This is a genomic window from Myroides sp. LJL116 (assembly GCF_054871685.1).
The window spans coordinates 57,672-171,016 of sequence record NZ_JBTXLR010000009.1; the positions used below are offsets into that span (position 1 = coordinate 57,672).

Annotated in this window: 101 protein-coding genes and 8 pseudogenes (1 of these 109 only partly in view); 16 read left to right on the top strand and 93 right to left on the bottom strand. The window is 32.0% G+C overall.

Translation table 11 applies throughout. The annotated features are described in order from the left end of the window. Positions 1–432, top strand: the 3' end of a protein-coding gene (locus tag ACYSNM_RS08135; protein ID WP_461756441.1) for an AAA family ATPase. 684 nt of this gene lie to the left of the window's left edge; 432 of the gene's 1,116 nt are visible here — the last part of the coding sequence; its start codon lies off the left edge, out of view; the stop codon is at positions 430–432. Positions 433–437: 5 nt separating this feature from the next. Next, positions 438–1,103 carry a DUF4276 family protein gene (locus ACYSNM_RS08140; protein WP_461756442.1) on the top strand — a complete coding sequence of 222 codons (666 nt, stop codon included), beginning with the start codon at positions 438–440 and terminating at the stop codon, positions 1,101–1,103. A gap of 27 nt (positions 1,104–1,130) precedes the next feature. Here the strand turns inward: ACYSNM_RS08140 and ACYSNM_RS08145 are convergent, their stop codons facing one another. Next, on the bottom strand, positions 1,131–1,361 hold the full coding sequence (locus ACYSNM_RS08145; RefSeq protein ID WP_461756443.1) for a nucleotidyl transferase AbiEii/AbiGii toxin family protein: 231 nt from the start codon (positions 1,359–1,361) through the stop codon (positions 1,131–1,133). Between the two features lie 69 nt (positions 1,362–1,430). Next, entirely contained in the window at positions 1,431–2,219 is a 789-nt protein-coding gene (locus ACYSNM_RS08150; RefSeq protein ID WP_461756444.1) for a type IV toxin-antitoxin system AbiEi family antitoxin domain-containing protein, read from the bottom strand. Between the two features lie 436 nt (positions 2,220–2,655). On the opposite strand from ACYSNM_RS08150, the gene ACYSNM_RS08155 reads away from it, so the two are divergent. The 6 genes from ACYSNM_RS08155 to ACYSNM_RS08180 all read left to right on the top strand — a co-directional run bounded on the left by ACYSNM_RS08155 (position 2,656) and on the right by ACYSNM_RS08180 (position 9,308). Beyond that, positions 2,656–4,269, top strand: a complete 1,614-nt coding sequence (locus ACYSNM_RS08155) for a mechanosensitive ion channel family protein (protein ID WP_461756445.1) — start codon at positions 2,656–2,658, stop codon at positions 4,267–4,269. 241 nt (positions 4,270–4,510) lie between these two features. Then, positions 4,511–5,482 (top strand): helix-turn-helix transcriptional regulator, encoded by a 972-nt coding sequence (locus tag ACYSNM_RS08160; RefSeq protein ID WP_461756446.1) that lies wholly within the window; start codon positions 4,511–4,513, stop codon positions 5,480–5,482. Between the two features lie 70 nt (positions 5,483–5,552). Continuing rightward, entirely contained in the window at positions 5,553–6,260 is a 708-nt protein-coding gene (locus ACYSNM_RS08165; protein WP_461756447.1) for a hypothetical protein, read from the top strand. Between the two features lie 47 nt (positions 6,261–6,307). After that, on the top strand, positions 6,308–7,480 hold the full coding sequence (locus tag ACYSNM_RS08170; RefSeq protein WP_461756448.1) for a hypothetical protein: 1,173 nt from the start codon (positions 6,308–6,310) through the stop codon (positions 7,478–7,480). Positions 7,481–7,593: 113 nt separating this feature from the next. Then, on the top strand, positions 7,594–7,986 hold the full coding sequence (locus tag ACYSNM_RS08175; RefSeq protein ID WP_461756449.1) for a hypothetical protein: 393 nt from the start codon (positions 7,594–7,596) through the stop codon (positions 7,984–7,986). A gap of 170 nt (positions 7,987–8,156) precedes the next feature. Further along, positions 8,157–9,308, top strand: coding sequence for a hypothetical protein (locus ACYSNM_RS08180; RefSeq protein ID WP_461756450.1), 1,152 nt, complete (start codon positions 8,157–8,159; stop codon positions 9,306–9,308). Between the two features lie 1,257 nt (positions 9,309–10,565). Here the strand turns inward: ACYSNM_RS08180 and ACYSNM_RS08185 are convergent. The 29 genes from ACYSNM_RS08185 to ACYSNM_RS08325 form a co-directional block, all read right to left on the bottom strand. After that, entirely contained in the window at positions 10,566–11,753 is a 1,188-nt protein-coding gene (locus ACYSNM_RS08185) for a calcium:cation antiporter (protein WP_461756451.1), read from the bottom strand. A gap of 97 nt (positions 11,754–11,850) precedes the next feature. Beyond that, positions 11,851–12,411, bottom strand: coding sequence for a Crp/Fnr family transcriptional regulator (locus ACYSNM_RS08190; RefSeq protein ID WP_461756452.1), 561 nt, complete (start codon positions 12,409–12,411; stop codon positions 11,851–11,853). A 206-nt stretch (positions 12,412–12,617) separates the two neighbouring features. Next, complete coding sequence (locus ACYSNM_RS08195) at positions 12,618–16,310, bottom strand: AAA domain-containing protein (RefSeq protein WP_461756453.1); 3,693 nt, start codon at positions 16,308–16,310, stop codon at positions 12,618–12,620. A gap of 516 nt (positions 16,311–16,826) precedes the next feature. Further along, complete coding sequence (locus tag ACYSNM_RS08200; protein ID WP_461756454.1) at positions 16,827–17,195, bottom strand: hypothetical protein; 369 nt, start codon at positions 17,193–17,195, stop codon at positions 16,827–16,829. 79 nt (positions 17,196–17,274) lie between these two features. Next, a complete protein-coding gene (locus ACYSNM_RS08205; RefSeq protein WP_461756455.1) occupies positions 17,275–17,706 on the bottom strand; it encodes a hypothetical protein in 432 nt (143 codons plus the stop codon). Positions 17,707–18,057: 351 nt separating this feature from the next. Further along, complete coding sequence (locus ACYSNM_RS08210; protein ID WP_461756456.1) at positions 18,058–19,260, bottom strand: peroxiredoxin family protein; 1,203 nt, start codon at positions 19,258–19,260, stop codon at positions 18,058–18,060. A gap of 278 nt (positions 19,261–19,538) precedes the next feature. Then, positions 19,539–20,939: a serine hydrolase gene (locus ACYSNM_RS08215; RefSeq protein WP_461756457.1), complete on the bottom strand. Its 1,401-nt coding sequence runs from the start codon at positions 20,937–20,939 to the stop codon at positions 19,539–19,541. A 119-nt stretch (positions 20,940–21,058) separates the two neighbouring features. Further along, entirely contained in the window at positions 21,059–21,640 is a 582-nt protein-coding gene (gene cobC, locus ACYSNM_RS08220; protein WP_461756458.1) for an alpha-ribazole phosphatase, read from the bottom strand. Continuing rightward, on the bottom strand, positions 21,625–22,401 hold the full coding sequence (locus ACYSNM_RS08225) for an adenosylcobinamide-GDP ribazoletransferase (protein ID WP_461756459.1): 777 nt from the start codon (positions 22,399–22,401) through the stop codon (positions 21,625–21,627). The genes cobC and ACYSNM_RS08225 overlap by 16 nt, the downstream gene beginning before the upstream one ends. Before the next feature lie 3 nt (positions 22,402–22,404). Next, entirely contained in the window at positions 22,405–23,409 is a 1,005-nt protein-coding gene (gene cobT / locus ACYSNM_RS08230; protein ID WP_461756460.1) for a nicotinate-nucleotide--dimethylbenzimidazole phosphoribosyltransferase, read from the bottom strand. A 276-nt stretch (positions 23,410–23,685) separates the two neighbouring features. Then, positions 23,686–24,720, bottom strand: a complete 1,035-nt coding sequence (darG, locus tag ACYSNM_RS08235) for a type II toxin-antitoxin system antitoxin DNA ADP-ribosyl glycohydrolase DarG (RefSeq protein WP_461756461.1) — start codon at positions 24,718–24,720, stop codon at positions 23,686–23,688. A 12-nt stretch (positions 24,721–24,732) separates the two neighbouring features. Continuing rightward, positions 24,733–25,389, bottom strand: a complete 657-nt coding sequence (gene darT, locus ACYSNM_RS08240) for a type II toxin-antitoxin system toxin DNA ADP-ribosyl transferase DarT (RefSeq protein ID WP_461756462.1) — start codon at positions 25,387–25,389, stop codon at positions 24,733–24,735. A 266-nt stretch (positions 25,390–25,655) separates the two neighbouring features. Further along, positions 25,656–27,302 carry an alkaline phosphatase PafA gene (gene pafA, locus ACYSNM_RS08245; RefSeq protein WP_461756463.1) on the bottom strand — a complete coding sequence of 549 codons (1,647 nt, stop codon included), beginning with the start codon at positions 27,300–27,302 and terminating at the stop codon, positions 25,656–25,658. 238 nt (positions 27,303–27,540) lie between these two features. Continuing rightward, positions 27,541–29,070: a RagB/SusD family nutrient uptake outer membrane protein gene (locus ACYSNM_RS08250; protein WP_461756464.1), complete on the bottom strand. Its 1,530-nt coding sequence runs from the start codon at positions 29,068–29,070 to the stop codon at positions 27,541–27,543. A gap of 20 nt (positions 29,071–29,090) precedes the next feature. Continuing rightward, positions 29,091–32,315: a SusC/RagA family TonB-linked outer membrane protein gene (locus ACYSNM_RS08255; protein ID WP_461756465.1), complete on the bottom strand. Its 3,225-nt coding sequence runs from the start codon at positions 32,313–32,315 to the stop codon at positions 29,091–29,093. Positions 32,316–33,846: 1,531 nt separating this feature from the next. Continuing rightward, positions 33,847–34,416 carry a hypothetical protein gene (locus ACYSNM_RS08260; RefSeq protein ID WP_461756466.1) on the bottom strand — a complete coding sequence of 190 codons (570 nt, stop codon included), beginning with the start codon at positions 34,414–34,416 and terminating at the stop codon, positions 33,847–33,849. Between the two features lie 152 nt (positions 34,417–34,568). Next, the gene (gene mdlC, locus ACYSNM_RS08265; protein ID WP_461756467.1) at positions 34,569–36,179 is read right to left on the bottom strand and encodes a benzoylformate decarboxylase; all 1,611 of its coding nucleotides are present in this window, start codon (positions 36,177–36,179) and stop codon (positions 34,569–34,571) included. Positions 36,180–36,622: 443 nt separating this feature from the next. Then, positions 36,623–37,465 carry a hypothetical protein gene (locus tag ACYSNM_RS08270; RefSeq protein WP_461756468.1) on the bottom strand — a complete coding sequence of 281 codons (843 nt, stop codon included), beginning with the start codon at positions 37,463–37,465 and terminating at the stop codon, positions 36,623–36,625. A 3-nt stretch (positions 37,466–37,468) separates the two neighbouring features. Continuing rightward, the gene (locus ACYSNM_RS08275) at positions 37,469–38,167 is read right to left on the bottom strand and encodes a hypothetical protein (RefSeq protein ID WP_461756469.1); all 699 of its coding nucleotides are present in this window, start codon (positions 38,165–38,167) and stop codon (positions 37,469–37,471) included. Then, positions 38,139–38,597: a hypothetical protein gene (locus ACYSNM_RS08280; protein WP_461756470.1), complete on the bottom strand. Its 459-nt coding sequence runs from the start codon at positions 38,595–38,597 to the stop codon at positions 38,139–38,141. The genes ACYSNM_RS08275 and ACYSNM_RS08280 overlap by 29 nt, the downstream gene beginning before the upstream one ends. A gap of 805 nt (positions 38,598–39,402) precedes the next feature. Next, positions 39,403–40,422, bottom strand: coding sequence for a UDP-glucose 4-epimerase GalE (gene galE / locus ACYSNM_RS08285; RefSeq protein WP_461756471.1), 1,020 nt, complete (start codon positions 40,420–40,422; stop codon positions 39,403–39,405). Between the two features lie 266 nt (positions 40,423–40,688). Next, positions 40,689–41,327 (bottom strand): DUF4377 domain-containing protein, encoded by a 639-nt coding sequence (locus ACYSNM_RS08290; protein WP_461756472.1) that lies wholly within the window; start codon positions 41,325–41,327, stop codon positions 40,689–40,691. A 504-nt stretch (positions 41,328–41,831) separates the two neighbouring features. After that, complete coding sequence (locus tag ACYSNM_RS08295) at positions 41,832–42,131, bottom strand: hypothetical protein (RefSeq protein WP_461756473.1); 300 nt, start codon at positions 42,129–42,131, stop codon at positions 41,832–41,834. A 6-nt stretch (positions 42,132–42,137) separates the two neighbouring features. After that, positions 42,138–44,462, bottom strand: a complete 2,325-nt coding sequence (locus ACYSNM_RS08300) for a hypothetical protein (protein WP_461756474.1) — start codon at positions 44,460–44,462, stop codon at positions 42,138–42,140. A gap of 13 nt (positions 44,463–44,475) precedes the next feature. Then, positions 44,476–44,823 (bottom strand): hypothetical protein, encoded by a 348-nt coding sequence (locus tag ACYSNM_RS08305; RefSeq protein ID WP_461756475.1) that lies wholly within the window; start codon positions 44,821–44,823, stop codon positions 44,476–44,478. Between the two features lie 1,720 nt (positions 44,824–46,543). Next, positions 46,544–47,632, bottom strand: a complete 1,089-nt coding sequence (locus ACYSNM_RS08310) for a hypothetical protein (RefSeq protein ID WP_461756476.1) — start codon at positions 47,630–47,632, stop codon at positions 46,544–46,546. Positions 47,633–47,703: 71 nt separating this feature from the next. Beyond that, positions 47,704–47,838 carry a hypothetical protein gene (locus tag ACYSNM_RS08315; protein WP_461756477.1) on the bottom strand — a complete coding sequence of 45 codons (135 nt, stop codon included), beginning with the start codon at positions 47,836–47,838 and terminating at the stop codon, positions 47,704–47,706. A gap of 616 nt (positions 47,839–48,454) precedes the next feature. Next, positions 48,455–49,261 (bottom strand): 6-phosphogluconolactonase, encoded by an 807-nt coding sequence (locus ACYSNM_RS08320; RefSeq protein ID WP_461756478.1) that lies wholly within the window; start codon positions 49,259–49,261, stop codon positions 48,455–48,457. 519 nt (positions 49,262–49,780) lie between these two features. Further along, on the bottom strand, positions 49,781–50,917 hold the full coding sequence (locus ACYSNM_RS08325; protein ID WP_461756479.1) for a DegT/DnrJ/EryC1/StrS family aminotransferase: 1,137 nt from the start codon (positions 50,915–50,917) through the stop codon (positions 49,781–49,783). Between the two features lie 95 nt (positions 50,918–51,012). Between ACYSNM_RS08325 and ACYSNM_RS08330 the strand changes: the two genes are divergently transcribed. Further along, positions 51,013–52,410: a neutral/alkaline non-lysosomal ceramidase N-terminal domain-containing protein gene (locus ACYSNM_RS08330; RefSeq protein ID WP_461756480.1), complete on the top strand. Its 1,398-nt coding sequence runs from the start codon at positions 51,013–51,015 to the stop codon at positions 52,408–52,410. A gap of 278 nt (positions 52,411–52,688) precedes the next feature. Here ACYSNM_RS08330 and ACYSNM_RS08335 read toward each other — a convergent pair whose 3' ends face one another. The 3 genes from ACYSNM_RS08335 to ACYSNM_RS08345 all read right to left on the bottom strand — a co-directional run bounded on the left by ACYSNM_RS08335 (position 52,689) and on the right by ACYSNM_RS08345 (position 53,754). Continuing rightward, complete coding sequence (locus ACYSNM_RS08335) at positions 52,689–52,877, bottom strand: hypothetical protein (protein WP_461756481.1); 189 nt, start codon at positions 52,875–52,877, stop codon at positions 52,689–52,691. Further along, positions 52,871–53,218 (bottom strand): hypothetical protein, encoded by a 348-nt coding sequence (locus tag ACYSNM_RS08340; RefSeq protein WP_461756482.1) that lies wholly within the window; start codon positions 53,216–53,218, stop codon positions 52,871–52,873. Before ACYSNM_RS08340 ends, ACYSNM_RS08335 begins: the two co-directional genes overlap by 7 nt. 221 nt (positions 53,219–53,439) lie before the next feature. After that, positions 53,440–53,754, bottom strand: a complete 315-nt coding sequence (locus ACYSNM_RS08345) for a transposase (RefSeq protein WP_461756483.1) — start codon at positions 53,752–53,754, stop codon at positions 53,440–53,442. A 289-nt stretch (positions 53,755–54,043) separates the two neighbouring features. Here ACYSNM_RS08345 and ACYSNM_RS08350 point away from each other — a divergent pair. The 4 genes and pseudogenes from ACYSNM_RS08350 to ACYSNM_RS08365 form a co-directional block, all read left to right on the top strand. Then, positions 54,044–54,166, top strand: a pseudogene (locus tag ACYSNM_RS08350) (helix-turn-helix domain-containing protein); the annotation flags it as partial. Positions 54,167–54,214: 48 nt separating this feature from the next. Continuing rightward, positions 54,215–54,370, top strand: a complete 156-nt coding sequence (locus ACYSNM_RS08355) for a hypothetical protein (protein WP_461756484.1) — start codon at positions 54,215–54,217, stop codon at positions 54,368–54,370. 92 nt (positions 54,371–54,462) lie between these two features. After that, positions 54,463–54,978 carry an IS3 family transposase gene (locus tag ACYSNM_RS08360; protein ID WP_461756538.1) on the top strand — a complete coding sequence of 172 codons (516 nt, stop codon included), beginning with the start codon at positions 54,463–54,465 and terminating at the stop codon, positions 54,976–54,978. Positions 54,979–54,995: 17 nt separating this feature from the next. After that, the gene (locus tag ACYSNM_RS08365; RefSeq protein WP_461756485.1) at positions 54,996–55,205 is read left to right on the top strand and encodes an IS3 family transposase; all 210 of its coding nucleotides are present in this window, start codon (positions 54,996–54,998) and stop codon (positions 55,203–55,205) included. A 138-nt stretch (positions 55,206–55,343) separates the two neighbouring features. Here the strand turns inward: ACYSNM_RS08365 and ACYSNM_RS08370 are convergent, their stop codons facing one another. The 31 genes and pseudogenes from ACYSNM_RS08370 to ACYSNM_RS08520 form a co-directional block, all read right to left on the bottom strand. Beyond that, on the bottom strand, positions 55,344–55,952 hold the full coding sequence (locus ACYSNM_RS08370) for a sugar transferase (RefSeq protein ID WP_461756486.1): 609 nt from the start codon (positions 55,950–55,952) through the stop codon (positions 55,344–55,346). Then, on the bottom strand, positions 55,952–57,868 hold the full coding sequence (locus ACYSNM_RS08375) for an NAD-dependent epimerase/dehydratase family protein (RefSeq protein WP_461756487.1): 1,917 nt from the start codon (positions 57,866–57,868) through the stop codon (positions 55,952–55,954). Before ACYSNM_RS08375 ends, ACYSNM_RS08370 begins: the two co-directional genes overlap by 1 nt. Further along, a complete protein-coding gene (locus ACYSNM_RS08380) occupies positions 57,865–58,947 on the bottom strand; it encodes a glycosyltransferase family 4 protein (protein WP_461756488.1) in 1,083 nt (360 codons plus the stop codon). Before ACYSNM_RS08380 ends, ACYSNM_RS08375 begins: the two co-directional genes overlap by 4 nt. A 64-nt stretch (positions 58,948–59,011) precedes the next feature. Continuing rightward, positions 59,012–60,127: a glycosyltransferase gene (locus tag ACYSNM_RS08385; protein WP_461756489.1), complete on the bottom strand. Its 1,116-nt coding sequence runs from the start codon at positions 60,125–60,127 to the stop codon at positions 59,012–59,014. Beyond that, positions 60,128–61,570, bottom strand: coding sequence for an O-antigen polysaccharide polymerase Wzy (gene wzy, locus ACYSNM_RS08390; protein WP_461756490.1), 1,443 nt, complete (start codon positions 61,568–61,570; stop codon positions 60,128–60,130). It lies immediately after the preceding gene. Between the two features lie 5 nt (positions 61,571–61,575). After that, a complete protein-coding gene (locus tag ACYSNM_RS08395) occupies positions 61,576–62,742 on the bottom strand; it encodes an ATP-grasp domain-containing protein (RefSeq protein ID WP_461756491.1) in 1,167 nt (388 codons plus the stop codon). After that, entirely contained in the window at positions 62,708–63,661 is a 954-nt protein-coding gene (locus ACYSNM_RS08400; protein ID WP_461756492.1) for a N(5)-(carboxyethyl)ornithine synthase, read from the bottom strand. Before ACYSNM_RS08400 ends, ACYSNM_RS08395 begins: the two co-directional genes overlap by 35 nt. A gap of 4 nt (positions 63,662–63,665) precedes the next feature. Further along, on the bottom strand, positions 63,666–64,925 hold the full coding sequence (locus tag ACYSNM_RS08405; RefSeq protein WP_461756493.1) for an oligosaccharide flippase family protein: 1,260 nt from the start codon (positions 64,923–64,925) through the stop codon (positions 63,666–63,668). 4 nt (positions 64,926–64,929) lie between these two features. After that, the gene (locus tag ACYSNM_RS08410) at positions 64,930–66,273 is read right to left on the bottom strand and encodes a nucleotide sugar dehydrogenase (protein ID WP_461756494.1); all 1,344 of its coding nucleotides are present in this window, start codon (positions 66,271–66,273) and stop codon (positions 64,930–64,932) included. 42 nt (positions 66,274–66,315) lie between these two features. After that, positions 66,316–67,290: an SDR family oxidoreductase gene (locus tag ACYSNM_RS08415; RefSeq protein WP_461756495.1), complete on the bottom strand. Its 975-nt coding sequence runs from the start codon at positions 67,288–67,290 to the stop codon at positions 66,316–66,318. Between the two features lie 357 nt (positions 67,291–67,647). Continuing rightward, entirely contained in the window at positions 67,648–68,271 is a 624-nt protein-coding gene (locus ACYSNM_RS08420; protein ID WP_461756496.1) for a YiiX/YebB-like N1pC/P60 family cysteine hydrolase, read from the bottom strand. Then, the gene (locus ACYSNM_RS08425; protein ID WP_461756497.1) at positions 68,241–68,582 is read right to left on the bottom strand and encodes a nuclear transport factor 2 family protein; all 342 of its coding nucleotides are present in this window, start codon (positions 68,580–68,582) and stop codon (positions 68,241–68,243) included. The genes ACYSNM_RS08420 and ACYSNM_RS08425 overlap by 31 nt, the downstream gene beginning before the upstream one ends. Before the next feature lie 270 nt (positions 68,583–68,852). Next, positions 68,853–69,887: an LLM class flavin-dependent oxidoreductase gene (locus tag ACYSNM_RS08430; protein ID WP_461756498.1), complete on the bottom strand. Its 1,035-nt coding sequence runs from the start codon at positions 69,885–69,887 to the stop codon at positions 68,853–68,855. Positions 69,888–70,077: 190 nt separating this feature from the next. Then, positions 70,078–70,788: pseudogene (locus tag ACYSNM_RS08435) on the bottom strand (DUF4138 domain-containing protein); the annotation flags it as partial. A gap of 161 nt (positions 70,789–70,949) precedes the next feature. Further along, positions 70,950–71,366 (bottom strand): annotated as a pseudogene (gene traM / locus ACYSNM_RS08440) (conjugative transposon protein TraM); the annotation flags it as partial. A 27-nt stretch (positions 71,367–71,393) separates the two neighbouring features. Next, entirely contained in the window at positions 71,394–72,221 is an 828-nt protein-coding gene (locus tag ACYSNM_RS08445; protein ID WP_461756499.1) for a hypothetical protein, read from the bottom strand. A gap of 32 nt (positions 72,222–72,253) precedes the next feature. Continuing rightward, positions 72,254–72,877: pseudogene (gene traK / locus ACYSNM_RS08450) on the bottom strand (conjugative transposon protein TraK). 158 nt (positions 72,878–73,035) lie between these two features. Continuing rightward, positions 73,036–74,010: pseudogene (gene traJ / locus ACYSNM_RS08455) on the bottom strand (conjugative transposon protein TraJ). Positions 74,011–74,012: 2 nt separating this feature from the next. Beyond that, positions 74,013–74,627 (bottom strand): DUF4141 domain-containing protein, encoded by a 615-nt coding sequence (locus ACYSNM_RS08460; RefSeq protein WP_461756539.1) that lies wholly within the window; start codon positions 74,625–74,627, stop codon positions 74,013–74,015. 71 nt (positions 74,628–74,698) lie between these two features. Continuing rightward, positions 74,699–77,194 (bottom strand): annotated as a pseudogene (locus ACYSNM_RS08465) (TraG family conjugative transposon ATPase). Beyond that, positions 77,178–77,525: a DUF4133 domain-containing protein gene (locus tag ACYSNM_RS08470; RefSeq protein ID WP_461756500.1), complete on the bottom strand. Its 348-nt coding sequence runs from the start codon at positions 77,523–77,525 to the stop codon at positions 77,178–77,180. Before ACYSNM_RS08470 ends, ACYSNM_RS08465 begins: the two are co-directional and overlap by 17 nt. Before the next feature lie 10 nt (positions 77,526–77,535). Beyond that, positions 77,536–77,844, bottom strand: coding sequence for a DUF4134 domain-containing protein (locus tag ACYSNM_RS08475; RefSeq protein WP_461753758.1), 309 nt, complete (start codon positions 77,842–77,844; stop codon positions 77,536–77,538). A gap of 269 nt (positions 77,845–78,113) precedes the next feature. After that, entirely contained in the window at positions 78,114–78,785 is a 672-nt protein-coding gene (locus ACYSNM_RS08480) for a hypothetical protein (protein ID WP_461756501.1), read from the bottom strand. A gap of 102 nt (positions 78,786–78,887) precedes the next feature. Next, positions 78,888–79,430, bottom strand: a complete 543-nt coding sequence (locus ACYSNM_RS08485) for a DNA topoisomerase (protein WP_461756502.1) — start codon at positions 79,428–79,430, stop codon at positions 78,888–78,890. A 27-nt stretch (positions 79,431–79,457) separates the two neighbouring features. Beyond that, positions 79,458–80,006 (bottom strand): hypothetical protein, encoded by a 549-nt coding sequence (locus ACYSNM_RS08490; RefSeq protein WP_461756503.1) that lies wholly within the window; start codon positions 80,004–80,006, stop codon positions 79,458–79,460. Positions 80,007–80,371: 365 nt separating this feature from the next. Next, a complete protein-coding gene (locus ACYSNM_RS08495; protein ID WP_461756540.1) occupies positions 80,372–80,659 on the bottom strand; it encodes a helix-turn-helix domain-containing protein in 288 nt (95 codons plus the stop codon). A gap of 627 nt (positions 80,660–81,286) precedes the next feature. Continuing rightward, positions 81,287–82,126, bottom strand: coding sequence for a hypothetical protein (locus ACYSNM_RS08500; protein ID WP_461756504.1), 840 nt, complete (start codon positions 82,124–82,126; stop codon positions 81,287–81,289). A 145-nt stretch (positions 82,127–82,271) separates the two neighbouring features. Next, positions 82,272–83,015, bottom strand: coding sequence for a LytR/AlgR family response regulator transcription factor (locus ACYSNM_RS08505; protein WP_461756505.1), 744 nt, complete (start codon positions 83,013–83,015; stop codon positions 82,272–82,274). Between the two features lie 2 nt (positions 83,016–83,017). After that, the gene (locus ACYSNM_RS08510) at positions 83,018–84,085 is read right to left on the bottom strand and encodes a sensor histidine kinase (protein ID WP_461756506.1); all 1,068 of its coding nucleotides are present in this window, start codon (positions 84,083–84,085) and stop codon (positions 83,018–83,020) included. 66 nt (positions 84,086–84,151) lie between these two features. Continuing rightward, positions 84,152–84,775 (bottom strand): tetratricopeptide repeat protein, encoded by a 624-nt coding sequence (locus tag ACYSNM_RS08515; protein WP_461756507.1) that lies wholly within the window; start codon positions 84,773–84,775, stop codon positions 84,152–84,154. Positions 84,776–84,921: 146 nt separating this feature from the next. After that, positions 84,922–87,057, bottom strand: coding sequence for a TonB-dependent receptor plug domain-containing protein (locus ACYSNM_RS08520; RefSeq protein WP_461756508.1), 2,136 nt, complete (start codon positions 87,055–87,057; stop codon positions 84,922–84,924). Positions 87,058–87,338: 281 nt separating this feature from the next. Between ACYSNM_RS08520 and ACYSNM_RS08525 the strand changes: the two genes are divergently transcribed. Together ACYSNM_RS08525 and ACYSNM_RS08530 are read left to right on the top strand one after the other, a co-directional pair. Beyond that, positions 87,339–88,079, top strand: coding sequence for a hypothetical protein (locus ACYSNM_RS08525; RefSeq protein ID WP_461756509.1), 741 nt, complete (start codon positions 87,339–87,341; stop codon positions 88,077–88,079). A gap of 60 nt (positions 88,080–88,139) precedes the next feature. Next, complete coding sequence (locus ACYSNM_RS08530) at positions 88,140–89,249, top strand: hypothetical protein (protein WP_461756510.1); 1,110 nt, start codon at positions 88,140–88,142, stop codon at positions 89,247–89,249. A gap of 163 nt (positions 89,250–89,412) precedes the next feature. Here the strand turns inward: ACYSNM_RS08530 and ACYSNM_RS08535 are convergent, their stop codons facing one another. The 23 genes and pseudogenes from ACYSNM_RS08535 to ACYSNM_RS08645 form a co-directional block, all read right to left on the bottom strand. Continuing rightward, positions 89,413–90,033: a hypothetical protein gene (locus ACYSNM_RS08535; protein ID WP_461756511.1), complete on the bottom strand. Its 621-nt coding sequence runs from the start codon at positions 90,031–90,033 to the stop codon at positions 89,413–89,415. 296 nt (positions 90,034–90,329) lie between these two features. Continuing rightward, positions 90,330–90,668: a hypothetical protein gene (locus tag ACYSNM_RS08540; RefSeq protein WP_461756512.1), complete on the bottom strand. Its 339-nt coding sequence runs from the start codon at positions 90,666–90,668 to the stop codon at positions 90,330–90,332. A gap of 116 nt (positions 90,669–90,784) precedes the next feature. Next, on the bottom strand, positions 90,785–91,195 hold the full coding sequence (locus ACYSNM_RS08545) for a hypothetical protein (RefSeq protein ID WP_461756513.1): 411 nt from the start codon (positions 91,193–91,195) through the stop codon (positions 90,785–90,787). A 206-nt stretch (positions 91,196–91,401) separates the two neighbouring features. Then, positions 91,402–91,998 carry a hypothetical protein gene (locus tag ACYSNM_RS08550; protein WP_461756514.1) on the bottom strand — a complete coding sequence of 199 codons (597 nt, stop codon included), beginning with the start codon at positions 91,996–91,998 and terminating at the stop codon, positions 91,402–91,404. Then, a complete protein-coding gene (locus ACYSNM_RS08555) occupies positions 91,998–92,531 on the bottom strand; it encodes a hypothetical protein (protein WP_461756515.1) in 534 nt (177 codons plus the stop codon). The genes ACYSNM_RS08550 and ACYSNM_RS08555 overlap by 1 nt, the downstream gene beginning before the upstream one ends. Positions 92,532–92,974: 443 nt before the next feature. After that, entirely contained in the window at positions 92,975–93,412 is a 438-nt protein-coding gene (locus ACYSNM_RS08560; protein ID WP_461756516.1) for a hypothetical protein, read from the bottom strand. A gap of 62 nt (positions 93,413–93,474) precedes the next feature. After that, on the bottom strand, positions 93,475–93,912 hold the full coding sequence (locus ACYSNM_RS08565; protein ID WP_461756517.1) for a hypothetical protein: 438 nt from the start codon (positions 93,910–93,912) through the stop codon (positions 93,475–93,477). Positions 93,913–94,124: 212 nt separating this feature from the next. Next, positions 94,125–94,541 (bottom strand): hypothetical protein, encoded by a 417-nt coding sequence (locus ACYSNM_RS08570; RefSeq protein WP_461756518.1) that lies wholly within the window; start codon positions 94,539–94,541, stop codon positions 94,125–94,127. Positions 94,542–95,495: 954 nt separating this feature from the next. Continuing rightward, the gene (locus ACYSNM_RS08575; RefSeq protein WP_461756519.1) at positions 95,496–95,897 is read right to left on the bottom strand and encodes a hypothetical protein; all 402 of its coding nucleotides are present in this window, start codon (positions 95,895–95,897) and stop codon (positions 95,496–95,498) included. A gap of 426 nt (positions 95,898–96,323) precedes the next feature. Next, positions 96,324–96,806: a hypothetical protein gene (locus tag ACYSNM_RS08580; RefSeq protein ID WP_461756520.1), complete on the bottom strand. Its 483-nt coding sequence runs from the start codon at positions 96,804–96,806 to the stop codon at positions 96,324–96,326. Between the two features lie 857 nt (positions 96,807–97,663). Next, positions 97,664–98,200 (bottom strand): hypothetical protein, encoded by a 537-nt coding sequence (locus ACYSNM_RS08585; RefSeq protein ID WP_461756521.1) that lies wholly within the window; start codon positions 98,198–98,200, stop codon positions 97,664–97,666. A 280-nt stretch (positions 98,201–98,480) separates the two neighbouring features. Next, positions 98,481–99,056, bottom strand: a complete 576-nt coding sequence (locus ACYSNM_RS08590; RefSeq protein ID WP_461756522.1) for a hypothetical protein — start codon at positions 99,054–99,056, stop codon at positions 98,481–98,483. Positions 99,057–99,369: 313 nt separating this feature from the next. Beyond that, positions 99,370–99,849, bottom strand: a complete 480-nt coding sequence (locus tag ACYSNM_RS08595) for a hypothetical protein (protein ID WP_461756523.1) — start codon at positions 99,847–99,849, stop codon at positions 99,370–99,372. Positions 99,850–100,041: 192 nt separating this feature from the next. Beyond that, complete coding sequence (locus ACYSNM_RS08600; protein ID WP_461756524.1) at positions 100,042–100,221, bottom strand: hypothetical protein; 180 nt, start codon at positions 100,219–100,221, stop codon at positions 100,042–100,044. A 131-nt stretch (positions 100,222–100,352) separates the two neighbouring features. After that, positions 100,353–100,550 (bottom strand): annotated as a pseudogene (locus ACYSNM_RS08605) (hypothetical protein); the annotation flags it as partial. Between the two features lie 459 nt (positions 100,551–101,009). Then, positions 101,010–101,411 carry a hypothetical protein gene (locus ACYSNM_RS08610; protein WP_461756525.1) on the bottom strand — a complete coding sequence of 134 codons (402 nt, stop codon included), beginning with the start codon at positions 101,409–101,411 and terminating at the stop codon, positions 101,010–101,012. Between the two features lie 3 nt (positions 101,412–101,414). Then, complete coding sequence (locus ACYSNM_RS08615; protein WP_461756526.1) at positions 101,415–101,888, bottom strand: hypothetical protein; 474 nt, start codon at positions 101,886–101,888, stop codon at positions 101,415–101,417. Positions 101,889–101,978: 90 nt separating this feature from the next. After that, complete coding sequence (locus tag ACYSNM_RS08620) at positions 101,979–102,215, bottom strand: RHS repeat-associated core domain-containing protein (protein ID WP_461756527.1); 237 nt, start codon at positions 102,213–102,215, stop codon at positions 101,979–101,981. 8 nt (positions 102,216–102,223) lie between these two features. Further along, the gene (locus tag ACYSNM_RS08625) at positions 102,224–102,451 is read right to left on the bottom strand and encodes a hypothetical protein (protein ID WP_461756528.1); all 228 of its coding nucleotides are present in this window, start codon (positions 102,449–102,451) and stop codon (positions 102,224–102,226) included. 504 nt (positions 102,452–102,955) lie between these two features. Beyond that, positions 102,956–103,459 (bottom strand): hypothetical protein, encoded by a 504-nt coding sequence (locus ACYSNM_RS08630; RefSeq protein ID WP_461756529.1) that lies wholly within the window; start codon positions 103,457–103,459, stop codon positions 102,956–102,958. Then, complete coding sequence (locus ACYSNM_RS08635) at positions 103,401–104,330, bottom strand: RHS repeat-associated core domain-containing protein (protein ID WP_461756530.1); 930 nt, start codon at positions 104,328–104,330, stop codon at positions 103,401–103,403. The genes ACYSNM_RS08630 and ACYSNM_RS08635 overlap by 59 nt, the downstream gene beginning before the upstream one ends. 1,477 nt (positions 104,331–105,807) lie before the next feature. Further along, the gene (locus tag ACYSNM_RS08640; protein WP_461756531.1) at positions 105,808–106,257 is read right to left on the bottom strand and encodes a hypothetical protein; all 450 of its coding nucleotides are present in this window, start codon (positions 106,255–106,257) and stop codon (positions 105,808–105,810) included. A 128-nt stretch (positions 106,258–106,385) separates the two neighbouring features. After that, positions 106,386–106,595, bottom strand: a pseudogene (locus ACYSNM_RS08645) (RHS repeat-associated core domain-containing protein); the annotation flags it as partial. Between the two features lie 1,361 nt (positions 106,596–107,956). Here ACYSNM_RS08645 and ACYSNM_RS08650 point away from each other — a divergent pair. Next, the gene (locus ACYSNM_RS08650) at positions 107,957–108,157 is read left to right on the top strand and encodes a hypothetical protein (RefSeq protein WP_461756532.1); all 201 of its coding nucleotides are present in this window, start codon (positions 107,957–107,959) and stop codon (positions 108,155–108,157) included. Positions 108,158–108,703: 546 nt separating this feature from the next. Here the strand turns inward: ACYSNM_RS08650 and ACYSNM_RS08655 are convergent. The 5 genes from ACYSNM_RS08655 to ACYSNM_RS08675 form a co-directional block, all read right to left on the bottom strand. Beyond that, the gene (locus ACYSNM_RS08655) at positions 108,704–108,961 is read right to left on the bottom strand and encodes a hypothetical protein (protein ID WP_461756533.1); all 258 of its coding nucleotides are present in this window, start codon (positions 108,959–108,961) and stop codon (positions 108,704–108,706) included. A gap of 142 nt (positions 108,962–109,103) precedes the next feature. Continuing rightward, on the bottom strand, positions 109,104–109,625 hold the full coding sequence (locus ACYSNM_RS08660) for a hypothetical protein (protein WP_461756534.1): 522 nt from the start codon (positions 109,623–109,625) through the stop codon (positions 109,104–109,106). A 900-nt stretch (positions 109,626–110,525) separates the two neighbouring features. Further along, a complete protein-coding gene (locus ACYSNM_RS08665; RefSeq protein ID WP_461756535.1) occupies positions 110,526–111,086 on the bottom strand; it encodes a hypothetical protein in 561 nt (186 codons plus the stop codon). Between the two features lie 142 nt (positions 111,087–111,228). Then, positions 111,229–111,669, bottom strand: coding sequence for a GNAT family N-acetyltransferase (locus tag ACYSNM_RS08670; protein WP_461756536.1), 441 nt, complete (start codon positions 111,667–111,669; stop codon positions 111,229–111,231). Between the two features lie 81 nt (positions 111,670–111,750). Next, positions 111,751–112,215, bottom strand: coding sequence for a helix-turn-helix domain-containing protein (locus ACYSNM_RS08675; protein ID WP_461756537.1), 465 nt, complete (start codon positions 112,213–112,215; stop codon positions 111,751–111,753). Positions 112,216–113,345: the final 1,130 nt, after the last annotated feature.

Sequence of the window (113,345 nt, forward strand, 5' to 3'; positions counted from 1 at the left end):
GAACCAAATGTATTAAATCAAGAATTAATTGAGTTAAATTGGTTAGAAAATAATTCTGATGAATTATTTTCTGTACATAACTTCTCTGATGGAACATTGAGATTTATTGCACTTGCTACATTATTGCTACAACCTAAATTACCTAAAACAATAATAATTGACGAACCGGAACTTGGATTACACCCTTTTGCAATACAAAAATTATCTGCACTAATTAAATCGGCTTCATCAAAATCACAAATAATTATTTCAACTCAATCGGTTGGTTTAATAGACCAATTTGAAGTAGAAGACTTAATTATTGTAAATAGAGAAAATGCACAAACAGTATTTAAAAGACTAACCGCTGATTCTTTTAAAGAATGGCTAAAAGAATATTCTTTAGGTGAACTGTGGGAGAAAAACTTATTAGGAGGAAGACCTAAAAAATAGTAATAATGAGAGCAGTATATATTATAACAGAAGGCCAAACAGAGGAGGAATTTATAAATGAAATTTTACGTCCTTATTTTTATAGATTCAATATCTATGACGTGAGAGCTATTTTAATGGAAACTAGTCCTGGTTTTAAAGGTGGCGATGTTACCTACAGCCGTTATAAACGCAACATTGAACTACTCTTAAAGCAAGAAACAGACATAATAGTCACCTCACTTATAGATTATTATAAATTGGATCCTGCCTTCCCTAATTACAATACTGCAATTCAAATACAAGATAAATTCTTAAGATTAGATAATTTGGAAGAAGCTATTAGTAAAGATATTCAAAATATTCGCTTTATTCCTTATATTCAACTACATGAGTTTGAAGGATTATTATTTTCTTCCATGAACGGATTTAATTATCTAACGGATATTCCTCAAGCAAACTTAAGAACCCTACAGGACTTAGTAAATAGACATGCCAATCCTGAATTAATAAATGATGGGACGCTTAGTGCTCCTTCTAAACGACTAATAAGTTTAATACCAGGTTATCAAAAGACATTTCATGGCCCCTTAATAGCAGATGAAATAAATATTGACACTATAATTGATAAATGTACTAGATTCAGTAGTTGGCTAGATAAAATTATCCAACTGTATAATGAAAATCAATAAGTCATATTTAATAGTGGATATTACTATTTAACCGCAAGCACTCTGTTCATGAGTATTTTGAATTCGTATTCCTGGGATTGTCTTTTTTATTAATATACTAAAGCGTGTTAATGCATTGCGAATATTAATCAAAGATTCTTCACGTCCTTGGCTAGGAAGATAAAGTAAATCAATATCTACCGATAAACGGGGTAACTCCCTAAAAAACAAATTTATAGCTGTTCCTCCTTTTAAAGCGAAACATTGTTCACTATCCAAAAGAAAAGGGGTAATACCCTAACTAAAAGCTGCACCTGTCTATAATAAATACTATTTCTCTTCATGTTCTTAGTTATCAAAATTTTTAGGGACAGTTATCAAAAAATTTTTGTCCAATTCTCCCCCTTTTTCAATTACTCTATTACCAGATCCCAACTCTATTTTCTTTAAATCAAGCTTTGTAAACCATATATAGTTATGACGTTTTGCAAACCATAAGAATAATCTTTTAACCTTTATACTTGAACACATTTCTAGCAATGCTTGCAATGCTCTTGGTGACAAGGAAGTCATACCCTGAATAAGTTGATCTGCATGTTCAAAAGATATGTTATTAGGAACAAAATGCAGCATTTCCAAACAAGCTCTCTCTGGTGTGGATGTCCTTAGTTCCTTATAATCGTCTCTCCATCCTATAGATGTAGTGTATTTTAAAGATAAAGTTTCATCCATCTCTCCAAATAAACTTGAGCGGGAATGTTTTATAAAAACAACATCATTTACAATCTCATTTACCCAAACAGGCAATTTGTCATTCCCATATAAATCTATTGTAGTCTTATTCGAATTTGGCAAATAATGTGAATACCCTTTTAATTCTAGGGCAAATAGTCCTCCTATAATAAAATCAGTTTGTAAAATATGTTGTAAACTATAGACAGTAGCCTGCCAACTGGGTGGAGTTATACCACGAGTATATAACCCTTTCCATAATAACCGTAGTTGCTGGCTTTTTACTAAATTATCAATAGCATGGCTACCTAGGTCTGTTTCTTCCTTCAACCATTTTCTGGAGATTATCAAACCTTCTGGCACAAATTCTTCGAGTAACTTTCTTCTATTGGGAGTAGTCATCATATTTATCAAAGCTAAGTATAACGGCGATAATCGCCGTTATAACAAATATACGTAAACTATTTTATTTAACAAAATCAAATATGACGGCGAATATCGCCGTCATTATGCATTTCAATAAACAAATCCAAGTATTAGTAACTAGGTAGATAATAACTTTAGAAGGACCTTGCCTATTTTACACATACTTCAGTTAGGAATTTTATACATGCTCATTTAATAAGTTTAAAAGTCACATATATAACGGAGTATATTTCAGTTAACCTCTACCACTTCTAGGGTAATCAAAACCTTTAAAAAAACACCATAACACTTACTATTTAGCACTAAAAAAGACTATTATAAAATATTTTAACACAACACCATAATTAATGAATTTCATATTCAATTATTGTATAAATTTATATTTGTTTTAAGATAAATTTTAGTCCCTAAAAGTATGCAAGTCAATCGCTTTTTTATTGTTTTAAGTTGTATTTTATTATGTGGTATCGCTTATTCTCAAAGTAAAAACAAAAAAGCAACTCCAGTGAAAGCCCCTACTAAAATAGAGGTCATTAAAACCGTAGTGGTAGTGATGGAGAAAACTCCAGTAATCAACTTTACCGATACATTATTTAATGTATACGGTAATATCGGTTCTTTCACCTCTAAGCAAAGAGCCAAATCGATTGAGGAAAAGATTATCAACCTAGCCGATAACCATACATTTGAACAAGATTCTATTCACTTTGAGCAAGCTGGAAACTTCTTAAATCTGATGTATGACAAAGAAATTCTAATGAGCGTAGATAGCCTGCAGGCAGCTCAAGAGAATAAAACTAGATTGGAAGCGGCTCAGTTTTATAAAGAGAAAATAATCCAGGCTGTTGAGCAAAGAAAATACCATACCTCCTGGGAGCAGATTTCCTTACAAGTAGCAGGAGTTATAGCCATTATTGTCTTAGAGTACTTCTTAATTAAATTACTTTACTATACCTACCGTAGAATAAGAGTAAAGATTTGGCATGCAAGGGGTAAAAAGATAAAGGGAATCTTTGGGATCATAGATGATCAAAGAGCTATGTTAACGGCAATAGCACTAGTTAAAGCAGTGCGCTTCTTACTACTACTTATTATTCTGTACGCTGGACTACTTTCTATCTTTAAGTTATTTCCCTATACAAAACACCTTTCCGATGAGCTTTTAAACTATGTTCTTTCTCCACTTATTAAAGTAGGAAAGAGCGTTCAAGGTTATTTACCCAACTTTTTCACTATATTAGTTATCGTACTTATATTTAATTATGTACGTAAGTTTATGCGATCGGTAGCCGAGAAAATAAGCAGTAATAAAATAAACATAAAAGGTTTCTATCCCGATTGGGCCTTCCCTACCTACCATATATTAAGGGTAATTCTTTTTATCTTTATGTTTATCTTTATTTTTCCGTATTTACCTAATTCAGATTCTCAAATTTTCCAAGGGGTATCTGTCTTTGCTGGTATTATGCTTTCACTGGGGTCTACCTCTGTTGTTGGGAACTTAGTAGCAGGCTTAGTTATTACCTATATGAGACCATTTCGAATTGGCGACCGCATAAAACTTGGAGAATTCACTGGAGATGTACTAGAGAAAACCTCTCTTGTAACGCGTATTAAGACTCCTAAAAATGAGATAATCACTATACCCAACTCCAATATCATGTCAGCTCATACTATTAACTACACCCAGAGTGCCAAAGAGCATGGGCTTATTTTATATATTGTTGTTGCAGTGGGTTATGATGTACCTTGGCAAAAAGTGCATCAAATGTTACATGAGGTAGCCAATCGCACCGAGCATGTTCTAAAAAGACATAAACCCTTTATCCTACAAGATCAATTTCGAGATTCGTATATCGACTACCAATTAAATGTCTATGTAAAAGATGCAAAGATAACTGCTAAGGTTTATTCTGACCTTCGCCAACATACTCAGGATGTTTTCCATGAAAACAATATAGAGCTTGTAGCTACTAGTTTTGTAGTGAATAAAATCATAACAGATACTACAATTATGGAGCCTAAATAGAAACAATTCTATCTCTACCTATACATTTTAATTAGCCTTTTTAAGTCCAAAGTAAGACTGCAGTATTCTGCATTATGGTAATAATCTAACTTGTGTATGTACTGGCTTAAATAAGTATGCTTATACTTGGCTCATTGAAATACTCCCTCCAATAAGTAGCAGTGGAATTAAAACAATTTGATTAGATTTGAGAATATATTTTATTGATGTGGGATTATCCCCTTAAATTTCACTTATAATTATGGCCAGTACAAAAGAACCTACTTATCCGCATAGAAATCCTAAACAAATAGCGCAAACAACTCAAGCAGTATTGCTTCTTTTAGATAACTTCTTATTTTCTCCTAAAAAGTATGGTAGAAAGTCTTTTACCCAGGCTTTAGAAGACGCTGGCTTGGAATATAGTAGAAGAAAAGTAGACAATGTACTTCACTATTTAGCAGAGATGGGCATTGAGTTAATAGATGATAGAAAAACGGGCTATGTACTCAAAGAAGGAGAAGAAGAAGAACTTACAACTATACTTGCCCATAATTTAAAAAAGAAGCTGGGACTTGAGCTAATTCACCTGCGTTTAAATACAAATCCAAGTTTAGATAAATACATACAATTGGAAAGCCATAAATTCCGAAATTACTCTATGGAGCACCAAGCCTATGATGGAGGGCTACGTTGGGTAGATACGTGTTTAAGCGCCTTAATTACCAATTCAAAAATTAATCTTATCCATACTAAATTTGAAGAGGGTACCACTACTGAGCATAAAAATCTTATTCCTTTATTTTTAAAAGAATACCTAAACCGTTGGTACATCGTTGTAAAACCTTCTAAAGATAAAGACCACAAAGTATTTGGATTAGACCGAGTACAGGAAATAGAAGTAACTAAAACTAAATTTGAACCAGTAGCAGATACAAACTATGACATATTTAAAGATGCTATAGGAGTAGATTTAAGAAACGACCAAGAAATAATCCAACTCAAATTCACAGAAGAACAAAAAGACTATATAAAAACTAACTTCCTTCATCATTCCCAAAAAATAGTGGAAGATTGCAAGGAGCATGTTACAATTAGTTTAAACGTTAATCTTAATTATGAAATAAAGAGGATCATCCTCTCCTATGGAGCTAAAGTAGAAGTACTTGAGCCCGATTCGTTGCGTGAGTGGATAAGTGAAGAAATTACAAAAATGGAAAATATTTATAAATAATTTTCTCATGTACGCTTTTCGTACATGACACTCTTTATGTTTGTCCTGTTCAACACAAAGAGAGTAACAAATGAAACAATCCATCCAGAAAATCTGGGATAATTACAAAAACAATCCTAATATCCCAGCAGACCTAATTGAAAATGGCTTTTCTAACTTTAAGCAAAATCCTAGCAGTCCTATTTTAATTTTAGGAACATCTACCTTATTTAAGTCCTTAGAATCTAACAAGGATAGTGTTGGGGACAAAGAGCTACATTTAGATACAAAAATAAAACAAGTCCTTAGTCAAAATAAGAGCTTGTTACTTTTGGATCCACAACTTCAAATTGACTTGAGGGACAAAGCCATTTACAGAAATATCCTTTTCTTTACACACACCCCTAGCCCCTTGGCTATTAACCAACTAACTGATACAGTAGATGGCCGACTATTTCTAATGGATCAACTAGAACTTAGTGGTAAAATAATTGAGAATATAAAGCCTAGATTAATTATCCTAACTGACCTGTTTACTGCAATGTTTATGGGCTTTTTTGGAGAGGATGCTGATTTTTGTTGGTTAGGACTATTTTTCCAGAAAGTAGAAACTACAAAAAGTGGGCATATCGTCTATAAAATAAATGGACATGCGCCTGATGTGTTTTCCCCCTTATCCCAAAGGGTAAACTTAGATGGGGTATACGTAATTTATTATCCAAAAATATATGGCTCAGATACACAGTCCGATAAAGACTTTTTAAAAGCCTGGGAAATTGAAGCCTATACCCACTTATAGTAAAACCAAGTAAACTCGTAGATTCCTAAACTTAAAACGAAATAAGGATGAATTTTCAGCACCAAATCCAAAAGCTCTGGCAAAGTTATCAAAACAATCAAGAGATAGCCTCTAGCATAAAACAAGGCCAGTATACCTTCTATACAGATATGGTAAAAAAGGACTTTTTAATCTTAGGATTACAACCTAAAGGTTCCTCCGCACACACCCCTAAGCCAATTCGATATAATATATTAAAAAATATTGGTCAGCCTAAGGCAACCCCCTATCAAAATGCGATGGCATCCATACTTAAAAGGGATTATTTGAATCTTAATCTCTTACCAAAGACAACCTATATGGATCTATTTTACTTCAGCTCACTTAAAGGATACCTTAAGTATTATCCATTTATAAACTCTCCCATTGGAAGGCAGTTTTTAAATGATCAACTTGCTATTACAAGAGATATACTAGAGCAAATCATTCAACCTAAGGTAATTGTGCTAAACTCTATGGAGGTAGCCTATTTCCTAGGTATAAACCCATCTAGTAGAACAGAGAGATGCTCTTTAGGTTATGAATTTGTAACAGTAAAACAACCTCTTGTAAATCGAAAGGTTTATAAGATAATAGGTAGTCGAAAAAATCAGGGAGATAAATCGACTTTAGTAGGTACCTACGTAATTTGTTATCCTAATTTATCAGAGAAAGTAGATCAAAGCAAAGAGCCAAAATTAAGCCCTATAGAGCTATTTTATTATCAGCAATTACATAGTCGCGAACAGCAGGATAAGGATAAATCTACAAAATTTCCAATCGGGTTATTTCTTAAAATAAGAGGAGAAATCCAAGAAGGTAATAAATATGCTATTTTAAAAAATCACATCAATGTACTAATACAGGAATTACAGAGCTTTGAAAAGCTATCCACTCAAAAAATGGCTTTTTCCATTTTTAAAAAACTGACCAAACGCAATCTTTTAAGCATAGATGAGCTTTTAGATTTATTCAGTATTACCTTTTGTAAAAACACATTTGGTGTAGAAAATCCGGTTCTTGCCCAAAAAGGTACAAACCGATTTAAGCAAAGTGATTACTTCACAGATGCCTTTGTTTTATTTGAAAAACAAAGCTTCTATGTGCGCAAAAAATGGGAAGATGACAATCGAAATGGACTACAAAAGTGGTTTATCACAGTGGTTTTTTCCCGCTATTATACGGAATTACAAACCTTTTAAAATAACACCGCATTCAAATCACTAAAATTGAATCGGGTTTTACTACCTACAACAAGCTTCAAATCCAATGCTTACCAAAAACCAATAACATAACAAGCTAAATTTTAAATATCATGGAAACATCTAAAAAACAAGACGCGATAAATACCGGTTTACCTAGAGTAAAAAACCAAGACTTTATTTTTAATCTACTTCAAGAAATAAAAGAAAGTAAAATAGATTTCATTGATACCTTTACTGATGAAGCATTGTGCAAAGAGCTCTTTAGATTGCCTTATCCATTGCTGTTAGATGTTACTGCTATTAATAGATTTGATGTAACTCCCTATACCGTATATGGAGGTAAACCAAGATACTATACATACAAATCAAAAAATGTTTTTGTATTTGAAAATCGAAAATACCTTGTTACTAACCACTGGTATGATCCGCAAAGAAGACTAGTTAGTATCTGGTTTGAATTATCAAAACAAAAGCAAAAAAGAAAAAGTGCTTTAGAAAAGTAATATAACAAAAAAGGTTAACAAACTTTTTATAGCTACCTATTAAATAGCTAACGTAAATGAGTAGTATACTAGATTACATATTCCTTTGACTAACAGTATAAGAGTTAATTCTTATATTTAAACAGGGAAAACCATAATTTTCAATAAATAATAATTAAATTAATCACAAAATGTTAATCAATCATTATCATCCGATGCAGCCTATAACACAAGGAAGCGCAACAGATATTTCAGATTTTTTCAAACAATTAGTAGAAGATCAATTCTCTGATAAAAAAGCTATTAAAGCCCAACATAAAGCTTTAATGGACTACATAAAACAACCTACAGCTACCTATTTTATTAGATTATATGGGTCGTTTTCTAAGGAAAATTATTCCCAACTTAGAAGAGGTTTTTTAACCGAATTTAAAGATGGAAATAGAATAGTTTTCTGTGATAACACATTTGCATTAAGCTTTACTGCAGCCAAAGTAGGTGGATTACACTATAGCTTCAAGGATATTAACGCTTTGTTCAATCAAGAAAAACTTATATTCGCCTTAAAAACTACAAAAGAAGAAAAAGAATTAAGTTATTTCAGTCCAAATGGAGTAAAACAGCAAAACATTAATGCTGCTGGTTGGACCTTAGCACATATAAAGCCAGTTGGTACAGGATATGATGGAAAGTCCTTAAGAAATTTTTTCCCTAATCCTGAACGAGAAGAGTGGTGTGAGCTAACAAAAATGAGAAAATTAGAATGCGAAATTTCTGAACAAGAGAAGAAAATTGCTAAAGCTCATTTTATTCGCCTAGTTCATCCATTAAACTCTTTTTTAATTCCAAAAAACAACTTAGTTAACTATAGTGGTAAAAGACTTGGAGAAGAACCAGCACTGATAAATTATGTTCATCAGTATTTAAAAGAAACATTCCCTACGGAAATGGCGGAGTTAGAAAAGGTGTCTATGGAATATGATTTTTCTGAAGGACAAATTATTAACAATATAACTTGGTCAGACGCAAAGAAAAAGAAAAAGAAAAAAAAAGCTGCTAAAAAAGTTAAATTTACAGAAATAATCCAAGATGAAAACTTGGCTGAAGATAAACTAATAAAAAAATTAAATAGTGCTGGAAAACTAGTCTTTAAACATGGCTTATATCCAGCATTAAATGCCAACATTAATGCAACTATTGAAGATGTAGCTAGCTACCTTCCAGACTATTCAAACTATTCTTTAAACTCTCAAAAATCCCGTTTAAGCCATGCTAGATGGGTATTCAGAAATGGACTAGAAGAAGAAGCTTTAACTATTATTTCTAATAGCAAGGTAGAATAACTGGTCATAATACCCGAACTATAAAAACATCATATAGAGTAGAGATATTTCAAGAAATATTTCTACTCTATAATAAGATGATCTTTTAGCCAATATTTATACCTCTTTGGCACTTTAAGCTATTGGTTTAGATCATTTTACTTTTTACTATTGAAAATAACAAGGCTAATAGACATACAAATAAGCAAGAAGCTTCACTTCTATGTTAGATATTACCTCAGGATTCGTTCTGAGGTTTTTTTATGAGAATATAATCTGAATTTCTTAATGTAGTACTGGCTACCTCGACTCTTTTTAGAAAATCATAACAGACTCCACAATTATAGTTACCAAGTAAAATAGGCATATAATACACCATTACCTTTAGAAGTGATTAATAGTAATAAAAAGGGAGTATATAGATTACAATTAATAGTTGAGGTGGTATAGAGAACTAGTTCATCTTTTGGGGGAGGGTTTGCCCCCAAAAGAGGATATAATCTTTGCTATAAAGCGTAAGAACAAAGAAAATACGAACTATTATTGTAAGGCCTACTTTTTATTTTAAAAAAGATAGGTCGAAATATTATCTTAGGGTCTTTAAAAAACCAACCTGGGTAAAGGTAATAATTTAAAGCATAAAATAGGCAACAAACTCCTTTAAAGCTTTACCTTTTTTAGATTTTATTAAGGGGCAAATATAGTTAAAGAATCTTAGTATTAAAATTACTTCACAAAGACAAAACCGCCTTCTACTAATTAATAGATTGAAAAGTTAGTATTTTTCAATTAAACCCTTTCTTTGTAAAATAATTTACTCTATTAAGCCCAATTCTTTTACAGAAGAACAGATTGCTATATGAATGAAATAAAATGATTGATTCAAATTTCATCGATAAAAAAGTTTTTTAATAAATTCACCTTGAAGTGGGGAAAAACCCCTCTCTATTGGGCCTTGTAAGAATATGTTTAGTAAAGGATAAAGGCTAGAAAACCCCTATCTGATTAATCCATTGTCGGAAAATAGTTCTCAATATCCAAGTAATCGCTCTGCGTTTAGGGATTACATTTGCTTTAATCAAGTTAGCGTCAAGCTTTATAGCAGTGAAAGGCTAGCTCACCATGCTATATGATTACCAGTATTAAAACAATAAACATTTCATTAGACTTGCAGGGATAACCAAAGGTTTTACTTCTTGTGGATTACCCTGGATAAAAAACTTGGAGTCCTTCATCCCTTAAAGTTATTATAAGAAACGACAGCTTTGTTTTTAAGTTTTAAGGATTAAAAATCAGTATAATAAACACGGAAAATAACACTAGATGCATTATCCCAAATATAGGGGTAGTTCGTTTGCCCAAGAATGTCAACATACTTAAAAGTAAAGTGATTACAAAAAGAATAATTTCCGTTGGGTTAAGTCCAAACATCACGATCTTACTAGTCATTACTCCGGCTATAAGAACCGCAGGAATGGTTAATCCAACAGTAGAGACAAAAGCTCCGTGGCACAGATTAACGGCTCTTTGAAACTCGTTATTAAGTGCCGCTTTTATGGCAGTTATTGACTCGGGGATAAATACAATAATCGCGATTAATACCCCACCTAAAAACGGAGGTAATTTAGTTGCGTGGATACCAAAATCTACCACCACAGCCATAAAGTGCGAAAGCAAGACAATAGGAAGGATCATAGCTATTAAAACAATCGAGCGAATCCATATCTCTTTTATGCTATTATCGCTTGTTTGGCTTGCAGTGTTATCGGATGTAATTAAAGTATGTCTTTGGGTAAATGGAATTTCCATGAAGCCTTGTTTGGGTTGCACGTATAGATGTCTGTATTCCTTTATTTGTAGTAATAGAAAAAAACCATATAATACGATGATCAAACAAGAAAACATAATTGCTTGGGAATTACTAAACACCCCTGGTGCTGCTCCAATGATTGTATTTGGTAACATCATTCCTATACCTCCTAACATGATAATCATTGCTAGATAGGACATAGTGCCCTGTGAGTTATATTCTTGTTCTCCATATTTTAATCCCCCTAGTAGGATACATAATCCGATTACTAGGTTCATGATAATCATCATCACAGAAAAAATGGAATTTTTTCCGATAGCTGGGTTTTCACCAGGCCCGCTCATCACGGCTAGAATCAGTATTACTTCGATGGAAACAATAGCTAAGGTAAGAATTAAGGTTCCATAAGGCTCTCCTAATTTATGAGCTAGCTCATCGGCCTGTTGAACTACACCAAAGGCAGCTACGATAATGGTAGTTAATAATACAGCAAAGCCCAAGGCAGCTGTAGTAAAAGACATGGTATCGTTCACCAAGGAATTACCAAAGACCATAAATAAGGCCACAGTCAACCATATCGCTAGAAGGCGCATACGTGTTTTGGCAGGGATAATTTGTGCTAAGGATAATGGTTTTTTAATATTCGCATTAGACATAATCAGAAATGATTTAGTTTTTTAATAATAAGCTGCGAAGTTATTGCCAAATAATAAGACCAAAATTATCCTATGATAATTAATGCAATAAAAAAAACTAACTTTTCTTGCGAACTCGGCTCAAACTAACCGGAGTTATTCCCAAATAAGAGGCAATGTATTTTAAGGGTACACGTTGAAGTAGACTTGGCGATTTAGCTATAAATTCATCGTAACGCTCTTTAGCGGAGAGTAATTCAAAGGACACTAGCCTACTTTCTAGTTTTAATAGTTCTCTTTCGGCTAATCTTCTACCCCAGTTGGCGATATGAATATCCTGATTGTATAAATTGGTTAGTGTGGCAATCTGTATTTCATATAATTCACAATCCTCTAAAAGCTCAATGTTTTCATATCCTTTTTCGCTTTCCACATAGCTTCTCATAGAAAGGATAGCTTGGCCTTCTTCACCAAACCAAAAGGTAACATCTTGTTGCTCTAAGGGAGCGTATGCTCTAACTATTCCTTTTTGGATAAAATAGATGTTTTTTTCCACATAGTTTGCCCTTAAAAGGATATGCCCTTTGGGATAGCTCACCTGTTCAATACAATTCATCAACGTTTGTTTGGACTGGGGAGGCATTTTATAGATTTGGTCGATAATTTTGCTGATTGTCATGAAACTATTTTATTGGTAGAGGTAATATTTATATTTAGCTATTGCTAAAGCTAGGAGCCTAAAATACAAAATAATTTACATGGAGTAACTAACGGGTTTCTTTGGTATAATATAATGCATGGAAAGTAATTCTTTCCTTTTTGGATCACTATATTATTTGGTATCCTATATAATGGCAATCTCTGTTTTTATAAAACTCCCCCCTATTACACAAGCTGTTGTAGAATCTGTTCTATTTCCGTTTTCATATCCTGACCGTAATATACCAAAGAGTGTTCCTTATTGGCCAATTTCGGATTTCTATTGGCACTAAACCAGTTAAAAGACCCCATACAAAGACAGTTGTCATCCTTTATCACAATCTTGCTATGTATATTGTTAACCACAACAATCTGTACTCCCATTTGCTTTAATTGCTCTAAGGTAGAATCAAACTCCTTTTGCTTTTGAATACAAGGCTGGTTATTCGTATAGGTATTAAACTTCCTATCTGTATAAATGGTTATATCTAAAGAGGTATTGGATAACAAGGAGGTATAATCATTGTTCTTAATAGTGGTATATTTAAGCCAAGGGGAAATAATAACAATACGCTTATTGGCCTCTTGAAGCATTTTCTTTAAAAAGGTATCATGCTCTTTAAAGTCAGCTAGGGTATATATCTCACTAGAAGCTTGTAATAAGTCTTCTCTGGCAAAAATCGCATTATACTGATGTTTGTAGTTTAATTCATTTTCACTGTCGTTAAATAGATACTTTGCTAAAATACCCATTGGAGTGGCTTTACTTGAATCAAACAAATTCATATCCCCAAATACTAAAAAGCTATCCTTAGCCCTTGATACAGCAACATTGAGCATACTTGGGCTACTATTGATAAAGTTTCCATTATTATCCACAGAATAAGTAGGAGAGAAAATAATTACATCTCTCTCTGCTCCTTGTAAAGAGTGAACTGTACCCACTGTAATGGTAGATAACTCCTGAAGTATTTCTTTGTTACTTGCCTTTTGTAAATCCCTATAAATAGCTAAAGATTGCTGTTTAAAGGGAGTAACTACTGCTATGATATCCTTAATTCTTTTGCCTGGATAAGCTTTAAGTAAACTGAAGTAATTATTTATAATCCACCCTGCTATTATTTTAGACTCTACATAATTAACCCTACTTTGATCCATAAAGGTACACTTACCATCAATGTGTAAGTATCCCATGCTAGGCAATAAACCCTTTTGGGCAGGTTCCCCTCTTTTGGGCTGTAATATACCTTGGTAACACAGCTCATTACTAAAAGAGATAATAGAATCATAGCAGCGTCTATGTTCATATAAATATAAGCCTGGCTCTAGATTTTCTTCCGCTATATAAGGCGTCTTTTCTTGACAAACACCCATTGCACTACCCTTTAAAGCAGTAATTCCCTTAGCTTGTAAATCCCTATAACACTGATCAATATCCCTAATGGATTGGCTTTTATCAATTAACTGAGCATCGTGTAAATTTCCAATATCTACACTTTGGGTTAAAGTTGTGATAGGAGCAATTTGCTGGCTATCCCCAATTACTAAAGCTTTTTTTGCAAAAGCAAAACTTGCCCCAGCTACTTGAGAGGCAACTTGTCCGGCTTCATCAATAATTAATAAGTCTATAAAGTCATATAGGTAATCTGCCTTTGGGTTATTGTGGTTTAAGTTTCTAGTGAAAGAAAAATGATCTGGAAGCATAAAGCAAGTCATTACCGCAATTGGAGTGACTTTCATTCTTCTAGTCCACTGATTTCTTTGAAAAGGCTCAAAGGTGAAATGGATTTTCTTTAACTGCTCTTCTTTTATTAATTCCTCCATTTCTAATAGCCATCTTGCTTCCCAGTAGTGACTAGCAATCCAAAACATATCAAAGCGGATGCTGCAATCTGCCTGTTGATCTATCTTCTCAAAACTACTATCTACTTCTAAAGCAGTGCTTACCTCTTTAAGCTCTTGCTCAAAGCTAAAGCAAAGGGCTTTAAAGGCCTCCAATTGTTGGATTTCAAAAAGAGTTTGATTACGCAAATCTTCAATGGACTCATCCATTGTCATCACATCTAAATCCTTTACATCAAATAAAACATCAAACTGATGCTTCTTGGCGTAAACCCTAGCTTTGGCATTTCTTTTCTTTGTCATAGCCCCAACAAAGGAAAGGGTAATATCCACCACGCTTTCTTGGGCTAAATACTCTTGCCATAAATCATCTATCTCGTTTATTTTAGCTAGTTTATTTACTAAGCCATCTAAAATTGAATTATCCAGATCTAGTATATCTGCATTTATAACTCCTAGTACATCGTTTAATCTTTGCTTTGCCTTACAGAATTTCTCATAACTCTTAGGTAGGGCAATAAGCTGGTCGTGTTTACTTTTTAGCTTTTTAAAAATTCCTTCTTTAGCAGACTGTAAACTAAGGTCATCCTTTTTTAAAAATACACTTGCCTTATTTAAGAACTCTTCTTTGGCTTTTTCAAAGTAAGCTGGGGTTTCCATATCTTTAAAGCTAGAAGGCCCCATATAGCCCTTTTGCTGGGCTGCATCTTTATTTTTCTTGGATGGAAAATAACTACCAAAGCTATCCACATCTACTAGCCATCTTTGGTGTAAATCGGTATCTAAAGTACTAAAATCCTTACTAAAGGCATCTAAAATATTGGTTACTGCCTGATTATTAGTAGAACTAGCCACGATAATAGGAGGCTCCATTTGTTTTAAGGCATGCTCCACCCATAAAGAAGCAACAACCGATAAAACCATGGTGGTCTTTCCTGTTCCCGGAGGTCCGTTCACTGGTAATACTTCCCCTTTAGAAATGCTATGTAAAGTACTAACAGCTAAGGCTTGGGCCTTAGCTAAAGGAAAGGTATTGTTATTATGTCCAACTCTTTTATCAAAAAACTCCCTTGTATCAATAAGTGGCTTTTGCTGCTTTTTTAAAAGGCTGGCATAATTTTTATAAAGTAACAAATCCGATTTCAAAACCTTCTTACTACTAATATCCTCGTATACAGGAACCACATACACACTAGCATCTAAAGCAGTGGGATAGAAACTGATTACATCTACTTTGTGGTAAGCCTGTAAAATGCTTGTATCCTTCACCACATAGCTAAAAAGAGCCTCTAGGTAAGAGTCATATTCTCTCCATTTAGACTCGTACTCTTCAAATGCCTCTAAAAACTCCGTATTATTTTGTATTATTAAGGATATATTTTGATCCCAATTATGGCAATAAGCTCTATATACGGGTAAAAACTCCTGGCTCTTAAATTTGTATAAATGTAAGATTAATGCGGTTTTATCCTTGGTTTGTTCCGCCTTTTTACTGGGTACTATTCCCTTTAGAACAAGCTCCTTAAAAAGGCCATCTATAAAAGGCTTTTCAATATGTTCTTTATAGGCTTTTTCCCAAGGATTGTCTTTGCTATAAGTAAATTCAGGGGCTTTATGTTCTACAACATAGTAATCATAGTCTTCTACCTTCCCAATACAAAAGTCCTCTTTATCTAATGGAGCTAATAAATCTCTTGCAATGGTAGGGTTATTTAAAGGATAGATAAACCCAAAGCTAGAGAGTCCTACCTTAAGGGAGATACCGTAAAATACCTCTGGAAATAGATCCGATGTTTTCTGCAAGTGAGTATTTGCCTTTTCAAAGGCTTTTGTCATAAGACAGTAGTCTTGCAACTCTTCTTTAAAGGGTTCTATAAGACGGGCTAATACTGCTTTACTATCCACAAAATAAGACCATTGCCCACTATAGGTGATAAGTTTATCTGCTACTTCTTGCAACGTAAATTTACCTTGTCCATACTTTTGATCCACTAAGGAATTTCTCCAATACTTAGTGAGCTTTAAATAATCCTTCATTTTGTATATAACTGCCTTAAATAACAACCTTTAAAATAGCAAAGAGCATACCTCTTTTGTACAAAATTACGATAAAAAACACCAAAGCCAATAGAACCTATACGATTTACGTATAATTGTTCACAGTCAAAATCATAGTTTTACAAGAAAAGGAGAAACAATAAACAAGCTGTAAAAAACACAACCACTAACTTATCCATTTCCCACCTCTTATGTTTGTTATATAAAGGGATAAGTAGAATTAAAAAATAAAATAAACAAAAGCAAAGGAAATACTTATGGAATAAACATTTACCCAAGCGTTTTCTTAAAAACAAATTCTGTCTAATAATTTCAAAAAAACTAAATAAAACACAAATTGTATCTATGCAAAAATCAAGTATTTTCTATACTATTTAAACCTTTTTAGCTACCAGTAAATTCAGAGTTATTGTTAAATATTTTATGCCTATAACTATACCTAATTGCTTTTAGCATACTACCCAAAACACTGGTAGCTGAGTTAATATAACTCTACTATGGAGCATCAATAATAATCCCTATCTGAACTATGATAACCATTACATAAATTACATAATCCACCCAAAATCCAAACCACTTTAAAAGTAGCTCATCCTTTTCTTTATTGAGCATAGATGAAACCCACATACTTAGATTTTTTCCAAATCTAAAAACAAATAAAGACATACTAAAACCAATTAGTATCTTAAAGATTTCATTGGGTATCGCTCCTCCTGAAGGATTCAAAAAATGAATACCAACAAAAATAAACAGCAATGCAATACATAAAATGGAAACAGTCCTATTTAATCTAATTTTCTTAATCAAATAACTAAAAATCAACAGATCTAAAGTCACAAAAAACAGGATGTAAAGTAGCTTCATTTTACGGTTTTATATAATAATACATTTTTTACTTTCAATTGTCTATTTATAGGGGATGAAATAATTATTTACATAAAAATTACCTCGCAATATACACAGAATCTAATATAAATGTTGCGCCCATCCATTTATTCTTCCACTGTGAAGGAAATCTTTTATTCTCTCGCTGCTCTTTGGAAATACTCACGTAGAAGAATTCTTTGCTTATATCATTACCTTTTAGGATATAGCAAATATTTTCCCCCTTAACTTTAATAATACTATCTCCTATTTCAGCAAAATGCATAACTTGGAAAGAAGGGTTAATATCTAAGATTTCATTTTGTGATCTAACTTTTAAAAAAGTAGGATATACACCTTCCCTTACAGTATATTTTTCTACTATCATTCCCTTAAAGCCCATGTTTATATCTTGGATCACAAACTTAACTGGGTTTGAAGAGTTTAAAATATAAAAAAACAGAAAAATACAGATTCCAATAACGACATTTATTAACATCTTCTTTCTCATAGCCTAATTCTTCTTTATTATGATTATCTAATCTAAAGGTTCAAAAAAATTACAAATGGAAAAAATACCTACATAGCATTACTATCCCTAGAATAAAAAAACCAATACCTACCATATACCCTCGTAATTTCATTGATTTATCGCAACAATTAATATCTCTATCTTTTCTAAAGTATAAAGATAATACATAAACGCTACCCCCTATGATACACAGGATTGAATAAACTAATTGCATACAGTATATGACTTAATATTATTATTGATTCTTAAAAACACTTCCTTTTAAATCCTTTGTAAAAGACCATTAGTAACAAGGAAGCATATATGGTAATCAAATGGTTGTCCATAGTCTTATAGATTAGCCGACTCAGATTCTAATATTTCCCTAGCTTTGAAAAAAGTATCGTGCGACCCTCTAGAAATTATCTTTCCCTTAGGAGAAATAAAAACAAAAGCAGGTAGACTTGCAAAGGGATAATCTGCTAACATTTGCTGATTGGCCTCTATTTTTTCGGTCTCTAACCAAGGGTGAGCAAGCATACTTTCTAAAAGAGGTTGTACGGGCACCCCTCTCACTTGCGTTTTCTCTGATGTCTTGTCATAGAACTCTTGAATATCTAAAAGGCTCTGTGTTATTCCAATAACAGCTACTTTGTCTTTAAATTTATTTTGAAACTCTACTATATCGGTTTCTCTTTGAAAAGAACCAGGACAAATTCCCCAGTGATAAAGTAATACATAAGAACCCCTTAAGTCCTTTAAAGCAATCTTGCTACCATCTGTAGCGGTTAACTCAAAGTCAGGAGCATATGCACCAGGTTCTAATTTTTCTAGTATATCTAGTTCTTTTTTCAAAGCCTTTCCTAAATTACTTTGCTTAGCGCTATGGTCCATCTTTTGATAACGAGAAACACTAAACGCATAAGGCTTATACCCTACTGTTTCTAAAGTCGCAACTACTGTGTGTAAAGAAGATGGATTGGCATCGTAGAACTTCTGGTACAAAGAATCTAAGCGCATATATTCTTGGCCGTAATTTTCATTTAAAGAACGCAACTCTTTGGAATACTCTTTTATTGCCAGTGAATCTTGGCCTTTCTTAGCCTTTTCTAGTAATCTATAGTAATCCCCTATATTGCTAGCTGATAAATTATCTTCTTTCAGAATTTTTTGTAACTCCTCATTATCGTACAATCCACCTTTTCTATCTATGGTATAAATTTGATCAGTATTACCTGTTAATACCGTTTGCTTGTCCTTAATCAACATCAAAGCCCCTGTCTTAAAGGAAATAACCTTTTCCCCTGATATGGGCTTATATCTCATCATATAAAGAGTTGTATCCTCATGATCTCCTTGATAGCTAAATTCATTTGGCTTGTCAACAATGACCCTAAAGGCTAAAGATTGATTAAATCCAGGTTGTGTTATCTTGTCAAAGTAAAGGGTATCTCCTGGGGTCAAACCTTGGATTTCTCCTTTAATTTTAAAAGGCATCGCATTAAGGCTACCAAGGCCCAAAAAGGTAAATACTAGTAAAAATAAATATTTCATAACAGGTCTAATAATAAGGTTGGGGATAATATATTAGAGCAACAATCCATTTATCTCAAAGTCTTTTTCTCTGTCTTTTAAAATGAAAACAAAAAGGAACATCACTTGAAAAAGTTTGTAATACATTAGAGAGTCCCTAGCTAAGACTAGGGTAAAAAAGTGAGTAAAAGCGCTGGTAAAATATTGGTAAAGAACTCCTACCTATATTTTGATTAATTTAAACTTCCAACTCAATAGCTTATCTTTTATACATCTAAAGCTTTTAAAACATAAAAGCTTTAATAGACATATTCCATTAAATCAATGCCCAGAGTATTGATGTTTTGTGAAAAAGGACTAAAGGCAGAAACGTTGGATAATACAACAACACCCACCTTACTTTTGGTATCTACTATCATAGCTGAGGTATATCCATTAGTTGCGCCTCCATGCCATATCCACTTTTGCTTATTTGGTCCATCCATTAAAAACCAGCCCATACCAAAACTGCCACCTAAAGAGGTGAAAGTTGGCTGATGAGTTAAACGCATTACACTATCTTTCTCATTGAATTGACATTGCAAAAAATGGCTTAAATCAACAGAAGTAGATAATAATCCACCGGCAGGAAAATACACATCAAAATCCCAGTTAATCACCTTGTTACCATCCTTATCTTGTCCCATAACTAAAGAAGTGGGATCCACCTTACTTGGGCTAACATAAGTATGCTCTAAACCATATTTATCTAATACATTTTCTTTTAAAAGAGCTAGAAAAGCCTTGTTTTGGCTTTTCTCCAAAGAGTAGCCTAAAAGAGCTACACCTAAATTGGAATAAGAACTTACCGTTAAGGGCTCACTCTCAAAAACTAAAGACTCTTTTAAATAAGTATCTAAATCCTCTCTAGTATATTTTTGATAAGGGTTTTCTATACTACTAAGATCCATATTAGAAGACAGTCTAGGTAGACCCGAAGTGTGGTTGGTTAAAGAAAGTAAGGAAATGGGAGTATCTCTTAAAAAAGTAAACGCGAAGTAATCATTCGCGTTTGCATTTTTATCTATTTTCCCTTGCTGTATTAAGCTAGAGAAGACGGTACTTGTAAAAACTTTTGTAATAGAACCAATTTCAAAAACACTATTTCTATTGTCTAAAGAAACAATAGAATCGCCTTTCTTGACTAATCCATAGTATACAATGTTTTCTCCCTTTACTAGTGCAAGAGAAACTTGAGTACCCTCGGCCATATTCTTAGTCTTGTCAAACAATAGATTCGCTATATCCTCTGGCATATCCTTTAAGGCATTTACCGTGGTTGCATTTTCTACTTTTGGCGTATAGGGAAGGAAAAAAAGTCCACTGATCAAACTTTCTTTATCTAAAGCAATCCTTACTATCAAAGGAGTGTTAGTAAAATTTGTTTTAAAATCTGCATATCCCTTAGGGGATAATTCCTCTAGGGTGTAGGTGGATATTTCTCCTACTTGGAGTTTTAAGCCTCCCACTAATTGTTTTACTTGCTCTAAGGGTAGAGCATTTTGCATAGTAACATTCAAATCTTTGAAGATACCCTCTGAATTACCTTGGTTGTAATTCTCTTTAAAGTTCTGCATTACTCTTTCAAAGTCTTCTTTACTTTGGCCCATCACAATGCAATAGCTAAAGAGCATAAAAAGTACTAATAGTTGTTTTCTCATAAGCTGTAGTTTACTTATTTATAAGGTGTTAGTTAGCCCTTACAATATAAGTATATTTGCTGAAAAAACAGACTATTAACAAGGAAAGACAATATAATTTCTATCTTTTTTAAAACATTTTATAAAGTAGATTCCTTATTGGCTCCTTTTAAATATAGTTTATCCATAGGGGCAGATAATCCTAAATCAAATCGAAGAATATCTCCATATTCAATAGGGATTTTAAAGGCATTTTCTAAAGCAATACCCAAAAGGTAACACCACATACTGCGCATTACCCCACTATGGGTTACAATTAGAACCCTCTTATGGGATTGCTTTCTTAAATCCTCTAAGAAAATACTTACCCTTTGGTAGAGCTCCCAAAAGCTTTCTCCCTGGGGTACCTTAGTAGTAACAAAATCCTTATACCACGGATCAATCTCCTTAGAATCTATCTGCGCCCAAGCTTTGTTTTCCCACTTTCCAAAATTCATCTCTTTTAAAGAGTCCTCTACTACAATAGAATTTGAGAACTCTCTAGCTAGGGTATCACATCTTAATAGTCCACTAGAATAGACCTGACAAAATTCTTTTGGTAATTGACTCTTATATTCTAAAGCTTTTTGTTTAAAGTCCTTTCTAAGAGAAAGATCACTTTGCCCATAACAAACCCCTTTAGCAACTTCTACTGGGGTATGCCGAATTACATAAACTTCCATATTACTAAAAAACCTATATAAATCATTACTTCACTTAACTGCTGCACTGTACCAAGACAATCACCCGTATACCCGCCAATATGTTTATTAAAATACCATCCCAAATAAGCATAGGCCCCATACCCAAAGGGTAATACTAATAAAAAGATGGGATTAAAGAAAAACAAAAAAGGAAGTAAAGTAATAGCTAAGCTAATTAGCAGATTACCCTTGGGCAAGGCCTTACTAGCCATTGGTTTTGATTTACTTTGGTCTATATCCCTTACATAAGTATGGGTATAGATCATAAGGCCTGAGAAAAATCTACTAGCACTATGAGCAGCAATAAGAATTAGAGCAAAATAAACAACATCTATGGAAGCCAAATGCACCATAGAGGTAAACTTAATAGCAAGTAAAAGTACTATTCCAATTACTCCATAGGCCCCTATCCTACTATCTTTCATTATGGAAAGAATTTTTTCTTTTCCATAACCTCCCCCAAAGCTATCACAAACATCCGTAAAACCATCCTCGTGAAATGCCCCTGTCAAAAGAACACTACACCCCATCATAATAAGTAAACTTACATCTAAAGGCAGAATCAGCTGCAAAACTAAAAACACAAGAGCGTTAAAACAGCCCACTACTATTCCCACAAGGGAATAGTATTTTTGGCTTTGATTTAATATCTCTGAGCTATAGGGTAAGTTCTTAGATACGGGAATCCGAGTAAAAAACATCAGAGCCGTTAAAAAGTATAGTAGTTGTTTTTTGATCATTGCTTATTTATTAGAAACTCCTGCTGACTCAAAACTTGCCATTTGGTTTAAGAAATTAACGCTCGCTTGTACCAGTGGGTAAGCCAAAGCGCATCCTGTACCTTCTCCTAGACGAAGCTCTAAATCCATTAAGGCGCGATGACCTAAATAATCCACAAAATCTTTATGTGCGCTTTCCTTAGATACATGGGTAAATATGGCATTATCTTTTATGCTAGGCTGTAAAGCTTGAGCAATAGCATAGGCTGAGGTAGCAATAAAGCCATCTACTAAAATGATCATAGACTTACTATGAGCCTCTAGCATGGCGCCACAAATTTGAGCAATCTCAAATCCACCTACGCTTTGAAGTATGTCTAAGGGATTGCTACAGTCTTTATGAAGAGCAGCTGTTTTCTCCAACACCTCTATTTTATGAGCCAATTGGGCATCATCTACTCCTGTTCCTCTACCAACACAAGCAGAGATTGGTTTTTTACTAAGTAAAGACATAATTAAAGAAGCGCTAGAAGTATTACCTATTCCCATCTCTCCAAATCCTACTATATTACATCCACTCCCATGAGCCTCTTGTATAACTTTAGCCCCCATTACAAGGCAATATTCCAATTGTTGTCTAGTCAGGGCTTTTTGATGTAAAGCACTCAAAGTACCATAACCAGCTTTTGCTTTAATTAGCAAAGGGGCCTGCTCAAAATCGAAATTAACTCCAGCGTCTACAATCTTTAAGGCTATGTTATTTTGCTTACAAAACACATTAATAGCTGCACCTTGGTTTAAAAAGTTCAATACCATTTGGTGGGTTACCTCTTGTGGGTATGCGCTTACTCCCTCTAAAGCCAAGCCGTGATCCCCTGCAAAGACAAACATCGATGGATTATTCAATGTTGGACAAAGAGTGTTTTGTACTTTAGCAATCTGAAAAGCTATTTTTTCTAACACCCCTAGAGATCCTAACGGTTTAGTCTTTAAATCTATTTTGTTTTGTAGTTGTTGTTCGAAAGTCATGTTTTTTGCTTAAATATAAAAACAAAATACGACCTTGAAAAGCTAAAACCCCTTAGTCTTTTATCCTTTAAGTTAACTCCTTTATACTTAAAGAAATAGATAAGTTTTAAAAGTTTCATTTATTTTCCAGGAAAAAAAAAGACAATTTCAAATGAATTGAAATTGTCAACTTATAATTACATAAAATATCCTTTATTTTTAAATAACATTACTAAATAAAATCATGAACTTTCTTATCAAAACATTAGTTATAAAGAAACACACTATATTCCAATATTAGCTGAAAGAGTGAATTTTTTTTAGATGCTGTACAGATATATTAACAAACTTGGGATTTGAAAACAAACTTCTCTTTCTATCACTCCAATTTTCAAGACCTTGGGTTAAGGTAGTGATATCATGTGAATTCAACTTAATGGATAGATAGTCTAAGCTCGATAATAATTCTAGAGAAAAGTCTGAATAAAACCCAGTTAAAAAATTTGTCGTCTTTATAGCTAGATCTTTAAGCTCCTGATTATTTTCAATATGCTTTATAACATCCTCATATCCTTCAGTGATAATAGAAAGAGGTTCAAAAGGTTTTTTATTCATATCACTATAGCCAGATATATAACTTCCATTAAGAACATTTAAAACATATCTTACTTTACCAGAGTAAGGCCCATAAAAATTAGGCTCGAATTTTAATTTAAAATATTGTTCACCTCCTAGCCTTTGTAAGAAATAGCAAACTTTTTCACTGGAAAACTCTGATATATATTCTCCATTTCGCACCAAGTCATATAAAACATAAAGCAATAGCGCCCTGGCATCTGTTAGTTTAACACGCTCGCATTTCAAATGCTCCTTTATAACAACACTAGGTTCATAGACATATATATCAATATTCAAGTTTGATAATTTCCTTTCAATAATTTCTTTGACAATTGACCACTCCAATCCTCCATTACCTGCTCCCAATGGTGGAATAGCGATACTTTTAATAGCGTTTTTTTCTATAAGATAAATTAAATCATCAAGTCCTTCTTCAATATAGATATATTCTGATGGTTTCCTCCAACTTTTCTTTGTAGGAAAATTAATAATTACTTTTTTACCCGAATAAAGATTAACTTCTTCAAATATTAATAATTTTCCTATGGCAATATGCCCTTCTTTACAAGCTGCCTTGTAGTATTTATAATTATTAGGAAAAGCTTTCTTAAATTGCAAAGCAATGCCTTTACCCATTACACCATCGGTATTAACAGTATTAACTAGTGCTTGTGCTTCACTATCAAAAATATTTCCTATCACATATTTAATCATACTCGCAAGTTACTAAAAATATTTATCTGGAATTACTTTAATCATATCTTCTTCTATACCCAAGCCAATCAATTGACTTTTTGCGTTACTATTATAGCATCCATAACCAATTATACAATTTACCTTAATGTCTCCTAATACTAAAAACTCTGCTTGTTTTTTTCTTTTAGCATCTAAATTGTCCTGGCCTCCCCAATATTTTGTCTTGATAGAATTCCAATCTAAAATAGAATTAATTTGAGGAATTTTGCTTTTATTATAAAACGAAGTAAAGTTATTCGTTGCATGACCATCACTAAAATAACAAACTGCATTTGATTGTAATATATTGTCCATAGAACATGCTATATATACAATTGATTCAGGAGATACAGCAGTCTCAACAAAATTACCTCCTATTTGAGCAGTATATAACATTGGCATTCTAACACCAAAATAAAATGGTATAAAGTCACCTAATGTTATTCTCTCTGTATTAAAGTCAATATGATGTCCATTATCAATATAAACTGCTCTTTGGGAACGATTATCAATCAAAGATAAATCACCTATATTACGATAATTCATATTTGAATTAGCGGAATTTCCATGAGTTATCCCATTGCTAAGAATATGGGGTATATTCTCAATATGGGTCATTCTATAGATTACAATATTTGTTTCAGCCATTTATTCTCAGATATTATTAGTAAATATACGAAATATTTCAAGCTATTCAAAAAGGCACTACTTACATAACTATCTATGTCGCCTTTGTACTTTTTTTACATAGTTTGGAACATTACAATATATTATAAAACGACTTTTTGAATACAAATTGTAAAATTCCTTTACACTTACATAGCTCATCTATGGTATATTTGAAAAAAAGAGCCGCTTTCTTATCTAGAAGAAAACAGCTCTTTAAAATTAACTATAACGGTAAATAATTAAGTTTACTTTATTGCCTCATATATTGGAGAACCAATACTTCCATTAGGCATTTCAATTTTTAAAATCTCTGCAATTGTCGGAGCAATATCCGTCATATTAGTTGGGCGAACTGTTTTACCAGGCTTAACTCCCCAACCCATAAAAACTGCAGGAATATGCGTATCATAAGATCCCCAAGTACCATGTGTAGTTCCTGTAGCATTTTCTCTAGCACTATACCATTGCGGTTCTAAAATAAACTGAACAACACCACTTCTCTTTAAGTTGTATCCGTTGATTATCTTTTCTTTAATCTTGGAAGGGATACTAGACACCGAAGTCTTATCCATATCTGTTACAAAAGCAACTCCATCTACTTTTTTAAGCTCTGCAACAATAAACTCACGAATCTCTGCCTCTGGCAGATTTTTCTCTTGTATTAGTTTATTATCTAAGTGCACTTGGTAGTTAGTGATGCTTAAGATAATTTTTTCCTCTTTAAAAATGTTTTGCAATTTCTCGTTTAGCATATTACGAGTAGCGGAAGAACTAAAATACCCAGAATTTCCTTTTTGATCTCTATAGAATCCAGGGTTATGAGCAGCTCCGTGGTCTGCACTTAAAAACAAAGTATATTCTCCCTTACCTATAGTGGTATCTAAGTAGTTTAAAAATGCAGCTAAATCTTGATCTAAGCGTAAATAAGTATCTTCAATTTCTACAGATTCAATACCAAATTGGTGTCCTACATAATCGGTAGACGATAAACTAACTGCAAGGAAATCGGTTACATTTAATGGATTATGTCCAAGGTTTTCTGCCTCTATAGCCGCTCTAGCAAAATCTAAAGTAAGGCTATTTCCAAAAGGAGTTGCCTTGATTAAATCATAACCACCTTGTTTTTTTAACTTTACTAGATCCCTTGGAAACACAGGTTTGTCTTCTCCTTTAAATTTCCCTTCATATGGGCTATCATCAGGATTACTTAAAACATAAGTATCTATGTCATATAGAGTATTCCATCCCTTTTTATAGTACTTATCAATGTTTTTCTGTTTATTGAAACCATCTACCCACTTTGGTAAATTATCCATATAATAGGTACTAGTTATCCAATGTCCACTATCTCCATCAAGCCAATAAGCTGCATTTGCAAAATGCCCCCCTGGTAAAATTCCACCTCTATCTTTGATAGAAATACCAATAACCTTACTTTGGAAATTAGTAGCCAATCTTAATTGATCCGTTACAGTGGAAACTAAAAGGTTCTTAGGAGATTGCTGTCCCACACTACCTGAGGCTCCAACTCCCTGTACACTTGTATCCTCTGTACAATACATTCTTTGGCCAGTGGCCTGAATAATAAAGTTGTTTCCTGCAATTCCATGAATAGCAGGCACACTTCCAGTATATAATGTACTATGTCCAATAGCTGTTACACTAGGAACATAGTCAATATTGGTGTTTTCACTTGTAAACCCTTCATTTAATAAGCGCTTAAATCCATCTTCTCCATAGCGATCATAATAGCGATAAAGGTAATCCCAACGCATTTGATCCACTACTACACCAACTACTAACTTCGGCTTTTCTTTAGTAGAAAAACTAGCTAAACTAGCCAAAGAAAACAAACAGCAAACTGCTGTGAAAAAACTTGTACTAAATTTCATTTTGTTTCTATTATTAATTGTTCGTATGCTTCTTGCTTTAATAATTATCTGCATTAAATATACATTTAGGTTAATCCTAAAAACACACCTATTTGACACTTACTAAGAAAGTTATACTCTTTAAAAGTATAGCTTTTTTATTATTCTCCTTTGGACTACGCAAAATAAAATGAAAAAAATAGCCTGAATTAATTCAGGCTATCTAACTTAAAATAACATAATCCTAGCAAACATGAGATTATTGGTTTGCTGTTTCCCTGTTTGGTACCACATATGTCCACTGATTAGCAGCATCAGGTAGTACCTCTTGAGAGAAATCCACTGGGAAGTTCCCTCCTTGTGTATAATCTTCGCGAAGAGCAGAAACTCCCCAACGTTTTAAATCGAACCAGTTAGATCCTTCTCCCCATAATTCTAAAGCGCGGTAGTCTTTGATCTCTTGCCAAAGTGCATTTCCAGTTACTTTACAAACATAGTTTGGATCTCTTTTTTGATTTAGAGTTTCTAAAAGGGCAATAGCTCCTTTTTCATCCCCTAAGAAATACTTAGCTTCTGCTTCTGCTAAATACATCTCTGCAGAACGAATATGTACTAAGTTTCCAACTCCAGGCATATCGTTTGCTTTGATTTTATATTGCATTAATGCAAATATCTTAGCAGACTTGTCTAAGCCATCAATAGTTTCTCTAGCTCTTATCTCTAAAGCAGAACCTTTTTTCGCCTCTCCTGTAGCAATGTTAAACTCATCGTCTTTAGGATCTAAGAACAATTGTTGTCTAACATCTGTTGAAGGGAATTTAGCATAAAGTTTGTTATTGATAATCTTAGGATAATTCTTCACTGCTCCTGCACTAGAGTTATACCCTATATATGCAAAGTAAGAGTAGAAATAAAGTGTCTCATCGAAAGCTCCGTAGCTTCCCCAGATCCACTCCGATGTTGGGTTACTGAAACCGCTTTTGAAAGCTTCTTCATCCATCAGTTCATATTCTCCTCCACCTACTTTAACTCTAGCTAAAGCAGCGTGTTTATTAGCTGTCTCATAATCTTGTTTTACTAAAGCAGCTTTAGCAAAAACGGCATGAGCAACACTTTTATCTAAGATATAGAACTCCTCTGCTGTACGTCTAAAGTCAGCTTGCTCAAATAATGAAATAGCCTCGTTTAGGTCTTTATAAATTAAGTCAAATGCATCTTTTAAGGAAGACACAGGTAATTTCTCAATCTCTGCACTTGTCTTTAATACCACTGCAGGAGTACTTCCATTAGAAGAATCTATCCAGCGGTTCCCATAAATCTGGGCTAGCATATAATAAGAATAAGCGCGGTAAGTATAAGCTTGTGCTTTTAAAGCTTGTTTTTCTTTTTCTGGTCCTTTAGCAGCATCAATATGTGCTATTAAAAGGTTAGCATTAGCAATTAAACCATAGTAATAATGCCAAGGGTAATAATTTAATTTAGCAGTATTATTTGCGTTATTACGCATTAAGATCTGTGTTTGATTCGAAGAACCAACAGCAGTAGTTAAAGCAGTTCCCGAAAGCTCTCCGTAGAAAAGCTTAATAGATCCTTCTCCATTATAACCTTGCGATTCATATTGAGTAGTCATCAATCGGGCAATACCATTAACGGCCATCTTTGCGTTTTTAGTGGTAGCATATACAAGCTCAGGATCTACCTTATTGGTTGGACTAGTATCTAAATAATCCGAACTACATGAACCAAGGGATAATATTCCTGCTAAAGCTATAAATTTAATATATTTCATTTTGTCGTAGTTTTTAGTCATTATAAGCCTAATGAAAGACCAATTGTAATAGTTCTTGGTGCTGCAAAAGCATTAGAGTTAGTTCCCTTAAAAGATTGCTGAGGGTTCATTCCTTTTAATTTAGTGAACGTTGCTAAGTTTTCCACTCCTACATTGAATACTAAAGAGTTAACTCCCATCTTATTTGTCAATTCTTTTGGCATAGTATAATTCAGTGCAATATTTTTCACTACAAAATAGCTTCCATCTTTTAAGAAACGCGTAGAGTTACTTAAGTTATTGAAATCTGAATCATAGAAGTTTACAGCTGGAATTCCACCATAAATAATAGCTTGATCTATTGGGTTATCCATATCGTAAGAACCTAAGATATCTTTGTGTAAAGCACCAGGTGTACTTGCAGCAGTCATAAGTGATCTATATGAGCTATCATATGTTTTACCACCAATAGAATAAGTAAATAATGCATTTAAAGTAAAGTTCTTATAGCTTAATGCACTTGAGAAACTTCCGTACATTTTAGGAATAGCAGTTCCTGAGAACTCTTTCTTACCATAAGTACCATTTAAAGCATAATACTCTCCATCGATTTCAGAGATGATACTTTGGTCTGTTACTTTAGTTTTACCCTCTTGAGCTTCACTATCTTTTACGTAATATTTATCCGAATCAAATTTATATAAAGCGCGTCCTGTTGATCCTTCTACTCCAACATATTGGTATAGATAGAACTCATAGATACTCTTACCTTCGATAATTAACTTAGTACCATCTTCGATACCATTTTTTCTATTTTCTTCTGGAAGACGATCTACTTTATTTTTCATCCAAGTAGCATTTGCTCCAACGCTCCATTTCCAATCATGAGTATCAATTAGATCCACATCAACTGTTAACTCAATACCTGAGTTAGTAATACTACCTAAGTTCATTGTTAATACAGAAACTCCATCTTTATTAGATGTAGCACCATTTGAAAGTGGTAAGTTCATATCAAATAATAAGTTATTTGATCTTTTATGAAAGTACTCAAGCACAAGGTTAACTCTTTTAAATGCTCTTGCTTCTATACCAAAGTCAAAAGAAGAAGAAGTTTCCCATTGTAAAGTCTCGTTTCCGTTTTGGTCTTTATAAAAAGCTCCTTGTCCACCGTTTTTGCTCATTGCATAAAGCGTTTGGTAAGCAAACCAGTCCGCTCCAGAGTCGTTTCCAACTTCTCCGTAAGATGCACGAACTTTTAAGTAATCCATTGGGTCAAATTTAAAGAACTCTTCACTAGAGATTACCCAACCTCCACCTACTGACCAGAAGTTCCCCCAACGGTGATCTTTATGGAATTTACTACTTCCATCACGACGGAAAGAAGCCTCAGCAAAGTAAGTATTGTTATAATCGTATTTTACTCTAGATAAGAATCCTTCTGTACGGTATGTCTTAGAGTAATCATATAGGTTGATTGTCTCGTTAAAGTTAATCCAATCCATGATGTCTTCCATGTTTTGTCTTCCTTTCATTCCGTATAAGTACGTATACTCTTCTGAGTAGTTCTCATGTCCTACTAACACATCAAACTTACTTCCACCAAAGGTTTTGTTCCAGTTTAATAATTGTTGAGCAGTATAAGATTTATAACGGTAATTTTCTCTTTTCGAGCGTCCACCGTTTCCACGTCCATCTCCAATTACAGCACTTTCATATCTTGCATTCTCCTGGTTACTCAAGTTTAAGTCCCCTTTTAGTGTAAAAGTAAAATCTTCTAAGAAAGTTACATCCGCAAAGAAATGTCCGTTTAATGTAGTACGAATAATTTTATTTTGGTTTAACTGATTCTCTTGAATAAGGTGACGGTCATTGTATTGTTTACGTCCTCCTTGTCCAGAGTCAAATTGACGATTACCAAACTCATCTAATAAGAATCCTCCATTAGCATCATGTTGATAGATAGAATAAATCGGAGCAATGTTTCTAGCGAACATAAATGGGTTAGTATAACTTCCACTATTTTCTGATGTTCCATTTACCATACTAGACTCTTGGTGAGATCCAGCCATACTACCTCCTACTTTTAAGTAGTCTTTAGCTTGGTAGTCTGCATTTACACGTCCAGTAAAACGTCTAAAATCTGTTCTTTTCACATATCCTTGGTCATCTAAGAATCCAGTAGAAAAGTAAGCTCCTCCTTTTTCGTTAGCTACTCTACCATTGATTACATAGTCTTGACGATATCCTGTTCTAAGGATAGGATCATACCAATCTAAATCTGTATATCCATCCTTAATTGTAACTCCAGGTAATAAGTTTCCATAAGCATCAAATAATTGGTTATCTGGCGCATTATAAATATTTACCCCTAGAATACTAGAAATTAGGTTATCATTTGCATATTGGTTTGCTTGATCTAATGTCCAGTTGTCTAAACCTTTAGTTGTAAGCATATTATTACGGTATCCTTGGTACATTACTTTCATAAAGTCATCTGCTCCAAGTCTGTCATATTCTCTAGTTCCTCTGTTATATATCCCTTGTTTAACAGATACGTTTAAGAAACCACTTCCTTTAGAAGCATTCTTAGTAGTAATCATAATAACCCCGTTAGAAGCTCTATTTCCATATAAAGTAGAAGCAGAAGCATCCTTTAATACAGTCATGCTCTCAATATCGGCAGGGTTTAAATCCGAGATATTTCCAGGGTAAGGTGAACCATCCACAACGTATAATGGATCATTTTTTCCATTTACTGAAGTGAACCCACGAATTCTAACCTCTGGTTCTGCACCAGGTTGTCCTGAAGTATTGTTAATCTGGATTCCCGCAGCAGCTCCTTCTAATGCACCAACTGCGTTAGATACAGGACGGCTTTCAATTTGTTTAGCTCCAATACTTGCAACAGCTCCAGTAATAGACTCTTTTGTTGCAGTACCGTAAGCCACTACAACTACATCATCTAATAGCTCATCTTCGCTACTTAAAACAATGTTATAGTGAGATCTTTGATCTATAGTTATATTTTGTGTAGTATAAAATACATAGCTAACCACAAGTACATTACCTGGGGCAGCATCTATTGTAAAAACTCCATTGTCATCGGCACTAGTTCCAAAATTAGTTCCTTGTAATAAAACACTGGCACCAATCAAAGGGAAACCATCTTCGTCAACAATAGTACCAGTAATGGTCTTTTGTTGAGCAAAGAGGACACCTGTTAAAGTGCACAGAATAATTGTCAAGTAAAATTTTAATTTCATAAATATGGTTTTAAGGTTTTTTGAGGGTCCCAAAAGTATAAAAATTATTTTAAGAAAATTTTTTGTTAATAATATTCGCAACCAAAACACGTTTTTCAGCGAAAAAAGTCCCTCAAACCCCTACCTACACCTCCATATTTTTACATTTTATAAATTATATTAACTATTTTAACAAAAATGAATGACAGAAAATAGCAATGAGTAAAAAATGTCAAAAAAATTGTTAAACTAATCTTAGTGAAACTTAAAAATAGCGCTATTCGAGCCTCAAGGCAGGTATCAACATAAAGAAAATGGCCAAAACGACCACCATTAATTGTTAAAACGCTAAGAAAAAAGCAGGTTTTTCAAACCAAAAATCACCATTATTAACGCATAGAAAAATACTTTTTTCAAGGCTATTTTTTGACTAATTAATGCAAAATAGATGAGAATTAAACAGGTAATTAGCGCTTTAAAATGGGCAATAATCCCTTTTAAAAAACCGAAAGTACATTCTAAAAAGAAAAACATCGTAGAATATTGTCAATTCCCTAGCAGCGCTTTTCTCAAATACAGAAAAAAGACCAGTAAAACACATAGAAACTGCCCCATAGAAACACGTACCTATAACATACTCTAAGTGGTTTGTATAACAATTTCTATTTTTCCTATATAAAGCTCTTTTGGATATTTACAAGTTTTATAAAACAATAAGCTTTATAAAAAAACAAGGGTACTTATGAATAAGATTGTAAATGGTAAACTGACGATTCACTAGATAACAAACTAGTAACTGACCCTTTCAAAGGAGCTAAAAAATAGAGAAAAGCAAATACATATGACTTTATAGAAAAGCATTTTACTCAAAAGCTATAAATCTCGGAAACAGTTGTAAACAACATAGTATCTAAACTCCATAGCGGATTAAAAGATGGTAGAGTATATCACAATAGCAAAGTGTAATTAGAATACACTACTTATTCTTATAGCTTGTTTTGTAAATGAGGAATAATTCAGAATAGATTATAGAGAATCACAATTTAGGATAAAAGTATACTACCTAGATTTTATAAGTTTCTTTTATAAGTAGTAATTCTATAATTGTCAATTGAAAGATTTCAAGCACTAGTGTTTAAAAAGATAAGTAAGACTAATCTTGATTTATAAATTGGAAAAGCACAGTGATGAAAACAAAATAACTCACACATTGGACTTGTGGAAGATTTAGTAGTATTTCTAATAGTATAGACTAGAATATTGGGGGAAATATTGTGTAGAAGTAGATGTTAATTAACCAATAGTAAAAAAGACAAATACTTATTTACAATTTTAGAGAAGATCACTTTTAGAGGTTTACCAATCAAAAGTAAAAAAAAGCTACCCAATAGACTAGGATACTTATAATACAAATAGGTACATTAGCAAAAAATATCCTGAAATAGTTTAATATTAAAATACAAAACTATTTCAGGACAAAGCTATTTTTGCTAGATATAAATTATAGCTAACTTAACGTAAGATGGCTTATTATTACAAAAGTAAAATTCAACTATTTGTTAACTGAAAAAGCTGAAATCACTACTTGTCTACCATCGATAGCATTTGGATTTGAAATGATGATTCCATATTCTCCTGGCTCAATATCGTTAGCATTAATTTTTATTAGATAAGAATTTTCTCCATACTGCTCTCCAGTAAAAGGAACATTCTCAAAGTTATTAGATTTAGCAGAACCTAAGCTACTGAATGAGCTAACTTCTGCTCTTCTGAATTTTTTCTTTTTCTCGAATTGAAAGATCTTAATGATTGAAAATGGATCTGTTCTATTATCATCACTTTTAATAATAAACTGTATCTCATTATTATTATCAACAGTAACTGGAGAACAACATCCAGGTATCTGAAGCTGAGTTCTTCTTTTCCCAATACCTGTTAGCATTAAACCAGTTGAGTTAACTGTTCTACTTTGAGTTAAGTGCTTTTCTAATACAACTGTAGAATTGTCTGGTTGAATTAATACACATTCACCAATAAAATTAGGCTCCTTAATCTCTTGTGAATAAGAATTAAAACTTGTAAAAAAAATAGCCATTGCAGCTATTAATAATGATTTTTTCATAATTTTTTTTTAAAACTATGCAAATATAACTTAAATTTCACAATAGGCAAATTGGCATTATTATTGTTTGTAAAGCAATAAGTATTCCTAGTCAAAGGGAATATATTCGCCTATTTTACTTCACTGGAATACTTATTGAAAATAAAATATTATTAATATAATGGCGGTACCTCTCTTGTAATTTCAATAGAGAGAACAACGGGACTACCTGCTTTTAATGCTTCTTTATAGAACTCTTGTAGCTCCTTTAAATTCTTAGCTTTTTTACCCTCTAAACCATATCCCTTTGCTAGTGCACAAAAGTCTAAGCCTGGAAGATCCAGTCCAGGTACATTTGGAGTATCTTGGCACTGTGCGAAAGCTTTCAAAATACCATATTCTTTATTGATTGGAACGATGTACACAATCGGTAGATTATGCTGTTTTGCAGTCCATAATCCTTGTATTGAATACTGGAAAGAACCATCTCCTATCATAGCTACCACTTGGCGTGAACTATTTAGTTTTTTCTGCGCTAAGCCGACTCCTACAGCAGCTGGAAGTCCCCATCCTAGAGAACCACTTGCCATAGTATATAAACCATCCTCTATAGTGATAGGCCATGCTTTTAAAAGATCAGCCACACTTGAGGGAGATTCTTGTACTAAGATTGCATCTTTAGGTGCTACCTCTCTAATAGATCGGAAAACCTCCAAAGCAGTAATATTCTCTTGTTTGTTTAAGTCTAATGCAGTAAAGGACTCTTTCTGATTTACTTTTAGCTTTGATTTATTTGGAGCTACTTTGACAAGTTTACTTAAATATTCTAAGGCTATACATGGGTTACTAATTAAACTATCTCCCACTGGAGCTCTACCTGCCTCACTTGGGTCATTAGTAATATGTAATAGCTCTAAACCTTGTGGTATATAATCCCCAGGCACATAAGGATAATATCTAAATACAGGAGCTCCAACTACTAAAGCTACATCATAACCTTTTAGTTTATCACTTAGTGGTCCGATAGCAAAAGGAAGTCCACCTGCATAGAGATCATGGTCTTGTGGAAATCCTATCTTTTCTGAAGCAGGAGCACTAAACACTGGAACTTGCATTAGCTCAGCAAAAGCTACCGCTTTTTTCCATCCATCAAATTTAACGATATCTGCTCCAAAGATTAAAACGGGATTTTTTGCTTTACTTAATTTATCTGCAAAAATAGCTAAGCGATCTGGATCTGGCCCAACTTTACTAGACACTGAGCGTACAGGAATTTCTTTTGTACAAGCTTTACCCCAATCATCTAAGGGAATCGATACAAACACTGGCCCGGCTGGCTCTTGTAAAGCCATCGCATAGGCTCTCATAAAAGCGTCTGGTACATCCTCTGCACTTTTAGGTTCATAACTCCACTTAACAAATGGCTTAGGCAACTCTTCTGGCGACACATTAGTAAGCCAAGGCTCTAAAAGTAGCATTTCACGGGTTTGATTTCCAGCTGTAATAATCAAAGGTGTTTTGTTCATACTAGCTGATAATATACCACTCATGGCATTACTAAGCCCAGCGGCTGTGTGTACATTTACAAGACCTACGGTTTTTGTAGCCTGTGCGTAAGCATCGGCTGCCGCAACTGCAGAGGCTTCTTGCAATACTTGAACATAAGTAAAATCACTTGGAAAATTCTCTAAGAAGGTTTCCTCTGTAGAACCGGGATTTCCAAAAATTGTATCGATACCAAGCTTTCTTAGCAATTCGAATGTTTTATCCTTTACTGTTTTCATAATTTATGTTGATTTTAGCATCACTAAATTAAGATTAAAAAGTCAAAGTAACTCGTGTATCTTTAAAAAAAGGAAAAAAACATATCATTTTATACTATTAGAATTGGAGGTTTTAGCTTCAATAGTAGTTGTTATTAGTAAACCAACAATTAGGTGATATTACACATCCCCTACCTTTATTATCTACTTTTAATTTTTAGTAGCTAAAGTTTTAATATAAAGCATAAATTCTACGTAAAAATTCTCCTCAAAACCTCATAGTTAAACTTGTAAAATCTAATATACATCAACTAAATCCTCCTATTTAATACAAATGACTTTTTTATTTAATACAATGATATTCACTAAAGATTAACACCTTACAAATACTATAGTATATAACTAAACCGAAAATGCTAGATAATTTCTATAATTTGACTTAGGCTTAAACACTATAACATATACTAATTATTTATTTCTCTTGTAACTTTAGTTTCCCTTATTCTAGAATAATCTCCACAAATTGAAATTAATTTTTTCAATTCTTGGAGAAAATAAGAATCTTTACTTAAAGCCTCTCTAGAAGAAGTTTTTAAATTATCAAAATCGAAATCTACAAAATACTTAAAAACCAAGTTACTATAAATGTTTAAAAAAACTTCATTATTCTTATTAAGGATTATCGCTAACTCTCTAGCCCTAGTGCTGTCTTTATATATTTCGCGATAATTTGTAAGGATCAATTCTAAGTTACTTTGTATCTCTTCCCTAAGCTGAGCAATTTCTCGCCTTTTTTCACTTATTTCACTGTTAAGTCCACCAATATAAGATACTCCACTTAAAACAGCGCTAATTCCTAGCCCTACTAATTCTTCTTTAACTTCATTTTTACTTATTTTTCCATTATTCGCAAATGAATCTATTACTCTTGTTACTGTACCTTGCCCGAAGTCAGTAAATTGAGAGAGAGATTGGTCAAAAATTCTTTGATCATCAACAACAGCATGAACAAAAGTATCTTGATAACTTATATTCTGAGCTGCTACAAATAAATCATCCTGAACCTTCTTACTACCAGATCTCGAAGTACTTTTAATAACTTCGATCAAACTTGTCAAAAGTGTAAAATTCCTTTCTGCTTCAAACCTTTCGTTTTCTAAAATAGATACAAATGTTCTTCTAGATTTAAGTAGTCTTATATACTCATTCTCGATAATATTATATCTACTAATTATAGAATTAAGCTCAGTTTGTTCTTTTTCTAATTTTTTCTTACCTCCGAAGGATAGTATATTGTCTAACCCCATAATCTACGATTTTAATAAAACATCTAATTGACTTTTAGAACTTTCAAGTACATGTGAAGCTTCTGTTAACCTTTTACTTGCCTTCTTAGGTGACTCAAAATCAATTGATTTCCTATAAGAAATCTTTAATTCTTTTACCAAAGTAGGAATTTGCGCGAATTCATAATAAACAAAAGCTCCATTAGTGATAAGCAAAACTAAAAATAAATAGAAAAAAAGATCATATTGATAAAGTGAAAAATGTACACCAGAAGTCATTAAGACCTTTAGTAAAATTATTAATGTTAATAAAACTAGGGTTGCCTTTATTTTAGCTAACTGCTTATTTTGCAAATAAGGCCAAGAACCTCCAAACAAAATATATTTCTTTGCTTTAAGCTTTGCTTCCTCTACACTATATGAGTCAAATAGTTGCTTTTTATCTTTCTCATTTATAATTAATCCCCTTACTATAAGAAAATAAATGATTACTAGAAAAAAAGATATTACCAAATAAGCTGTTAAACTATCAGAAATAAATTGTTCTTGATATAATTCAGCTAAAGCCACACTAGAGGTAAACTGTTCATTATTTACAGCTGCAATATTTTCTACACTACTATTTTCTTCTAATTCTTTTGCATCTGTGCAACTACTGAAAAACAATAAAACTAAAAAAAAATTAGTAAAGCTCTTAAAAATCAAGTTGTAATGGTTCTTCATTATTAGGATCTATTTTAATTTCGTTTACTTTCTCTAACATTTGTAAAGGATTGTGCTTCGCTAAAGAATCCATTGCTTTAAGTCCGGAAAAGAGTAAGCTATCATTATCCTCTGTTAATGCTTTATCTACTATTTGAAAAGTTTTATCAAGCATTTTACCACGTTCAGAAAAGACTTCTTTTATGATTGTCATTTTCTCCTTATGATTACTAGTGATTTGAATTATATCCCTCTGCAAAGCAAGATTCGCTACATCTAATCTCTTATTTTCTATATATAATTCACCAATGCCTCCAATGGTATTAACAAGATTACTTGTATTGTTTATAGTAGTATTTATTTCTTGAAGATATTCTTTTTTATGCCCCAAATATTCTCCATAAATATTCACTTCCTCTTTCAAATTATCTAATCTTTCTTTATCGTCCATACTTTATATAATTTAAATTAACCTTTACTATCTAATTAATATTTTATCAAATTTCTTGTATTCTAGTTAAGCATAGATTACAAAGCCTATTACTTTTAAAATGAATTCCATACCCCTTAATAGAGCAACTTTAATCACAGACCCATTTTTCATCCAAGACGGATTTATTGGAACAAACTGTTAGGTATCTGTCTTCTCTAAATACATATTTTCCGTTTTACTTATATGCCTAACTAATTCTAAACACTTACCCAACAGTCGATTATACACACAAACTAAACTTACTATTTAAATTAGGAAACTTGATTTCACTGTTTAAATTAAAAATATTTATAGAATAATTTTTTTCTAATTTGTAACTATGCACTTTTTCTTTGTGTGAAGTCAGGTAATAACTAAAAAATTCTACCCAAACTACTGATAACCTAGATATTAAAATACAAACACACCTGATTTATAAAATATATTTTAGTAATTTAACGGCTTCCAAAATAACGAATAAAATAGTTTAAATCTCTATCCTATAAAAGCAGCGTATTTTCAAACTTTTACTAATAGTACAAGTATATCTTTTGTAAATACTATTCTAATAATTCCTCATTAAGACGATACCTTTTTAAATCCAAACATTTACATAAAATTCAATTATACCTGGTAATTAGAAATGAAATAAAAAAGCTGTTCTATAAGTTACTTGACGTAACTTATAGAACAGCTTTTTAAGTATATATTTTGCGTAACTACAATCATTATAGCTACATATTAAGTAACACCCTTAAACAAAAGGAAACTACTAAAAAACTTATTATTTCTTAGTAGATTTAACCTCCCAGTCCCAAGCGCTTTTTAGCATTTGGTCTAATTCGTAGGTAGGTTGCCAACCTAGTAACTCTCTAGCCTTAGTATTATCTGCCCAAGCTTCATCTACATCACCAGGTCTTCTTGGCATAATTTCATAAGGCAAAGTAATACCGTTTGCCTTTTCAAAAGACTTTACTAATTCTAAAACAGAGTATCCTCTTCCATTACCAACGTTTATACTCTCTACATTTTGCTGGTTGCGATTTTCAAATAATCTAGATAGAGCTAGTACATGGGCTTTTGCTAAATCCACTACGTGAATATAGTCTCTCACGCAAGTACCATCTGGGGTATTGTAGTCATCTCCATAAATAGATAAAAACTCTCTTTTACCAGAAGCTGTTTGAGTAATATAAGGAATTAGGTTATAAGGTACCCCTAATGGAGACTCTCCAATCTCAATAGAATCATGAGCACCAATTGGATTAAAGTAACGAAGTAAGATTGATTGTAAGTTAGATACTCTAGCTACATCTTGAATGATCTCTTCTCCTATTTGTTTAGTATTACCATAAGGAGATAAAGCTGACTTAATACTTTCGTTTTCATTAATTGGAATTTGCTCTGCATAACCATATACAGTACAAGAAGAGCTAAAAATTAATTTATCAATATCATGCTCCCCCATTTGCTCCAATACATTAATTAGAGTGAATAAGTTATTCTCGTAGTACATTAAAGGCTTCTGCATACTTTCTCCAACTGCCTTAGATGCAGCAAAGTGAATTACCCCATCAATATTCGGGTGTTTCTCAAATAAAGTAGCTACTTGTCCTTTGTCTCTTAAATCTACCTTTTCAAATAAAGGTGTTTTACCAGTAATCTTAGTTATACCATCTAATACTTCTAAAGAAGCATTAGATAAATCATCTGCAATGATCACCTCATATCCTTGTTGTTGCAATTCTACAACCGAGTGCGAGCCAATAAACCCTAACCCTCCTGTTACTAAAACTCTTTTCATAGTGTTATAAAAAAGCGCCTAAATAGCGATAGTATATTCTTCTGTCTATAATTCAAAGGCAAAGATAATTGTAAAAACTAGCAATACCCTATTTTACTACTATTTTCCTCTAAGAAATAAATTTTGTATTATAACCATTAAATCTGAAAAGAAAAGTTATCTATTATTCAGTACACTTTTAAACAAAAATAAAAAAGACCTACAATTGTAGGTCTTTAAAATAAATATGTTTGTGTCTATATTCACTGAAATCTATAGAATGCTGATTACTTCTCTTCTTTAGAAATAACATCTAATAATGAATAAGTTACCCCATAAGGATTGTTTTTGATGCTTTTTTTAACTTTTAACTCATAAGTAAAGTCTTCCTCATAATCAAATCCTTCAATTTTCATTATTGGGAAAGGATCTAATGACTCCTCTTCTTCTTCCTCTTGTACTTTTGCTAACATAGCTAATTGTCTGTCAGAACTTAGAATATTCTGTATCTTAACTAAGTAAGGTGAAACAGTTAATAGTAACTCTTCTTCACTTGGGGTTACAACTGCTTCCTTTTTAGAAAGCAAAGCTACAAACTCAAATTGAGTAGAGAGTTCACCTTGGTGATTGAAAGTAGTTTTAAAAGTGCCTACTTTGTATTGGTATCCTTTCTCATATTCTATGTCATGATAAAAGTCATTATCAGCTATTAATAATGAAGTGTCATCCTCCTTACCTTCTGTAAATAATATTCCTTCTACATAAAGGTTTTCAATTAGTGAGGATTTAGCATAAGCTGTTTCTGGTAGAATATTAATCTCAACAGGTTCTTTCCTTCTACCGCTCTCGTTATTATCATCTAAAGAGCAGCTAACACTTACTAGACTGATCATCATTAAACATAATAGTAGGGCAATTTTTTTCATTTGGTGTTTAGGTTAAGGTAATTAATAGTTATAGTGCCTTACTACGTAAGACAGGCGCAATCTACATTAATTTGAAAATATTACCAATTTTCGTGAATTTAAATATTCTAAATAAAGCAATTCCCTATTTTTCAAAAGATTCTTTTTTAACTAAACTACAACTACCGATTACCTTTATCTTCTATAAAAAGTATGTTCACTTAATTTCCTTTGGAATAATTCTCCATTAAAAATACACTAAAACACAATCTAAGAACAGTAATAAACTAATCCTTATATATTACAAATACCTCAAGTTAAATATAAATATTTCTATCTTATTTCAATTCATTTAATACCTGTATAATAGCAGGTTTATAAAATCATTTTCCACTTACTATTTAATTAACTTACCCACTTTATAAAAAATAAATACAAGCCATATTACTCTAATATGCGTGACTATTCCTCTATGCTAGAGTAAATACTGCACAACACCAACTTTAAAACTAATTGATAATAACTTTATAGCTTCTTGAGAGCTGCTCGAACATTAAAATAAGTTAACGCAACTCCACTAACAACTAATATCAAAACTGGAATTAATAACCCTTCTTGAGACGATCCTATTTTATCCAAAAAAGTGAAAACAATCATAACCATAATAATCCCCCAAATACCAAATAAAGTATTCATTTTATTATAGTTTGATAATAATGGTACTCCTGATTTGTACTTCGTATTTCTAATAATAGATCCTTTCCATAACATTGGAAGCCAAGGATATAAAAAGAAAGATGCTAAAATTCTTATTAAAACATTCATTATTTACTATTTTAAAAATTTATTGAAAGTGTTTAATTTTTCTTCAACCGAATTATTATCATTAGAAACATTCTGTAATAAATCAGCCGTTTTCTCTTTTCTTGTATTAACTTTTCTACGTACTATAGAAGAAAGCACCATAAGTTGATTGGCAATTTCCGTATCATTATTATGATTAATCTCTTGTAATTGTCTTACTTCCTCTCTAATTTTATATGCTTCCTCCATTTTTTGCAGGTAATTTTTCGCTGAATCTACAATTCCAATAACCTGATTATAATCAAAGATTGTATTTTCCACTACTTTATCAATGAACTTCATCTTGAGATCACCATAACTATATTTTTCAAGTTCAAGTTCAGAAGATAAGGAATGTAAAAGAGAACTAATTTCCTCTTTATCTAGTTCTTTATTTTGTTTTACAGCAGCATCACTAAAGTCTTCTATTAATTCATTTATCGTTGGTAATGATTCTAATCTTGAAACAAGTGAATTAATGTGCGTAAAAATATTTTCAGTATTCTCCCCAGAAATAGTAACACTAGATGTTAAGGTAAAATTAGCTGTACTTTGAAGACTTAAACCTAAGGTTTCTATAGATTCAAAAAAGTTTTCAGGATTGAGCAGTTCTTTTTGAATAGAGGTTTCTAAAACTAATCTTGAAGTAGTAGCCAAATTGCTTAATAACTCAACTTTAGAGTCAAAAAGACCTCTCTTATCAATTTTAGAAAGTATATCCTTTACCTCTGTGTCAATTAATTTTAACCTTTCTTTTATAGATTTACACCTATTTGTATCCTCTTGCAATTGTATAGTAACTTTTTGATATAGGTTAAAATGTCTATCTAAATCTTTTTCTAGCTTGTTAAATTCTTTCTCTATTGGTATAAATGCTTTTTCCCATATCTCAAAGTACGAAGGATAATAAAGGTGACAAAATCCAAGTGTAAAGATCGCTAATACAATAGAAGGCTCCTCTGGTTTTTGTGTTAATGCAAAATCATAATGTACTTTATAGGAATCTCTATTAAGTTCTGCTTCATCCTTATTCCATTTAAGTTCCTCACAGATATTTTGCTTATCTTTTATAACTAAATCTAATGTTCTATTCTCCTGCAACAGAACTTTCCTCTCATTCAAAAGCTCAATGATACTTTTATTTGATAGAATTTCAGCGAATGAAAACTCATCTCTTAAGATAGAAAAGAATAGATTATTAAACTTATGTGTAATTGGAATAAAAGTATTTTTAACTGTATCGAAAAGCTCTATTAACCTAAAAATATCGGATTGTAATTTTGATTTATCTTCAGTAAATGAAAGTTTCAAATACTCTATTTCTTTTTTAAGATTTTCAACAACAACTTTAGATTCAGCTCTACTGTCTATAACACCTTTTATTACTCCATAAGCGATTTCAGCTCCTCCGGTAATAAGATCGGTCTTTAATTTATTTGCATTATAGCTCTTCTTGCCTATTTTGTTACTAATCTGGTCGAAATGCTTATTGAATATATTTCCAACATTATCTTCTAGATTCTCTTCGACAAATTTATAAAAAGTTGAACAATGCTCTTTAATTTTAAGAAAACCCAGGTCTAAATTTGATTTAATTTCAGCATACTCAAGCCATCTTACCTCGGCAAAATCAAATAATTTAATTATTTCATTTTTTTGAATACTAGATACACCATAAATTTTTACTATATAAAAGAAGTCTTCTCGGAAATACTTTAAATTATCTCTTAGCTCACTAAAATCATTAAATAGCCGCTGCACTTCATATTTCATTGCTTCATAAGTATTTATTAACTCTAAATAAGAATTATAAACATCCTCAGCATTTTTATAAATAGCTTCAACCTTGGAACTTCCTGTTACTGAAATAACATATTCTTCTTTTATAGAACTTATTTTTGTATTTAATTCCTCAACTACATTGTTAAATATTTGGATTGACAAAGAAGGTGTTTTCTCTATTAGCTCCTCAAATTTTTGAGAAATCTCTATATTTTGCTCTTCTATAAACTCTATATCTAGAGACATTGGCATTAAATCTACAGACCTTTCATCTATAATTAATTGATTATCGACGAGTGTTTTCACCATGAAATTGCTAAGTAACTCTTTTTGAGAGTTAGAGGCAAAATTCTGATAATAATCTTTAATGACATCATCAAAAAATAAATCTATTTTCACTTGTTCAATCAAAGGAATATTTCGATTGATGAATTCAATTAAAGCAGTTCTGGAGAAATAAACTTCTTTCCCTTTTAAGTTGTCAAGATAGGTTCCTATCAGAGGATAATATTTTTTACCGTTTGTTTTCATACCTTTTAACTATTTACCTTAATAATCTATTTATCGCAGATTTTATAAAGAAAACTGCGATAAGCTGATAAACTATACTAAAAAATGCTATAAATATATTTGTTCTTCGCCAAGTAACTAAGAAGGTCCATAACCAAAGAATCAAAGCTGTACAAATAAAAACAAGCGAAGATCCATCATCATAATCACTTGAAGCTAAAGTTAAAAACACACAAGCAAATGATAACAACCCTCTAATGATCATACCTATACTAAAAATATTATAATCATATTTTTCTAATGCAAATGACCATAAATAATAGCCAACAAAACCAAATGCGATTATACAAATCACAATACCAATTATCACTAACGCTGTCATAAAAATAAAATACTAGTATTCAAAACTATATATATCCAAGATTTAATGTTTATCACTGTTTTTGCTAACATCTACCTACCACTTAATCTCATAATTAATTACTGAGTTTAATCAGCAGCATTGTAGATCGGTATTCTGTGTTTATCCGCTGCATTAAAAAGCATTTCTTACAATTATGACATTGTAGAATTCTATTTTTTATACCTTTCACAAAAAAATCCGTTACATAGTTATATTATGTTTGTTATATCAACTAAATCTTACTACAAAGCTATTTCTTATTGTAACATTAATAGATGTTTTTTTATTGAATGACTACTTTTATTCAGTGAATGCCTGTTTTAAGCATAAAAAACTTAATTCCATAAAGGCAAAAAACACTATTCATTCAAAATATTAACTTTAAACTATACTAGACGTATTAAATATTTCTTAAATTAGCCTGTCTCTACTTTCGATAATAGATAATTAAAAAATAGAGACATATCTAAGCATTAGAATAAATCATATTTTAAAGAATTAATTCTTAATCGTCCTAGAACTTATGAACTTCATTCTAATGTTATTATTTAAAGAGTAATCTATCTATACTTCGTGTTTTTTCTATAGCTAAAGCAAACATTTTTCCCTAATTGCGAAATACAATCTAAAAGGTATACCTATACATAGCTGCTAAGTAGTCTATCTTAAGTCCTTATAAGACTAGACTAGAAGAATTTAAGATATTTAAAACTTTATGGGTATTATTTCCCTAGGCTTATGTAGCCTTTAAAAATATTTTCTGAGGCACTCCATTCCTTTTTCCTCCTCTTTTAAAGAAAAAGGAATCGTATAACTGAAAAGAAAAATAGTTATTTGGAATTGACGGGACAACTCACTTAGAAAGGGTATAAAGAATTCCCTCTCATGAGCGATATGCCATTATAAACTTGATAATAAAGTCTTAATTAAACTATATAGAATAATTTGACGCTCCAATAAAATTTGGTAATTTACTGTGAATAGATCTAGCTTACTTTTGAGAATAATTCATTCGAAATAGGTAATTCTTCTTCACTAATACAATTAGAATCTATGACTGCTGTGATTTATTATCTTTAGAAAATATAGCCTTACGTAAACTGTCTGGACATACTGGTAAAAATGTCTGACTTTTTTGGGCGTGTCTAAAATACATACTTATTATATTCAACTATTTTTCACTGATAAACTTAAAAGTATATATAATTTTAAACTACGTTTTGCAGTTTACAAAGAAAAACCATACTGTCACAACTTTCTTTACTAATATCCAAAACTTCGGTAGTAAATTTGGCCAAAATCAATTGACTATGAAAATAAAATAAGTTTTATCCTATAAACTAACTTTTTAATTATAATACGTCAAAGGATTTTTAAATACGTTGATTTTGTAAAGTATTGAAATAAACTAATTGACAAGTGCAATTTTACAGTCCCCACTATTAAGTTTGTACTATCAACGGCTCCTAAACAAACACACTAAGTTTATATACTTTAAGATAACTTCTTCCTTCCTATAATCACAAAAAAAACTTGTTCACGTAGTCTCTTCCTATGTAAAATATAAAAAGTGACCTACTAAAATCTCTAATGTGATCAAGATCTTTTTTTATTCCCAAACAAACCAATACCAAAAAGAGGAAAAGTCATCATAGACTTGCATTCTTAATTCTAAGAAGCAAAATATTTACAGGCAAATCTAAATTACAATATACTTTTCCATCTCTGGAAATATATCATTCCAAGTCTTAATATCTTTATACTCTCTTGAATATTCATTTAATGCACAAAATACTGCTTGTTCAAATAACTTAAATGGGATCATTTTATCATTATTATCTTTGGTATCATCTGAGTCTAGATCACAAATAACAATAGCATTTTTAACTTTTTTATCATTATATTTTGCACTAGGATCTATTAATCTTAAAAACCGTAAGATATCTATCTTTTTTAATACAAATGATATCTTTTGAATATCAAAATCTAATCTATCATTGTTTTGCATATAGTAATGAGTAGCTGTACGTATAGTACTAATCTTACCTAATGTTGTACTTAATTCCCCTGCATTAAGATCCCTTAACTCATCAGGATAAAAAACTAATAGCTTTATTATTTCACTTATTTGATCCATTGATAAGAAATAAGTGCCTAGTAAAGTATCCGCATTATGCGTAGAATTCTTAATTAACTTTATTAATGTTTCTTTCGAAATACCAAATTCATCCTTACTTAAACTAGCCTTATCCACTAATTTATGCTTTTTATCATGAAATAATTTAGTTAAAAATGTTTCGTCATTAAATATAACTCCTTGTACTTTTAAAAGGATCTTCTCCCGATTTACAACTTCTATTAGGGCTAAAATAAAAACACACTCATATTTAACTTCTTCTGAATCATTTTCTAATAAAGACGTTAAACATAAATTTAGCTGATGGCCGAAATCTATTTTACCATTTAACACACTATTTGTAAAGAAAGATTCTATAAATAGATAAAAAATCTCAAACAAACTGTTTAAGAATCTACTCTTCCCTAATCTATTTAGAATTTGAATTATATCAGAAGAATCCCCTAATACATAGTTTATGTACTTATTAAATTCAAACACAAACTTTTCTTTTAATTCAACATCTTCAACCTCTTGGTTAAAATACTCTAAAGCAACTATCTTTGTGTTTTCTATTGTAAAGATTAATAAATTTGAAATCTCTTTAATTTTTTCCTCACTAAATTCCTTAGGCAGATACTTGAGTATATCCTTGTTAAATTTATTGTACATATTTTCTACAGATTAAAGTAGAGCTACCATAATTTTTAATAAGGGTAGCTCTATTTGTGTGCTAAATAAACCTATTCGCCTTGATATAGATCGTTGTTTGGATTTAATTGATTCGAATGATTATCATTAGCTTGCTGATAAGTATCATTCGTCCCAGAAGTTCCATGATTAGCATTGCTAATATCCGCATTGTGATTTCTTCCCATAATAGAAAAACGTTTTAAAATTAATATTGGATAAAATTAAACGATAGAAAATTGGAAAAGTCGATATTTTCGTCACTTTTAAAAATAATAAATAAAAACCTCGTTTACAAACAGCTAAAATAATTTTTCACTATCATGTATCTTTAATTCTTAGTATTAGTGATAAAGGGCTATAATATTATAATAGAAGCTGTTTATTCACCTTTACGGAGTTCAACACTTGTAGACCACTATGTAAATCTCTCAATACCTAGTGAGGGAGTTATTACGTAAAATATGTTCTTCTTAAGATTTAAAACATAATTAACATTAGGGTGACTAGATATAGAATTACAACCTTAATTATCATTAGAATTCAAATAAATATTCTAGTAGAATTGATCAAGTGGCTATCTATACACTTTAGAAAGGAATTCTTATACAATGAACACTAGATATTATATAAAGCATCTTTAGTTAAATCAAAGAAGGTGGGGCTATGTTACAACTTTTGAATAGTATAATAAATTTCAAATTAACTAAAGCCAAAATTAGTCAAATGAAAAAATAAAAAAAGCTGTTCCACCTTTAAAGTGAAACAGCTTTTTTAAATTTATCTTTATGGATTGTTATATCCTTATATACAATTTACAGGTACCTTTTGAAGCAATTCTGCAGCACCTTGATCTAGTACAAACTCTACGTGATCAAATCCCTTTAAATAGGTCGCTGGAACTTCCGAGGAAATATTCCCTTCTAAAGTCTTTTTCATAATTTCTGCTTTTCTAGCACTAAGAGCTAATAGGATAATTTCTTTAGCTTCTGTGATAGTTTTAATCCCCATCGTAATAGCATGGGTAGGTACATTATCTAAACCGTTAAAGTCATTGATAGCATCTCTACGTGTTAAATCATTTAAAGTAACTAAACGCGTTGGTGAATCTACTAAAGAACCTGGTTCGTTAAAACCAATATGTCCAGTTCTACCAATTCCTAATAACTGCATGTCTAATCCTCCTAACTCAGCAATCTTCTTATCGTAAATTAAGCAGTAGTCTTTAATAGCGTCATAACTTAAAGTACCATCAGGGATATGAATATTATTTTTATCTATGTCAATATGATTGAATAAATTATTCTTCATAAAATTGACATAGCTTAACTCCTCTACTGGCTGCATAGGATAATATTCATCTAAATTAAAAGTAACTACGTTTTTAAAACTTAGTCCTTCATTTTTATGTAAGCGTATTAATTCTTGGTAAACTCCTTTTGGGGTAGCACCTGTGGCTAAACCTAAAACAGCAGCTTCTCCTAGTTGTTGTTTGTTTTCAATTATTGTAGCAATTCTACCTGCTACATAAACAGAAGCTGTTAAATCATCTGAATAGACTTTAATAGCCTCTTCATTTAAAGCTCTGGATGGATTATAAATATTTTTCATCTACATTAAATAGTGTGAAACAATTAATTCTTAAACACAGTAAATCTCTATACTGCGGCACATAGCTGATTTAACTTAAAAGCTACTACCACCGAATATTATATATCCGTTTTACAAGGCGTTAGTAAGAAGTAACTTTCATTCAACAATATCATAGCAAATATGTGAACCCCAAAAGTACATAAATATTCGCACATAACACCATAAACCTTGTAAAAGTGCACTTTTTAAAAGGCAAGTAAACTCTTGTAACCTTAAAAGATCTTTAATAAAAGAAATTTTTTGTTAATGCAAAAAAGAAACTTTACCTTCTTTAAATTTAGCTTATATCAACAATAATTAACACAAGCAATTTGCATGCCAGTAAAATATGCAAAATTAATTTTAAGTGAATTGGCCATGATTTCGAAACATCTCGATAACTATCCTTTAGAATCTACTAAACAATCTATAAATAATTCTATTAAAATAAAAAAGTCTTGTAAGTGGAAAAACTCCCAAGACTTTCACTAAAACGTATTACTTAAAGAACCCTATAATTGCAGTTTTGATTCTCTCTCTATCTTCCTCTCTAAGATTTGACCCAGAAGGCAGACACAATCCGATATTAAACAGGGTTTCTGCATTTTTACCACCATAGTAAGCAGCATTCTGAAAAACTGGCTGCATATGCATAGGTTTCCATAATGGACGAGACTCTATATTGTTTTCCAATAAAGCCAATCTTAAATCTTCTCGATTTTTCCCAGTAATAGATTCATCAATTGTTATACAGCTTAACCAATGATTTGAAAAATAATCTTCATTTGGCTCGATAAAAACTGTTACTCCTTCAATAGACTCAAATAACTCTTGGTAAAATTTATTATTATCTCTTCTTTGTTGAATTCTTTCAGACAAAACCTCCATTTGTCCTCTACCAATTCCAGCACAAATATTACTCATTCTATAATTATACCCAATATGTGAATGTTGATAGTGTGGAGCATCATCGCGCGCTTGTGTAGATAAGAAAACAGTATGGTCTTTTTGTTCTTTAGTGTTACAAACTAATGCACCACCACCAGAAGTTGTAATAATTTTATTTCCATTGAAACTTAAAGCAGCCATTTGTCCAAAAGTTCCACAAGATTTCCCTTTATAAGTACTCCCAAGTCCTTCTGCTGCATCCTCAAGCACAGGAATACCATATCTATTAGCCACTTCCATAATCTCTTGCATCTTAGCAGGCATACCATAAAGATGAACTGGAATAATAGCTTTTGGCAACTTACCTGTCTTAGCTTTTCGATCAATAATAGCCTCTTCTAAAGCTTTTGGACACATATTCCATGTTTCCATCTCACTATCAATAAAAACTGGAACAGCACCTAAATAAGCGATAGGATTCGCAGATGCAGAAAAAGTCATAGTTTGACAAATTACATCATCTCCTGGTTTGACTCCTAAATTTATAAGTCCTACATGTAATGCAGCAGTACCAGAGCTTAAAGCAGCTACATGTACATTAGAATCTAGAAAAACTTTTATATCTTCTTCAAATCCATTAACATTAGGACCTAAAGGAGCAACCCAATTTTGATCAAAAGCCTCGTTAACGAACTTTTGTTCCTTTCCTCCCATATGAGGGGAAGATAACCATATTTTAGAGCTCATATTATATTATAATTTTTTTTTAAACTAACTTGCCAAATGTAAGGATTTCCTTAACATAAGACTAAAAATAAAACACACATTTCAAACCTAAAATAATGAAGAACAAGGTTACATTAATAATATTTTTTATATTTTTTTCATTTATTCTAAAAGCACAAGAAAAAAAACTTCTTGGTGCAACTTCTAGATTCAATATAACTCCTCCTGAAGTGGTACACACTCAGACTAACACCCTAAATGACTCTTTATATATAAAAACAATTTTACTCAATGATGGCTTTACAAAATTAGCTTTAATTACAATTGATACACAAGGCATTCCACAATTTATAGTAGAGCATATAAATAATGAAATTATAGAAAATGAAACCATAAAGGACTACAAAACCATCATTTCGGCTACGCATACACATTCAGGAATCATTATTCACGGGTCTCCTATACAATTTGGCAATAAGAAACTAACTTCTTATCAACAGCTAATTGTAAATGGAGTAGTAAGAAGTATAGTAAATGCAAATTCTGCACTAGAACCAATCGAAATAGGTTGGGGAAAATTTGATAAAAAAGAACATGTTTTCAATAGAAGGTGGTATATGAAAACTACACAAATAAATCCTTTCGGAATAAAGGAACAAGTTAAAATGAATCCAGGTTTCCAAAATAAAGATATTTTAAAACCAGCTGGCCCTACAGATCCGACTGTAACATTTTTAGCTATTAGATTAAAAAAGACTGGACTTCCCTTGGCTATATATTCTAATTATTCTCTACATTATGTGGGAGGAACAGCTCCTAAAAATATCTCTGCTGATTATTATGGCTTCTTTGATTCATATGTAAATCAATTACTTAACAATGGTCACTCTAATCCTAATTTCAATGCTTTAATGTCTAATGGTACTTCGGGAGACATCAATAATAACAACTATAATTTAGCTTCTCCAAGCCTACCATACTACCAAAAAATGAAGGAACTAGCTCTAGATATAGCTAAATCACTAGAACACAAATATTCTACAATTAAATTCTACGACAAAATAAATTTAAACTATCAAGAGGAATACTTGACTCTAAAAATTAGAAGATCCAATCAGGAACTAAAAGAAAAAATGCTTTTGATAGAAAACAATGACAAAAAAAATATACTTTTTCATCAACAAGAAAAAAACTATGTCACAAGATTAAAAGCATTAGAGCGAGACTATCCCACTGAAATATCCATTCCATTACAAGTAGTAACAATAGGTAAACTACAATTCTCAACGATTCCATTTGAAGTTTTTGCGGAAACTGGTCTTGAATTAAAGTCTAGGATAAAATCAAAGTATTATTTTACTGTAGGATTAGCAAATGGACATTGGGGATACCTACCTACACCAGCTCAACATGAAAAAGGTGGTTATGAAACTTGGATTACAGTAAGTAGAGTTGAAGAAAATTCTTCGGATAAAATAGTCGAAAAAATAATAGAACTTTCGAAGAAAAAATAATTAATAAAGTATCCTAATTTAATATACGATGGAGTGAAATATCCAGATCTACACCTCTGATATAGAAATTTATGGACCTAGAAGATACTTTATGATTTACCCCTACAATCCAGAGTATTTTTAAGTTTTTAAAGTATAATGTTTTAGGCTGCTTTTTTCCTGCTTAAAATCCAGTGTTTATCCATTTCACATTTCTCCATTAGAGTGATTTTTCCAAGCAAGCCATGTAGTCTTTTGTTATTATAAAACACTACATAGTTCTTTAATATCTGTTCTATTTATCCAAAAGTAAAGTATTCGAACTTGGTGAAAACTTCTCTCCTTAAAGAACCATGGTAGGCTTCTATATGAGCGTTTTCCTCTGGTATTACTAAGTATGTAAACTCCTGTGATACACCTACTAAAGAAAGATATTCTCTTACATTTTTTACAATACATTGACCTCCATTATTCGTTCTAATTACCACTTTTCATGGTAATCTAACTCTTCAAAAAGCACTGATAGTAGTTCTATAACCTGTTTTTGTTTAATATTAAAGCTGAAGTAGTCTTTTAATATTCTACGACTGTGTACGTCAATTACAGAAAGTAAGTACGCATTTTTCCCTTTTTGTGGTATCCATACCATTTTAATATCCATTTCGATGCATTCTAAAGGTCTTGTGGTCTTTACTTTACGATGCTGAACATACTTCTTATCTGAGTGATCTCTAGCTATACGAGTTTGTAAAAGCTTAGCAGCTTTCATGATACGATATACTTTTTTATGATTAATAGTGTATCCATCACGTTTAAGATACTCGCTCATTATGCGGTAACCACAATCCATAAAATCGTCCTCTAAAAGCTCTTTAATTGACTCTACAACAGTTTATTCATTAACCCATCCATGGGTTTTATGATAGGTTAATAAAGTAGCTTTATTACCTTTAGGTTTGCCAGAACCTTTGAAATAGTACGTGCTTTCACTTAAGCCAACCCAAAGTATTAGTTTAGCTCTACTAACTTGGTATTTAGCATAAAAGCTGTCTACCAGATCTTTTTTGGATCCGATGTCTCAAACTTTTTTTTTAGTAGTTCACGTTGAACTTCTAACTCTATTTCTTTATCACTTAGTAGCTTACGAAGATTCTTATTCTCTTCTTCTGCTTTTTTAAGTTCTTTTGATTTATCAGATACAGCAGGCTTTAATCCCAATTCTCGCTGAGAATCGAATTTCTTCTTCCATGAGTAGAAAGTACCTGTACTTAAACTGTGTTTACGACAAGTTTCTATTGCCCCGTATTCTTCTGCTTCCTGTAAAATTGATAGCTTTTCCGATAAGCTCCATTTCTTATATTTCACAAGTCCAAAGTTATGTAATTAATTTATTAATTTCACTCCAGCTTATTTAGGGGCTAATATATTTTGGAGCATTTTTCAAAAGTAAAAAACAAATAGAAAATTATGTATTTAACTTGCGTTTAGTAACTGTAACTTCAAATGGAGAGAATAGCGTAAGAGAGTTAACAAGGCAAGAAAAAATAAGAGAATCAAACCTACAATTTTGGTTCAAGCTTTACGAAGTTTATGGCGAACAAGGCCTACAAGATATTTCCAAAAGTAGCTTTATGGCAAAAGAAAAACAAGCACCATTCAAGAGTATCAAAAAAGTGGATTATCTTTGATGTACACCTGCGTAAAGTATCGGATTTCAAGACCTTCTGTGTTATTTCAGTGGATTAGGAAATTTCGGAGTTATGGATTTAAAGGCTTGAAAGTTAATCGAGGTGCACATTTTAAAAAAGATAAAATAAGTACCAAGATGACTAAGAAAAGTAATATTCCAGGGATAAAAGAATCTATGAGCGAAGTAGAAAAGCTGAAAATAAAACTTGCATACTTATGCGCAGAAAATGATTATCTAAAAAAGTTGGAAGCCTTGACTCAAAGCAAGCAAGCCAAAAAGAAAAAGCCGTAATAATTACAGAGCTAAGGCGCATACATAAACTAGAGTATTTACTACACTTAGCTGGGCTATCTCGTAGTACTTATTATTATCACACCAAGAGTATAGATTTCTTAGATAAACATGCCGAACTAGGCAAGCATGTAACTCGTATGTTCAAAAAACATAGAAGTTTATATGGCGACAGAAGAGTTACTCTGCTTCTTAGAAAAGAACTTGAAACAGCTGTAAACTTTAAAGCAGTCGCTAAACTAATGAAACAATTAGGTCATAAAAACGTAATTAGAGTGAAGAAATACAAGTCCTTTAAAGGAGATGTAGGTAAAGCAGCAGACAATATACTAAAGCGTGATTTTAATGCCACAAAGCCTCATCAAAAGTGGGCTACTGATGTTACAGAGTTTAATGTTAAGGGTAATAAATTATACCTATCTCCAATAATAGACTTATTTAATGGAGAGATAATTAGTTATAATTTATCCACTACTCCAAACTATCACCAGATCCTTAATATACTTATAATAAAGCCTTTAAAAGAAGAAGAAAAGACAAGGCAGCTAATATTGAAACTATACTTCATTCGGATCAAGGATGGCAATATAGATTACAGAAGTACCTAGATAAATTAAATAAAGTTATGATTAGAATTGGAAACTGCCTAGATAATACTATAATCCAAAATTTTCTTCGAGTATTGAAATCAGAACTATTTTATCTAAAGAAATACAACTCCATACTGGAGTTGGCACAGGGAATTAAACAGTACCAAAAATACTATAATTGCGAGCGAATACGAATTAATTTAAATGGAATGAGCCCAGTAGAATACCGAGCTCATTCCATTTAAAAGATTGCAAAACTTGGTCCAACTTTTTGAGTTCAGTCCAAGACATCGCGCGATTTCTATTTAAAATATTATATACTTTTCTCCAGTTCTTTTGTACGTAATGTAACTAAATCAAAGTTTAAGTTTATTATTATATGATTAATTATTCCCCTTAAAAGCTTCCATAGTGGTGTTGGCCCCAGCATTTACATCACTACCTTTAAATACTTTTTTAACCGTTAATAATAAAATCTTTAAATCAAAAGTAAAACTAATATGGTCAACGTAATAAACATCTAGGTCAAATTTTTGTTGCCACGATATTGCATTTCTTCCATTCACTTGTGCCCATCCCGTAATTCCCGGTCTTACTTCATGACGTCTACTTTGAAAATCATTGTATAGTGGTAAATACTTTACTAAAAGTGGTCTTGGACCAACTAATGACATATCACCTTTTAAAACATTTAATAATTGAGGTAATTCATCCAATGAAGTAGCGCGGATAAATTGCCCTACTTTTGTTATTCTTTGAACATCTGGCAATAACTTACCGGCCCTATCTTTTTTATCATTCATGGTTTTAAACTTTACAACCTTGAATACTTTAGAGTGTAATCCTGGCCTATCTTGAAAAAAGAAAATTCCCGCGCCCTCATTAGCAAACTTTAGGAATATCATTATCACAATAAAAATAGGACTAAAGAAAATTATAGCTATTAAAGCAATTAAAAAATCTAAAAACCTTTTTATATAATTCTTATACATTATTCTAATTCTTTAATAATATCAACTACACTATACTCTGCGCTCCATCCAAGAGAATTGATAAGTTCTCCATTTATCATTGAAGAGGATTTAACTTCTTTGGAATCTCCTAATTTAACCTCGCCTATACCTTCAACATTATCTATTACTAAAGAGACATATTCTTTCATACTGATGTTATTACCAGCAACATTAATAATCCCAGGTAAAGTTGAAGTATCAATAGACTTTAAAACAAATGACAAAGCATTGATTACATCATTTATATGTATAATGTTGGTTTTGCTTTCAGGAAACTCAATCTCCACTTTAGTACCATTTTTAAAGTTCTCAACTATACGTCCGAAAAAACCTGACTGGCCAGAAATCTGTGGAATAATCACTCGAGGCAAGCGAAGTGAGATAACTTTAGATTCTGGAGAAAATTCTTTTATAGAGCTAAAAAGCCTTTCTATCATAACTTTTTGAAAAGCATAACTACTACAATACTGAATCGGAAAATTTTCACCCTTATTTTCATCTAGAGTTTGAGAGTATACTGATTGAGAAGAAATATTGATAACTTTTTCAATTTTTGCTTTTGCGATTTTATTGGAAATGTTTTGTAAATATAATAGTGCTTCATACTTTGATGAATCATCTTGGAATGCCAAAGCACTTACAAAGTTTATCAAAACATCACTTTGACAAAGAGCTTGTTCAAGATTAACATCATCTTGACAAATAAGTTTTACGTTAGAAATAGTTGAGAATAATTCTTTATATTTTGCTAAAGAACTTTCTCTCACTATCAGGTTAATCGACTTAAAATCACTACTTCGCTTGATTATAAACTCTTTACCAATATTACTACCTCCACCTAAAATAGTTATAGTCTCTAATTCCTTTCTATGTGAAATTTGCCTTGGTATAGTAGAGCAGGCAACTTGTCGAACACCAACCTTATTATATGCAAAATCATCTAATTTAGCTTCAAGCCCTAAGAAATTACGTGTTAAAAAATCCACTTCATTAAAGCCTAATAAAGCACGATTTCCAGTAATTCCAGTAAAACGCATATTCATTTCAAAGAAATACAATCCCTTAGGTGTAACCCTTCCTTGAATATTTACTGGACCTTTCACACCATGACTTTCTAAAATAGGCACAAACTTCATAATTTCATCTAAATATTCAAATTTAGAAGGATCAATAGGATCTACAAAAACAGGAACACCGTTCTTCAAAGAATTCTTTGATATAAAGATTCCGGAAAATTTAGATTTTGCGCTAAAAATCAACTGAATAGAGATTTCAGACATTTGTAGAAACTGTCCTTTTTGTACAGCATTTACGATGACATGGTAGTTACTATCACTCTCTTCAGGAAATAGGTAGGGCTGGATAATATCTTCTTCTTTTAACCCTCGTAAATCCTCTAGTGTGTTTATAATTGAAATACCCTGAGAAGCTGAACCACCAGAAGGCTTAACAATTGCGGGTAAAATACTGCTATTAGGATTTAATAAATAATCTCTAACGGATAGAGTAGGAACAATCTTACAACCTAATGGAGCAAAAAAGTCATACCAATTTTGTTTATCTCTACTAATGGCTATAATATTAGGTTCTGACACTAATACTTCTATCCCTGCATTTTTAAATTTATTATAATCGCGAGCGAAAATAACCAATTCATGATCATGCCCAGGAATTAATATATCCACTTTATTCTCTATACATAAATCGAGGATATGTTCTGAATAACCTTCTGAATATAATCCTGGTACTACGATAAATTCATCACAGTAACTATGAGCATAAACATTTGGATTTCCATCACAACCAATAATCTTAAATTCTCTTTTAAGATTTAAAGAATCGATAACAGATTGACCAACACCTGAACCGACACAAGTTACTAGAACTGTAATCATAATTTTATATTTTTATACAATGTACTTAATTGATTTCCTATAGCTTCTGGTGAATACTTTTCTTTTATACCAATAGAGATTGTCTTATTGTTATATTTATCAATATTTTTTATCATATAATTCATCGCATCCGCCATTTGTTCTTCATTGTTTACTTCAACTAATACCGCATTGGTATCATCAACAAAATCCTCTGGACCACCACACTTCGTCATTATCGCAGGTAAGCCAGCAGATAACGCCTCCATACACGCAGTTGCAAAATTTTCAGATAAAGAAGATAAAACGTAAACAGAACAAATAGACATTAACTCCATAATTTCCTTACGAGTTTTTCTCCCCTCTAAGAATACCTGTTCCTCTAATCCTAGGGAAACAATCAGTGACTCTAATTTACTTCGCTGTCCTCCTTCTCCAACAATGTGAAAATGTACATTATTTGGTAAATTAGCTTTCGCAAAAGAACGAATTGCAAAATCAAATCCCTTTATTTCAAATAATGAACCAACTGCAATAAATCTAAAAATGTTATCTTTCTCAACTGGAAAATACTCAAAAACGCTGTCAATTACACAACCAACAAATACAGAATCTATATTAAATTCTTTCTTTACTATATTTTGCAAAGGTGAAGAAACAGTAATTAATTGATCTAGAGCTGGGTATGCTTCTATTGCATCCTTTCTCACGCTACTTTTTATTCTTTTCCTTTTCAACTCACTCCAGTGCTCTGTACCAACAATCGAAATATTTGAAAACTTACCCTTTAAATAACTTGCAATTCGGATATTAGGTAAATAATGTCCATGTAGAATATCTACATTCCCTTCTTTCTCCACGATATGTTTAAATAACTTTTCCGAAAATTTGTTAACGAAAAAATTATTAATAAATCGAGGTAGGATCCGATAAGGTAATGGAAAGAAATAATTATACATTGTTATACCATCAACTATACTAGAAGTAATTCCGATCGGGCGCCAATAAAAACGGATACGTCTATCTACAGACATACTAATAACTTTATGGCCTTGACCTTGGATAGCCCTTGCTTGATCTAATTCAAAATTTCCCCACATTGGATCTTTAGAAGATGGTATTCCTCGTGAGATTAATAAAATTTTCATTATTTATATATAATCTTTATAGTAAATTTTTAATTTTTTTAATATTATCAAAAGAAAATAAAGTCTTACTGATATTGTAGCATTCTATAGCGTTATATTTATAATGCGCTTCATCTAGAATATTATATAAACTACTTGCAAGCATCTCTACTTCCCCACTAACACAATTTCCTAAAGATGGATACTTCTTAAAAACATTATCAGGATCTGAATTTAGCGATAAAACTGGGATGCCCCGTAACCAACTTTGGATAAAAACATTTGAAAAGCCTTCACTTACACTAGTATTAACAACAAGACTACCTTGGTTAAGTAAGAAGTCATTAACAAAATCATTGTCTTTATCTATATAGTGTACAATATTAGATCCGTCCTTAATCCTTTTCAGTAAATCTTCTCCGTAATTATTCCCTTGAATATTACCAATAATAACAAACTTTAAACTACTATCATTTGATAAGGAATCAGCTAAGTCTAAAAATATATCTAGCTGTTTAATGGGTTTAATATTAGCCACCCATACAATTTTTCGCTCTCGTCTAGATGTCTTTAAATCAACAATCTCCTCTGCATTAACCTCTACAGTAGGGTGCATATTATAAACTTGAAGTTTAGGTGTAACCCCGTACCTATTTAATGCTACCCCTTGCTCATTCGTTTGAACTATGAACTCACTATTATTAGAAACTGTTTTCTTAAAAAAAGCAAAATTAACTTTTCCTCTTAGACTAGCTTGATTAAACTCCAAAGTGAATAAATCAGCAATATGTATTATGTGTTTATAATTTAATTCTCTTTGATATTTAGACAAATAATATGACATAAATTTCAAAACACGTTGATAAACAAAATCAGGTTTTTCTTCATTCAATATTGAATAAATACGTCGAGCGTAAAAGTAATTAAGAGCCAAAAAGTCATATTTTGAAGGACTTTTCACAAAATACACTTTATAACCTTCTACCTGTTGCTCATATGTATCCTCAATAGGTTGCCCAGGCACATCCCCAAGATAAAGGAAAATTATTTCATAATCCTTTTTTAACTGATCTGCAATTAATCGCATTTGATATTCAGCTCCTCCTTTGAAAATAGGATAAATCCCTGTAACTAATATAACTTTCTTTTTCATTTATTTGCGTGATGTATTCCAAATATAAAATTTAACTAATATAAAAGTCAAAGCTATAGGTTGTATTGGTGCTAATAGAGTGGCCCTAGACCAGAAGATAGAAGACCCTAAAATAGCAATAGACATTGTTATTCCTAAGAGTGAGATATTGTCATACCCATAATGAAAAGTAAGAACATCTAATAACCTAAATAATCTGCCGATTAAGAACAAACCAATGAACACTCCAATTTCTCCTAATGTAAGATACAAATCCGCATTTATAGATGATCCTGAACCTACAAAATAGAACTCTCCTTTGTCGAGCCAAGTTATATAGAAAGCACTATTTTTATAACGGAAATGAGGATCGAAAATAGGGTCAAAAATACCACTTGCAAAAGGTACTATCTTTAGTGATTCTCTAACTTGAAATAACCCAAACAAATACGGGTATTTGGATGGAACACTTTCCATAGCATAATGTAAAGTTCGCACGGAAGTGGATAACTCCGCTGAAGCTGGTAAAACACTAGAGTATTTCTCATTAACTCGACCTTCACTTATTGTAGTAACAATTTTCGAGTATATTGAAGAATTATCATCTATTCTCCGAACAATACCAAGAATGGATAAAAACATTGCCCCAGCAAAAATACCAGCAATAATATATTTAAACTTAATTTTTACTTTTGTAGCAATAGTTAAAGCACACATATAGGTTAGAGCGAAGGATAAAATTGGTCCCCTATCTCCACTTATCAAAATAAGACATAAATAAATTATAACGTTTACATAGAAACCTTTACTCATGCTAAATACAAAACCTTTAATAGTTTTTACGTGGTTTAATCTACAATTAATAACATGCAAAATTAATAAAGATAAATATGTGATATAGTACAGAAGTTCCATATAAGCACCAATTGTACCAACACTACTTTCAATCATCGCTTGTGAATAGCTTCCGTATAGAATTTGAGCAATATTAAAATAAACGTAACCTATTAAAAGAAAATAAAAAAACCATACTAACTTTTTGATCGGAACGACTTTAAATTTTCGGTGCCTAATTTTACCTCTTTTTTTGTAAGAATAGTATCCTAGAAATAATGAAACTAAGCCAATCAAACTTAATAAAGCAGCTTTATTTATTAGAGTAGGATGTACGAAATAAAACAAATCAAATTCGTCAATATAGCCTAAAAAAAGATCTAAATATCCTTGAAAGAAAACAATTAAATATCCAACTAAAAATAAAAATATTGGACGAATATATTGTTTTCTCAATTCTTTAATAGGATCAAAAAAAGAACTAAAAACAAAAAAGCAAATAGAAACTAAAGCAAAAAAAAGTGTTAATCCTAATAAACCTATCGAAAAATGACTATCATTATTAAATGCATATAAAAAAACAGATAAAATCAAAAGCGGTAAAAAAAGAATAGAATAAAATTTATACATAATTTCTATATTTTTTCTAAGAAAGCCTTCAAAGTTAACTCTTGAATCCAAAACTTCCCTTTTTCAAATTTATAAGAGCCGTCAGCTAATAAATTATAAATCCCTGGCACCCCATCAATTTCCAACTGATTAGGCGTATCAACCCCTATAAATATAGAACTTTCAATTATAAAATACTTATTTAATTTCTCACTGTATAACAAATCAGTAGCTAAACAAGAGGCACCATAAAGCTTTTTAACTTTAAATGCTAGATCTAAAGCCTCATTAGGTATTTCTTTCTTTTCATAGTTTCCAGCTCCAGAAGCTCTAAAATCTCCCTTATTTGGATAACGATAATATCCTAAGGCTTGATTACCTATTGTTATAATACGTAAATCAAATGTAGCGTCAGAAATAAACTGTTGAAAATAAACATAGTCTTTTTGTCTTTCAAAAGGAAAATAAGTTTTCAAACCATTATAACCAAAGATTTTGTTTACTAATTGCACTGCTTGTTTTTTATTATCCAATTTATCTACACCAAAAGAAGCTGACCCAGTAGTTAATTTTGAAATGATAGGATACTTCGTATTAGCTAAAAAGTGTTCAATTTCTACTCTATCATGCGAAACAAATGTTGGAATCTCGGGTAAACCATGTGCTTGATATAAATAATGTGCATTAATTTTATCTTCATAACCCCAGATTTCATCATAAGAGGGTAAACACTTTTTTTGTAAAATCTTGTCTAAAACATAAATTTTATTTTTTGCAATCTTTTGAGTATTAGGGTCTGAAGCAGTATGCCAAATAATTAAATCATACTTTTTTGAAACTTCTAGCCAGTCGGAAGTTAAAATATTAAAAAACTCATATTTAATATTATTACTATTTAAAAAACGCTCATATTTTGGAAAATATGACCTAGGTGAAACATAGTTTTGATCTGCAAAAAAAACATCATCTTTAACAATACCTACAAGAAATCCCTCTTCAATATTGACAGATTCAAGCAATACTTTATTTGCATCATCTATATCCAAACAATGCTGTTTATACTCTACGATATTACCTTTCTCTATTAGCTTTTTCTTATAAAAAGCTAATAGAAATGGCGTCTTAAAAACTATATTTTTTATTAATCTACGTAACATTTTATCTATTTTGAAAACTACTAATTCTTTGATCAATTATCTCTCCCTCCTTAACGATAAGTGAATCCTTTAACACTACGCTTGGATTATCTTCAATTAGTTGGTCAATAGTATTTGAAACTTCTTGACTTAAACTCTTAGAAATTGTTTTGTAAAAAATTGAAGGAGTATGATCCACTGCGTAATGAGTTACACCATCTATTTCGTAAATCGGGTCATCCATGCTCGTAGGAATACACGTTTCAATTCCTCCGTTTCTGTCACAACTTACATCAATAATTAAAGACCCTTTTTTAAGACGTTTTAAATCTTCTTTATAAACAATATGATCTGTTCTTGATGTATCCCATAATATACAATTTACAATCACATCAAATTGATCTAATTCTTTTTGAAATAATTTTTCAGTTTTTCTATCATACATTGTAACATCTGCCCCCATAAAAGTAAGGATTTTTAAAGCACCTTTACCAATATTTCCTCTTCCAATTATTGCTACTTTTGTGTCATAAGGGAATAAACCATGCAATGTATAAGCATGCATAATTGCAGCTTCACCAGCTATTTCATTATTACGCCAAAAAGTATGCCTACCATCTTCAAACATATCTTCCCATGCATAAGCGGTAATATTATTATTTATTAAAATATCTGTTATTTCACGATTTTGAACTGCGTGTACCCAACCATATATTATCTGATCTTTTAAATCCGATAAATATGCTGCATCCCCGATTTTCCCATCGCAAATAATATCTTTTTGTAGAACTTCTCCTTTGGAAACGACTTTAACTCCAGCAGAAATATAATCCTCGTCGGAATAGCCTAAAACTTCCCCGTAGCCTTTCTCTACAAAAATGTATTCTTTATTTTTTATGTTTTTTATATCAGATGGTATCAAACATCTTCGTTTTTCATTTTTTTTCTGACTTATAGGAAATCCAACTGTTTTCATAATTTTATAATCTATTTTTTTGTTTTTTTGTTTCTATTAAATAAAGTCGATACACGCCACCACCCATTAACCACCTTCCTAAGCATAAATTCAGAGCAGCTCCTACTATACCAAGGAAATGTATTAAAGGAAAAGCTAATATAAATCCTGTCAATGATGCAATTACTGTATTTTTCATAACCAATTTATCTTGTCTTCTTACTATAAAATAATTAAGACCGAAAATATTTGACAAAGTATAACCTATTAAGCTAAATGCTAAAATGAATAAAACCCAAAACGAATTCTTTAAATTTAGATCCAAATACCAAAAAATAATTTTATGTACAGTAAGTATGCCTACAAAGATTAACGATGCAATTGAAAAAATAAGTTTTTTATATTTATGGAAAGCCCCTTTCTTGCGGTTAAGGTATGGAAAGCAGACACGCGAAAAAATATCAAGTAGCGTAGCTCCTAAATTAATTACTGTTAAAAGAGCTTGATATACACCTACAACAGCTTTTGCTTCAAAAATCCCTAGTAAAAAGGTACTAGTATTATTGTAAAGTGTTGGCACAAACTGATTAACAAATAGAGGAAAGTTACCTATGATAGTAGACTTAATATATTTAAAAGGAAGTAATTTAAATTTAATTTTGTATTTAAAAGTTAAAAGTAATTGTCCTACTACCCCCCCAAATATCAACCCCAAACCTTGTAGTAGAGGATAAATCCAATAATCTTTCTCTTCTCGAATAAAAAGAAAAATACACAAAGTAAAAAAAAATTTAATTCCTAAATTTAAATACGTGACATATTTCATTTTTTCAATACCTTGAAAAAACCATTCAGGAAAAATTGCATACCCTACTAACATTAAACTTGATAAAGCATATATACCTTTATATTCATGAAATGACTTTGTCAAAAGTACAACGGTTGCTATAATTAATAAAGACAGTATTAAAAAAATACTTTTAACTATTAGTACTTTACTGTATATAACATTTAATTTCTTTGGGCTATTTCTAAAAATAGCTACATCTCGCACTGCTGTAATTCGAAAGCTATAATCAGTCAAACTTTGGAAGTATGCAATTAAAGATGCTGCGAAAACAATGACACCGTATTTCTCAAAACCTATTACCCGTAAAACATATGGCAATGTTAATAAGGGTAAAACCATACCAACAAACTGTAAGGAAGAGAGAGCTACAAAATTTTCAAATAATACTTTGCCATCACCTTTTTGAATACTTTGTATAATTTTTCTAATATTCATGATTTTAAAGTCTTGAATCTACTTCATCATTTAGTACGCCTTTTACATCATACACAACCGAAACTTCCTTTTTAAAATCATTTAGATTTAGTTTTAATAATTCTGTATGAGCTACTCCTAAAACTATTGCATCGAATCGCTTTGCTGCTACAGGGAATCTATGATCAGCTGATTGCTTTTCGGTAGGTTGAATATCCTCAATAGTATTGTAACTAACTACTTGATATTCCCTCATAACTTGTGCTGGATCAGCCCATGGATCGTATGTTGTAACTTTCAATCCGTAATCTTCTAATGCGGCGATTACATCAATTATTTTTGTATTTCTAACGTCTGGACAATTCTCTTTGAAAGTAACTCCTAGCATTAAGACTTCTGCTTTACTTACATTGATTCCCTTTTTAATCATTGTCTTGATAACTTGAGAAGCAACATACTCACCCATAGAGTCATTTAACCTACGCCCTGCTAAAATAATTTCAGGATGGTACCCTTTTTCCATGGCTTTTTGTGCTAAATAATAAGGATCTACACCAATACAATGTCCTCCTACTAAACCTGGCTTAAAAGGTAAGAAATTCCATTTCGTACCAGCAGCTTCTAACACAGCATGTGTATCAATTTCTAAAAGGTTAAAAATTTTAGCTAATTCATTTACAAACGCTATGTTTATATCTCTTTGAGAATTCTCAATAACTTTAGCAGCTTCTGCTACCTTTATTGTTGGTGCTAGGTGGGTTCCAGCGATAATAACAGATTTATAAATATCGTTTACAATTTCTCCAATTTCTGGTGTACTACCCGCAGTTACTTTTAATATTTTCTCTACGGTATGCTCCTTATCTCCAGGGTTAATTCTCTCTGGAGAATATCCAGCAAAAAAATCTTCATTAAATTTAAGTCCAGAATTTCTTTCCAATACTGGCACGCATTCCTCTTCTGTCACTCCCGGGTAAACTGTTGACTCATATATAACTACATCCCCTTTTTTAAGCACTTTAGCAACTGTCTCAGATGCTCTATATAAAGGCGTTAAATCGGGTCTGTTGTGTTTATCCACAGGTGTAGGGACAGTTACAATAAAAACATTACAATCCTCTATATCAGAAAGGTCATTAGAACAATAAAGTCCAGTAGAATTTGATTTAACAGGATTATCTTTTACAGTAACACTTTGCAAAACTTCATCTGACACCTCTAGTGTACTATCTGTTCCCAATCGTAACTCTTCAATTCTACCTTTATTTATATCAAAACCTATTGTAGAAAATTTAGTACCAAATAAACGAGCTAGTGGTAATCCTACATAACCTAAGCCTATTACTGCAATTTTATATTTTGTATTCATATATTTAAACCCTCACTTATATAATTTAATCTAACTTAGCAATTATAACATTTCCTTATTTTCCCAGTACCAATTTACTGCCTCATCAATTCCCTGAGAAATAGTATGGCTAGCTTTGTAGCCTAATAACCTATTAGCCTTTTCAACTGAGGCTAGTGAATGCGGAATATCGCCAATACGATTTGGTCCAAATATTAAAGGGATGTCTTCAATTGCACTGTCGTACTTACTTAAAGACTTTTTTAAATGACTTACTAATTCAACAAGAGTAGTTCTATCACCCACAGCTGTATTATATACTGTATTAATAGCGTTATTATCTTCGGTAAGCATAACTAATTCGTTCATTTGAACTACATTATCAATAAAAGTAAAATCTCTAGAGAACTCCCCTGTACCATTAATAGTAGGACTCTCATGTGCAATTAACTGCTTCACAAACAATGGAATAACTGCTGCATATGCACCTTGAGGATCTTGCCTTTTCCCGAAAACATTAAAATATCTTAAACCAACTGTTTCAATACCATATGTACGACTAAAAACATCTGCATATAATTCATTTACATATTTAGTAACCGCATATGGAGAAAGTGGGTTACCGATAACATCCTCTACTTTTGGTAAACTTTCAGAATCACCATAAGTAGATGAACTAGCTGCATATACAAATCTCTTAACTTTTGCATCGCGTGCTGCTACCAACATATTTAAAAATCCAGTAACATTAACATCATTACTAGTAATTGGATCATTTATAGACCTAGGTACAGATCCTAGCGCTGCTTGATGTAATACATAGTCCATCCCTTTTGCTGCTTTGTGACAAGTTTCTAAGTCCCTAATATCACCTTCTATTAACTCATAGTTAGAATTAGATAAGAACTCTTCTATATTATGCTTATAACCTGTTGCAAAATTATCTAAACAACGTACAAAATAACCCTTGTTTAAAAAGTATTCAGTCAAATTAGAACCGATGAATCCAGCCCCACCAGTAATCAATATTTTAGCCATCTTAATATTATAATGATTTTTTTTCTTACTTATTTTCTCCTAATGTTAAATAATATTTTTTATTATTATTTTAACACCAAGCTACAAATGTACACTTTTAAAATATGGAGACCATTAAAAATCGCTGTTTTTATGCGAACTAATGTTTTTTCTAAGTTTAACAAAAACCACACCAAGAAATAAAAAATAATATTCTTTTATCATTTATTTTAAAATAAACTAAAAAATGCATGAGAACGCAATTTCAACTACTCATAACCCCTAAAAAAAGTTATAAAATTGACTTTATTTATTATCTATTTTTTTTTGGACAAAAAGACACCTAATTAGAAAACAACTTATCATTCACTATAAAAACTAGTCTTCGACTAAAAATTCCCCTCCATAAACATCATCTAACCCATAAAGTAGTTTATCACCTAATTGTAGTGTTGGGCGAATAATTATACTATCTAGTCCTTTGTTTATACTATGGGCTATAAGTTCGCTACAGTATAGTGCTGAGTCGTCTTCACTATTAAACTCTAAATCAAAGGGAACATGGGCCTTATAATAAGTTAAAGCCTGAGTAACTATTTTTTCTTTTGTCGCAGAATCTAAAGTATTGTAGTAGAACCTATGGGATTTACTTTGGGATAAAAAAGAAGTTAGTGTTTCTTTTTTTACATATCCTACCCCTGTAAACTCACTTGCCTCTATATGAATCACAAATAAGCTATCATTTTCTCTTTGTACAAGACCTACATGAGAGAACTCCTTTTCTTGTGAGGCATACTTTCTAAAAAAGTTAGAAAAATAACCTGTACCCAAGCGAAATACAATATCTCCATTATTTAAATTAGCCTGTTCAAAGGAAGAACAGGCTAACTCATTTTGTTTTGATAAAGGTTTTATTTCTTTATTGTTACAACAAAGAAATAGAAAGGATATGCAACAAAGTAAAAAGACTTTTACTTTTCTGGCTTGATATTCACTAACCACTTACCATCAATTTTGTATAATGTTAATTCATCGCTTTTACCATTCTGATCGCTAAAAGTAACATAAGCCGTATTTTCTACGATTGAATCTTTTAAAAATTCGAATTTATAATTCGGATCAACTGGCAGCCCCCCAAAAGAACTAGCAAAGTCTAATAATTTACCTGTAGATTCCGTTGCATATTTTTTTGCTTCTTCTACTTTTCCCTTAGCTAAATTTTCACTGAATTCTTTAGCAGCGTGTTTTGGTCCCTGTGAGCATGCAATAAAAGCTAGAGACATAAAACTAAGTAATAAAAATTTCTTTAACATAATTCGCTTTATTTTTTTTAAAAAATAAAGGTACTACTATCCCATGATTTTAACAATCTATAAGGAATAATATTTTTTATGTCGCTTAAGTTTGAACACAAACTATCTTTAAATAAAAAAATCCCTTAGTTACTCAAGCTAAGGGATTCCAACAATAAAACTTTATTTAACACTTTGCAGTGCTTTTCATATAAACAACTTGAAACAGTTGTTTTGTGATTTCTACACTCGCTATCCTGCTTCTAAAGAATAAGGATAATTCATTGTAAATTATTTAGCTAATGCTTTTCTAACCTGTGGAGCTACTTTGTCTCCTAAGAGCTCGATACTCTTCATCACTGTTTTGTGATCAGGTGCTCCAATATCTATGTGCATTAACCATCTGGTTAAACCAAACATTTCTTGGTGGTATAAAATTTTATCTGCCACCTGGTTAGGATCTCCAATAAATAGAGCTCCTTCTTTTTCTCTACCATACTCATATTGAGAGTAAGTGTAAGGTTGCCATCCACGGGATGAACCAATTCTATCCATCTGACCTTTATACAAAGGAAAGTACCCTTTAGCTAAAGCTTGTTCGTCCTCCCCTATTAATCCGTGGGAGTGAGTAGCAATTTGCATTTTATTTATGTCATGCCCAGCATTTAAGTATTCTTGTCTATAATAATCAAAGAATCCTTTGTACTGAGAAGGCATACCACCGATAATTGCAAAGACTAAAGGTAAACCTAATCTTGCTGCTCTTTGAACAGACTCTGGTGTTCCTCCTGCAGCGATCCAAATATCTAAAGGTTTATCTGCTCTAGGGAAAATTTCTTGATTTTCTAAAGAAGGTCTGTGCTCTCCTTTCCAAGAAAGCGGCCCATCTGCCTTATTAATCTTCAAAAGTAGATCTAACTTTTCGGTGAATATCTCGCTATACTTGTCTAAATCTTGCCCAAATAAAGGAAAAGACTCAATAAAGCTTCCTCTTCCTACAGTAATCTCTGCTCTATTCTTAGATAAAAGATCCAAAGTAGCAAAACTTTGGTATAATCTAACTGGGTCGCTACTACTTAAAACGCTTACCGAGCTAGTTAATTTAATATTTTTAGTTACACTAGATGCTGCTGATAGAACAATCTCTGGAGTAGATACTGCGTAATCCGGTCTATGGTGTTCCCCTATTCCAAATACATCAAGACCTACCTCGTCCATTAATTTTACTTCCTCTATAATTTGCTGTAATTTCTCTCCAGCAGGTTGGTACTTATTTGTTGTTGGATCAAAACGAAGATCTCCAAACATACTAATTCCTATTTCCATAATTTGCTGATTTTATACTACAAAGATACCTATTCTATAAGCATTCTAAATTAATATAGGTTAAGTAATGCATCCTCTTTACATTTTTGAAATCCAGTGAATAATACCCTAAAATACATCATTTAATCCCATTAAGCAAAAAACAGCTTAGAATTACTCTTTATTGGGCAGATTCTATTTTTTTAGCTGTTCAAATACCATGGTGTTTGATAAGTAAGTCCCCTTGCCTGTTTAAAGAGGTATCTTTAATGGTGATATGTAAGACCTTAGAATTATCCATAGCAAATACAGGAAGCACATATACTCCATGCCAAGGTTTTAAAAAAGTAGCTTCTTTTAAAGGCAGTTTATCCGCTACTATAGGTAAAGCTTTTTCCTGCAGTATACTTCCTTTTTTCAAAAAACGATCTTTTAGGTAAAACTCTACCTTTTCTATATTAAAAGGCAAAGAACTAAGATTCTCCACTCCTAAATGAAACACAAGTTTATCCTTATAGACATACACATCCCATAGATAAGTATTTAAACCATTTTGAGAGGTCCTACTCACAGCTTTATGTAGAGGTAAATGGTAGATACTATCCATTATATGCTCGAGTTCACTTACAGAAGTACCCAAAAGCACACTGGGGTAAATATCCCCTACCTCTTTTTTCTTAAAAAAACCATCCTTGGTAAAATCAAAGCTTAATACTTTTGGGTCTAACTCAAAGCTAACTTCAAAGTTATAATACCCTCCTGCGCTTGTAATAACAGTTACATTAGTAGGGCGTATATTCCCTTTGGCCGCCTTTAAGCGAAGTACATTAAGAGCGTTAGGTACCTTGGTGGCTAGTATCTCATTGCTACCTAAGTCCACATATTGTATATCTGCTTTAAAAAGAAGATGTGTTGTTTTTTGGTGGGTTAAACTAAGAGCAAAGCTCTCGAGCTCTCAAGGAGACCTAGGAGTATTATCCTTATTTTCTTGGGCGCACAAAAAGCCAAGTCCTCCAAGAAACCCTATTATAAAATAAAATGTTTTTTTCATAGTAAAACATAAAATGTGGTTAATTAATCTTTTTAAGGCGCAAAGACAAAGAGTATTTCTTTGTCCTTTTCTAAAAACACTTTCACCGAGCGAAGGTTTTTAGAAAATATTGCCCCTACTCCTTTTATCAGATCACCAGAAAGATTAGTAATGATTTGATCCTTGGCAGAAGAGTTAAACGAAATACTATTAGAAGCGGTAGATCCTAAATTAGCTAAAATCTCATTGGAGTCCCTTATTTGCTTATACTCATAAATACCTAAGCCTCTATTGCCATAGGTATCATAGCCTATTAAAGATACTGGGATAATATAGTCCTTAATTAATACAGAGGTTATATCTATCTCTAAGCGATCTTGATTAACATAGGCCTTTGCCTGTAATATACTTCCCTTTTCTAAAAGAAGTCCGTCCACTAGAATATCTTCTTTTAATTCAATTTTGATATAGGCCTGGTCTAAAAAACTACAATCCTCTCAAACTACTGCTTTAATGGTGTTTTTTATCCTTTTTATTTGGGTTTCTAGTCCAATTGGAGTGAAAAACTCCTGTTTAAATGGAGGAAGTTCTACTTCCATTATACCTGAAGTATCTCTAACTTGCCCCTTTGCAGACAAAGTAGAAACAATATCCATAGGGTCTTTTTCAACCCTTTGTATTTTAGCTGCCTTAATCACAGAGGAAGATTTTTCCACACTATTTTCTTTGATCTGCCCAATATCTTTTGGCAGAAGCGCAGAAGCCATAGCTACGGATTTCTCCATCAGCTCAAAAGCACTCACTGCGGAAGAAGGTGCTAAGGTCTGCATTTGATAATCTACCCTATCAAAAAGGTCTTGCTTATTTGGGGCTAGAATACTTGTTATAGGTTCTAAAGGCTGTTCTTTTTTATAGATCTCTTTAAGCTCCTGGGTAACTGCCGAAACTCCCTCTGTATAAAAGGAAGCCAATTGCATATAATCCAACCCACTTGAAGTTGTTTCCTCCATGAACTGCTTTTCTGAGATATCTTCACCCATGCTCTGGGCATCTCTTTGCTTTTGCAGCCAAGCTTCCATTTGGTAGACTTTTTCTTTTTGCTCAGGCATAGAAACTTCCCTAGGTTCTGGTAAAGCTAGTTCAGAGGATACACTGCTAGTTGAACTTGGTTTAAAAATAAAAAACATCGCTATTAAAAATGCTACACCCAAAAGGGCATATACCTTGTATTTAGTATATTTATTTTTCTGTTCTGGCGCTTGATAGTCCCAATAAGGTAAACCTTCTTTGGCCAATTCATCCATTACTTCCATTGGATCTTTCATAGTAATATTTGTTTTAAAAAATAAGACAATATTTAACGGGAGAGCGTTTCCAAATCTGCATTATTTACCATGGTAAATTTCTGCAGTAAAAACCCTTGGGGGTTATTATCCGAGCGTACTCCATTTACTAATTCAAAACTAGTTACCAGGCTTCGTTTAGTAATATTACTAGTGCGTATGATATACTGTTTACCATAATACACACCCTTATACGGGTAATCATCCATATTAATTAGTATGCTATCGGTCTGAATATTTTGCTGTATGTTAGCTGTTATAATACGGTTGTAATATCCTTTTTCTAGAAGATCCTTATAGTAGTTAAAACTACTTTGATCACTTAGGTTAAAAGCCCTTTCCATACTTTGTTCAATGGCACTTTTTTGAGGTGAAAGCGTAAAGAACAATTCGTGAAACCTTCTAGCGTGTTCTCTAGCCTCTACTGGCCTATTGATATGCACGTCTTGGGATAATGCGAGCATTAAAGACTTACCATTATCTAAGACATACACTTTTTGCCTTTGCTTTTCAGCAAAAGCATAACTCATTCAAATACTAAACCCCACTGTAAAAGCGCATAGTAAAGTAAAGCAAATACAGTACAGACGTATCTTTTGAAAGCTGGTCTCTAAATTGTTTAAAACACGAAATTCCATTATCTATTACTATTTGTATTTATAAAGTTATTATTTCAAAACGCACTCAACTGTGCAAATCAACCTTGAAAAATTAAGGCGGGCAAAACAGCTAAAAGACTATACGTCCCCCATGCTGATCTACTTTGTAAACCAACAACTAGCCTTTTTTGCCGTTATTACCCGCCCTTTTTAGAACCCGATAGCAGAGTTTTGGTGATAAAACCACCAATAAAAGCAGATCGGTTAATATTTTGGGTAAAACGCTCTACTCCACTAGCCTGTATAACCCAACCTGTTACACTTGGTACTGTGAAATAGCCTATTATCCCAATTATCATATAAAGAATGTAAATGGTGGATGAGCCATCGTCGATATAATTTGGGTTTTGAAGTTCCTGTATCTGCTGCTCTAATAGTAAAACTTGAATACGCGAGAGCATAGAGGAAAACAAATCGGCTACTGGTAGCCATAAATACACGCTGATGTAACGCATCACCCACCATAGTAAGGTGGATTCAAAACCACTCCAAACCGATATACCAAAAGAAAGAGGTCCTAAGATGGACAGTACGATTAAAAAAAAGGTACGCATAGTGTCAATCACTAAAGACGCTCCCATAAAGAGCAGTTCTAAGAATTCGCGAAATCCTTCCTTTATATTCTCTTGTAAATCATGCATACTTCTTTCGAGGTACATACCGCTAATACTAGCTAAATCGGAGAGGGACCAACCTAATTCTTCTAACTTTTTATCAAACTCCTCATTGGAAACTAGATAGGCCCTTTGAGGGTCATTTAGTAAGACTTTGGCTTTTAAATCATCTTTATAGCTTTGTAAGGCATTGAGATCTACTACTTGAGTCTGTAAAATTTGATGGGTACCTTGAACTATAGGAGACAAAACCCCATTTATGGTACCTAAAACTAAGCTGGGAAAAAACATAATACACACTCCTATGGCAAGAGGCCTTAAAAGAGGGTATACCTCTATGGGCTGCGTGTTAGCTAAAGACTTTCATACTCTTAAAGCGATATAAAAAAGCGCTCCAAGTCCTGCAATTCCTTTAGCTACTTGGCTCATATCCTGGCACAGAGGCATCATTTGATTGTATAGTTCTTGTAGAACTTCATGTAAATTACTTCTTTGCATAACTACCAGAATTTTTGGTTAGTATTTCCATAGAGTTCAAGAACTCTTTGCTTTTGCTGTTTGCTAGAGGCTCTTATAATACTAACAGAAATATTCTTTCTTGTATAGTAATTCACAAGGCTATGGTAATGCCTGATAAGGGAATATACCCTATCGATAATATCCATTCTCTCTTTGTCGTTTAACGATAAACTACTTGGATTGATGATAAGTTTAAGCTCTACTAAAAGTGCAGTAGTCTCTTGTAATAGTAATATATATCCAGAGGCTATGGCTAAAATCTCTTTCTCATTAAAATGAGGATCTTGCATTATTTTAGAAAAGCTAGATAAATACATTTGAGTAATCTCACTTATTAATAACACGCTTTGTTGCACCTTTCTAGCGTCTCTAACTAGGTGATTCACCTGCATTAACTTATCATAGTAGACTTTACTTTGATTGTAGATGCGCTGCAATTCCTGAAAATTTTGCATTACCGCATGAGCCGTAGCACTTCCTTGAGCTATTTGATTGGTTGAGTTTATAATACTTTGGGCAAAATTACCTGGATCATACACGGTGAATTGCGCCTTAGCTACTCCAGAGTACAAAAGTGCAGAACTAAAAAAGAGCATTAAATATTTCAAAGACATAACAACTAATTTTAAAATCATCTTGGAGGTTATAGATAGAGATTGCCTCACAGCTAAAAATCCTTCTTTTGCTGGGCTAAGTGAGTAATAGCTCTTTGTATATCGCCTTTATAAAGGGCTAAAGCACCTTGGAGCTTTACTTTTTCTTTGTGTTCTGTGGTATAAGCTCAGTATTCACTAGGGCTTACCTCTGTGGCATATACCGCGCTATGTGTGGTGGAAAGCCCAATCCATACTTCTTTGTATTTCCTATTAGGATCATTACCTAAATTAATAGAGAGAATCTGCTGTTTTTGCTTATCGCTAAGACCTAATAAGGCTTGTATATCTTCAAACTTATTGATGTATTTTCTTTGGTCTAGTAGTATTTTACAATCAGAGTTATTTATAATAGCCTGTTTAACCACTTCGGAGCTAATGATATCCTCTATTTCTTGGGTAACAATTATAGCCTCGCCATAGTATTTTCGCACGGTCTTAAACAAATACTGTATATAGTTTACCATCTCTGCCTTAGCAATGGCCTTCCATGCCTCTTCGATTAAAATAACCTTTCTCACTCCATGTAAGTTGCGCAGTTTACGAATAAAGAGCTCCATCAAAATAATGGTTACTACGCCAAAGAGAATCTCATGGTCCTTTAAGGCATCTATTTCAAATACCACAAATCTTTTATCATAAGGATCAATCTCCTCTGATGCATTGAGTAAGAAATCGTATTCTCCTCCTTTGTAATATGGCTGTAATACCGTTAGTAAATTAGAAAGATCAAAATCCCTTTCCTTTACCTTATTCTTTTGTAACTCTAAGGCAAAATCCTGTTGTAAAAACACATAAAAACTATCAAACCCAGGGGTAATTTCGGCTTTTTGTAGCTCTAAATCATAAAGGGAAATAGCATTAGAAAGCCATACTTGTTCACTTCTAGTTAAGGTGTCTTGTTTTCTTTTCCAAAGCGCAATAAGTAAAGCGTGTAAACTTTGCTTTTTACTTATATCATAGGGCTTACCTTGATAATAGAAAGGATTAAAACAAAGGGGATTCTCCTGTGTATAGGTATAATAAAGACCATCCTTTCCGCCTGTTTTTTCTCTAATTACATTACATAAGCCTTGGTAAGAATCTCCTGTATCTACTAAGAGTATATGGGCACCTTGCTGGTAATACTGTCTAAGGATATGATTGGTAAAAAAGGACTTCCCACTTCCAGAAGGTCCTAGAATAAACTTATTGCGATTATTTATAATGCCTTTTTCCAGGGGTAAATCCGAAAAATCCACCAAGATGGGTTTACCACTTAACCTCTCACTTAACTTTACCCCAAAGCTAGAAGTGGAACTTTGATAATTAGTCTCTTGGGTGAAGAAACAAATAGCCTGTTCGAAAAAGGTTAGAAAACTTTCCTCCATAGGAAAATCTCCACTGTTCCCTGGTATCCCAGCCCAATATAGAGCCGGAGCATCCACCGTGCAGTATTTAGGCACTGCATCTAGATAAGTGATTGCAGTAGAACACTGCTCTTTTATAGCTTTAGCCTGTTTTTCACAAGAGCTCCAGGACATAATATTAAAGTGGGCTTTAATACTGGTCTTAGCGTGCTGTTGAGCTTGCTCTAAATACGCCCTATTACCTTGGGAGTTTTGTAAGTTCTCTTTGCCAAACTTGGATAGAGAAAACAAATTCTTTGTTCTTTTCTCCAGTTTTTTTAGTACCTCGCTACTTTTTTCAATAAACAAATATTGATTGTAAATATGGTTGCAATCCAGTAGTAATCCCAAAGGAGCTGCAAAGGATAAAAAACACTCATTATTTGGGGTAGATAGTTTATTAAACACACCACATGGACTGACCTCATTTGGCATGTTTTCTAAATCGTTTATACTGTGAAACATCAATCTTTGATCCCCCAACAGCAGTCTATCCTCCTGTATACTGATGTCCTTTAATACAACCTTTTCCCTTTGATCTAAAGTAAGGTAAAGCTGCATTAATCCCCCACTTTTATCACTGCCGATAATTTGCTCCTGGGTTAAAGACTGTATTTTAATAAAAGGATTCTGCTCTAGCACATTTTTAAACAAGCTAACACTTTGGAAAAATGCTTCTAACTCCCCAGGGTCCACTGTATGGCTAGTGATTAAACTAGGCCTACACAAAGAAGACAATACACTATTGGATCGCAATTTATTGGCGCTAGTCTTGGTTAAAAACAAATAACAGTCATGCTTTAAATAAGGCCTTTCATTAAAGTGTTTTTCATAGCTTCGATCTAGAAAATCGTCTTTCTTTTCAGAGAAATCGCCCTTATACTCTTGGGCCAAATACCAGTCTTGTTTATGTACAATGGTATTTACTGGCAATAGTTGTAAGGCCTTATTTCAAAGGGCATGTAACTCCTCATAATCCTTAGCACTAAGAGTGAATATTTCGGGTAATTCTACTTTAAAACCCAAGGTTACGTCACCTTGTTTGGATAGAATAACATTAGATTCCACATTTAAAATGGGAAACATCTTTTCTATATTACTTCTTTTAGGTTTTCTTATCATGATTGGATTTTTTAAAAATGGATTCCATACAACTAAACAGCGTTTTATTGGATAAAATATACTTAGGCATTCTTGCCTTAGCACGTTTTTTCATAAGGCCATGTTCTCCATACTTCTTACTTACATAGTACAATATATACAAGGCTAAAAAGATGGAACCAAACAGGCTTATTAAAACAAATAAAGGGTCCATACCTGCCATAAATAAAAAACAGGTCAGTAGAAAAATTGCAAAGCAGTGTATCATCACATACTTTAAATAAGATGCACTAAGACCTCTAATTTTCACGGGATTACCCACCCTTTTGAAAATAGGATAACGTTTTACCATAGTATAGTTTTTATAAAAAGAAAGATCTAAGAATGGTAGCGGATACTATTAGAAATATACAGGCTCCAAACCAACTTGCAGCTGTTTTACTTGTATCTGGGTCTCCGCTAGAAAACTTATGGTAAATTTTAACTCCACCGATTAGCCCCACTACAGCTCCAATGGCATAAATAAGCTTGGATGCAGGGTCAAAATAAGAAGTAACCATATTAGTAGCCTCGGTAATACCAGCTATACCGTTACCTTGAGCTAAAATGGAGTTGCAAAATAGTAAAGCGCAAACTATTACGCCAAACTTAAAATAGATTGAGATTTTCATAATTTATATTTTTAATAGTTAATTGGTTTAATAAAAATAGTGGCCCTGTGGGCTTTAAAGCCTTTATAATTCCCGCCTAGAGCCCAGGTAATGTTGTGGGATAAATCCCCAGGAATAAAACTGAATAATATTTTGGATAGGTAGCTTCGTATCTACTGTATCCACTAAGCTGAGAGACTAAAGAGGATAGGAGAAAACTTCACTAAAGAGGCTAACTTTATAAAAGCAGTTTTTTAAGATAAAGTCATTAGGTCCTACAAATAATGCAATTAGGTGTTTAGCCATTTAACATCTTCACAAACAATATTACACGCTTTGTCAACGTAAAGGTTTTTCTCTGCAAACAAGCCCTCTCCTATTATAGCAGTAATACTAATTCTAGTACCCACTGGATCTAAGAGTTGCTCAATTTGTTCTAGGTTTAAGCTCACTCCCATAATAAAAGCACTTTGTTGCCATTTACAAAAGGGATTAATACAGCTTATCTCTATTCCCTTTACATAGACGCTTCTATGCCCACACTTTGGACAATTAAAGGGGTGCATCATATTGGAGAGTTCTAAAGATTCTATATCTTCTACAATTTGCTTTAAAAGCCTGTGAAAATACTCCAGCCACTGCTCTTGGGACAACTCTTTATTAAAGTACTTCATTAAAGTACTTTCAAATTCTCTAAGTGTACTTCTTTGTCCTAGAATAGTGTGTTTAAGAACTCTAGTTAAGCGAAACACTACGCCTTTAAAGTAATAGTAGCCGTTTAAGTAATTAAATAAATCCTGGGTATATAGAGTATGTATGACACTTTTATTTAAGATTTCATGGCCTACTGCTAAGTCATGATCCGCCCATAAGTCACTGTCCTTTTTATAGATATAATCGAGCATCTTCACAACTTGAGATCCGTGAAAAACCCCGTAGTGTTCGCAATTTTTATGAAGCATTTCTACGGACTTAATAACAAGCTTATCTCCTACAGATAAATCAGGTATTTCCTCTAAAACAGTATCCTTATTAGAGTACTCTAATTCCCCATTTACAGCTCTTCATCCTGCTTGTTTTATCTTAGATAAATGTCCAGTGAATACCTGACCTGCAATTTCGACTTTTATACTTGTAAGTTGTCTTTGGCAATCATCACTAAGACTCTGCACAATTCTTTCCATAATAAGGTCAACTAATTTGCTTTGTCCAAGGGTTAAAAAATATTGGTAGCGAGGAGTGATAAAAATACCTTCATGCTCCATTTCCGATAAATCACCCACAAGTCTTTTGGTAATTGGGGCGCACTGAATCCAGCGAATATGGTCTTTATACTTTTTGTGTTTACGGTGTACATCTAGTAGCATTGGCAGTTGCTTATAGGTAGATTCCCTAATCTGATTCCCTGCTACTCTAGGGTAGGTAAGATATCTTTTTTGATATAAGGCCATGGTTAAAAAGTTAGTTCGCCAAGCGTTATAACCAATGCGCTTACCTGCCTCTATTTGAAGAGTTCGCATATTAAATAGCATAGGAGGCTCTTGGGTATGTTCTTTACTTCTTACTTCTAACACACTGGCGAACTTTGCATTTTTCACCTTTTTCATAGTGCTAAAACCTGGAAGTTCACCTCTTCAAATAGTATTGGATACCACACAAAACTCCACTCCATCTTTCTCTAAGGTGACTTTCAATTGAGAACGTCCAGCCCAATTAAAACGAAGCTTTCTAGTGTAAGTGTCCATCATTAGAGTTAATAGACCGCTTGTTAATCTACTAAGGTTAAAGGAATAATCTGGCATCTTCCTGCGTATTGCCGCTGTGGCATTCACCGCAATAAGCCAATCACAATAATGCCTAGTTTTAGCCTGAAAATGCAATTCTTTGGAATAAGTAGGATCCCCAAGGTTGGCAAAGGCATGGCGAATAGCCTCATGAGTAAGTACGGGAATCCATACCCTAGTGACAGGTAATGTACACTTTAAGTAATCATATACATACCAGGCTAATAATTCTCCATTTTTACTGGGTTCAGTAGCCATAATAAGCTGAGTGCCATTTTCATTGAGTAGTTCTTCTAAAAATTCCATTTGAGCAGTAGCCATACCACATGTTCGCAGCTTTCCTCTTTTTGTTCGTACTTGTCGAAGCAAATAAGTAGGCTTCTCTGGAATGAAAGGCAACTCATTTTGAGCAACGCTTGTTTCTAAATAATCCTCTATTTCAGGTAAAGCGATTAAGTCTTTTGTAGTTCATGTAACTAAATAACCACTACCAAAATAATATCCTTGGCGTTTTTTGGTAGCACCAATCACTATAGCGATTACTCTGCCTACCTCTCGACTTGAAGTAATTACAACTTTCATAGTGCAATATATTTTTAATTAAACGTATCTATGTTTATAAATCAAAGTGATCCACTTTAGATTTATTCTTTTCCCCTCTGTTCTATTAAGGCTAAGACCTAGCAGATCACCAGGCCTTAACCTTGCCAATGAAAAAATAGAAGAAACAATGTATTTTTATATTTTATGCTTTAGCAATAGTTTTATTTCCTATTGCGTCTTTGGCTTGCTTTTTTATTTCTAGTAGTAGTGCGCCTGTGTATATTTTGTTTTATTATTCTATACACAGATTGCACCTTATAATAGATTTTTCCACCAATTGTAAAGTAACGCAGTCTACCTTGGGAGCGGTAACGTTGTAATGTTCGTGGACTTACTTTTAAGAGTTGCAGAACTTCTTGAGTGTCTAAAGTTTTTCTTCCTTGAAAGAGTTTATTCTTCTTTGAAAGAGCCTCTAGCTTTTCTTGTAATATCTTTTGTTCTTTAGAGATAGTGTTAAGTCAACTCTTAAATTCCTTTGGGCTTATTATTCTCATAACACTAAGTATTAGCTTGTTAATCTTATCGTTATCCATTGCAAATTAAGAGACTAAAAAACACATCTATTGCCAAGTTTTGAAAATAACCGTAATTTATTTTCAAAACTTCACTTTTAGAACTTCTCTTCCTTGCTACACAGCGTATAATTACCCATGCTAAATAAAGGATATGCAGACTCCTCCCTACCCCTTATTACATAAGGGATACATCTATTTTCAGGAAGTGTAAATTCACAGAAAAACATCTGTTAGAATCCCAATAATTTAAGCAGTGAAAAAAGATATAAAAAAGTAAAATAAATTCTAACATATTGTTTTTAAGCAAAAGAGAAAATGTCCATATCTTAAAAATCCTAGGTTTTACAAGGCTTTACAGAGATTGGCTTTTTTGGGTGAAATTTCCTAATAAAATGTTAAAAACAAAGAATGTACCCGTTTCGGATTTTACAGGCTGGCTGTAAATGAAAAATTCCTATTATATAGGAATTTTTATAAGTAGTCAATAGCATTAATGACTATCTAGAACATATAAGCTGATATTAAAAAAGTTCATTAAAGTTAGCATGTCTTAAGAATAAACTATCTATTAAAAAAGGCTTGAATAAACTGTATAAAACCCTGAGTTACAGAAGAGGTAAACTCTTTGTCTTCTTGCAACTGGTTTTTCCTTTTTCCAATAATTGGGTAATTAATCTGATCGTTATATACTTTACCATTGAATTCATTGGAATCTATAAAGTTAGCCTCCACTAAAAAAGGTACCCCATGGTGAAAAGAGGCCATCGTAAACCCATTTTCGTTAAGTACTCCATCCATAGAGTGAGTACCCTCTCCGGAGATATACCCCTGTGAGATGATAGTATCTCCACTGCGATAGATATCCAATTGTTTCATATTGCGTAAATCGTATACTAAATAGAAAATGGAATCTCGTTGTGGAAATTCTAATTCCCAAGTTCCGGTAGGATCAACTAAAGTTGTTATCTCTGTAGTCTTATAGGGATAGAAATTATCCTTGGCTAAATAAAGGCTAAAGGGGGTTTGACGTTGTATCTTACCTAGAGAATAAATCAAGCTACCTTTTAAAACAGAATCATTTTCAAAAGTTCCTACTAACTTACTGTGTAGGCCAACTTGCATTTCAAATGTATTATCTCTTTTAAAGATTGCTTTTCTAATCACCTGTGTACCGCTTACTAAATATCCCTCTATAAACCCAGAGGAGGAATCATCTTGACGCATGCCTAAACGAAGAGGAATCTGCACGGAATCCGCAGCTAAAAAATAACCTTGCCATATATTTCCGCCATGCTCTATGGGATTAGATAGCTGCATTTTATAGCTCTTAGTACACCCAATACCTATAAGGCAGATTAATAAAAGAAATACTCTACTCACTACTGTTCTTACATTTTTCATACATCCTCCCTTTTGCAGTTCATTAAAAAACTTATTACAAGGTAAATAGATTATTTGGCATCTAATAAAAGGGTGGAGTAATTTTTAAAGCATAGTAGAGAATACTTTGCCTAAAGGGGATTTAACCGAGAAAGTAGAATAAATGCTAATTAGTACTAAGCCACTTCTTAAATTCAGTAACCCTTTCTCTACTTACAATCATAGCTTCCTTGGATTTGTACATAACTATCTCTAAGCGATACCCAGAATATTGGGTAATTTTATCAATGTATTCAATAGCTATAATTTGGTGGCGATTAATTCTAAAAAACTTAGTAGGATCTAAACTCTCCAAGACAGACTCCAAAGACCCTTGCTCTAAGAGATGGTTATATCCCTTATTATCTTGAATATAAATCCCCCTGTCCATTCTATAACAAGACACTATATCTTGCACCAAAATCATCTTTATTTGCATTGCCACATTAACCATCAACCTCTTGGCATAACTGTTAGAGCCTAGACTTTCTCTAATGCTTTTTATGGCTTGCTGCACACTTTGATTCTGAGTGGTAAACTTATCAATAGCTAACTGTAACTCTTTTGGATCAATAGGCTTTAAGAGATAGTCGATACTATTTAATTTAAAGGCCTTTATAGCATAATGATCATAACTAGTTACAAAAACAATAGCACTTTGAATGGAAAGTTGCTCAAAAATCTCTAAAGATAATCCGTCTGCTAGTTCAATATCTGCAAAAATTAAATCGACCTCTGGCCCCTGGGAAAACCAAGTTAAAGACTCACTAACGCTATAAAGGGTATGAGATACATCATAGCCAAGACTTTTTAATTCTCTAGCTAATAATCTAGCGGCTGGCTTTTCATCTTCTATAATTACAATATTCATATTCAAGGGGAAATAAGTACAGGCACACTTACGCTAAAGGTATCCAGGGTGTCTTCAATTAAAATATCTTTTTGGCTCAACAAAAAGCTGCGCTTGGCTAAATTAGCTAATCCAAAACCCTGGGAGTCAATTGCTTTAGGTTTAGGAAGTTTCTCATTACTCAGAACAATATAGTCCTGTTTAACATCCAACACTACTTTTATTTTACCATTAGTGGGAATTGCATTGTGTTTAACTACATTTTCAATGAGTAATTGCAAGGCCAAGGTAACAATTTTATGCTGTGCAATAGCCTTTACCTCGGGGGTTATTACAAAATCAATAGCATTGTCATAACGAACATTCAAAAGGTAAATATAATCTTGTAAAAAGATCAATTCATCCTTAACTAAACAATCGTTTTGATCTATTTTTAGCAGTACATAACGATAAATCTTACTAAAAGCCCTCGCAAATTGCTCTGCTTTTACTGGATCCTCTTGTATAGTGCTGATGAGCACATTTAAATTATTAAACAAAAAATGAGGTGAAAGCTGCTTTTTCATACTCTCTATATAACTTTGCTGTAATGCAATTTCATTTTCTTTGTTCTTTAACTCTAAAGCCTTGAGCTGATCTGCATAATAGAAATTAAATACTACAAGAAGTATAAAGAAACTCACCAAGGTAATTACCAGTATATTCTCCAATCCAATAGAGAATCCCTCTATAGGAACTTTGTAGAAATATTTTAAAAATAGGAACCTAAACAAATAGTAGGATACAACAGAAACAATTAAACCTGTTGAGAAAAACAGTGTACTACGCCACTTTCTATTCAGGGTTTGCTTTATTTTATGCTCTCTTACTCTAATACATTTACTCACAAGGGTACTAGCCACTAAATTAGTAGCATAAATACAAAGAAATAAGAAAAAGGAGTAGAATAAGTCTCGCCAAAAACCTTTTATCTCCACTAACTGGATTATGCTTTCTACTTGGGAACTATAAAATAGACAACTAACCAATAAAGAGGTTATAATCCCAAAGGTAATGGCTAAAAACACATGTCTGTACCAATTAATAGGCATAGCTTTTCATTTATATTGTTATTTACATTGTTCTTTAGTAACACCTCCTACTAAAAAAGTCAATTATTAAAGTGTTGAACAGTTTTCTTGAGCCTTTATCGCGCTTTGTTTACCCCAAGAAGGTAGAAAAAGATCGTTACCTGTATTTTGGTCAAATAAGAGCAACGCCTTTTGAATTAATTGACAATTTTGCTCTAAGTCAATTTTCATAAACCTAGCACTATTAAAATTAAAATCCGCCAAAAGCGTTAAGGCCCTAGGGTTTTCACTATTAAAAGTGAGCGCATCTTGGTAGGACTCTATAATTATTGGACTCTTAACAAAGCCCTTACTCATAGGATCACTTATCAAATCTAAGGTATGGTTTAATCCTTGTAAAACATACCATTCGTCTTTCATTGTACTTTTTAGCAACCACTTTTCTATATCCTGATTGTTATCTTCTATTAAAGCGTCTAAATCTACAGGAGAATTTCTAAAACCTTGCATAATAACAATTAGCCTTTTATAATAAGCGGCCATTTCATAATCTGGATTACTATCCAAAAGACGATCAAATACAAGAGTAGCCTGTGTTAAATTTCCTTTTTCAAAATAGTCTACTCCCCTTTGCATAGCTGTGTTCCAATTGCTTTGAGCTTGAAGGCTAAAAAAGGACGCAATAAGAACTAATGTAATAATTTTTCGCATGATATTTCTTTTTTAAATTATAGTATAAAACTACCTCTAGTTATAACTCCATTCAAAACAAGTGGCATGAGTTGCATAATTTAAGGTCTGAATTGATAATATCAACCTATTCTTTATCACCATTACTATTATTGCAATTCCTTATGCTATAAATTTTCCAATTGATTACTTCTCTTATCCTTACTCGCAGTCCACATAAACCCTATATAGATAAAGCGTTTTGCTACAGGTCTTTGCTCTATTGCATGATTGTTGTTTGGTAAAAATGTATAACCATAGACTGGATTTAGCCCTAATAAGTTATCTACAGATAGGTAGATTATCTTTTGAGCTTTAAGTAGATAAGCCCAACTAAAACTAATATTGTTTACCTGGCTTGTCTTATAACTAATTGGATGCAACTCATAAGGATTATAGATTTTTCTTGGCGAACTATAATTATAAGTAACACTAAGCTGGGACTTTAAGGCGTCTATCCAGTATTTACTAACCAAAGAAAGATTGTGCTTATAAATATAATCAGGTTGTAAGTAGTCTTGCCAATAGAGGGCTTTACGCTTAGAATCTAAAAAGGTATAACTAATCCAATACTTAAACCTATTGCTTTTATTACTGCTTTTATAAAACACATCAAACCCCTTTACATAACCTTTGCCGTTTAGAAAATATTCATGGTTGTTTTCCATACTAGCCAAAGCAAGTCTATTATAATTTTTATAAAAAACCTCCCCTTGTATAAAGCGTCTTTTATAGGAATAGTTATACCTCACTATGTAATGCTCTACCTTCATTACACCTGGCTGCTTCAAGATAATCTCTCTAGATTTATCATCGAAGTTTTGAGTGAATTTCCCATAAGAGAAACCCAGACTCTCTCTTGTATTCCAACTGTATTTAAGCAGAGCTCTAGGTTGAATATCTACACTATTTACCTTGGGATATTTTGTAGCGCGCAACCCTAGCTCTAGACTTAAATCATTATTTATCTGCCAATTATTTTGTACAAAAGCTGAAAATCTATTCATATCAAAACGCAGCCTGTCATAAAGTAGTGCCTCCTTAAAATCTATAGTCGATATAGATTTTTGATATTCCACTCCTACAAAAGAGCTCAAATAATTACTCCAAGAGTAGGATAACTTTACTTTTTGAAGTAGCTCTATATCATATAAGTTCATTAAACTATTATTTAATCCTTGATCTTGTTTTGTTAAACCAATTCCAGTGGATACTTCTAATTTCAAAAAAGGAAGAATATTTTTATATAGATAACTATTGATATACCCTTGATAAGATTGTAAGGCTAGGGTATCTACTATAGGGGTTGGTTTATAATCTTGTATAATTTTAACCTTTGAAACCTCCATTTGAGTGAATAGCTTATAACCGCCATCTTTAAAGAAGGTCTGAAAACTGGACTCTAGACTAAGAGACTCAAAGGGTTTAATACTCTGATAGGATTGTTTAATTACTTTAGTGTAAGGCGCTAAATTCAAATAATTAAGATGAACAGAATAAGCATTACCCTCACCCTTTACAATGGTTCCAGCGCTAACCCCAACACTAGAGACCGAATAGTCTTTTCTTGATTCTCCTAAATCATCCAATGTTTGTAAATCCAAAATCCCAGATAAAGCCTCACCAAACTCTGCGCTATATCCACCCGAAGAAAAACTCATTCCCTTAAATATAAATGGATTAAATTTAGAGCGTACCGCTGTGTTTCCAATCTTAGGACTATAAGGACTAAATACCTTAATTCTATTAATGTAGGTATTTGTTTCGTTTGCATCTCCCCCTCTAATTAATAATCGCCCATCCAAAGGATTAGTACTTCCAGAGGGCAAATTACTTACTAGTCCTATAATATTACCTGGACTCGAAGCAGTACTAACTACATCCATAGCCGTGAAAGAAATACTTTGGGATAAAGCTTCTTTCTTTTTTGGGGATAGCGAAATTAAAATCTCCTCTAATTTACTTGGATCCTTCACCAAGGTAAAGGATAAAACGCAATCTGTAGTGGTATATATGGTTTGCTCTATAGGTAGAAAGTCTTTATGTATCAAACGAATGGACTCTTGAACTATACTATCGGGAACAATAATTTCAAAATTTCCACTACTATCACTTACCGAACCATAAAAGCTATCCACTAAATAAACATTTACCTCACTAATAGGCTGAGCTAAAGAATCCTTTACACTTCCTTTTAAATGAATTTGCTGAGCAAAAACTATAGAGCTACTTAGTACCAAAACAAAGGCAAATAACGATTTCATAACCATGTCATGTATATTAGAATTTCACCGTAAATCTATTCTATGGTATGCCGCTACTCAAATCAAAATGCGCGAGTTGTATGCAATGTAGTTTGAATGGTAAAACTCCCTAATAGAAATAGCCTGTTTTTATAAAAACGATCCTTTTGCTATAAAGAAGGTCTATAGTTTATTTTAAAACAGAGTACTCTATTTTACCTTAAAAGCAGTAATAATATTAAGTAAAAAATGTATCTTTAGTTTTTAGAAAACAAAACTAACCTACCCTATTACAAATACTTATGAGAAAACTTTTTGTATTTCTGCTCCTTATTATATATGGTAGTAGTAACGCCCAACAATATGATAAAGTCTTTATTGAAAAGTCAAACGTAGATAAAAACAATGTAGTCTATCGTGTAGGAAGTAATTTTTACTATACAGTAAAAATCCAATCCGAAAATAAAGAGTATTATTTAGATAAGGCGCAAAAAGATTCACTTACCACCAATAAAAATGAAGCTATTGATGAAATTCAATTATCTGTGGTTAAAGCAAAGTTATTTGGTAGAACCAATAAAAACCAAACAGAGATAAAGTATAGTGATTACCCCAATCCTACTTTTAGAACTTCTACAGGACTAGTAGATAACCAAGAGAATATTTGGCTGCATCCTCCACGCTTTGGTTATTTAAAAGCTTTAGAAACTTGTCCTTTTCCTTATATTAAACTACATGAAAATAAAGGCTTTACTTGGACAGATCAAATGAGTATTGCTCCTTATTGGGGTGATCCTAGATGGGCAGTATGGGAAGGAAGATTACTTTTAAACTACACCTATGAAATACAAGGTCAAGAGATTCTAACTACCCCATTAGGAGAGTTAAAAACAACAAAAGTGTATGGTATAGCTACCACTGATATTGGACAAAGTTCTTTAATGGCATATTTTAATGAAACCTATGGTTTTGTAAATTTAGAGTATACTTTATTCAATGGAGATAAAATTATATTAGAACTCCAAAGGGCTACGTTTGAGTAATCGAGTTGATTACTACTTCTCCTTTAATTATTATTTTCAGCAGTCCTTTACCCAGTAAATATGAAAGAACTTAAACTATTGTCCTATAGCCTATTGTGTTTAACCTTACTTTTTATAAATTCAGCTTTTGCTCAAAGCACTCCTCTATCTATTAAAGGTAGTATTAAAAACGCACCAACTGATTTACTTCTTAAATTAAGGGACATGGAAAATAATAAATGGGTCGATTCGACTTTTGTAAAAGACGGAGAATTTGACTTGATAATACAGAACCAAGACAGGAACTACCCTATCCCTTATTTTCTCAAGTTAGAACAAAAAGATACAATTATTGCTCTACTGTTAGAGCCTCAAGGTTTAGTGAAGATGGAAATTGATTACCAAAATTTCAATAAAAACACCATAAAGGGCAGTCCATATCAAGATTGGTATGAGCAGTTAGATTCCATTTTTTATCAGCCTTATGTAGATATTATTAGTTATCGATACGCTAAAGATTATTACGAGAACTTACAAACTCCCGCTGCTAATGAAAAGGTAATTAAAGCTCAGAGTATAATAGAAGATAAGCAAGGCGAGGTAAACCAAGCAATTTCAAAATACAAGGCTAATCCAGTGGCATTATATTATATTGCTACCTATTTAAATACCTATCAGCCTAAAGTAAGCGTTTTACAGGATTTTCTATCTGGTTTACAACAAGAAGAAAAGAATACAAAATACGCACAAGCTATAGCCCAATATATAAAACAGCAGCCAAAAAGCTTAAACGACACCTTATACAATGATAAACTTACTCCTATAGCTTTATCCCAAGTATTTACAAAAGACTATCTTTTAATTGAAGTAGGATCTAACTACTGCGGGTATAGCAAAGATGGGCAAGTAGATGTACTTGAAGTTCAAAGTGAATTATCTGCTTATCTAGATGTTATTTCTATTCACTCAGATAATGATTTAGAAGGCTTACAAGAGTATTCTAACAACCCTTTATATAACTGGAATTATTTATTTGATCCTAACGGAAGATATAGCGATTTTTTCATAAAGTATAGCATTACAGCTACGCCTACTTATTTACTATTCAATAATCAAAGGGAGTTAATAAAAAGATGGGAAAACAATGATAACTGGACCAAGGAACTAAAGGAGATAATAAAAGGTGTATAAGTAAACTTAAAGCTTAAGCTCCAAGTGTTTTCTTGAGTAGTAAACACTCTTGGTATTATTTTAACTACTTTGAGCCTTATTTATCATCGTATCAATAATTAAGGTCTTATTGTAGGGTAAATAGAATAGCTCAAAGTAAAGAATTCTTGAGTTGGATTACTTCTTATTCGGATAAACGCGTTTCATTAGCAGTAGCAGTAAAGTTGGAGCTCAAAGCATCAAAAAAATCTTCATGACCAGGGTATAGCGTTTTATATAACAAAAGCTGTCGAATAAATTCTTCTTCTGAGGCCATTAGACTTTTGATAGAGAATAAATCATAAAAAGCCTCTTCTTCAAAGATATTTTCACTTTCTATAACCTTTGTAATTGCTTCTTCTGATTTTATTAAGTTATCTAACCTACAATGCTTGTCATTACACAAATAGGACCTAAAGTAATACAGATACATTTCTTTTTTATAAGGCCTTGTAAAATCATTTTTATCTAAAGAATCAACGAATCTTTCACCATCCTGAAAGTTCTCTAAAATAAGTAAAATAGAAATCTTTACCTTGATGGACATTTTTCTTGTATCATCGCATAGTAAGGAATCTTCTAATGCATCAAGAGCATTTTGTAAGTCACTGGTATTTTCAGGTATTAGCAAGTAAGAATTATATATATCTAAAGCTTTAGTAAAGCTTTCTTTACATCCTAAAGCATTCCCACGTTTATCTTGACAACTTATGCAGCAAAGACAAAATAGAATGTAAGCGAAACCTACTACTTTTTTACACATCATATATATCTAGCATTTAATATTAATAGAAATTTGCTCTATTTTTTTCACAACATCCATAGAATTGTAGACTCCAATTTGCTTTACTTTTCTGCACTATATATCTATTGCATTGCCATTGGTATCCATCCAATTAATCACTATATCATATAAGTTTATATTTGACTAATATTTTAAGTGCACAATTGTAATGATTTTATCCAAAATCATTTATCTACTACTTTAGTTCATTATTTGTAGAGTACAACAACTCTATAATTCGAGTTGAAAAAACATACTATTTATTCTTAACAATTTGACTATAGAGGTTCAAACCCTCTATGGACATCACTCCACTTCTTAGTATCGGAATAGTAATTCATTGACTCTCCAACACCTGCTTTTGTAAAATATACAATATAATTTACATTATCCCAGCGAGTGTAATAAAGTGGACCTTCCATTTTTTCTTCAATGCCGATATCATTCAAACTATTTGGTAAACGCCCCTGTTTTAATCTATAAGACTCGATTTTTTCAACAATTAAGTTTCCTTGATCTATTAATCGTTTCTCTTGGGTAGCACCAAAGTAAAAGAAACACACCAACAAAGATGTTATACCTAATAACGTAAAAGTAAGTACTTTTTTTCTTCCCATATTTTTTCAATTAATATTCACTAACTTCCCTTACTCTAAACTTTTGATTTTCAAGTACTTTTTTAACTAGCAGATAACTACAGTTCAAAACTTTGTTCGCAGAGTTAGTTAAAGGTTTAATCTAATTCTCTTTTTGATGGTTGAACATCCACAGAAGGAACTCCATTAATTAAGGGCTGTTTACAATTCCATTCCATATAATAAACCATATCCTTTTTGTGTATCTCAACTATTAAAGACTCCTGTTGCTTTATTAAAGTATCTCCTTTTGCCCAATAATTTTCAAAAATATCATGCCACCTATAATTGTATACTTTAATTACTGTGTCTTTCTGGGTTTGTAAATCTTTGCCTTGTAATTCATAATAAAACACACCATTTTTATAACTACTTTCAGGTTTTGAACTTAAGATCAAATTATACTTTACTGCTAAAGTAATAGCTGCTATCTCTTCACAGTGTTCCTTTTCCAAAAAACATCCCGTAAACCAGAAGCTCATCAATAATATAAAATAAAATCTATTCATAAAAAACAATAGCTATAATTCTTTTAAAGGTATTATAGGTTTTCTCCCTGTTTGGATTCTTCTGTTAATAGCTAAGGCATATATAAATCCGTCTGCTAATATTGACCTTTGTATATATAAACAACTTAAAAGCAATTTGTATCCCCCTTTCACTAAATGCAATAGTAGAATTCACCTACTAAACAGCTGTATAAGTAAATCCACTTTTACATTTCTTCTAGAATAATATCTAGACTATCCGATAAAGGAATTTCTTCTTCTATTATTTTGACAGAAAAATAGCCTCCTTCATAATCCGCCCAAAAAGTAAAAAAACCATTTAAATAAAAATAATATATTACGGAATACAATTCATTTTCCGATTTTAACCCATTAGTTGACAATATTACTCTATTATCGGACAAAAATATTTCAACATAATTATTCTTGAACCTTTCAAAACCTAATTGGAGGTACTCTGTTTTAATTTCATTATCAATAAAGAAGCTACCAATCCTATATTGGCAAGGAACTTCTATTTCACCTGCTAGGACTTTCTCTATGAATTCCTTTAATGTTAACGAATCCTTATCCTTTAAAAGAGATTCACTATAGTATATACCTTTTATTTTAAAAGCATTAGTTACAATCACAGAGTCTTTATTTTTTACAAACAAATAGTTATCATCGTAATAGGAATGCCCTATATCTTGGGTGTTAGAAGTTAATTTATTCAAGCTTTCAAACAATAACTCCTTATCAGACTGAGCATTGCAATTAAGAGCACTCAATAAAAAAACAAAAAGTAAAAAAATCGATTTCATTAATATAGTTTTTCTAATTTATATGATTCATTCTCTTGAAATCCATAAACACGTCCATCTTTTATAGTAATAAGTATGGTATTATCTCTTAACTTCAACTCACCATTAATACTATCCACATTTCCACTCATTACTTTAACTGTAAAGTGCTGATTAACTCTTTTATTGACTTCAAATATTTTATCTTTTCTAAAGTACTTTATTTCGTAAGTTTCTTTCTCTACTTCAAATCTGTATTGCTCTAGAATACTTCTTTGTTGTTTATCTTGATCGATATTAACTACAACCGTAAACAATATAAAAGTTAATAAAGCGCATAGTACAGAATTAATCAAAAACAAACCTATGATCCCCTTCTTCACTTTCATGCTATAGAGAATTGCTACAATAAACAAGTTTATAATTACAGTTATTGGAATTAAATATACTAAAGCAATTGAAGTGCTAGAATCAGGACTTAGCCATTTTATTAGAAACCAAAGAATAATGAAGTCTAATATCACCAAGATGAATAGATTTACATACTTTTTCATATCATATTAATTACTAGGTTTATGCTCCTGTGACTTTAATTACTACATAAGCCCCATTACGAATTAGTTTTAAAATATTGCCATGTTATCATAAGAGGGATTAAGAGAGGCAATCTTACAGGAGCTTCGAAAGCTATGAACCTATAATATTCAGAACTACGATAAAAACATTACCAAAAAAACAGAAATCGAAGATAAAAAATTGCGAAATAAATCCAACTAGTCCGACAATTAGAAAAAGACGATATACAAACCATCTTTAAACTCATTGACAAAACACTATCCAATCAAAATTATAAATACCTCTTTTCACAATAACATAGCAACGCTATAAAATGACAGAGCCTCGCTAACGCAGAGCTTTTTCATTTTCATTACTTCAAGAGACTTTTTCACTGCCCTTATTAAATGTCTTCCGTGTTTTATCTTTTAATTATCGTGTTTTATTCTAGCTTCTTACCTTTCTTATCTGTAGCAAAGTTTTCTTGAATATTGATAGTTAAATAATCAGTACTTGGTTTAACATCTTTAAACTTAATAGCATTTGGTTCATAGAGAATAGTCTTGAAATCATCGGAATATTCCAAAAACTCCCATTCTCCCTTTTCATCATTCTCTATTGTGTATTTTTTTAGATTACTTTCTAAGTTTCCTTCATCTCTGACTATTATTTTATAAGAAAGCTCCTTCTCATTTGAAAAGTAGAGTGTTAAAAATTGTTTATTAATGATTTCTATGTGACTTACTGTAGGCTTGTGATTACTTCCATATCTTCCAGGTATTATATACACTTTTCCATCTGCTCTTTTCCAAACAGTAATGCATTTATCATTGGAAACACAGTAAAAAGACTTCACCCCATCAGATTTACAACTAGTCATTATTAATAGAATGAGAAACACAAAACCCCATGCTAATATTATAAATATCTTTTTCATAACTCTTAGTGTTTAGGTCCAATTGGCCAGGGATTAGTTACTTTCTGTAATTCTTTTTCAAGTTGTTGTTTATAAATAGGAAAGGCTACATTATGATCAGCTCTCTCTGCTCTTTGAGTCGACTGAGCTTGTACTTTCCTAGTTCTCCTCTTAAATACATTCCAAGTTTGGTACTTCTGTTTGATCTGAATAGCATCAAAAGCTATTCTAGAAACCCCAAAACTTTGACCATGCTTTCTAGCTATATAACCCGCTACATAATTACCAATATCTCCTGCCCAGGCTACTTTTGCAGTAAACGACATACCACGATAATAATGTTGACTAACAATTGTATTTTCATTTATCTCATCCATTCCCTTATACTTAAAATCAAGAGGCTCTTTTTCTTTTGCCTTTAATATATAATCGACTAACTCAACATTTCTGATTTCATTATCCATAAAATTTTGTATAGATTTAATTTGGATATTCACCCATCTAATTTATATCTTGATTTACTAATTACAAAAACAGTCTCCCTACTATATGGATCGATTACATTAATTAGGTTGTTAGCTACTTAAGTGTACGAACTAATATGATAATTTTTCTCCGCCAGCAGATTCATAAGCAAGAATCTCTCGAACTATACTCAGGAGTTCTTGTTTATGAATTATTTTATATAATATAACCCTTTAAGATTACTTACAGTATATAATCCTTTCACACCCTGCTCCTTACATATTTCAGTGTCTTTATCTAACATAAAGCAAGGCTCAATGGAACTAAACCCCGTCAATGGATTATCACTAATCGTGTAGTCTGGAAAGTTTGTTAATTCAAAACTATAACATTCGCTTTCCTTTATTTTCTCAAATTTATATTTTTCATCTTCTTTTTTAGATATTATTTTATAGTTCTGTTTATCTTTTGTACAGTAAATAATATAAAAAGAACTTATAGAGTCAATTTTCAATATCTTATATAAATCGTTTTCACCTGTGTTTGTCACCTTTTTATCTGACTTGTTTTTCATTTGAAAACCACAAGAAATAGCGATTACAAAAAAATATACTAATAAATTTTTCATCTTCTTTATTATTTTGGGATAGTTTGAAATATTCTCTGTGAACTATCTGTTGATTATTATAACTTACCTGGGTTGACATTCGAATGACCTCTAAAAACTGCTTGTTCCCTAAGCATTATAATAATCTTCTATAGCAATTCAGTTCGTACATCATATACTCAACCCACGAATTGTTCCAAAATCATTAAACTTATACACTTTTACCAATGTAGGTGAAGAGTCGAAGTTTTTCTATAATTTCAACAGTGGCTAGTGTTTCTTCTACTATTGTAAATAATAAAGCTATATATATTATTGTAGAGTTCTTATGCTTATCACAGAACAACCAGGTTGGCTTTCAAACAACAGAAATAATTATATAATTAAGTAAACTAAAAACATTAATAATTGACCAAAACTCAAATAACTTAATACTATTGAATCTTTCTTTTTTACTAAATCCACAATCAGCATTGTAACCAATAAAATCCCCACCCCACATACTATTAACCAATCTTCTTTATCTAAAGACAAAAAAGACAGAATCGATATTAATGTAATGTACACTATATTGACTATAATTAAAATTATCTTTTTTTTCGGCAGACTCCTCCCTAAATTAATCAAAATGAAAGGTACCGAAGTTATTAGGAATATAATTAACACCCCCATTGCCATACCTCCTTCTTTTTTAAGAAGGAAATATATTACGCATAGAACGATTATATATATAACAAAATAAATATTACTTAACCATTTTACCATTTAAAATCCTATTTAAAAATATCAGCTTAACTAGAGTTTGTTTGTTTCTTTAAACTACTTTATCCATATTTTCCCTTGCCACAATAACTGATTTCTGCCTTTGATATAAATTAATTCTTGATTATAAGGTTCAAATTCAAAAAAACATCGATCAAAATTAGGTAAAGTGACCACAAGATAATTATACTTTTCCGTATCAATGCTTTGTTCTCAAATATTAAATAATATCCTGCTCTTATAAAGCTCCGTTGCTGATACAATAGCATTCAAACTAAGACTGATTTGATTTGTAGGAGTCTTTCTATTCCATAAATATTTTGATTTTGGTAATATAATAAATGTTTTGTCTGTTGTTATGGATTTAATGTTATTATGGTTAAAAGTTAAGCGTAGATTTCCAGAGGATAAATCATCTGGAAAAACCACTTTGACATGCAAACTATCTTGTAAAAATTTGTTCCCTTTTTTGATTTCATAGTCAAAGCCTTTCTGCTTTTCATAATGATCTTCACTTGTAATCTCTAACACGTTATCTGCTATAACCGACCATTTTCCTTTCGAAGTATAATCGCATTGCTCTATTACGGGGTAAATAACATTTGCGTATTCCATAATATATAAGTTCCAGCAGGCTTTAACTCCATCTTTTCAGAACTTTCTTGTCGTTGATATAAACCTGAGATATCCTGATTTTTTAATGTTTGACCTTTTATGGAAATACAGCTAAAAAGTAGAAGCCCTACTCTAAAACGTAAATAACATTTTTCTCATCTCTCTTTATCTTTTAATTTTTAGTAAACTATTACTTTACCACCTGAATATTTTATATTCAGCAATGTTGTACCAATAATGATATTGAAAAGAACTCGCAACAAAAGGCTATGAACCATCAAAATAAAATTGTGTCTGATAAGCATTAACAGCATTATCCATTGCTCCCTGTATCGTGGTGGCTGCGTTCAATAATTTACCTTCTTTATTAAATTGAACCCTGTAACTAATAGACAACATAAATCATTCGTAGGGTAGTTCCAATTATTATAGTTCCCAGATTGGCTGATATTTTTCAGGATTTTTTTGCCTTTTTTCAAAGTAATACTGAGAAGAATTTAAGTCCTTCACAAACCTGCCTTTTAATAAAAAAAGATGCTTTTGATCCTTTCCAAATAATAAAAGAATAAAATCATCAGTACATAATAATACATCATATTTATGTCCATCCCATGAAAAAATACTATCGTTACTTATAGACCAGTCTCTATTATCATAAATTAGGTCCCCATCAGTATTAAAATCAATCATCTTCCCATTTTCATCTTTTCGAAATCTATTATACTGCATATCACTATTAAATTGATAGTAGGTCCCTATCCTAGGTAAATTCTCACCTGAGAAAACTGTCCAATATTCATTTTCTCCATTAATAAAGTAATCCTTCATCTGTTTGTTAGTACAAGATGAAATCATTAGTATTAAACAAAACGAAAGAAATCCTTTAATTATCATTATCTGTTTTTTCATATCTTATTACTACCCTCTGATTATTATAACTTCCTTCAAAATTTAAAGTAGCCTTAGCAAAATTGCCAGGGTCTTTAATTACTCCTTCTAAGTGTTTACTACTGCACGTTTTGCGCAAAATAGGATAGTATAAAAACTAAGTATCTACAACTATCTAATGATATAATAATGCATTTAAAACCTCCATTAGAACTATACCTACCAATAACTTTAAAACTAAAATCCTAGTTTGGGTACTTTCTAGCATGTTTGACTTACCTAGCCAAATACCTAGTTTCGCTTTTCTCTTATCCAAGAGAAGGTTCTCATTATGACATTGCCTAAATGTAGGAGTTCAAATTCTTTTGAAAAAAGTTTAGACTTCCAAATAGACTTATATCCAAAGAATCTAGTCCTTTTATAAATGGTCTTTGGCGCAACACCAATTTAGATGAAAATACTTAAAACTCAAAGTACTTGTGGTCAAATATTTACAATTATTTTCACATTATACAAGCGGATTTAAGATGCAAATCTTCGCTATAGGATTGTGTAAAAAATGGTGCATAAAAGTTTACAATTAAAAAAATAAAAAATAAATTAAATAATTGTTTTACAACAACTTAAAAACAAAAGGGTTATCTATCCCGTATCCTGTCACTACAACTTACTTTTATTTTTACACCGTTTTTAATCACCCTTTAAACACAAAAAAATCCCAGCCACTAGACTAGGATTTTTAATTTTTATTATTACCACAACTAAAGATTAATTCTGGGCGATAGAAAGTAGTTAAAACTACACTCCTGATATATCAGCTATTTTTCTTATTCTTTTCGTTTTTAAAATAATCAAAATCACTCAATGAGTAGCTTTGGTTATTTTAATTTAGCTATATTTCGGACTATAAAAAACAATGAAAGTAAAGCTCCGACTAGAAATATAAACTTCATAAATCTTATAGTATATGCTTTTTCCTGGTCAATTTCAACCCATTGGTAACTATCCTTGATTTTGCCGTGCTCCCCATTGTCTATCTCCTTAAATGATATGGTGGGATTTCCTTTTTTATTTTTATAACCTGCTTCATACGATACCAAATACTTTATGTTATTCAAGCTGTCCGTACATTTAAGCAATACAGATGTATCATTATAGCCATAACCCAAAAATCTTTTGATTTTAAAACCAGTATTATAAAATCTAAAACCAACTCCAACAAGCTCAAACTTATCTTCATCAAGCAAAAAAAAACCTTGCGGATAATCAAAAGCAATTTTTGGCGTTATTCCATACGGCATATTTTTATTACACAAACTACATTCTAACCCATAACTATATCCTTTGCTATCATATTTAAAATACAATAGAACAAATACAATAAACAATACTAGAAATCCTAATATTTTTTTCATAACCTATCCAATCATTTATCGCCTTTAATAGGCTTGAAAAAACATGTTCTTACTTTTGCTTTATAGTGATCCTCCAAATCTTTCGAAATTAGGTCCAGGTCCATCAGGTTTTATGTTTGTCCAATCTCTAATAAGTGAAATTGTATCCTATGTATTTTCATCCCTAAAATCAGAATCCCACTAACAAACCTGTAAACACACAACATCCCAACTGTTATCATTGGGATGCTTACTTTTATTTATGAGGGTTACAAACCCATTGGCTCGGGTAATTTAGTTTCTAATTCCCTTGTTTATTATTAGCAATCTCATCAGACAAACGATTAATTAAATATGTAAGTAATTTATAATCTATTGGTGTAGCAAACGTAAGAGAGGACAGAGAAAATTCCCCATATTTCTCACCAGCTAAATCTTGTATTACAAAATAAGATAATTTCCCTGATATTGTTTTTGCCTCTGGTATATTATTTATTAAACTTCTAGAATACTTATCAAGATCAAATATAGGATCTGCGTCTAATAGTAATTTCTTGTATTCCTTTTCTTTTTTTCGTTGTTTTTTATTCTTCGCCTTAGACTTTACGTTATAAACATTTTTTATATTATCTGTATTATCCAAATCTATATAATATTCTTGATAACAAATAGAATCCTTAATTATCAAATAAAAATATTTATCGTCTATAGAATATAGTAGTTTAGGAGCTTTAATTGTATTAAAATAATTCAATACAATATCCGATTTACTTCTACTGTTTAGTACAATAGAATCTAATACAGCATCTCTATTATCTTGAGCCCTACATACAAACGAAAAGTATGAAAACACAGCTATTAAATATACTAGTTTCATTTTTTATTTTGTTAATGATAATTTCTGGAGATCTTTATTTACTACTTGAGTACCATTACGAGTTAGTTGTAAAATATTGCCATTCTTATCCTAAATAAGTCTATCCTCATAAGAAGTATTATTACCACTTAGAGGTAGTTCATATATTTTTAAAGCAGCAAGGGTAAGATGCTTTAAGCGGTCATACACACAACTTTAGCCTCTTTTATTATTATTTAAAGAACTCCTAGGAATTTGCATTGCAACTACACACAAAAAAGTATTGTGTTTGTAAAGCGTTACAATAAAACACGCTTTTTGATACATCACCCAATTATCTTGATATTACCAAATAACCTGTTTCATCGTCTATCTTACTGGTTATTTCCCATTTAAAGAGTTGCTGTATTATAGCTATTCTTTCATCATCTGTAATACCATCTTTTAAAGTTTTGCTATTATCAAAGTAGATTTTTATAAATTCATCTAATCCCTTTTCTGCGTTTGCGTCAACCCTTGGAACATCGGAAACTTCAATAAAGTTGGAATTTAGATTTTTGATTTCAATAGAATAACCATTGATTAGTTTCTCTTTTATTTCTTTTTTGTATTGCTCTCTACTAAAATCATCCTGTTTTTGAAAATAATAAAACAAGTCATCATTTTCTATAATATATCTTTCGCCATTGGCCAGTGAAAAAGAAACATAGTAACTGTACCTTTCAAAATCTGTTAAGACTTTATCAATAAAAGTACTTTCTGGTCCTTTATAAACCAAACACAAATTTAGTAGTAATAAAAAAAACCATTTCATAACTATTCTGTTTTCTTATGAGTCTAATTTAATAATTTTTCAGGAATTGATTTGCCAGCATATGTAGTTTTCTTTTCGTTCCCTGCTGCTTCTCTTGCTCTATTTTCCATATTTACGGCATTAACATACATAGGAATTCCGTCTCGGTTTTACTATAATCTGTCTTCCCTTGATCAGAATCCCACCCGTGGCCTAATAATTCGTAGCAAGCCCGGCTCTTGGAACTCTGTTACCTCCCTTTACATTAGTTTCTGTATCTAGATTATAGGCAGTATTATAACTTGTTGGGATACCCTTTTCAGCATTTGATTGAGAAATAGGTGAGTTTGCATTACCATCATCAGGAATAACAGTCATTTTAATAGTATGCATATTTTACTATCTAGTAATGTGGTAACTCTTCCTTTTAAATCAGTATTATCTTTTCATAATTAAGACTTCCCATAACTTTTGTAACATATCTATTTCTGCCTATATATACTTTGGTATTGGTACCATTGAATTTACCATTTTTGTATTGAACCCTTGTGCTGAGTTGTAGAACCATTATTATTAGTAACATCAAATGTTATCCCTATTTCTCTCCCATCAGGATCAATACATGGAATTGGATTATTAGCATAATAAACATAACCTTCAATATTTGGATACTTCTCCGCCAACGGATCCACATTCATCAATCTACCAATAGCTGCAACATAATTTCTAGCTCCTTAATCTTATACATTCAATCCTAATTCTTCTTGATTCTCTTTACCATTGTATTGGTATTCAAAATCTTTCAAGTAATCTATAGTGCTGCTACTTATACCCTCTCGTTACTTTCTTCTGCACCTTCTTTCCATAGCATCATACAGATAAGCAACTTTTAGATATCCAAACAGACTAAGTTTGTATTTTCTATTTCACGTCATTTTTAATTTATTTTTTTACTTAAAAATATTATATCTTTAATCTGTCTTTTTTAGATAAGAACTTCTAATTTTAACTCTTTAAACATATACTAATATTGAAAATTCAAAAGAAATGAATTATTATTAAAAAATATGAAATCAAAACTATCGATATCCAGGGCTTTAATTCTTTATTTATCCATCGAACGAAAGGATTCGTACAGGAGCTGATGGTAAGATATTATACTCCGTATACTACTAATTATTTTATTTTGGATGTTTAAAATCTCTAAAAGAAACACCATTAATCAAAGGATTTCCACATTGCCATTCCATATAATAAATAGTATCTCTTTTGTGTATCTCAACAATTAAAGACTCTTTTTTCTTTATTAAAGTATCTCCTTTTTCAGAAAAACTACTTATCATACTATACCATCTATAATGATACGCTTTAACTAAAGTATCTCTTTGTGTATTTAAATCCTTTCCAACTAGGTCATAATACCATGTTCCATTACCTGACCATTTTTCTGGCTTCTTATTCAGAATAAGATAGTAATCCTCTTTTAAAGTAACTTTAGTCATCTCTTCACAATACTCTTTATCTAAATAAGCACAAGAGGACAACAACATAGTAAATAATAAACCTATATATAATCGATTCATAAATTAAATTGATTTTAAATAATTTTTAAAATTTCTTTTAAGCTCTGAAGAAGAATATGTTTTTGATTGTCCCATTCGAACTCCTCCTCCTATTCCCGAACTAACCTTATGTACTCCATTCCCACTTTCAGGTCTTGAATACCCTAATGTATAACCATATCCCCCAGAAAAATCATAGCTTGTCCCCGCTATACCCTCCAAAAGTCGTTTATTTGAATCATTATTCCCATAGAAATCCATAGTTACTGAAAATGAAGGTAAATAATTAGTAATGCCTCCTGCATTAAATCCCGTAGTTCCTGAATAAGAAAAAAACACATCAAAATTATGATACTTATCGGAAACTATACTTGCCCCAAGAGCAGAACCAAAAGCAGATACACTACCTGAAAAACCAAATCCATCAGGAGTATAAGCTCCATATTCCCCCGACAGTACAGCATTAAAATAAGGATGTAAGGATGACTTTTTAGTCATCTCAATTTCTGGAAAAACAGCACTTACATCTGTTATACCTCCTGGGGAGTCATAATACCTACCTTCACTTCCTGATAATATTTCATCTGCTTAGGTATATCCTTCTGGTGTCTTATTTTTTGTATAATCATCACTATATGTCTTATCTCCTGTCTCCTCGTTGATTCTCCATCCATCTGCTGTCATACCTGTCGGATCAATTAAGTTTATTGGATTATTGTGTACATAATGATATGGATTCCAATTCGGAAACTTCTCCACTAGCGGATCCACATTAAACCACCTTCCGATAGCCGCATCGTAATTCCTTGCGCCGTAATCAAACACATTCAAATTCAACTCATCCAACTCAGCACTACGTGCGGTTCGTTCGTCAAAAGCTCTTCGCTTTCTTCTCCGAAATCATTGTACTGATACTTTTCCACAGCTTTGTTAGCCGTAGTCGCAATACTGTTTTCGGTATGTTGTAGTCCAAATGGGTAATAATCCGCTTCCGATAATATTTCATTAGCCTCAACATTATCATTCTTATTGATATCGGAATAACTAAGCCTCCCCGACACACCAATTGGCTCGTTCACTAAAAATGTCTACTAGACATTTTCTTAACGCTCCGCTCTCTAGACGATCTGCATATTGATATACAAACGCAGTTCATCGAATACCAAAACAAATAACATTTCTAATGAGATATATCTGCTATTTCTAGCATCGTAATACCCTTCTGGCGTTGGACACGAGCGAAGCGAACTGACGAAGTAAACCCTCCTAAATAATCCGTGGTTGTTACTACTGTACCTTGTGTTACTTCCTTCTGAACCTTCGCACCTCCTACGCTATAAATATATTCAATTTCACCGTTTCCAAAGGTGATTTCACCAATCTCTTATGCGCCATCTTATCAAATCACAAAAATCACAGTTCAGACAATATTGCAACGTTATAAATATCAAAGCCCCGTATCACTAAGGGCTTTGATGTTTATCACTTTCTTTATAAGCAAGAACTACACCCGAGGCTTTAGCCGAACAGGCGAAGTAAGTCCGCGCGATCTGGTGCTTTTTTACTCATAAGCACAAGCGAGACGCTTGCGCTAGGGGGGGGCATTCCTTTAACTTATTGCCATTTTTATCAGTAGCATAGTTTTCCTTAATATTTAGGCTAATATAATCGACTTCTTTTTTATACCTTGTATACTTACCATCAAAATAAGTATATAAACTATCATTTAGAGTCTTATTGTTTTTATAAAGGTCTATTAAGTCATTAGAAGACTGTTTAACAACTGTCGCATTCTTATCAACATCAATAAGTAACTTCCCATCTCTAGATATTAATAAATGTATGTTATCGTATCTGTTGTTTATTACTTTAATATAATCATCGACTGGTTTTTTTATACCTTTATACGTACCATATACTATCAGTAGCTCTCCATTTCCTAGTTCCCAAATAGTAATACATTTATCTTTGGTAATACAATAAAATGACCTTGCACCATCAGATTTACAACTATTTATAGTAAAAAAAAGTATTAATCCAAATATTAATATAATTATTGCTTTTTTCATTTTCTTTATCTTTGTATCCTGTTGGATAAGGATTAGTTGCTTTCTGCAGTTGCCTTTCGAGCTGTCTTTGTTTAAAAATAGGATAACCTGCATTATGACCAGCTCGCTCCGCTCTTTGTGTAGGTTGACCTTCTATTTCCCAACTTCGCCACTTAAGCACATTCCAAGTACGATATTTTTGTTTGGTTTCAAGTGCATCAAAAGCTATTCTAGAAGCTCCCCAACCTTGACCGTGCTTTCCAGCTACATAACCAGCAGAATAATTTCCAATGTCTCTTGCTGATGCCACTTTACCATTAAAAGACATTCCTCGATAATGATATTGGCTTTCTTGCTCCAATGTCAGTCCCTTAGGCATATCATTTGTCTTAAAATCAAGAGGTTCTCCACCTTGGGCATTTGAGATATAATCCATTAAACCAATATTTTTAATTTCATTATTAAAGAAGTTTTGTCCAGATTTGTCATTGTGATCTATTTTTGCATCAATAACAGCACTACCATCCTCGTGGTGGAAAGAATATTCCGTAAGCATTTCGCCAACGACTTCTCCTGTGCGTTTACCATTACTATCTACTACATAAATATTTTTATCTGAATTAGCTTGACCTCCTACGACTTTATATGTGCCATCGTCATTCTTAGTAACATCTATATGTTCAGCAGCCATCCCAGTAGGATCAACCATATTTATGGGATTGTTGTGTACATAATGGTATGGTGTCCAGCCTGCGAACTGTTCCGCTAGTGGGTCAACATTCATCCATCTTCCAATAGCTGCATCGTAATTCCTAGCTCCGTAATCATAAACATTTAATCCTAGTTCTTCTTGATTCTCTTTACCATTGTATTGGTATTTAAAATCTTTCATTAAAGGATCATTCTTTTGATTATAGCCTTTATGGGCTAATCCGAATGGATAATAATTAATCTGCTCAATGATTTCAGCTGTTTCTATCTTATTGTTACCGTCTTTATCACTATAAGATAGCCTTACATTACCCAGTTGATCTACATATTGATAAACATATTTATTTGTTTTAAAATCAAAGAACCCTTCTGATGTAGGTACAAAACTTAAAACATTATCTACATACTGAAAACCGTTTAAATAATCTGTAGTACTGCTACCCGTACCCTGGATAACTTTTTTTTGTACTTTCTTCCCACTAGCATCATACAGATAAGCAATCTTGTTAGATCCAATGTTTAACTCTACAGGTAAATGTAAAGAATTATAACTAATTTTTGTAATGTTTTTATTTCTGTCTACTGTTAGATTACCAAATACATCATAGGTATAATCTGCACTAGTTGTGGTGTTCCCTTTTTTAAATCCTTCTAAATTACCACTAGCATCTATTACTTTATAAAGTTTATTACTTCCTGCTTTATAGCTATAAATTAAGTTGTCTATCTGAGTGACTTTATTAGCTACGGAGGCCCCATTGCGAGTTAGTTTTAAAATATTGCCATTTTTATCGTAAGTAAGCTTTTCCCCATAAGGAGTATCATTACTGCTTATAGTTAAATCTGGGTCTTTTAAAGCAGCAAGGGTAAGGCGGTTTTAGCGGTCATACACATAACTATAACCTCTTTTCTTATTATCTAAAGAACTCCTATTTATGTAGAAAGACACCATTTTAGTTATATTTTGCAAACCAATAGAGTTTTGATGAACTTATTTTGCTTCCATATCTTTGCTATTCAATAATAATAAAGGTTTTTTAAACCTATAAAGTTGTTTATTATGAACTTCGGACCCCTTGTAGCAGACTTAAGAAAAGAGAAATGAATATCACAAACAGACTTGGCAAGTCAATTAGGTATTTACAAAAATGTATTGGGAAGATACGAGAGAAACGAAGTATTCTCATCGATTGATATTACAAGATAAATTGCCGATATACTAGAGGTATCCCTAGGTTTCCTTACAGGAAAACAAGAGATACAAATAGATAAAATAACAAGTGAGCGAATCTTAGAAGTGTCTAAGTTTGAAGAAATAGACCGCAATCACATCTTCTCGGTTATTGATGCGTTTATAGCCAAAAGAAAAATTCAGTCTATATTATAAAACAAAAAATCCCGAGCTAAACTCAGGTTTTTTTTAGTTATTTACTATAAATTTATATGTGATAAACGTCATTATTAAAGTAATTAACACACTAATTATATTTGCCCAAACAGTATGCTTTTTATAAAATAATAATATAGACAATTGTATTAAAAACAAAGGTACTATTATGTATATATCAATATAATATGCTCCAAAAAAATTTTTAGATGGTATTAAATTAATTATTAAAGCTTCGATAAAAGAAATTATAATACTAATAAACACTATTTTATTTGCCCCCATTTTCTTGTAATTTTCGTCCTACCTGTTCTATTTTCTTATCTGCTGCTTTTCCAGGTCGTGCTAAATCAAAATGAGAACCATTATCCCCATTTCCTAAAAAACTATTTTGCATTCCTCCTCTTATAAATTGTCCCTCCGATTTAGGATTACTTAGTAAATCTCCCTCTATATCATGTCTGATAATATTACCTATTTTACCAGGTTCTTGATACTCTTGCAGTTTTGTCATTAAATCACTTCCATCAGAAGTAGGGTTTCCTATCAAAATCAAATTGTCAATTTTATACCCTTTATCTGCTAATCTAATTGCAAGATGCTCTTGTAAAACAGCTCCATAACTATATCCTGCTAAATTTAATTGTTCTCCTTCTTTTAGAGGATTGCTTTTTAAGCTCTGCATGATTCCTTTCAATGCTCTTTGATATTGCTTATCCATTTTAGCTGAGTTGTATACAGTACCTATATAACCTACTTGTGCTCTGTAGGACTCACTATTCCTAAATTTATTAACAAAACCAATATCTCCTACTTTACCATGACTCGCATTTACTCTTGCAAATCCCTTTAACCTAAATTACTCCAAATAGACTTAAACCTATTCACATAATTCCATCCATCAGAATCATTACCAGCTCCAGCTACAAAGTATATTCTCTTTCCATCAGGATTAATTGCATTAATAGGATTATTAGCTACATAGGTATGAGGATTAATATTAGGGTATTTCTCCGCCAGCGGATCTACATTTAACCATCTACCAATAGCTGCAACATAATTTCTAGCTCCTTAATCTTATACATTCAATCCTAGTTCTTCTTGATTCTCTTTACCATTGTATTGATATTTAAAATCTTTCATTAAAGGATCATTCTTTTGATTATAGCCTTTATGAGCTAATCCAAATGGAAAATAATTAAACTGCTCAATAATCTCAGTTGCTTCTATCTTATTATTACCGTCTTTGTCACTATAAGATAGTCTTACATTGCCTAGTTGATCTACATATTGATAGACATATCTATTTGTTTTAAAGTCAAAGACCCCCTCTGATGTAGGTATAAAACTTAAAACATTATCAACATACTGAAAACCATTTAAGTAATCTGTAGTGCTGCTACTTGTACCCTCACGTTACTTTCTTTTGCACCTTCTTTCCACTAGCATCATACAGATAAGCACTCTTGTTAGATCCAATGTTTAACTCTACAGTTAAATGTAAAGAATTATAACTGATTTTTGTACTATTTTTATTCCTGTCTACTGTTAGATTACCAAATACATCATAGGTATAATCCGCACTAGTTGTGGTATTTGTATTTTTAGATCCTTCTAAGTTCCCACTAGCATCTACTACTTTAGAGAGTATATTACTTCCTGCTTCATAACTATAGGTTAAGTTGTCTATTGGAGTGACTTTATTGGCAACGGAGGCTTCATTTCGAATTAGCTTTAAACTTATTAAATATACTCCTATAAAAGAAGATGAAGAACAGTATTAGTCCTATTATAACTTTCAAAAAAACATCAACATCAAATACTTTTTGAGATGTAAAATAAACGTTCATTAAATATTCAATACTAAATATAGTCAGTAAACTTAAAACAAAATAAATTTTATTTTTTGTTTTAAGACAGTAATATAATGGAACAGAAAATAATATTATGTCAACAATTGGAAAGAACAAAACTATGGACTTCATAATGGAGTTCATAACTTTGTTCGGAGAGTAAGTTAAGCTTAAAAATTTATCTTTGAAATATAAGTTGTACAAGAAATAACTACGATGCTGACTTTAAGTATCACGCAGTAAAATTAGCTAATGAAAGAAAAAAACAGATTCAAATTAGCCAGGGAATTAGATATCAGTCCAACATTATTATACAAATGGTGTTCAGAATAAAAGCAATTTGGTCAAGGTAGTTTTCCTGGAAATGGTAATAGAGTTTTGAAGAACTAATATTGTTTCTACGCCTTTATTATTCAATAGTAATAAAGATTTTTTAAAACCTATAAAGTTGTTTAGTATGAACTTCGAAAACCCTTGTAGCAGACTTAAAAAAAGAGAAAGCAATATCCCAAACAACCTTAGCAAGTCAATAGAAGATTCACATAAAATGTATTGAAAAAACAGCAAATGCGCTCGGGAGATAGTTTAGTAGATATTTTTATAGAAGATAATAATTTAGACGATATAAATTCTACCGTCAAATCAATTATGGGGAAAGTTCAGCTTATTGAACATCTTGACGATAAACAAAAAGAATCTATCTTTAGTATTATAGATATGGCAATTTATAAACTTAAACAAACGCATTCTAATGCCTTACATTTATAAACTTAAACAAACGTATTCTAATGCCTTACATTTATAAACACAAAAACGCCAAGCTACACGGCCTGTCGTTTTTACTATTTTTCTACAGCACCAGCAAGATGCTGACGCCAGGGTGGGGGTCTTTTTTTAAAAACCAGTCTCTTTACAAACGTATTGAGGCTGTTGGGTTATTTACTATAAAAGAAAGCCATATATAAATAGGCTAAAAATATAATAGCATAAATAGATATATAAGACTTTGATTTATTCATTTTTAAGTATAAAAGATAAACATGTATTATTCCTATTAAAAAATAAGCACATTCGAATATAAAAACCTTATTTACATTGTATTCACCTCCAGTCCCATATATACCAATATAGAAGAGACCCATAATGAAAAATAAAGTTACACAAACTATTAAGTTAAGTATTACCGCAATTAATATTTTCATATTTTTTATTTAACAGTTACCTCCATTGCATATTGATTTTTCATAGTCTTTACAAAATTATCTATTGCATCCTGACTTGTGTTCCTTTCTAGAAATGAAGATGTGAAAGCTTTTAAATTATTCTGAAAAGCTGTAATATAATGTGCTTTGAGAACCATTTCCTCCCTTTTCCTTCATCTGAGATAAAAACTATTTTAAGTCCACCCATTTTGCTTGCTGACAACCAATCATTCTTGTGATTTATTGAATAACCATCAAAATCTGCTGTTAAAGGATTTATATCTCGATAAACAAACCTTATAGAACCTTTAGATTCACCTTTTGAAAGAACTTCCGATTCAAATCTAGTAACACCTCTCGAAAATCCCATTGCGTAATTAATCCAGGTAGCTTTAGCTCCTGAACTACTAATTATTATTCTTATGAGATGATTAGTTTCTCGACGAATCTACTACCTGATTCTTCTCTACATCTAGAATTCTATCCTTTCAAATCTCTTAAATACATCTACATTAGTTGAACGTGTTACCATTTTTATCAGTAGCGTAATTTTCAAATATATTTAAATCTATATACTCTGTACTTGTTTTAACATCTTTAAATTTAACAGCATCAGATTTATAAAGAATAACATTGTAATCATCAGAATAATCATTTATTTCTAATTCTTCTGGTAGGTTATTTACAATCTCATATTTTTCTCCCTTTCCCATTGAGTTTCCTTGATCCCTTACTATCATTTTATTAGGAATATCATTAGAAAAATAAAGTGTTAAATACTGTGTATTAGTCGCTTTTATATAATTTTCAGAGGGCTTGAATACTCCGTAATACTTACTGGGGATAATGTAACATTTGCCTCCTAAACGTTTCCAAACGGTTACACATTTATCATTTGATACACAGTAAAAAGTACGGGATTGGTCGTACCATGCTAATAGCAAAACTGGAATTACTATAAAAAAGCACATTATTTTAAATAATATTTTCACCTTCTTGCCCCTAGTGGTAATGGGTTTGTTATTTTTTGCCATTGTCTTTCTAATCTAAATTTTTCAAAAAAAATGCACTCCTAAAATAAAATAATATCCTACCTTTTTCACTTCTCTATCTTTTATAACTTTTTGATTTTCTTAAAGTACTCACCCCTCCAGAAAATTTTGCACCAAATTTCCCCAACTAAAAAATATGCCAGAAAAACACCTAGTGCCATAACTTCACTAACTATGGCAGATACCTCCAAATATAATCCAATAGCATGAACATTTTCTTTTGAATTTATATTCATCTTTTCAAAATCTAAAAAAGAGGAGTATTCTATGTTAGTACCAATACATAATCACTAGCATGTATTAAAATCTTTAATTAAAGGACACTCTTTGGTTAGAGCATTTATGAGCCACCCCAAAAGAGTAATAATAAATAAACAACACACGGATTCCTTTGTTTTTCAAATTTCTCACTCTAAGGATGCTTTTTAACTATGCTTTCTTTATTACTATTCCAGTCGCCTTTAACCCGATATAACTTATATAATCTACCTATCCCAGGATCTTCAAATTTTTAAAAAAAGAAAAAGTAGAGTATAAAAGTATTTTATACTTTTGATATCAGAACATATCTATAACACTATCAATATACATTCTCCATTCTGGTCTATCAGAGTATTGGGCATATCTTTCTGCTTTATTTATACCAATTGTATATATTTCACAGACAGCGTCCATCTTTATACAAGAAATATAGTTGGGTTGTCCTACCAAACACCCTATATACAAGTATCTTTATAATTCCTTACCTGAATTATTAGTCAAAAGGCTAACAAACTCATCTTACTACACTATCAGAAAGTTCATTTTAAACTCTTGTTACTGCCAACTACAAGCCCTTTAACGTTTACTTGAATCACTTATCTAATAGCTACAAAGAAAGAGCTAAAGGTTATAAATAAAATATAACACCTCTAAAGCATCTTCTCTATTTTGTATTTTAACTTGAAGTATTTCAACAATCGGCATATTATTTTCTGATAATGTTATTTCATTCATTAAGTGATTAATCTCATTAATAGCATAATCACCTCCTTTTAAATAATAGTCTAAAGCTATTTTATAAATATTCTCTTCTTCGGTGAATTGTGTATACTTGTATTTATCAGAAACAGTTTGTAAAACAATATCAGTATTATTTGAATTATACTTGACTTCTATCAGAGCTCTTAATAGTTCAATCATAAATGAGTTTGGTTCATTTAAGGTTGTAAATACAGATAATGCATCCTTTACCCTTCCCATTTGATATAGAAGCTTTATTTTTTCAATTTTATAAAAATCATCCTTGTTCACTTTAATCAGTTCATCTATAAAAAGAACAACAGAATCTTGTTTTTCTTTAGAGTGAGGTTCTAAATTCCACTTTTCGTAACTCTCTATATAATTATCTTCTATTTTTGATAACTTAATATTTTCAGATTTATTGCAGTTGGTAGTAATCATGAAAACCCCAATTAAAAAAAACATTTTTGACATTGTTGAAACAATTTAAAAATTTTAAAAAGATATACCCGTTTTTTTATCAATAATAGCGCAACTATTAACTGTAATAACCTACGAAGCTAAACGCTACTTAGACATAGTCCTAGTTAATTGGCTCTTTCAAATTCTTAGTTAGATAGTGGGTTGCATGTCCTTTTGGTCTATCTTTCAAAGTTGCTACGAGTTGGTAACCATTTTTTTCATAGAATGGTTTTGCTTGCCAACTTGTAGTTTCTACAAATGCTTTTTCACAATTATTTTCTATCGCAAATTGTTCAGCTATTTTGATTAAGCTATTCCCTACTCCTTTGCCTCTACACTGCTCAGAAAGCCATAGTAGTTCAATATGTAAAGTATTCCAATAACAAATTGCTCTTATACCTCCCACAATTTCTTCCTTTTCATTTCTTGCAAATACTGAAAACTTAACTTCAGCTTCATTAGGTTCAAGTTCTGGTATTGTAGTTTTATTATAGGTTGTTATTCCATCTCTTAAAACTTGGGCGTCTTCTTCTTTTGGATTAGTGGTTAATTGAATCTTCATTTGGTAGTTATTATGTTAGTGTAACCTTATATATAAAAATCAGCACTGATATAATTAATACTAAATACTAGTATTAGAAATTTAGAGTGAATAGTAATTTTTATTTCCTTCTTTTCTAGAAATCAATGTTCCATCTTCCGTTAAACTTCCTAATACACTAGATAAAGTACTACTTGTAACTTCTTTATTTATTTTATTTTCCTCCAAAAGATAAGTTCTCACCTCTGCTGTTGTCTTTTCTTTTTTGAAAAATCCCTCTTTAATCAACTCAAATAGGTGCTTTGTAATCAGAACCTTTCTTTTTCTTTCTTCCCCTAACACCCGAATTGGAATCATAGGTATATTTAATTCTATAAGGGTTTGAAACGGATACTGGACAGATTTTGCATACTCAATATAAGAGTCAAATTTCGAAGCAGAGCCTTTCTCTACTTTAATAACACTACTCCTTGAAACACCACTCATGTATACAATATCTTTAAGAGTATACCCTAACTCCTCTCTCTTTGCTTTTAGAGCCTGACCTAATTTTTCTTTGTATGACATTTAATTCTTTTTAAGCCAAAAAAAGTTTTTATACTAAAACCTTTTTTGTTGGGTTTATTTTTGTATATTTGTATATAATTAATCAGCAGACATATAAGCATTAGCTTATTCAACGATGTTAACTCGGTATGTAAAGTCCTAAAATTGCCAACGAGGTAACCGTGATGTCGCTCCATGTATAAAAGTTTCGTACTTTTGCTTTACATGTGAGCGGTCCTCACGTACGCTCTCAATGGCAATCAAGTTTACTTGATAGGAATTAGGACTCCTACATATTGAGAATTGTGAGCCGCTCCTTGTTTTTACAAGAGAACAGATTCCACTATAAAAAACATCGTTCATATAATCTATGTGAGCGATTTTTTATTTTTTAGACATTTTAAAACGCCTATATAAAAAGGGGGTTCTATAAATGCTTAATTAATAGTAATTAAATTACTCCTTAGTACGTATTACAAGGATTAATAGTCTACGATGTATTTCGTTTTATTGTAATGCGGCTTTGCTCAAAACACATGTGTTTTAAGTAAGACGGTTTTATTTTTCGATTCGCACTCTAAAAGTATAGCCTTTCTTGCATTTTTCCAAAAGGAAAATGCCAATACATAAGTAATTGAGAAAGTATGAAAATTTGGGTAGCTGAGTAATTTACTTAGCTACCTAGAGAAAAAACAAGAGTGTAAGCCAGACAGTATTTCGTTATAAGCCTGCACTTTAAAATATTTGCCTAGTAAGTTTTTTTGCTTCTCTCCCCGATGAGCAATTACTAGGAAAAGACGTAGTATCTTTTTAGAACACTACTGTCCTATTATATTCACTATGAAGAAAGTCTTTTTTGACGTCCACTTCTTTATAGTCTGTGATCATTAACCGTCCAAAATGAGGCTATTTGCAGTTTAACTGCTGTAGTAAATCAGCTATTGCATCCTTGCTTAAATGGAGTTTCCACCTCAGCATGGAATATATAGCTATACCTCAGCTTTGGTCTTAATCACAACAAACGTCCACCGAATTTACTTCGGAAATTTCAATTATTATTTTACAACAAACTTATTTAATCAATTTAACCAACCATTACATCTATGATGAAAACATCTGTTGGTAGGTAAGAGTTATCCCTATTGATTCAT

Coding starts and splice junctions, on each gene's coding strand:
- ACYSNM_RS08140 (WP_461756442.1), top strand. CDS start 438: ATGAGAGCAGTATATATTATAACAGAAGGCCAAACAGAGGAGGAATTT.
- ACYSNM_RS08150 (WP_461756444.1), bottom strand. CDS start 2,219: ATGATGACTACTCCCAATAGAAGAAAGTTACTCGAAGAATTTGTGCCA.
- ACYSNM_RS08155 (WP_461756445.1), top strand. CDS start 2,656: ATGCAAGTCAATCGCTTTTTTATTGTTTTAAGTTGTATTTTATTATGT.
- ACYSNM_RS08160 (WP_461756446.1), top strand. CDS start 4,511: ATGGCCAGTACAAAAGAACCTACTTATCCGCATAGAAATCCTAAACAA.
- ACYSNM_RS08165 (WP_461756447.1), top strand. CDS start 5,553: ATGAAACAATCCATCCAGAAAATCTGGGATAATTACAAAAACAATCCT.
- ACYSNM_RS08170 (WP_461756448.1), top strand. CDS start 6,308: ATGAATTTTCAGCACCAAATCCAAAAGCTCTGGCAAAGTTATCAAAAC.
- ACYSNM_RS08175 (WP_461756449.1), top strand. CDS start 7,594: ATGGAAACATCTAAAAAACAAGACGCGATAAATACCGGTTTACCTAGA.
- ACYSNM_RS08180 (WP_461756450.1), top strand. CDS start 8,157: ATGTTAATCAATCATTATCATCCGATGCAGCCTATAACACAAGGAAGC.
- ACYSNM_RS08185 (WP_461756451.1), bottom strand. CDS start 11,753: ATGTCTAATGCGAATATTAAAAAACCATTATCCTTAGCACAAATTATC.
- ACYSNM_RS08190 (WP_461756452.1), bottom strand. CDS start 12,411: ATGACAATCAGCAAAATTATCGACCAAATCTATAAAATGCCTCCCCAG.
- ACYSNM_RS08195 (WP_461756453.1), bottom strand. CDS start 16,310: ATGAAGGATTATTTAAAGCTCACTAAGTATTGGAGAAATTCCTTAGTG.
- ACYSNM_RS08200 (WP_461756454.1), bottom strand. CDS start 17,195: ATGAAGCTACTTTACATCCTGTTTTTTGTGACTTTAGATCTGTTGATT.
- ACYSNM_RS08205 (WP_461756455.1), bottom strand. CDS start 17,706: ATGAGAAAGAAGATGTTAATAAATGTCGTTATTGGAATCTGTATTTTT.
- ACYSNM_RS08210 (WP_461756456.1), bottom strand. CDS start 19,260: ATGAAATATTTATTTTTACTAGTATTTACCTTTTTGGGCCTTGGTAGC.
- ACYSNM_RS08215 (WP_461756457.1), bottom strand. CDS start 20,939: ATGAGAAAACAACTATTAGTACTTTTTATGCTCTTTAGCTATTGCATT.
- cobC (WP_461756458.1), bottom strand. CDS start 21,640: ATGGAAGTTTATGTAATTCGGCATACCCCAGTAGAAGTTGCTAAAGGG.
- ACYSNM_RS08225 (WP_461756459.1), bottom strand. CDS start 22,401: ATGATCAAAAAACAACTACTATACTTTTTAACGGCTCTGATGTTTTTT.
- cobT (WP_461756460.1), bottom strand. CDS start 23,409: ATGACTTTCGAACAACAACTACAAAACAAAATAGATTTAAAGACTAAA.
- darG (WP_461756461.1), bottom strand. CDS start 24,720: ATGATTAAATATGTGATAGGAAATATTTTTGATAGTGAAGCACAAGCA.
- darT (WP_461756462.1), bottom strand. CDS start 25,389: ATGGCTGAAACAAATATTGTAATCTATAGAATGACCCATATTGAGAAT.
- pafA (WP_461756463.1), bottom strand. CDS start 27,302: ATGAAATTTAGTACAAGTTTTTTCACAGCAGTTTGCTGTTTGTTTTCT.
- ACYSNM_RS08250 (WP_461756464.1), bottom strand. CDS start 29,070: ATGAAATATATTAAATTTATAGCTTTAGCAGGAATATTATCCCTTGGT.
- ACYSNM_RS08255 (WP_461756465.1), bottom strand. CDS start 32,315: ATGAAATTAAAATTTTACTTGACAATTATTCTGTGCACTTTAACAGGT.
- ACYSNM_RS08260 (WP_461756466.1), bottom strand. CDS start 34,416: ATGAAAAAATCATTATTAATAGCTGCAATGGCTATTTTTTTTACAAGT.
- mdlC (WP_461756467.1), bottom strand. CDS start 36,179: ATGAAAACAGTAAAGGATAAAACATTCGAATTGCTAAGAAAGCTTGGT.
- ACYSNM_RS08270 (WP_461756468.1), bottom strand. CDS start 37,465: ATGGGGTTAGACAATATACTATCCTTCGGAGGTAAGAAAAAATTAGAA.
- ACYSNM_RS08275 (WP_461756469.1), bottom strand. CDS start 38,167: ATGAAGAACCATTACAACTTGATTTTTAAGAGCTTTACTAATTTTTTT.
- ACYSNM_RS08280 (WP_461756470.1), bottom strand. CDS start 38,597: ATGGACGATAAAGAAAGATTAGATAATTTGAAAGAGGAAGTGAATATT.
- galE (WP_461756471.1), bottom strand. CDS start 40,422: ATGAAAAGAGTTTTAGTAACAGGAGGGTTAGGGTTTATTGGCTCGCAC.
- ACYSNM_RS08290 (WP_461756472.1), bottom strand. CDS start 41,327: ATGAAAAAAATTGCCCTACTATTATGTTTAATGATGATCAGTCTAGTA.
- ACYSNM_RS08295 (WP_461756473.1), bottom strand. CDS start 42,131: ATGAATGTTTTAATAAGAATTTTAGCATCTTTCTTTTTATATCCTTGG.
- ACYSNM_RS08300 (WP_461756474.1), bottom strand. CDS start 44,462: ATGAAAACAAACGGTAAAAAATATTATCCTCTGATAGGAACCTATCTT.
- ACYSNM_RS08305 (WP_461756475.1), bottom strand. CDS start 44,823: ATGACAGCGTTAGTGATAATTGGTATTGTGATTTGTATAATCGCATTT.
- ACYSNM_RS08310 (WP_461756476.1), bottom strand. CDS start 47,632: ATGTACAATAAATTTAACAAGGATATACTCAAGTATCTGCCTAAGGAA.
- ACYSNM_RS08315 (WP_461756477.1), bottom strand. CDS start 47,838: ATGGGAAGAAATCACAATGCGGATATTAGCAATGCTAATCATGGAACT.
- ACYSNM_RS08320 (WP_461756478.1), bottom strand. CDS start 49,261: ATGAAAAATATTTATAATCCATCCAGAGCTTTAAATGAAGAGGCTATT.
- ACYSNM_RS08325 (WP_461756479.1), bottom strand. CDS start 50,917: ATGAGCTCTAAAATATGGTTATCTTCCCCTCATATGGGAGGAAAGGAA.
- ACYSNM_RS08330 (WP_461756480.1), top strand. CDS start 51,013: ATGAAGAACAAGGTTACATTAATAATATTTTTTATATTTTTTTCATTT.
- ACYSNM_RS08340 (WP_461756482.1), bottom strand. CDS start 53,218: ATGAGCGAGTATCTTAAACGTGATGGATACACTATTAATCATAAAAAA.
- ACYSNM_RS08355 (WP_461756484.1), top strand. CDS start 54,215: ATGACTAAGAAAAGTAATATTCCAGGGATAAAAGAATCTATGAGCGAA.
- ACYSNM_RS08365 (WP_461756485.1), top strand. CDS start 54,996: ATGATTAGAATTGGAAACTGCCTAGATAATACTATAATCCAAAATTTT.
- ACYSNM_RS08370 (WP_461756486.1), bottom strand. CDS start 55,952: ATGTATAAGAATTATATAAAAAGGTTTTTAGATTTTTTAATTGCTTTA.
- ACYSNM_RS08375 (WP_461756487.1), bottom strand. CDS start 57,868: ATGATTACAGTTCTAGTAACTTGTGTCGGTTCAGGTGTTGGTCAATCT.
- ACYSNM_RS08380 (WP_461756488.1), bottom strand. CDS start 58,947: ATGTGGGGAAATTTTGAATTAGATCAAGCAAGGGCTATCCAAGGTCAA.
- ACYSNM_RS08385 (WP_461756489.1), bottom strand. CDS start 60,127: ATGAAAAAGAAAGTTATATTAGTTACAGGGATTTATCCTATTTTCAAA.
- wzy (WP_461756490.1), bottom strand. CDS start 61,570: ATGTATAAATTTTATTCTATTCTTTTTTTACCGCTTTTGATTTTATCT.
- ACYSNM_RS08400 (WP_461756492.1), bottom strand. CDS start 63,661: ATGAAAACAGTTGGATTTCCTATAAGTCAGAAAAAAAATGAAAAACGA.
- ACYSNM_RS08405 (WP_461756493.1), bottom strand. CDS start 64,925: ATGAATATTAGAAAAATTATACAAAGTATTCAAAAAGGTGATGGCAAA.
- ACYSNM_RS08410 (WP_461756494.1), bottom strand. CDS start 66,273: ATGAATACAAAATATAAAATTGCAGTAATAGGCTTAGGTTATGTAGGA.
- ACYSNM_RS08415 (WP_461756495.1), bottom strand. CDS start 67,290: ATGGCTAAAATATTGATTACTGGTGGGGCTGGATTCATCGGTTCTAAT.
- ACYSNM_RS08425 (WP_461756497.1), bottom strand. CDS start 68,582: ATGTTAAAGAAATTTTTATTACTTAGTTTTATGTCTCTAGCTTTTATT.
- ACYSNM_RS08430 (WP_461756498.1), bottom strand. CDS start 69,887: ATGGAAATAGGAATTAGTATGTTTGGAGATCTTCGTTTTGATCCAACA.
- ACYSNM_RS08445 (WP_461756499.1), bottom strand. CDS start 72,221: ATGAAAGATCCAATGGAAGTAATGGATGAATTGGCCAAAGAAGGTTTA.
- ACYSNM_RS08460 (WP_461756539.1), bottom strand. CDS start 74,627: ATGCTCTTTTTTAGTTCTGCACTTTTGTACTCTGGAGTAGCTAAGGCG.
- ACYSNM_RS08470 (WP_461756500.1), bottom strand. CDS start 77,525: ATGGTAAAACGTTATCCTATTTTCAAAAGGGTGGGTAATCCCGTGAAA.
- ACYSNM_RS08475 (WP_461753758.1), bottom strand. CDS start 77,844: ATGAAAATCTCAATCTATTTTAAGTTTGGCGTAATAGTTTGCGCTTTA.
- ACYSNM_RS08480 (WP_461756501.1), bottom strand. CDS start 78,785: ATGCTTCATAAAAATTGCGAACACTACGGGGTTTTTCACGGATCTCAA.
- ACYSNM_RS08485 (WP_461756502.1), bottom strand. CDS start 79,430: ATGAAAAAGGTGAAAAATGCAAAGTTCGCCAGTGTGTTAGAAGTAAGA.
- ACYSNM_RS08500 (WP_461756504.1), bottom strand. CDS start 82,126: ATGAAAAATGTAAGAACAGTAGTGAGTAGAGTATTTCTTTTATTAATC.
- ACYSNM_RS08505 (WP_461756505.1), bottom strand. CDS start 83,015: ATGAATATTGTAATTATAGAAGATGAAAAGCCAGCCGCTAGATTATTA.
- ACYSNM_RS08510 (WP_461756506.1), bottom strand. CDS start 84,085: ATGCCTATTAATTGGTACAGACATGTGTTTTTAGCCATTACCTTTGGG.
- ACYSNM_RS08515 (WP_461756507.1), bottom strand. CDS start 84,775: ATGCGAAAAATTATTACATTAGTTCTTATTGCGTCCTTTTTTAGCCTT.
- ACYSNM_RS08520 (WP_461756508.1), bottom strand. CDS start 87,057: ATGAAATCGTTATTTGCCTTTGTTTTGGTACTAAGTAGCTCTATAGTT.
- ACYSNM_RS08525 (WP_461756509.1), top strand. CDS start 87,339: ATGAGAAAACTTTTTGTATTTCTGCTCCTTATTATATATGGTAGTAGT.
- ACYSNM_RS08530 (WP_461756510.1), top strand. CDS start 88,140: ATGAAAGAACTTAAACTATTGTCCTATAGCCTATTGTGTTTAACCTTA.
- ACYSNM_RS08535 (WP_461756511.1), bottom strand. CDS start 90,033: ATGATGTGTAAAAAAGTAGTAGGTTTCGCTTACATTCTATTTTGTCTT.
- ACYSNM_RS08540 (WP_461756512.1), bottom strand. CDS start 90,668: ATGGGAAGAAAAAAAGTACTTACTTTTACGTTATTAGGTATAACATCT.
- ACYSNM_RS08545 (WP_461756513.1), bottom strand. CDS start 91,195: ATGAATAGATTTTATTTTATATTATTGATGAGCTTCTGGTTTACGGGA.
- ACYSNM_RS08550 (WP_461756514.1), bottom strand. CDS start 91,998: ATGAAATCGATTTTTTTACTTTTTGTTTTTTTATTGAGTGCTCTTAAT.
- ACYSNM_RS08555 (WP_461756515.1), bottom strand. CDS start 92,531: ATGAAAAAGTATGTAAATCTATTCATCTTGGTGATATTAGACTTCATT.
- ACYSNM_RS08560 (WP_461756516.1), bottom strand. CDS start 93,412: ATGACTAGTTGTAAATCTGATGGGGTGAAGTCTTTTTACTGTGTTTCC.
- ACYSNM_RS08565 (WP_461756517.1), bottom strand. CDS start 93,912: ATGGATAATGAAATCAGAAATGTTGAGTTAGTCGATTATATATTAAAG.
- ACYSNM_RS08570 (WP_461756518.1), bottom strand. CDS start 94,541: ATGAAAAATTTATTAGTATATTTTTTTGTAATCGCTATTTCTTGTGGT.
- ACYSNM_RS08575 (WP_461756519.1), bottom strand. CDS start 95,897: ATGGAATACGCAAATGTTATTTACCCCGTAATAGAGCAATGCGATTAT.
- ACYSNM_RS08580 (WP_461756520.1), bottom strand. CDS start 96,806: ATGAAAAAACAGATAATGATAATTAAAGGATTTCTTTCGTTTTGTTTA.
- ACYSNM_RS08585 (WP_461756521.1), bottom strand. CDS start 98,200: ATGAAAAAAATATTAGGATTTCTAGTATTGTTTATTGTATTTGTTCTA.
- ACYSNM_RS08590 (WP_461756522.1), bottom strand. CDS start 99,056: ATGAAACTAGTATATTTAATAGCTGTGTTTTCATACTTTTCGTTTGTA.
- ACYSNM_RS08595 (WP_461756523.1), bottom strand. CDS start 99,849: ATGAAATGGTTTTTTTTATTACTACTAAATTTGTGTTTGGTTTATAAA.
- ACYSNM_RS08600 (WP_461756524.1), bottom strand. CDS start 100,221: ATGCATACTATTAAAATGACTGTTATTCCTGATGATGGTAATGCAAAC.
- ACYSNM_RS08610 (WP_461756525.1), bottom strand. CDS start 101,411: ATGAATCGATTATATATAGGTTTATTATTTACTATGTTGTTGTCCTCT.
- ACYSNM_RS08615 (WP_461756526.1), bottom strand. CDS start 101,888: ATGACTAAAAAGTCATCCTTACATCCTTATTTTAATGCTGTACTGTCG.
- ACYSNM_RS08630 (WP_461756529.1), bottom strand. CDS start 103,459: ATGAAAAAAGCAATAATTATATTAATATTTGGATTAATACTTTTTTTT.
- ACYSNM_RS08635 (WP_461756530.1), bottom strand. CDS start 104,330: ATGAAAGATTTTAAATACCAATACAATGGTAAAGAGAATCAAGAAGAA.
- ACYSNM_RS08640 (WP_461756531.1), bottom strand. CDS start 106,257: ATGGATAAGCAATATCAAAGAGCATTGAAAGGAATCATGCAGAGCTTA.
- ACYSNM_RS08650 (WP_461756532.1), top strand. CDS start 107,957: ATGCGCTCGGGAGATAGTTTAGTAGATATTTTTATAGAAGATAATAAT.
- ACYSNM_RS08655 (WP_461756533.1), bottom strand. CDS start 108,961: ATGGGATTTTCGAGAGGTGTTACTAGATTTGAATCGGAAGTTCTTTCA.
- ACYSNM_RS08660 (WP_461756534.1), bottom strand. CDS start 109,625: ATGGCAAAAAATAACAAACCCATTACCACTAGGGGCAAGAAGGTGAAA.
- ACYSNM_RS08665 (WP_461756535.1), bottom strand. CDS start 111,086: ATGATTACTACCAACTGCAATAAATCTGAAAATATTAAGTTATCAAAA.
- ACYSNM_RS08670 (WP_461756536.1), bottom strand. CDS start 111,669: ATGAAGATTCAATTAACCACTAATCCAAAAGAAGAAGACGCCCAAGTT.
- ACYSNM_RS08675 (WP_461756537.1), bottom strand. CDS start 112,215: ATGTCATACAAAGAAAAATTAGGTCAGGCTCTAAAAGCAAAGAGAGAG.